Source organism: Clostridium disporicum (genome assembly GCF_001405015.1).
GTDB classification, from domain to species: domain Bacteria; phylum Bacillota; class Clostridia; order Clostridiales; family Clostridiaceae; genus Clostridium; species Clostridium disporicum_B.
In genome coordinates, this window is sequence record NZ_CYZX01000007.1 from 57,672 (window position 1) to 155,974 (window position 98,303).

Annotated in this window: 97 protein-coding genes, 1 tRNA gene and 3 riboswitches (1 of these 101 only partly in view); of the genes, 81 read left to right on the forward strand and 17 right to left on the reverse strand. The window is 28.3% G+C overall.

Translation table 11 applies throughout. From position 1 onward, the window contains the following. Nucleotides 1–499, reverse strand: the start of a protein-coding gene (locus ARA56_RS06100; RefSeq protein ID WP_055264805.1) for a Mur ligase family protein. 860 nt of this gene lie to the left of the window's left edge; only the first 499 of its 1,359 coding nucleotides appear in the window; the start codon lies at nucleotides 497–499; its stop codon lies beyond the left edge, outside the window. Between the two features lie 303 nt (nucleotides 500–802). On the opposite strand from ARA56_RS06100, the gene ARA56_RS06105 reads away from it, so the two are divergent. Together ARA56_RS06105 and ARA56_RS06110 are read left to right on the forward strand one after the other, a co-directional pair. Further along, entirely contained in the window at nucleotides 803–1,417 is a 615-nt protein-coding gene (locus ARA56_RS06105) for a TspO/MBR family protein (RefSeq protein ID WP_084758981.1), read from the forward strand. Nucleotides 1,418–1,493: 76 nt separating this feature from the next. Continuing rightward, a complete protein-coding gene (locus tag ARA56_RS06110) occupies nucleotides 1,494–3,455 on the forward strand; it encodes a DNA topoisomerase (protein WP_055264807.1) in 1,962 nt (653 codons plus the stop codon). 50 nt (nucleotides 3,456–3,505) lie between these two features. On the opposite strand, the gene ARA56_RS06115 is transcribed toward ARA56_RS06110, so the two are convergent. Together ARA56_RS06115 and ARA56_RS06120 are read right to left on the reverse strand one after the other, a co-directional pair. Beyond that, nucleotides 3,506–4,210, reverse strand: a complete 705-nt coding sequence (locus tag ARA56_RS06115; RefSeq protein ID WP_055264809.1) for an LrgB family protein — start codon at nucleotides 4,208–4,210, stop codon at nucleotides 3,506–3,508. Between the two features lie 5 nt (nucleotides 4,211–4,215). Next, a complete protein-coding gene (locus ARA56_RS06120; RefSeq protein WP_055264811.1) occupies nucleotides 4,216–4,608 on the reverse strand; it encodes a CidA/LrgA family protein in 393 nt (130 codons plus the stop codon). 214 nt (nucleotides 4,609–4,822) lie between these two features. On the opposite strand from ARA56_RS06120, the gene ARA56_RS06125 reads away from it, so the two are divergent. From ARA56_RS06125 to ARA56_RS06155, 8 genes are all read left to right on the forward strand, one after another. Beyond that, nucleotides 4,823–5,860: an ABC transporter substrate-binding protein gene (locus ARA56_RS06125; protein WP_055264813.1), complete on the forward strand. Its 1,038-nt coding sequence runs from the start codon at nucleotides 4,823–4,825 to the stop codon at nucleotides 5,858–5,860. Between the two features lie 104 nt (nucleotides 5,861–5,964). Beyond that, nucleotides 5,965–6,732 (forward strand): ABC transporter ATP-binding protein, encoded by a 768-nt coding sequence (locus ARA56_RS06130; protein WP_055264815.1) that lies wholly within the window; start codon nucleotides 5,965–5,967, stop codon nucleotides 6,730–6,732. Next, nucleotides 6,725–7,516, forward strand: a complete 792-nt coding sequence (locus tag ARA56_RS06135; RefSeq protein WP_055264817.1) for an ABC transporter permease — start codon at nucleotides 6,725–6,727, stop codon at nucleotides 7,514–7,516. Before ARA56_RS06130 ends, ARA56_RS06135 begins: the two co-directional genes overlap by 8 nt. A 127-nt stretch (nucleotides 7,517–7,643) precedes the next feature. Beyond that, nucleotides 7,644–9,356, forward strand: coding sequence for a tetratricopeptide repeat protein (locus tag ARA56_RS06140; RefSeq protein ID WP_055264819.1), 1,713 nt, complete (start codon nucleotides 7,644–7,646; stop codon nucleotides 9,354–9,356). Between the two features lie 156 nt (nucleotides 9,357–9,512). Beyond that, on the forward strand, nucleotides 9,513–9,653 hold the full coding sequence (locus ARA56_RS16625; RefSeq protein WP_156334257.1) for a hypothetical protein: 141 nt from the start codon (nucleotides 9,513–9,515) through the stop codon (nucleotides 9,651–9,653). Between the two features lie 251 nt (nucleotides 9,654–9,904). Then, complete coding sequence (locus ARA56_RS06145) at nucleotides 9,905–11,005, forward strand: 6-phosphofructokinase (RefSeq protein WP_055264821.1); 1,101 nt, start codon at nucleotides 9,905–9,907, stop codon at nucleotides 11,003–11,005. A gap of 147 nt (nucleotides 11,006–11,152) precedes the next feature. Then, nucleotides 11,153–11,932 carry a serine hydrolase gene (locus tag ARA56_RS06150; RefSeq protein ID WP_055264823.1) on the forward strand — a complete coding sequence of 260 codons (780 nt, stop codon included), beginning with the start codon at nucleotides 11,153–11,155 and terminating at the stop codon, nucleotides 11,930–11,932. A gap of 199 nt (nucleotides 11,933–12,131) precedes the next feature. After that, nucleotides 12,132–12,995, forward strand: a complete 864-nt coding sequence (locus ARA56_RS06155; RefSeq protein WP_055264825.1) for a hypothetical protein — start codon at nucleotides 12,132–12,134, stop codon at nucleotides 12,993–12,995. A 41-nt stretch (nucleotides 12,996–13,036) separates the two neighbouring features. Here ARA56_RS06155 and ARA56_RS06160 read toward each other — a convergent pair whose 3' ends face one another. Together ARA56_RS06160 and ARA56_RS06165 are read right to left on the reverse strand one after the other, a co-directional pair. After that, nucleotides 13,037–14,458, reverse strand: coding sequence for an alanine/glycine:cation symporter family protein (locus ARA56_RS06160; RefSeq protein WP_055264827.1), 1,422 nt, complete (start codon nucleotides 14,456–14,458; stop codon nucleotides 13,037–13,039). Between the two features lie 211 nt (nucleotides 14,459–14,669). Further along, nucleotides 14,670–17,459: a transglycosylase domain-containing protein gene (locus ARA56_RS06165; RefSeq protein WP_055264829.1), complete on the reverse strand. Its 2,790-nt coding sequence runs from the start codon at nucleotides 17,457–17,459 to the stop codon at nucleotides 14,670–14,672. A 105-nt stretch (nucleotides 17,460–17,564) separates the two neighbouring features. Here ARA56_RS06165 and yunB point away from each other — a divergent pair, with 105 nt between their 5' ends. Next, complete coding sequence (gene yunB, locus ARA56_RS06170; protein ID WP_055264831.1) at nucleotides 17,565–18,221, forward strand: sporulation protein YunB; 657 nt, start codon at nucleotides 17,565–17,567, stop codon at nucleotides 18,219–18,221. Between the two features lie 118 nt (nucleotides 18,222–18,339). Here yunB and hpt read toward each other — a convergent pair whose 3' ends face one another. Continuing rightward, the gene (gene hpt, locus ARA56_RS06175; protein WP_055264833.1) at nucleotides 18,340–18,861 is read right to left on the reverse strand and encodes a hypoxanthine phosphoribosyltransferase; all 522 of its coding nucleotides are present in this window, start codon (nucleotides 18,859–18,861) and stop codon (nucleotides 18,340–18,342) included. A 302-nt stretch (nucleotides 18,862–19,163) separates the two neighbouring features. Here hpt and ARA56_RS06180 point away from each other — a divergent pair, with 302 nt between their 5' ends. The 19 genes from ARA56_RS06180 to ARA56_RS06270 all read left to right on the forward strand — a co-directional run bounded on the left by ARA56_RS06180 (nucleotide 19,164) and on the right by ARA56_RS06270 (nucleotide 37,360). Beyond that, complete coding sequence (locus tag ARA56_RS06180) at nucleotides 19,164–20,114, forward strand: LysM peptidoglycan-binding domain-containing protein (protein ID WP_055264835.1); 951 nt, start codon at nucleotides 19,164–19,166, stop codon at nucleotides 20,112–20,114. Between the two features lie 272 nt (nucleotides 20,115–20,386). Beyond that, entirely contained in the window at nucleotides 20,387–22,180 is a 1,794-nt protein-coding gene (hflX, locus tag ARA56_RS06185) for a GTPase HflX (RefSeq protein WP_055264837.1), read from the forward strand. 152 nt (nucleotides 22,181–22,332) lie between these two features. Further along, nucleotides 22,333–23,745: an aminotransferase-like domain-containing protein gene (locus ARA56_RS06190; protein WP_055264839.1), complete on the forward strand. Its 1,413-nt coding sequence runs from the start codon at nucleotides 22,333–22,335 to the stop codon at nucleotides 23,743–23,745. Continuing rightward, a complete protein-coding gene (locus ARA56_RS06195) occupies nucleotides 23,733–24,380 on the forward strand; it encodes a YigZ family protein (RefSeq protein WP_055264841.1) in 648 nt (215 codons plus the stop codon). Before ARA56_RS06190 ends, ARA56_RS06195 begins: the two co-directional genes overlap by 13 nt. Before the next feature lie 178 nt (nucleotides 24,381–24,558). After that, the gene (locus tag ARA56_RS06200) at nucleotides 24,559–25,605 is read left to right on the forward strand and encodes a D-alanyl-D-alanine carboxypeptidase family protein (protein WP_055264843.1); all 1,047 of its coding nucleotides are present in this window, start codon (nucleotides 24,559–24,561) and stop codon (nucleotides 25,603–25,605) included. A 196-nt stretch (nucleotides 25,606–25,801) separates the two neighbouring features. Continuing rightward, nucleotides 25,802–26,539, forward strand: coding sequence for a YebC/PmpR family DNA-binding transcriptional regulator (locus ARA56_RS06205; RefSeq protein WP_055264845.1), 738 nt, complete (start codon nucleotides 25,802–25,804; stop codon nucleotides 26,537–26,539). A 112-nt stretch (nucleotides 26,540–26,651) separates the two neighbouring features. After that, a complete protein-coding gene (locus ARA56_RS06210; protein ID WP_055264847.1) occupies nucleotides 26,652–27,452 on the forward strand; it encodes a GNAT family N-acetyltransferase in 801 nt (266 codons plus the stop codon). Between the two features lie 316 nt (nucleotides 27,453–27,768). Beyond that, nucleotides 27,769–29,250: a LysM peptidoglycan-binding domain-containing protein gene (locus tag ARA56_RS06215; protein ID WP_070205665.1), complete on the forward strand. Its 1,482-nt coding sequence runs from the start codon at nucleotides 27,769–27,771 to the stop codon at nucleotides 29,248–29,250. Nucleotides 29,251–29,461: 211 nt separating this feature from the next. Next, the gene (locus ARA56_RS06220; RefSeq protein ID WP_055264849.1) at nucleotides 29,462–29,686 is read left to right on the forward strand and encodes a hypothetical protein; all 225 of its coding nucleotides are present in this window, start codon (nucleotides 29,462–29,464) and stop codon (nucleotides 29,684–29,686) included. Between the two features lie 72 nt (nucleotides 29,687–29,758). Continuing rightward, on the forward strand, nucleotides 29,759–30,373 hold the full coding sequence (locus ARA56_RS06225; protein WP_055264851.1) for a hypothetical protein: 615 nt from the start codon (nucleotides 29,759–29,761) through the stop codon (nucleotides 30,371–30,373). Nucleotides 30,374–30,503: 130 nt separating this feature from the next. Beyond that, nucleotides 30,504–30,917, forward strand: coding sequence for a hypothetical protein (locus ARA56_RS06230; RefSeq protein ID WP_055264853.1), 414 nt, complete (start codon nucleotides 30,504–30,506; stop codon nucleotides 30,915–30,917). A 129-nt stretch (nucleotides 30,918–31,046) separates the two neighbouring features. After that, entirely contained in the window at nucleotides 31,047–31,652 is a 606-nt protein-coding gene (ruvA, locus tag ARA56_RS06235; RefSeq protein WP_055264855.1) for a Holliday junction branch migration protein RuvA, read from the forward strand. A 10-nt stretch (nucleotides 31,653–31,662) separates the two neighbouring features. Next, the gene (gene ruvB, locus ARA56_RS06240; RefSeq protein ID WP_055264857.1) at nucleotides 31,663–32,700 is read left to right on the forward strand and encodes a Holliday junction branch migration DNA helicase RuvB; all 1,038 of its coding nucleotides are present in this window, start codon (nucleotides 31,663–31,665) and stop codon (nucleotides 32,698–32,700) included. A 3-nt stretch (nucleotides 32,701–32,703) separates the two neighbouring features. Beyond that, nucleotides 32,704–33,729, forward strand: coding sequence for a tRNA preQ1(34) S-adenosylmethionine ribosyltransferase-isomerase QueA (gene queA / locus ARA56_RS06245; RefSeq protein WP_055264859.1), 1,026 nt, complete (start codon nucleotides 32,704–32,706; stop codon nucleotides 33,727–33,729). A gap of 24 nt (nucleotides 33,730–33,753) precedes the next feature. Then, nucleotides 33,754–34,896: a tRNA guanosine(34) transglycosylase Tgt gene (tgt, locus tag ARA56_RS06250; protein WP_055264861.1), complete on the forward strand. Its 1,143-nt coding sequence runs from the start codon at nucleotides 33,754–33,756 to the stop codon at nucleotides 34,894–34,896. A 121-nt stretch (nucleotides 34,897–35,017) separates the two neighbouring features. Then, entirely contained in the window at nucleotides 35,018–35,302 is a 285-nt protein-coding gene (gene yajC, locus ARA56_RS06255; RefSeq protein ID WP_055264863.1) for a preprotein translocase subunit YajC, read from the forward strand. Between the two features lie 53 nt (nucleotides 35,303–35,355). Then, a complete protein-coding gene (locus ARA56_RS06260; protein WP_055264865.1) occupies nucleotides 35,356–35,733 on the forward strand; it encodes a TIGR04086 family membrane protein in 378 nt (125 codons plus the stop codon). Nucleotides 35,734–35,878: 145 nt separating this feature from the next. After that, nucleotides 35,879–36,559: a diacylglycerol/polyprenol kinase family protein gene (locus ARA56_RS06265; protein WP_055264867.1), complete on the forward strand. Its 681-nt coding sequence runs from the start codon at nucleotides 35,879–35,881 to the stop codon at nucleotides 36,557–36,559. A gap of 6 nt (nucleotides 36,560–36,565) precedes the next feature. Beyond that, the gene (locus tag ARA56_RS06270; protein WP_055264869.1) at nucleotides 36,566–37,360 is read left to right on the forward strand and encodes a DUF92 domain-containing protein; all 795 of its coding nucleotides are present in this window, start codon (nucleotides 36,566–36,568) and stop codon (nucleotides 37,358–37,360) included. A gap of 110 nt (nucleotides 37,361–37,470) precedes the next feature. On the opposite strand, the gene ARA56_RS16630 is transcribed toward ARA56_RS06270, so the two are convergent. After that, on the reverse strand, nucleotides 37,471–37,647 hold the full coding sequence (locus ARA56_RS16630; protein ID WP_156334258.1) for a hypothetical protein: 177 nt from the start codon (nucleotides 37,645–37,647) through the stop codon (nucleotides 37,471–37,473). Nucleotides 37,648–37,867: 220 nt separating this feature from the next. On the opposite strand from ARA56_RS16630, the gene ARA56_RS06275 reads away from it, so the two are divergent. Continuing rightward, entirely contained in the window at nucleotides 37,868–39,028 is a 1,161-nt protein-coding gene (locus ARA56_RS06275) for an MFS transporter (RefSeq protein ID WP_055264871.1), read from the forward strand. 208 nt (nucleotides 39,029–39,236) lie between these two features. Here the strand turns inward: ARA56_RS06275 and ARA56_RS06280 are convergent, their stop codons facing one another. Further along, nucleotides 39,237–40,226 (reverse strand): M28 family metallopeptidase, encoded by a 990-nt coding sequence (locus tag ARA56_RS06280; protein ID WP_055264873.1) that lies wholly within the window; start codon nucleotides 40,224–40,226, stop codon nucleotides 39,237–39,239. 178 nt (nucleotides 40,227–40,404) lie between these two features. On the opposite strand from ARA56_RS06280, the gene ARA56_RS06285 reads away from it, so the two are divergent. From ARA56_RS06285 to ARA56_RS06410, 26 genes are all read left to right on the forward strand, one after another. Continuing rightward, a complete protein-coding gene (locus tag ARA56_RS06285) occupies nucleotides 40,405–40,986 on the forward strand; it encodes a histidine phosphatase family protein (protein WP_055264875.1) in 582 nt (193 codons plus the stop codon). A gap of 11 nt (nucleotides 40,987–40,997) precedes the next feature. Next, nucleotides 40,998–41,546: a bifunctional adenosylcobinamide kinase/adenosylcobinamide-phosphate guanylyltransferase gene (gene cobU, locus ARA56_RS06290; protein WP_055264877.1), complete on the forward strand. Its 549-nt coding sequence runs from the start codon at nucleotides 40,998–41,000 to the stop codon at nucleotides 41,544–41,546. Nucleotide 41,547: 1 nt separating this feature from the next. Beyond that, nucleotides 41,548–42,297 carry an adenosylcobinamide-GDP ribazoletransferase gene (cobS, locus tag ARA56_RS06295; protein ID WP_055264879.1) on the forward strand — a complete coding sequence of 250 codons (750 nt, stop codon included), beginning with the start codon at nucleotides 41,548–41,550 and terminating at the stop codon, nucleotides 42,295–42,297. Nucleotides 42,298–42,348: 51 nt separating this feature from the next. Continuing rightward, nucleotides 42,349–42,532: riboswitch (cobalamin riboswitch) on the forward strand. Between the two features lie 254 nt (nucleotides 42,533–42,786). Continuing rightward, nucleotides 42,787–44,268: a cobyric acid synthase gene (locus ARA56_RS06300; protein ID WP_055264881.1), complete on the forward strand. Its 1,482-nt coding sequence runs from the start codon at nucleotides 42,787–42,789 to the stop codon at nucleotides 44,266–44,268. Further along, nucleotides 44,265–45,233, forward strand: coding sequence for an adenosylcobinamide-phosphate synthase CbiB (gene cbiB / locus ARA56_RS06305; protein ID WP_055264883.1), 969 nt, complete (start codon nucleotides 44,265–44,267; stop codon nucleotides 45,231–45,233). Before ARA56_RS06300 ends, cbiB begins: the two co-directional genes overlap by 4 nt. Beyond that, on the forward strand, nucleotides 45,230–46,312 hold the full coding sequence (locus tag ARA56_RS06310; protein WP_055264885.1) for a pyridoxal phosphate-dependent aminotransferase: 1,083 nt from the start codon (nucleotides 45,230–45,232) through the stop codon (nucleotides 46,310–46,312). The genes cbiB and ARA56_RS06310 overlap by 4 nt, the downstream gene beginning before the upstream one ends. After that, the gene (gene cobT / locus ARA56_RS06315) at nucleotides 46,313–47,419 is read left to right on the forward strand and encodes a nicotinate-nucleotide--dimethylbenzimidazole phosphoribosyltransferase (RefSeq protein WP_055264887.1); all 1,107 of its coding nucleotides are present in this window, start codon (nucleotides 46,313–46,315) and stop codon (nucleotides 47,417–47,419) included. Further along, entirely contained in the window at nucleotides 47,403–48,344 is a 942-nt protein-coding gene (locus tag ARA56_RS06320; RefSeq protein ID WP_055264889.1) for an ABC transporter substrate-binding protein, read from the forward strand. The genes cobT and ARA56_RS06320 overlap by 17 nt, the downstream gene beginning before the upstream one ends. Before the next feature lie 21 nt (nucleotides 48,345–48,365). Further along, nucleotides 48,366–49,406, forward strand: coding sequence for a FecCD family ABC transporter permease (locus ARA56_RS06325; protein ID WP_055264891.1), 1,041 nt, complete (start codon nucleotides 48,366–48,368; stop codon nucleotides 49,404–49,406). A gap of 6 nt (nucleotides 49,407–49,412) precedes the next feature. Continuing rightward, nucleotides 49,413–50,180: an ABC transporter ATP-binding protein gene (locus ARA56_RS06330; RefSeq protein WP_055264893.1), complete on the forward strand. Its 768-nt coding sequence runs from the start codon at nucleotides 49,413–49,415 to the stop codon at nucleotides 50,178–50,180. 126 nt (nucleotides 50,181–50,306) lie between these two features. After that, nucleotides 50,307–51,134, forward strand: a complete 828-nt coding sequence (locus ARA56_RS06335) for a GHMP family kinase ATP-binding protein (RefSeq protein WP_055264895.1) — start codon at nucleotides 50,307–50,309, stop codon at nucleotides 51,132–51,134. 184 nt (nucleotides 51,135–51,318) lie between these two features. After that, nucleotides 51,319–52,260 carry a ribonuclease Z gene (locus ARA56_RS06340; protein WP_055264897.1) on the forward strand — a complete coding sequence of 314 codons (942 nt, stop codon included), beginning with the start codon at nucleotides 51,319–51,321 and terminating at the stop codon, nucleotides 52,258–52,260. 89 nt (nucleotides 52,261–52,349) lie between these two features. Then, on the forward strand, nucleotides 52,350–53,621 hold the full coding sequence (locus ARA56_RS06345; RefSeq protein ID WP_055264899.1) for a 4Fe-4S dicluster domain-containing protein: 1,272 nt from the start codon (nucleotides 52,350–52,352) through the stop codon (nucleotides 53,619–53,621). A 208-nt stretch (nucleotides 53,622–53,829) separates the two neighbouring features. After that, nucleotides 53,830–55,506, forward strand: coding sequence for a GH3 auxin-responsive promoter family protein (locus tag ARA56_RS06350; protein ID WP_055264901.1), 1,677 nt, complete (start codon nucleotides 53,830–53,832; stop codon nucleotides 55,504–55,506). Between the two features lie 143 nt (nucleotides 55,507–55,649). Then, complete coding sequence (locus ARA56_RS06355; RefSeq protein WP_055264991.1) at nucleotides 55,650–57,719, forward strand: SPFH domain-containing protein; 2,070 nt, start codon at nucleotides 55,650–55,652, stop codon at nucleotides 57,717–57,719. 239 nt (nucleotides 57,720–57,958) lie between these two features. Next, entirely contained in the window at nucleotides 57,959–58,114 is a 156-nt protein-coding gene (locus ARA56_RS06360) for a zinc-ribbon domain-containing protein (protein WP_055264903.1), read from the forward strand. A 144-nt stretch (nucleotides 58,115–58,258) separates the two neighbouring features. Continuing rightward, nucleotides 58,259–59,359, forward strand: a complete 1,101-nt coding sequence (locus ARA56_RS06365; RefSeq protein WP_055264905.1) for a hypothetical protein — start codon at nucleotides 58,259–58,261, stop codon at nucleotides 59,357–59,359. A gap of 137 nt (nucleotides 59,360–59,496) precedes the next feature. Beyond that, nucleotides 59,497–59,693, forward strand: a riboswitch (Lysine riboswitch). A gap of 118 nt (nucleotides 59,694–59,811) precedes the next feature. Next, complete coding sequence (gene lysA / locus ARA56_RS06370) at nucleotides 59,812–61,113, forward strand: diaminopimelate decarboxylase (protein WP_055264907.1); 1,302 nt, start codon at nucleotides 59,812–59,814, stop codon at nucleotides 61,111–61,113. Between the two features lie 79 nt (nucleotides 61,114–61,192). Beyond that, nucleotides 61,193–62,398 carry an aspartate kinase gene (locus tag ARA56_RS06375; RefSeq protein WP_055264909.1) on the forward strand — a complete coding sequence of 402 codons (1,206 nt, stop codon included), beginning with the start codon at nucleotides 61,193–61,195 and terminating at the stop codon, nucleotides 62,396–62,398. Nucleotides 62,399–62,461: 63 nt separating this feature from the next. Further along, complete coding sequence (gene dapF, locus ARA56_RS06380; RefSeq protein WP_207642904.1) at nucleotides 62,462–63,295, forward strand: diaminopimelate epimerase; 834 nt, start codon at nucleotides 62,462–62,464, stop codon at nucleotides 63,293–63,295. Between the two features lie 26 nt (nucleotides 63,296–63,321). Then, nucleotides 63,322–64,470 (forward strand): M20 metallopeptidase family protein, encoded by a 1,149-nt coding sequence (locus ARA56_RS06385; protein ID WP_055264911.1) that lies wholly within the window; start codon nucleotides 63,322–63,324, stop codon nucleotides 64,468–64,470. A 30-nt stretch (nucleotides 64,471–64,500) separates the two neighbouring features. After that, nucleotides 64,501–65,493, forward strand: coding sequence for an aspartate-semialdehyde dehydrogenase (locus tag ARA56_RS06390; RefSeq protein WP_055264913.1), 993 nt, complete (start codon nucleotides 64,501–64,503; stop codon nucleotides 65,491–65,493). 21 nt (nucleotides 65,494–65,514) lie between these two features. Then, a complete protein-coding gene (dapA, locus tag ARA56_RS06395) occupies nucleotides 65,515–66,405 on the forward strand; it encodes a 4-hydroxy-tetrahydrodipicolinate synthase (RefSeq protein WP_055264915.1) in 891 nt (296 codons plus the stop codon). A gap of 1 nt (nucleotide 66,406) precedes the next feature. Continuing rightward, a complete protein-coding gene (gene dapB / locus ARA56_RS06400) occupies nucleotides 66,407–67,162 on the forward strand; it encodes a 4-hydroxy-tetrahydrodipicolinate reductase (protein ID WP_055264917.1) in 756 nt (251 codons plus the stop codon). Between the two features lie 26 nt (nucleotides 67,163–67,188). Continuing rightward, a complete protein-coding gene (gene dapD / locus ARA56_RS06405) occupies nucleotides 67,189–67,899 on the forward strand; it encodes a 2,3,4,5-tetrahydropyridine-2,6-dicarboxylate N-acetyltransferase (RefSeq protein ID WP_055264919.1) in 711 nt (236 codons plus the stop codon). A gap of 30 nt (nucleotides 67,900–67,929) precedes the next feature. Continuing rightward, on the forward strand, nucleotides 67,930–69,114 hold the full coding sequence (locus tag ARA56_RS06410) for an aspartate aminotransferase family protein (RefSeq protein ID WP_055264921.1): 1,185 nt from the start codon (nucleotides 67,930–67,932) through the stop codon (nucleotides 69,112–69,114). A 33-nt stretch (nucleotides 69,115–69,147) separates the two neighbouring features. On the opposite strand, the gene ARA56_RS06415 is transcribed toward ARA56_RS06410, so the two are convergent. Continuing rightward, complete coding sequence (locus ARA56_RS06415) at nucleotides 69,148–69,873, reverse strand: tRNA 2-thiocytidine biosynthesis TtcA family protein (RefSeq protein WP_055264923.1); 726 nt, start codon at nucleotides 69,871–69,873, stop codon at nucleotides 69,148–69,150. A 373-nt stretch (nucleotides 69,874–70,246) separates the two neighbouring features. On the opposite strand from ARA56_RS06415, the gene ARA56_RS06420 reads away from it, so the two are divergent. From ARA56_RS06420 to ARA56_RS06440, 5 genes are read left to right on the forward strand one after another with little or no spacing between them, the layout of a single operon-like run. Next, a complete protein-coding gene (locus ARA56_RS06420) occupies nucleotides 70,247–70,804 on the forward strand; it encodes a DUF5317 family protein (RefSeq protein WP_055264925.1) in 558 nt (185 codons plus the stop codon). Further along, nucleotides 70,798–71,265 carry a hypothetical protein gene (locus ARA56_RS06425; RefSeq protein WP_055264927.1) on the forward strand — a complete coding sequence of 156 codons (468 nt, stop codon included), beginning with the start codon at nucleotides 70,798–70,800 and terminating at the stop codon, nucleotides 71,263–71,265. Before ARA56_RS06420 ends, ARA56_RS06425 begins: the two co-directional genes overlap by 7 nt. Continuing rightward, nucleotides 71,258–71,920 carry an accessory gene regulator ArgB-like protein gene (locus ARA56_RS06430; protein ID WP_055264929.1) on the forward strand — a complete coding sequence of 221 codons (663 nt, stop codon included), beginning with the start codon at nucleotides 71,258–71,260 and terminating at the stop codon, nucleotides 71,918–71,920. Before ARA56_RS06425 ends, ARA56_RS06430 begins: the two co-directional genes overlap by 8 nt. Beyond that, entirely contained in the window at nucleotides 71,917–72,042 is a 126-nt protein-coding gene (locus ARA56_RS06435; RefSeq protein ID WP_055264931.1) for a cyclic lactone autoinducer peptide, read from the forward strand. The genes ARA56_RS06430 and ARA56_RS06435 overlap by 4 nt, the downstream gene beginning before the upstream one ends. A gap of 58 nt (nucleotides 72,043–72,100) precedes the next feature. After that, on the forward strand, nucleotides 72,101–73,777 hold the full coding sequence (locus ARA56_RS06440) for an HD-GYP domain-containing protein (protein WP_055264933.1): 1,677 nt from the start codon (nucleotides 72,101–72,103) through the stop codon (nucleotides 73,775–73,777). Nucleotides 73,778–73,854: 77 nt separating this feature from the next. Here ARA56_RS06440 and ARA56_RS06445 read toward each other — a convergent pair. Further along, nucleotides 73,855–73,929, reverse strand: a tRNA-Glu gene (locus ARA56_RS06445). A gap of 309 nt (nucleotides 73,930–74,238) precedes the next feature. On the opposite strand from ARA56_RS06445, the gene ARA56_RS06450 reads away from it, so the two are divergent. Both ARA56_RS06450 and ARA56_RS06455 read left to right on the forward strand, forming a co-directional pair. After that, a complete protein-coding gene (locus tag ARA56_RS06450; RefSeq protein ID WP_055264935.1) occupies nucleotides 74,239–74,757 on the forward strand; it encodes a QueT transporter family protein in 519 nt (172 codons plus the stop codon). 138 nt (nucleotides 74,758–74,895) lie between these two features. Next, a complete protein-coding gene (locus tag ARA56_RS06455) occupies nucleotides 74,896–75,276 on the forward strand; it encodes a hypothetical protein (protein ID WP_055264937.1) in 381 nt (126 codons plus the stop codon). 117 nt (nucleotides 75,277–75,393) lie between these two features. On the opposite strand, the gene ARA56_RS06460 is transcribed toward ARA56_RS06455, so the two are convergent. Beyond that, complete coding sequence (locus ARA56_RS06460; RefSeq protein WP_055264939.1) at nucleotides 75,394–75,573, reverse strand: hypothetical protein; 180 nt, start codon at nucleotides 75,571–75,573, stop codon at nucleotides 75,394–75,396. Nucleotides 75,574–75,705: 132 nt separating this feature from the next. On the opposite strand from ARA56_RS06460, the gene ARA56_RS06465 reads away from it, so the two are divergent. The 4 genes from ARA56_RS06465 (at nucleotide 75,706) to ARA56_RS06480 (ending at nucleotide 78,200) form a co-directional block, all read left to right on the forward strand. Further along, complete coding sequence (locus ARA56_RS06465; RefSeq protein ID WP_055264941.1) at nucleotides 75,706–77,058, forward strand: FAD-binding oxidoreductase; 1,353 nt, start codon at nucleotides 75,706–75,708, stop codon at nucleotides 77,056–77,058. A 12-nt stretch (nucleotides 77,059–77,070) separates the two neighbouring features. Further along, nucleotides 77,071–77,415, forward strand: coding sequence for a hypothetical protein (locus tag ARA56_RS06470; protein ID WP_055264943.1), 345 nt, complete (start codon nucleotides 77,071–77,073; stop codon nucleotides 77,413–77,415). A gap of 21 nt (nucleotides 77,416–77,436) precedes the next feature. Further along, nucleotides 77,437–77,847 (forward strand): hypothetical protein, encoded by a 411-nt coding sequence (locus ARA56_RS06475; RefSeq protein WP_055264945.1) that lies wholly within the window; start codon nucleotides 77,437–77,439, stop codon nucleotides 77,845–77,847. 107 nt (nucleotides 77,848–77,954) lie between these two features. Next, the gene (locus tag ARA56_RS06480) at nucleotides 77,955–78,200 is read left to right on the forward strand and encodes a hypothetical protein (protein WP_055264947.1); all 246 of its coding nucleotides are present in this window, start codon (nucleotides 77,955–77,957) and stop codon (nucleotides 78,198–78,200) included. Between the two features lie 106 nt (nucleotides 78,201–78,306). Here ARA56_RS06480 and ARA56_RS06485 read toward each other — a convergent pair whose 3' ends face one another. Further along, the gene (locus ARA56_RS06485; RefSeq protein WP_055264949.1) at nucleotides 78,307–78,615 is read right to left on the reverse strand and encodes a rhodanese-like domain-containing protein; all 309 of its coding nucleotides are present in this window, start codon (nucleotides 78,613–78,615) and stop codon (nucleotides 78,307–78,309) included. A gap of 202 nt (nucleotides 78,616–78,817) precedes the next feature. Here ARA56_RS06485 and ARA56_RS06490 point away from each other — a divergent pair, with 202 nt between their 5' ends. The 3 genes from ARA56_RS06490 to mgtE all read left to right on the forward strand — a co-directional run bounded on the left by ARA56_RS06490 (nucleotide 78,818) and on the right by mgtE (nucleotide 81,935). After that, nucleotides 78,818–79,654 carry a deoxyribonuclease IV gene (locus tag ARA56_RS06490; protein ID WP_055264951.1) on the forward strand — a complete coding sequence of 279 codons (837 nt, stop codon included), beginning with the start codon at nucleotides 78,818–78,820 and terminating at the stop codon, nucleotides 79,652–79,654. Between the two features lie 211 nt (nucleotides 79,655–79,865). Beyond that, the gene (locus ARA56_RS06495) at nucleotides 79,866–80,135 is read left to right on the forward strand and encodes a hypothetical protein (protein ID WP_055264953.1); all 270 of its coding nucleotides are present in this window, start codon (nucleotides 79,866–79,868) and stop codon (nucleotides 80,133–80,135) included. Nucleotides 80,136–80,237: 102 nt separating this feature from the next. Further along, nucleotides 80,238–80,399, forward strand: a riboswitch (M-box (ykoK) riboswitch). Nucleotides 80,400–80,591: 192 nt separating this feature from the next. Continuing rightward, the gene (mgtE, locus tag ARA56_RS06500; RefSeq protein WP_055264955.1) at nucleotides 80,592–81,935 is read left to right on the forward strand and encodes a magnesium transporter; all 1,344 of its coding nucleotides are present in this window, start codon (nucleotides 80,592–80,594) and stop codon (nucleotides 81,933–81,935) included. Between the two features lie 39 nt (nucleotides 81,936–81,974). Here the strand turns inward: mgtE and ARA56_RS06505 are convergent, their stop codons facing one another. Further along, nucleotides 81,975–82,655, reverse strand: a complete 681-nt coding sequence (locus ARA56_RS06505) for a cyclic nucleotide-binding domain-containing protein (protein ID WP_055264957.1) — start codon at nucleotides 82,653–82,655, stop codon at nucleotides 81,975–81,977. Between the two features lie 117 nt (nucleotides 82,656–82,772). Here ARA56_RS06505 and ARA56_RS06510 point away from each other — a divergent pair, with 117 nt between their 5' ends. The 5 genes from ARA56_RS06510 to ARA56_RS06530 all read left to right on the forward strand — a co-directional run bounded on the left by ARA56_RS06510 (nucleotide 82,773) and on the right by ARA56_RS06530 (nucleotide 87,190). Beyond that, a complete protein-coding gene (locus ARA56_RS06510) occupies nucleotides 82,773–83,195 on the forward strand; it encodes a DMT family transporter (protein ID WP_055264959.1) in 423 nt (140 codons plus the stop codon). 13 nt (nucleotides 83,196–83,208) lie between these two features. Beyond that, nucleotides 83,209–83,646 (forward strand): DMT family transporter, encoded by a 438-nt coding sequence (locus tag ARA56_RS06515; RefSeq protein ID WP_055264961.1) that lies wholly within the window; start codon nucleotides 83,209–83,211, stop codon nucleotides 83,644–83,646. A 260-nt stretch (nucleotides 83,647–83,906) separates the two neighbouring features. Further along, the gene (locus ARA56_RS06520; RefSeq protein WP_423230664.1) at nucleotides 83,907–85,373 is read left to right on the forward strand and encodes a leucyl aminopeptidase; all 1,467 of its coding nucleotides are present in this window, start codon (nucleotides 83,907–83,909) and stop codon (nucleotides 85,371–85,373) included. Nucleotides 85,374–85,495: 122 nt separating this feature from the next. Next, complete coding sequence (locus tag ARA56_RS06525; protein ID WP_055264965.1) at nucleotides 85,496–86,125, forward strand: cysteine hydrolase family protein; 630 nt, start codon at nucleotides 85,496–85,498, stop codon at nucleotides 86,123–86,125. A 24-nt stretch (nucleotides 86,126–86,149) separates the two neighbouring features. Then, nucleotides 86,150–87,190 (forward strand): M42 family metallopeptidase, encoded by a 1,041-nt coding sequence (locus ARA56_RS06530; RefSeq protein WP_055264967.1) that lies wholly within the window; start codon nucleotides 86,150–86,152, stop codon nucleotides 87,188–87,190. A gap of 84 nt (nucleotides 87,191–87,274) precedes the next feature. On the opposite strand, the gene ARA56_RS06535 is transcribed toward ARA56_RS06530, so the two are convergent. Continuing rightward, nucleotides 87,275–88,006, reverse strand: coding sequence for a phosphatase (locus tag ARA56_RS06535; protein WP_055264969.1), 732 nt, complete (start codon nucleotides 88,004–88,006; stop codon nucleotides 87,275–87,277). 243 nt (nucleotides 88,007–88,249) lie between these two features. Here ARA56_RS06535 and yaaA point away from each other — a divergent pair, with 243 nt between their 5' ends. Continuing rightward, complete coding sequence (gene yaaA / locus ARA56_RS06540; RefSeq protein WP_055264971.1) at nucleotides 88,250–89,020, forward strand: peroxide stress protein YaaA; 771 nt, start codon at nucleotides 88,250–88,252, stop codon at nucleotides 89,018–89,020. A 189-nt stretch (nucleotides 89,021–89,209) separates the two neighbouring features. Further along, nucleotides 89,210–90,568, forward strand: a complete 1,359-nt coding sequence (locus ARA56_RS06545; protein WP_055264973.1) for an MATE family efflux transporter — start codon at nucleotides 89,210–89,212, stop codon at nucleotides 90,566–90,568. A gap of 20 nt (nucleotides 90,569–90,588) precedes the next feature. Here the strand turns inward: ARA56_RS06545 and ARA56_RS06550 are convergent, their stop codons facing one another. After that, entirely contained in the window at nucleotides 90,589–91,551 is a 963-nt protein-coding gene (locus tag ARA56_RS06550) for a hypothetical protein (protein WP_055264975.1), read from the reverse strand. A 167-nt stretch (nucleotides 91,552–91,718) separates the two neighbouring features. On the opposite strand from ARA56_RS06550, the gene ARA56_RS06555 reads away from it, so the two are divergent. Continuing rightward, nucleotides 91,719–93,908: a DNA topoisomerase III gene (locus tag ARA56_RS06555; protein WP_055264977.1), complete on the forward strand. Its 2,190-nt coding sequence runs from the start codon at nucleotides 91,719–91,721 to the stop codon at nucleotides 93,906–93,908. Nucleotides 93,909–93,947: 39 nt separating this feature from the next. Here ARA56_RS06555 and ARA56_RS06560 read toward each other — a convergent pair whose 3' ends face one another. Together ARA56_RS06560 and ARA56_RS06565 are read right to left on the reverse strand one after the other, a co-directional pair. Next, nucleotides 93,948–94,748, reverse strand: coding sequence for a Cof-type HAD-IIB family hydrolase (locus ARA56_RS06560; protein WP_055264979.1), 801 nt, complete (start codon nucleotides 94,746–94,748; stop codon nucleotides 93,948–93,950). A 90-nt stretch (nucleotides 94,749–94,838) separates the two neighbouring features. Further along, nucleotides 94,839–95,603 carry a DeoR/GlpR family DNA-binding transcription regulator gene (locus ARA56_RS06565; protein WP_055264981.1) on the reverse strand — a complete coding sequence of 255 codons (765 nt, stop codon included), beginning with the start codon at nucleotides 95,601–95,603 and terminating at the stop codon, nucleotides 94,839–94,841. 423 nt (nucleotides 95,604–96,026) lie between these two features. Here ARA56_RS06565 and secD point away from each other — a divergent pair, with 423 nt between their 5' ends. Next, a complete protein-coding gene (gene secD, locus ARA56_RS06570; protein ID WP_055264983.1) occupies nucleotides 96,027–97,280 on the forward strand; it encodes a protein translocase subunit SecD in 1,254 nt (417 codons plus the stop codon). Between the two features lie 4 nt (nucleotides 97,281–97,284). Further along, entirely contained in the window at nucleotides 97,285–98,160 is an 876-nt protein-coding gene (secF, locus tag ARA56_RS06575; RefSeq protein WP_055264985.1) for a protein translocase subunit SecF, read from the forward strand. Nucleotides 98,161–98,303 lie beyond the last annotated feature (143 nt).

A 98,303-nucleotide genomic window follows, 5' to 3' on the forward strand; every position in this document is an offset into this window, starting at 1 on the left:
AAGTTGGAACGTTAGTTACACCTTCTAAAATTTTAGTTAGAGTAGTATATACTTCTCCATATCTATCAAGTTGATCTCTAAATAAATTTGTAACTGTAATTATATTTGGAGTAATCTTTTCAGTTATAAATTTTACATTAGCTTCATCTACTTCAATTACTGCAAATTTTTCATGATTTTTATCTGAAAATTTATAGTTATCTATAAAAGTAGTAACTATTCCAGAATAAAGGTTTGCACCTGTATTATTTGTAATAACTGAATAACCTTTTTCTTTCAGTATATTGTAAATCATGCTTGTAGTTGTTGTTTTTCCGTTTGTACCCGTTACAAGGATTACATTATATCCTGAAGCAACCTTAGTTAAAATATCCTTATCTAATTTTAATGCAACCTTACCAGGAAAAGTTGTACCACCTTTTAAAATAGTTTTAGTAAGAAATATTGTAAATTTAGTTGCTAAAATACTAATTATTGATTTAATACTAATTTTGCTCACCGCCTATATAATTTATTTAACATTATTACCCAAAAACAAAGAGGCTAAACAACTTTATTTTTATTTAATAATAACATCAATAGTATATCATAAACTTTGATTTATACAAATGAATCTTTAGATTAAATCTAGAAAAATTCTTAATAATTATAGTTCAATAAAATATAGAGTTTTCTGATATATATTTTTGAATATACTATTAAGTATTTTAGTATTAAGTGAAAGTTATAAGTTATTATAAAATGCGTATAAATTAACATTATAAAACATATAGTATATTGAAAAATATACAAGAGGTGTTTTATGAGTAAGAAGGAGAAAAAAGAGATTAAACATAAAAAGAGCATTAATAATAAAATAGAAAAGCAACAAAAAAAACTTGCTAAAAAACTAAAGAAAAAAGAGAAAGGAAGTATAATTGGAAGAATTTTTAAGGTTAATAATAAGTTCAATTTAGTAGCTTTAATTAAAAATATTTTATTACCATTAGGAGGAGGACTTTTAATAGGTTTCTTAACTAGGAATAGTATGGTGGTATACAATAGCTTGAAAAAACCAATATTTACTCCACCTTCATTTGTATTTCCTATTGTATGGACTATCTTATATATATTAATGGGAATAGCTGCATACAGAGTTTATATGAATAATAAAGCTGGAAAAGATGATAAAGGTGCTTATTTTTATTATTTAATTCAATTATCTATAAATTTTTTATGGTCAATAATATTTTTTAATCTTAGGTTATACGGAATTTCATTTATAATAATTATTATATTACTAGTATTGATAATTTTAACGATAATTAAATTCTTTAAAGTGGACAAGATAGCAGGCGTGCTTATGATTCCATATATTTTATGGGTATCCTTTGCGGCTGTGTTAACATTTTTTATTTGGATGCTTAATGAAATGTAGAAAAAAATATAGTATAATGTAATAGACTTTCTTCATGGAAGTCTATTTTATTTTAAAAATAGTAAGGAATGTGATTATGGGAAAAACATTATTTATAGCTGAAAAACCATCTGTAGCAATGGATTTTGTAAAGTTATTAAAAGTAAATGGTAGAAGAAATAATGGCTATATAGAAGGGGATAATAGCATATTTACTTGGTGTGTGGGACATATGGTTACAATGAGCTACCCAGAAGCATATAATGAAAAGTTGAAATATTGGAATTTAAGAGATTTACCTTTTTTGCCGGAGGAATATAAATATCAGGTAATCCCATCAGCTAGTGGTCAATTTAATGTTGTATCATCGCTTATGAATAGAGAAGATGTAGATACTATTTATGTTTGTACTGACTCAGGGAGAGAAGGAGAGTATATATATAGATTAGTTGATGATATGGCTGGAAAGCCTAATAAAATAAAAAAAAGAGTATGGATTGACTCTCAAACTGAAGATGAAATAAAGAGAGGAATTAAAGAAGCAAAAGATTTATCATGCTATGATTCTTTAGCTCACTCTGCATATTTAAGAGCAAAGGAAGATTATATATTTGGGATTAATTTTTCAAGATTATTAACATTAACATATGGGAAAGTATTAGCAAACTCATTAAAAAAAGATAAAAATGTTGTGATAGCAGTAGGTCGCGTAATGACATGCGTTTTAGGAATGGTTGTAGAGCGAGAAAGAGAAATAAGAGATTTTAAGAAAACTTCTTTCTTTAAAATAGTAGGCTCTTTTAGTAGAGAAAGTGAAGAGAGCATAATAAAGGGCGAGTGGAAGGCTCTAGAAGGTTCAAAATATTTAGATTCTCCTAAGCTTTATAATGAAAGTGGATTTAGAAAACATGAAGATGCGGAAAGTTTAATGCAAGAATTGAGAGATGTAGGACATGGAGTTATAAAAGAAGTTAAAAAGACAAAGGAAAAGAAAAATCCTCCATTATTATTTAACCTTGCAGAACTACAAAATGAATGTACTAAGAAATTTAAGATAAGTCCAGATGAAACATTAAAATATGTTCAAATGCTTTATGAAAAGAAGATGGTCACATATCCTAGAACTGATGCTAGAGTATTATCAACAGCTGTTGCAAAGGATATAAAGAAGAATTTAAGCAAGTTAACAACATTACCAATAGGTAAGGTATTGCAAGATGCTGCTCAAATGATAATAGTAGAAGATAAAGCAAAGTCAATATTAAAAAGTAAGTATGTTGATGATTCTAAAATTACTGATCACTATGCTATAATTCCAACTGGAGAGGGTAGAGAGGTTATAGGAAAGCTTAGTGAGTTAGAAAGAAAAATTTATAGCATAATTTTAAGAAGATTTTTAGCAATTTTTTATCCTTCAGCTCAATATAGTAAGATGAATGTTACTATAGGAGTTGATATAGAAAACTTTACTCTAAGTAAAAAAGTATGTGTAGATAGAGGATATCTTGATATTATTGAAGGTGAGAAGGAAGAGAGTGGAGATGATTTCCCAGAAAATATAAGAAAGGGAAATAAAGTTGTCATTGATGATTTAGAAATAAAAGAAGGTGAAACTACTCCTCCTAAAAGATATACAACAGGATCTATGATTATTGCTATGGAAAATGCAGGTAAACTCATTGAAGATGAGGAATTAAGAGAACATATAAAAGGTGCAGGTATAGGTACATCTGCTACTAGGGCAGAAATACTAAAGAAATTAATTAACATAGAATACATAGCATCAAACAAAAAGACTCAAATACTTACTCCAACTGAGTTAGGAGAAATGATATATGAATCCATAAGAATATCAATCCCATCATTATTAAATCCATCTCTTACAGCATCTTGGGAAAAAGGGTTAAAGCTTGTTAATGATGAGGAGATAAAACCTGAAGAGTTTATGATGAAATTAGAGACATATACCAAAAAGAATACACACAAAGTATTACAGAATGCTAATATGGGAATGTTGTTAAGAGAAGTTAATAAGGTTAAAGATGTATATGCAAAGTAAAAAAGTTTCAAGTTGTAGATTATGTTAATCTACGCTTGAAACTTTTAATTTTATTTTATAAAGTTAGCTAATAAATTATAGCATAGTGGAGCGAGAAAAACAGTTATAACTCCAGCAATACCAATCGACAATGAGCTCATAGCTCCCTCTGTCTCACCAATCTCAAATGCTTTTGAGGTACCAACTGCATGGGAAGCTGTACCTATACTAACACCAACAGCTACTGAATTAGTAATTTTAAACACTTTGCAGACTGTTGGAGCAACAACAGCACCAATTATACCAGAAATTATTATTGCAAGAACTGTAACTGGAGTTAAACCACCTAATTGATTAGTAATTTCTATACCAATCGGAGTTGTAACTGATTTTGATAGTAGTGATATAGTTATAAGAGAATCTAATTTAAAAAATACAGATATAGATATTACTGATAATATACCTACTAAGCTACCTATAGTTATTCCAATTATAATTGGTATAAAGTTCTTTTTTAATAATTCAAATTGTTTATATAGAGGGACAGCAAGCACTATAGTTGCAGGTCCTAAAAACATATTTATAAATTGACCGCTTTGATTATAAGTATCAAAGTCTATATTAAAAACTTTTAAAAATCCAATAACTATAATAATAGCAATTAAAAGGGGATTAAAAAGAGGAAATTTTGTTTTTCTATATATAATTAATCCTATTTCAAAGGCTATTAAAGATATAAAAAGTCCAAAAAACATATTGTTAGTGAAAATATCCATAGTGATTAAGCGTCCTTTCTTTTGTAATCTGATTTTTTATCTTCTTTTTTCTTTGCAAGCATATTTGAAGTAAATTGAACTATAATTCCAGTTACAGCCATAACTATTATTGTAGTTATTATACAGATAATAATTATTTGGATTGCCGAAGATTTAATGCTATCAAAGGAGTTAATAAGTCCTACTCCAGCAGGAATAAAGAAAAAAGCTAGATGATCTAAAAAGAAAGTAGAAATATCATCAACTTTTTCAACTTTAATTATTCCAGTACATAAAGATACAAAAAGTAAAATCATAGCAATAATATTCCCAGGGATAGGGATATTGAAGATTTTAGATATTAATTCACCTATAAAGTATAAAACTAATATAATAATAAATTCTCTAAAAATTTTCATTTTAAGCCTCCTATACAAATATCATATTTACTTTATCACTAAAGTTCTTTCTAGTAAATCATATATTTAAAATAGATACAATGTAAAAGTTTAAATTATTATTTGATAATTGACAATATTTTATGACAGTTTTTTACAGTGAAAATTAACATTTACTATCTAATAATCATACTATATAAACATAGAAGTAATTAAATATCGGTAAGGAGTAGATATGAAAAAGGGATTAAAAAAGGCTATTGCTTTTATAGCTTCATCAGTTTTAGTTATAAGTGCATTAGTTGGTTGTTCTAGCAATACTACTAAAGATAATGGAGGAGAAACAACTAATGAATTGAAGACTGTAAGGTTAAATGAAGTTGTGAGATCTGTGTTTTACGCTCCGATGTATATTGCAATAAATGAAGGATTTTTTGAAGAAGAAGGTCTATCTATTGATTTGTCAACAGGGCAAGGTGCAGATAAAACAATGCAACAACTTTTAAGTGGAAGTGTTGATATTGGATTCTCTGGACCAGAGCAAGTTGTATATATTTATAATCAAGGTAGAGAAGACTATCCGGTAGTATTTGCACAACTTACTCAAAAGGATGGATCATTCTTAGTAGGAAGAGAAGAAGAGGAAAATTTTGATTGGACATCACTAAAAGGTAAAGAACTTATAGGAGGAAGGCCAGGTGGGATTCCAGAAATGGCACTTGAATACGTATTGAAAGAAAATGGTTTAGATCCAACAAAAGATGTTTCTATGGTTACTAATATTGATTTTACAGCTACCTCAGGAGCTTTTAAGTCAGGAACTGGTGAATATGTAGCATTGTTTGAACCAACAGCTTCTATGTTAGAAAAAGAAGGAAGTGGACATATTGTAGCTTCAGTTGGAGAATCAGCAGGAAATATTGCATATACTTGTTTCTATACAACTAAGTCATATATGGATGAAAATCCAGAAATAATTCAAAGCTTTACTAATGCAATATACAAAGGACAACAATGGTTTGCTACTCATAGCGATGAAGAAGTTGCAGATGCTATTATTTCATTTTTCCCAGGAACAGATAAAGATATAATTATTAATGTTGTATCTAATTATAGAGAGATAGATGCATTAGCTTCTACACCAGAAGTAAGTGAAGAAGGTTTAAACAAACTAATAGATATAATACAAGGGTATGATAGTAGTTTAATTACAGAAAGACCTGATTTTAACACTATAGTAAACAATACTTTTGCAAAGGAAGCAATAAAATAGATATTTATAGAGTTGATAAAGAGGTAATATAAATGAAATCCGGCATTGCTGGATTTCTAATTATCTCTTAACTTAAACAATTGCTATTTTAAGGTGGTGATAAAGTGAGTTTGTTAGAAATTAATGATATAAATATGAATTATCATACAAGCAAAGGTGTTACAGAAGCTATAAAGCATTTAAGCTTCAATATAGAAGAAGGAGAATTTGTAAGCATAATAGGACCATCAGGATGTGGTAAGTCGACTTTACTAAATATAATAAGTGGATTATTGGAACCATCATCAGGTAAGGTTATATATAATGATCCTGAAGTGAAAAACAATTTAGATAAAATGGGATATATGTTTCAAAAAGATTATTTATTTCCATGGCTAACTGTAAGAGAAAATGTATTACTTGGGTTAAAAATAAAAAATATTTTAACTGATGATAATATAAAAAATGCAGATAAGCTTTTGAAAAGCTATGACTTAGAAAAATTTAAGAATCATAAGCCAACTCAATTATCAGGAGGAATGAGACAGAGGGTAGCCCTTATAAGAACTCTAGCACTAAATCCTAGTATATTATTATTAGATGAACCTTTTTCAGCTTTAGATTATCAAACAAGACAAAAGGTTACAGATGATGTTTATGAAATAATTAAAAGAGAAGGTAAAACAGCAATAATGGTAACTCATGATTTAGGAGAAGCTATTATAATGTCTAAAAGAGTGATAGTTTTAACTAAGAGGCCTGCAACCATAAAAGATGATGTTAAAATAATATTTTCTAATAAGGATGCAACTCCTTTTAAAAAGAGACAAGAACCAGAATTTAATAGATATTTTGGTGAGTTGTGGAAGGAGATTGATGGTGTAAATGGATAGAGAACATGAATTGTATTTAAAAAAGATTAAGAGAGATAAAATAAAGATTACAATATATAGAATAACAATTTTGATAGTGTTTATAGCTTTATGGGAAGTGTTAGCTAACTTTAAAATTATTGATCCATTTTTAACATCAAGTCCTAGTAGAATAGTAAAGTCATTTGTTAGTTTTCTAGAACAAGGTACTATATGGAATCATATATTAATAACTTGTTATGAAACTATAATAGGATTTGTATTAGGAACAGTGCTTGGAACAATTATAGCTGTTATATTATGGTGCTTCCCAACTGTATCTAAAATATTAGACCCATATCTTGTTGTATTAAATGCATTACCTAAAATAGCTTTAGCTCCAATAGTAATATTTTGGGCTGGAAATGGTATGTCTGCTATAATAGTGATAACTCTATTAATATCAATAGTAACCACTATTATAAGTGTATTAACAGGATTTAATGAAGTAGATAAAGGCAAGATGTTATTGATGAATACTTTTCAAGCTAGTAAGTGGCAAAAACTTAGGTATTTGATTTTCCCAGCTTCTATTCCAATTTTTATTTCGGCTTTAAAGATAAATGTTGGACTTTCATGGGTTGGAGTAATAATGGGAGAATTTTTAGTTGCAAGAAGTGGATTAGGATTCTTAATAATTTATGGTGGACAAATAGCTCAATTAGATATGGTTATGATGAGCATAGTAATTCTTTCTATAATAGCATTTGTAATGTATAAAATTGTTGCAATGTTTGAAGTTAGAGTTGTTAAAAAGAATGAATAATTATATAGGATATAAATTAACTCTAGTCTTTGTGAGGCTAGAGTTAATTTATAACAATTGAATTATTTTAATAAATTTGATAGAATAAGAAATATGTAAAATGCTGTTGAAAAGGCAGGAGGAATTTATGAAAAAATTAAGTGAAATTTATAAAAGGCTTAATAAAAATGAATGGTTTGAACCTGTATTTGTTATAGGAATGTCTTTAACTGTAACTCTTGGAATTGTGATAGGTGTGCATAGTATTTTTGGACAAGCAGATGTTACTATAGCAGATAATACGGCGGAAGAGTATTTTTATGAAGGAAAATATGATGAAGCTATAGATGAATTTGGAAATCTTCAGAAAGATGAAGAGTGGCCAATATGGAAGGTTAAGCAAGCAGAAGTTTATTCAATTAAGGGTGATTACGATAAATCTAATTCATTGTTAAAGGAAGCAGTAATTATAAGGAATAAGCTTATTCAAAAAGATAGTAGTAAATATTTAGATAAAGATAATGAGTTTATAAATGAGGTAGTATTTACTTTCTTTATGAATAAAGAGTATGATCAAGCTGTATCTTTAGGTGAAGATTACATAATAAATAATGAAGAGTATAAACCGCTTATGAGAACAATGTTAGCTGTATATATGTCTTTAGGTGAAGAGGAGAATGCTAAAGACATAGTTAAGGAATATAACATGGATAAGGACTCAGCTTATGATATGTCTGTTTATGCCAATATGCAAATGGTGACAGGAGATATTAAAGGAGCAATTAAAACTTTAAAAGATGCATTTGAAGTGGATAATGATGAGATTAATATTCTTGATGTACTTAACCAACTTGCAAACTATGATAGGGATGAGGTTCTAAATTCTATAAATGAGCTTGTAGATAATGATGAAGTATATAATCTATTTTTAGCTAAAATATATTCAATGGATGAAACGGAATATGATGAAGCTATAGATATATTAGATTCTTTAGACGAATCATTAAAAGACAATTTAGTTTATGCAGTTTTAAAGGCTCAGTTATTATCTAATAAAGGTAATGAGAAAGAAGCTACTGACATTATAAACAGTATAATTAATAATAAAGAGAATGGATATGCTAAATATTATATTGAAGCTATGGAATACCTAAAGCAAGGTGAATATGATAAGGCTATCGAATCTTGTAAGAAAAGTATTTTGGAAAATAATGATTATGCTGATAATTATGGTATATTATTACCAGAAATATTAATAGCTAAAAATGATATAGACAGTATAGAAAGCTATTTTAGGAAAGCAATACTAAAGGAACCTTTCAATATAAGTATGATTATTAATATAGGTAATTATTATTATAACAACTTAAAGCAGTATGATAAAGCATCACAATATTATGAATTGGCATCAAAGCTTAAACCTAATGATAGTAATATATATTATTTATTAGGAAATGTAGAAGTGAATAAAGAGAAATATGAAGTTGCTATTGAATATTTTGAAAAAGCTATATCTTTAGAGAGTGAAAATGGCAAATATTTCAGAGCATTAGGAACTGCGTATTATAATTTAGGTGATTATGAAGAGGCGTTAAATAATATAAGGGAAGCATACTCATTAGATGAGAATGATGTGTTAGCTCTTAATAATGCTGGTTGTTATTATATGATGGTAGAAAAAGATGTATGGAGAGGTTTTTCAAATATTGAAGCAGCATACGAAGAAATGCCTGAAAGTATAGATGAAAATATTAAGAAGAAAATAATTGATAATTATAATAAAGCAAAAACTATATTCGATAAATATATAGAGGACGAAGATATGGATATAAATATGCCTATTTTTGAATTGTTTTATTAAGAATAAAGAGTTGCATATGCAGCTCTTTTATTTTATCTATAAAAACAATAAAAAATTATTAAATAAAATATTTATGTATACATTTACAATCATTTACACATTTAACCTTAAATGGTAAAATTATACTGGAGTTAATAAATGGGGGATTAAATAATAATGTGTAAGAATTGTATTTTTTCAGAAATCAAAAATAGTGAATATGTATTTTGTAAGAATTTAGAGAGATGTATTTTAAGCACTGAGGCATGTAAAAGATTTATTGAAGATAATTTATCTTTAGTAAAAGCTAAAAAATAAATCTAGATGAATAATTATATTAGGAAGTTATTTTAAACAATTATTTAATATTATTCTAAATTGTTAGATAATTGTAAAAATTCACAAATAACAAAAAATTTACTTTTCAGATAGTAATCTTTATGATATCATAAAATAAGGAAATATTTACAAATAACTTTGTTTATTATGATAGTTTAAGGCATATATTGTAATATTAAGTGAAAAGTTGAAAGAGTTTTTGAGGTATTTGGGTGAGGAGGATTTGTGAAATGGCACAAGAAATTAAAAAAATAGCTTTATTAACAGGCGGCGGTGATTGTCCAGGATTAAATGCAGTAATAAGAGCAGTAACAAAAGCTGCAATTTTAAACTATGGGATGGAGGTAATAGGCTATAAATTCGGGTATAGAGGCCTATATAAAAATGATTTTGTCCCATTAACATTAGATAGTGTATCAGGAATCCTTAATAGAGGTGGTACAATACTGTATAGTTCAAATAAAGACAACCTATTTGATTATCAAGTTGAAGAAAATGGTGTACAAGTAAAAAAAGATGTATCTGATGTAGCAATCGAAAATTTAAAAAAAGAAGGCGTAGATGTATTAATTGTAATTGGAGGAGATGGTACATTAACTTCAGCAAGAGATTTTTCAAGAAAAGGTGTTAAAGTTATAGGAGTACCAAAAACTATTGATAATGATTTAGCATCAACAGATGTAACTTTTGGATTTAATACTGCAATAGATGTTGTAACTGAGGCTTTAGATAGGTTACATACAACAGCTGAATCTCATCATAGAATAATGTTATGTGAAGTTATGGGTAGAAATGCTGGATGGATAGCATTAGAAGCAGGTATTGCTGGGTCAGCGGATGTTATATTAATTCCAGAAATAGCTTATGATATAAATAAGATAGCTGAAAAAGTAAGAGAAAGAGAAGCTCAAGGTAAAAACTTTACTATAATAGTTGTTGCTGAAGGAGCAAAACCTAAAAATGGAGAAGTTGTAGTTTCTAAAATTGTAAAAGATAGTCCAGATCCAATTAGATTAGGTGGAATAGGAAATAAATTAGCAGAAGATTTAGAAAGATTAATTGTAGATCATGAAGTTAGATGTACTGTATTAGGTCATATTCAAAGAGGTGGGAATACTTCTACTTATGATAGAATACTTTCTACAAGATACGGGGTAGCGGCAGTAGAGTTAATAAGAGAAGGAAAATTTGGACATATGGTTTGTTTAAAAGGAGATACTATATCAAGTGATACATTAGAAAATGTTATTGGAAAACAAACTAAATTGGTAAATCCAGAAGGTGAATTAGTTCAAGTTGCGAAGAAAATAGGCGTTACGTTTGCAGAATAATAATTTATGAAATAGTACCTATTTTTTTAGTAGGTACTATTTTTTATAAAATTATTATCAGAAAAATTGTCAGAATACTTCAAAAACTTTTGACAGTATGATATAATTTAATAAAGCAGATTTTATTATAGAAAGCTGGAGGGTATTATGAAAGAGATTAAGAGATATTTAGAATCAAGAATTGGGACATATGGTTTTTTCTTTGAAGATTTAAAAAGCGGGTATGTATATGGATATAATGAAAACGTTTCTATGACTGCAGCAGGATGTATGAAGCTACCAATAGCTGTTTCTTTAATAAAGGCTGTAGAAGATGGAAAAGTAGATTTTTTAGATAAGATCAAAATTCAAAGTGAAGATAAGGTATATGGTACTGGAATAATTCATGAGTTTAATGAAAGAGAATATACAGTTTTTGAGTTATTGGTAATTATGCTGATACAAAGTGATAATACTGCTGCAAATAAAATAATTGATATACTTGGAATGGAAAAAATTAATCAAGATATTTTAGAGATGGGATTAAAAAATACAAAATTAAATAGGAAGACAACAGATGAAAGAGATAATCATACAGATATAGAAAATTTAACTAGTGCATATGATTTAAATTTAATATGGAAACATCTTTATAATGGTACATTTTTAAATAAAGATAATGGTCAGATGTTAATAGATATTTTAAGAAGACAGCAAATAAAAAATAAATTGGCATTATATTTATGTGATGATTTAAAATATGAAATTTCAAGTAAGACAGGTGATAAATACGGTGTAGAAAATGACACAGAATTTATCCAATTACCAAAAGGAGATTTTGCTTTTACAGTTTTATCAAGTGGATTACCAAATAGTGTTTATGGTACTGTAACTTTAGCTAAATGCGGAAAAATGATGTGGGATGAAATTGCTAATAATTGGCATTAATATTCTTTCATTTATAGAGGTAATAATAAAAAAATAAATAAATAGCTTTCCTTAATTGGGAAGCTATTTTTAATAATAGTAGTTATTTAATATATTGAATTAAGGTTATTATTATATTGATCCTTTGAATAAAAACTTTAATTATGTTACGAAATGGTGTAAAATGTATATAACCTAAAATTGGAAAAGAGGATGTAATATGAATAATGAAAAAAATAAAAAATTATATATGGCTATATCAGTTATAATAATTTTTATTTTATTGATATTTATAATAATAACTTTAAAAAATATATATGGTAATTCATCAAAGCAGATAAAAGAGAGTTATGATTTTTTATATGAGTTAGAAAAAGTTGATGCTATAAGTGAAATGGATAGAATGAGTATAAATGAATTTCAAGAGATTAAGAAGGTTAGTGATTTTGCTAATGTTAAATATACTATAGTGAATAATAATTATGTAATTGAACTTAATGATGAATATAAAGTAATTGGTTTTTTTGAACAAAATGTAAGAAAAATATATAACGTTGATAAATTGACAGTAAAAGATTGTAAAGAGTATGCAAAAAAGTATTTAAATAAAATATATAAGGGTGAAGTAACTTTTAAGGAAGTAAAGGATAAAAATCTTGATGAGAACCCATTCTACACAATGGTTTATTATAAAATGAATAATGGTTATATTTGTTATAGTAATGAGATAGTAATTAAAATAAATAAATATGATGGGACTTTAGTTGGTTATTCAAATTATTCTGGAAATGATGAAAAGTTTTTATCTAATATTTATATAACTGAAGAGGACAGTAAAAATATATTCAATAATTATATGAAAGAATTAGGATTAGAAGGTGAAATAGTTAGTAACCCTAAAATTGGATATTTTAATATTGATGGAGAAGCAAATCAAATATGTTACATAATTATTTATAAGATGATTGAAAAAGATAATAACGTTAAGTTTAATGATATAGTTATTAATGCTGAAACTGGTGAGATAGTTAAGCATATTATTAATATAATAGAATTAATATATGGCGAAGATATAGATAAGTAAAAAACGGACGAGCTATTATAATAGCTCATCCGTTTTTTTTCTTATAGAACATTTTCGTTAGTTGATGAAATATCATTTGTCCATTCTTCAACTTCGTTACCTAATTCGGGAATTGAAGAAGCATAGAATACTGGATCTTTACCAGCTTGTTTTTGAGTGGCATAATCTTTATATGCTTTAATAGCAATATTACTTAATAGTACTATAGCAATTAAGTTAATTACAGCCATAAGTCCCATGAATACATCGGCAATATCCCATACAAATTGCATTGATGCAATTGAACCAAAGAATACCATTCCTATAACTATGATTCTATAAATATATAGATAAATCTTTTTATTTGAAATAAATTGAATATTTGTTTCTCCGTAATAGTAGTTACCAATGATAGAGCTAAATGCAAAAAGTAGAATACAGATTGCTATAAATGTACCACCCCATGATCCTACTTGAGAAATTAAAGCAGATTGAGTTAATTCAATTCCTGTAAGGTTTCCGCTAGCGTAATTTCCAGATAATAATATTATAAATGCTGTAGAAGTACAAATTATTAATGTATCAGTAAAAACGCCTAATGTTTGAATTAAACCTTGCTTAACTGGGTGAGAAACTGAAGCTGTAGCAGCAGCGTTTGGTGCAGAACCCATACCGGCTTCATTAGAGAATAAACCTCTTTTAATACCTTGCATTAAAGCAGCACCTATTCCACCACCAACTATTTGTTCTATTCCAAAAGCATTTTTAAAGATAAGTGCAAATAATGAAGGAATAGCAGTTATATTTTTAGCTATAACAAACATAGCGATTAAGATATAAGCAGATGCCATTATAGGAACAATTACTGATGAGATTTTAGCAACTCTATGAACACCACCAAAAATAATTATAGCAGTTAAAATTGTAATTATAGTACCAATAACAGTTTTATTAATTCCAAAAGAAGATTGGAAAGCAGCTGCTATTGTATTAGATTGTACAGAGTTAAATGCAAAACCAAAACAAATTATAATTAAGATAGAGAATAATACTCCCATCCACTTTTTATTTAATCCTTTTTCCATATAGTAGGCTGGACCACCTCTATAAGAATCTCCATCTTTAACTTTATAGATTTGAGCTAAAGTAGATTCTATAAACGCAGATGCAGAACCTAATAAAGCAATAAGCCACATCCAAAAGACAGCACCAGGACCGCCAACTGCTATAGCTGAAGCAACACCAGCTAGATTACCAGTACCTACTCTTGAAGCTGTACCGATACAAAAAGCTTGGAAAGATGAAACTGATCCCTTTTCAGATGAACCTTCTCCAAGAAGTTTAAACATATCCTTTAATCGTCTAAATTGTATAAAGTTTGTCTTTACGGAAAAATAAATTCCGATAGTAATAAGTGAAATAATTAGAACATAAGTCCATAAAAAATCATTAATATGTAGGATTATACTATGTATTTTATCCATTGTTTACCCCCTATTTTATCTAAAGTTATTTTTTTACTAATTTAATAATAGCTTAAAAAAAAGAAAAATGCAAGAAGTGAAAATTAAAAATTCATAAATTTATATTTCGTATATTAATATTATTGAAAAACGAAAAATATATGAATAACAGTTTAATTAATTATGCATAAAATAAGAGTTGCCTTTAAGGCAACTCTTATTAATTCATATATTATGGCGTTGTACTTTCAGTATTATTTGCAGTGTTATTGTCTAAATTATTAGTATCTGTACCGTTATTATCTTGATTATCTCCATTATCAGGATTTTCTGTGCTAGGATTTTCATTTCCTATGCCAGGGTTTTCTTCTGATGGAATGTCATTTTTCTTTATTGTTAACTCTACAGTACCATCTTTAACTATTTCAGAAGTGAATTTTGTTAAAGTGTAAGTTTTAGGACTTAAAGTGCCTGAAACAGATTCACCACCTACAAAGGTGTATTTGATACCTTTATCATTTAAAATAACGATAGCATCATATAAATCCATATTTTCTTTTAAACCGATTTGTGATAATTTGATTTTTTCTTCAGGTTTAGTATCATCTTTTTCTGTAGGTACTACATAAGGGTAATCTGCAGCATCTTGACTTGCATTTTCTTTCTTAATAAATACCCTTTCTTCAACTAAATCCTTAGGTGTATCATCAGTAGCAAGTTTATTATTATTTTTATTAACTTTTACTTTTACATGAACATCACAAACAGAGTTTGGTTGAGTACCTTCTATAAACATTTCATTTCTAACTCTATTACCTCTTTGATCTAGATTGCAAAGATCAGTAGCAAGTTTACCGGAATCGATACAAATTGTTGCATTAACGATTCCTGAAGGCTTTTCAATTTCTTTATATTCTAAGCCTTGATGAACTTGAGCCATTACTTTTCCCCAAAGTTCAGCAGCAGCACTACTGTATCCTGACATTGATTGAGGCATATCATAGCCAATCCAAACAGAAGCAGAGTAATAAGGAGTTAAACCAGCGAACCAAAAGTGATCTACATTGTTAGTAGTACCTGTCTTACCAGCAACAGGGATATCACCAAACTTAGCAGCACCAGCATCAAATCTTGTGATAGGTCCTTTTAATATATCATACATAATATATGCAGTTTGTGGTGAGAATAATTGAGTTGCTTTTGGCTCCTTATCAAGAAGTACTTTACCAGTAGCATCTTCAACTCTTGTATATAGTATAGGTTCGTTTCTAACACCATTATTACCAAATGCTCCAAAAGCAGAAGCTAATATAGTAGTGTTTCCGCCATCTCTATCTTCAGGGCGATTATCATGTTGGCCTAAAGCTATAGCAGACATAGAAGTTTTAGAAACATCGTTATATACTATTCCGGCTTTTTCACCATATTCTAATGCAGTATCTATTCCAATTTTATCTACAAGTTTAACTGAAGTTATGTTTTTAGAGAAGGCTATACCATCTCTAGCAGTTATAAATCCATCAAACTTAAAGTTGTAGTTATTAAGACCAGCTGTAAAGCCATATTTATTTAAAATTGAAGATGATACAGGTGCATCATCTAATGGAGTAGCAGCTGTTATTATTTTAGTATCAATACCAGGACCATAAACAGTTAATGGTTTAGTAGTTGATGCAATAGGTTTTAAGTCGTCATAGGCTCTGTTTATTGAGTGAGGAGGTTGTTCGCCTCTACCACCTACTAAAGCAAGAACTTTACCAGTTCTATAATCCATTACTGTTGCAGCGGCTTGAAGTAATGGATATGAAATTTCACCTTCATCTTGAACTCCATTACCATTGATATCATCGTATGTTGTAGTATCTTCAGGATTAGTATCCCAATCAACATTTAGATTATTTCTATCATCTAATACTGCTTGAACTGCATCTTGCATAGTAGTATCTAAAGTTGTATAAATTTTTAAGCCACCGTTAACAAATAATTTGTTAACTTCTTCATCTGTATATTTATATTTCTCCTTTAAGTCATCTCTTACTTGTTCTAGTGCTGGGTATATAAACCATTCATATTTAACTTTATAATCAGTTGAAATAGGTTCAAAAGTAAATTGGTTTTCAGCTGTAAAAGTATAAGCAGAATCATATTCTTCTTTAGTTATAAATCCTAATTCTAACATTTTCATAAGAACAGTTTCAGTTCTTTCTATATAAGTATTAGGATAATCTTTAGCTTCTGTATTATATGCACTATAGTATGATGGCGCCTGAGTTATTCCAGCTATATATGCACATTCAGGCAAAGTTAAATCTATAGCGTTTTTACCAAAGAAATATCTAGAAGCAGCTTCAACACCGTATACATAACCACCAAGTGGAATTGTATTTAGATAAGCAGTGATAATTTCTTCTTTACTAAGAGTTTTTTCAAGTTGTAAAGCAAGATATATTTCTTTTATCTTTCTATTAACTGAAGATAAAGGACCACTTCCTGCTTTATTTTCATTTGAAGCTTCTTCAAATAATAATGTATTTTTTATTAATTGTTGTGTTAAAGTAGAAGCACCATGGACACCACCTTCTCCAGTTAGTATAACTTTTACATCTCTAACAGCGGCACCTATAATTCTTTTCACGTCAATTCCAGGGTGAGTTAAGAAACGCTCGTCTTCTATCGCTATATATGCATTTATTAAATTTTGAGGTATTTGGTCATAAGTTATCATATATCTTTCTTCTTCGGTTGGTATATTATCAATTACTTCACCTTTATTGTCGTAGTACATAGATGTTTGATTTAAATCGTGTATAGATTCAATATCTAACGCAGGTGCAGTTTTAATAACAGCAACAACATAACCTACCCCTACAACTGATAATAGTAAACCAGCTATTAAAATAGTAAGAAAGAAATATTTAAAAAATCTCTTTGTCTTAGAAGGTGGCATCTTTTTTTTCTTGTTTTTACTGGAACCACTTTCTGAATTAGCTTTATTATTTTTAGGTTTATCATTATTAGCCATTTGTTCCTCCCTTTATTAATTTATCTAATTTAAATAATATAATATTATCTTTTATTATAGCATATTAATTATAATAATAAAATAATAAGTAATTTAAGGTGAAATATGAGATATTATACTGAAAGACCAAGAAGAGGTAAAAATAGAACTAAAGTTCCGTATATGCTATTTGTTATTATAGCCATAGTAATAGTATTTAATTCTTTTTTATATTTATTCCAAAAAAGGATTTTACCAACAGTATTAGATATAGCAGAAATAGTTATGAGGTCTGAAGCTGTAAAAGTTATAAATGAAGAAACTATGAGAATTTATGAAGAGAATTTTAATTATGATGATATTATGAAGATTGAAAAGGATTCAGATGGAAACATAACTATGATAAGGTCAGATACAATTAAGCAAAATAAGCTAACCGCTGAAGTCGTGTTAGGATGTAACGAAAAACTTAAAAATTTAGGAGAACTTGGAACAAAAATTCCTCTAGGGTATATGACCAATAATGCTTTTTTTTATAGGATGGGACCTAAGATAACTGTAAATATGGAACAGATAGGTAATATTAATACAAGTTATGACTCTACATTTGAAAGTGCAGGAATTAATCAAGTTAGACATAAAATTTATCTAAATGTAGATGTGAAGATGAGGTTAGTAGTACCACTTGCAAGCAAAGATGTTGAATTAACCTGTGAAATACCAGTAGCGGAAACTATAATAGTTGGTAAAATACCAGATACAGCTGTGAATATAGGTAGATAATAAAGTGAGAAATTAAAAGTGACAAGTTAAAGGTAAAACTACAAGTAGTTTTGCGTCTTGACTTGTCACTTTAAAATGCTATTAGTATATCAAATAGTATTTTTCTATTATTAAAATTTTATTCCCAATTAAATACATAAGGAACGTTTCTGTAGAATCCATGGTAGTCTAGTCCGTAACCAACAACAAATAAATCTTCAATTTCGAAGCAACAGTAGTCAGGTTTTAGATCAACTTTTCTTCTAGATGGCTTATCAAGTAATACACATGTTTTAACAGATTTTGCTCCTAATTTTTTTACATGATCAATTGCAAATTCCATAGTGTAACCTGTATCAACGATATCATCAACAATAAGAACATTTAATCCTTCGATATTATCAGGAATATCATTAACTACTTTAACCTTTCCAGTACTAACTTCATCATTACCATAACTAGAAGTTGTCATAAATCCAACTTTAGCTTTTACATCAAGAGATTTAAAGATATCAGCACCAAATACAAAACTTCCTCTTAATAAAGGAAGCACATAAAGTTCTTCACCTTCGTAATCTTTAGAAATTTGTTCTCCTAATTCTCTAACTCTAGTTTTAATTTGCTCTTCAGAAAAAAGAATATTACGCTTCTTATCTTCCATTGTAAACCCTCCAGTACTATAATTCCTTAAAATTACTTATGTAATAATATACAAACTATAATGTAATAAAATTACATTAATATATATTTAGAATATGTTTTAAGTTATGATTTGCTTACTTTGTATTGTACATATAGTTTAAATATTAGCAAGAAATTATAGTTTTTGCAACTCTAAAATACTAGTATCAATAAAGTAATATTGTTAATATAATACATTATAGAAATATGGAATATTAAAAATATATTTTAATAATGTATAGGGAAAATTGCTTATGATAATTATAAAAGGAGGAAAAACAAATGATAAAAGGTATAGATATATCTAATTACCAAGCTGCTTTAAATTTTACTACAGCAAAAAATATGGGATTTGAAGTTTGCATAATAAAAGCTACAGAATCTATAAACTATACTAATCCTTTATTGGATAGTCAGGTTAATTCAGCATTAAGTAATAATATGAAGATAGGATTTTATCATTTTTTTAGGAATAATGGAATAACGGAGGCTCAATACTTTGTAAGTAAGATTAAGCCTTATTTATCTAAAATGACAGTTAAACCAGCTATAGATATAGAGACAACTTATTCATATTCACAAGTTTTAGATTTTATAAGCTATGTAGAAAACGTTTTGGGAATTGAATGTATGGTATATTGTAATTACTCGTATGCAAAGCAATTGAGTTTAAACAATGAAATAGCAAAGAAGACTTTATGGTTAGCTTATTATGGAATAAATAATGGAGAGTATTATGAAGCTCCTACTAATCATGGATTTGCAAAATTTGCAGGACAGCAATATTCAAGTGCCAATTATATTGGAGCAATAAATACAGATACTAATTTGTTTAATGAAAATGTATATATTAAAGGAAAGGTTAATGTTACCGCATCAACAGGTAGTTCAAGTAGTAGTGGAGGAACAAGTACAAATACGACTTATACTGTAGTTTATGGTGATACTTTAAGTGAAATAGCTAAAAAATATGCTGTATCTGTATCAGAATTAGTAAGTTTAAATAAAATAGTAGATCAGAATTTGATATATGTAGGACAAATCTTAAGAATACCAACGTCTTCAAGTGATAGAGTTAAGACATCACAAAAAATATATTATACAGTAGTAAGTGGAGATACATTAAGTGGTATCGCAGCGAAATTTGGAACAACTGTTGCAGCTATAGCCAGTCTAAATAAAATATCAAATGTAAATTTAATATATGTTGGTCAAGTACTAAGAATTAAATAAAGACTATATGTTAAAAAACAAAATATTTTGAATAAAGTATAATCCACTCATAAAATACTAATGATTAGTTTATGAGTGAATTAATATTTTTATAAGGTATTACTGGATTTATTTACTTTTTAACAGGAATAGTATACAATTAATGAAAGATTTGGGGAAGTTAATATCAGTAAAGTAATAATAAATTAATCTCAAATTAGTTAATTAATATAAATATAATAAAGTGAGTATATTAATTTTAAAAACCTAAATATTAGTTATGAGGTGAGTATATGATATATGGAAATATAGATGGAATTAAGAAGTCGGCTATAGAAGAGTTAGAGAGACTTTATAAATCAAAATGTCCTAAAGATGAAGTTTGTTCATTAGAAATTATACAAACTATTTCAAAGGTTTCATCATTTATTGAAAGAGAAGTAAGTGTAGCTATAGATAGAAGAGGAAACATTAGATCTATAGCAGTAGGTGATTCAACTTCTGTTGAAATAGAAACTTTAGATATAAGAGAAAAAAGACTGGCAGGGGTAAGAATAATTCATACACATCCAAATGGCATGAGTAATTTGTCAGCGCTTGACATTAGTGCATTACTAAAATTAAAACTAGATGCTATAGTAGCAGTTGGAATTTATGAAGATAAAATTTTAGATTGTTCTTTAGGATTATTGACAGTTTTTGATGATAAACTTGATTATGAAGAGATACAGCATATATCTTTAGAAGATTTATCTAAGATACATATATTAAATAAAATATCTTATATAGACTCTCTTATAAAAGAAAAGGATGTTGTTGAGGATGAAGGCGAAAAAGCTATTTTAGTTGGATCTGATACAAGGGAAAGTCTAGAAGAGTTAAGAGAGTTAACAAAGGCTTGTGATATACCGGTATTAGAAAGCGTATATCAAAGTAGAAGTAAAATAGATGCAGCATTTTATATAGGAAGAGGTAAAGTTTTAGAAATAGCTCAACTTAGACAAAAATTAAGAGCTAATGTAGTTATTTTTGATGACGAGTTATCAGGGTCACAGGTAAGAAATTTAGAGGCAGCTATTGGAGCTAAGGTTATTGACAGAACTACTTTGATTCTTGAAATCTTTGCAAGAAGAGCTAAGAGTAGAGAAGCTAAGATTCAAGTAGAGTTAGCACAGCTTAAATATAGAATGAGTAGACTTCAAGGACTTGGGACTATAATGTCAAGAACAGGTGGAGGAATAGGAACTAGAGGTCCAGGGGAGAAAAAGCTTGAAACAGATAGAAGACATATAAAAGAAGAAATATATGATTTAAATAATGAACTTAAGAAAATTAAGAAGATAAGAGAGACTCAAAGAGAAAAGAGAAATAAAGAAAGTATACCTAAGGTATCATTAGTTGGTTACACAAATGCTGGTAAATCTACTCTTAGAAATCATCTTTGTGATGTAGCAGCTCAAAAAAATGTTCAAGGTAAAGAAAAAGTTTTTGAAGCAGATATGCTGTTTGCAACTTTAGATATAACTACAAGAGCTATAGTATTGAAAAATAAGGGAGTTATTACTTTAACTGATACTGTAGGTTTTGTAAGGAAATTACCTCATGATTTAGTTGAAGCCTTTAAATCGACTTTAGAAGAGGTTATATATTCTGATCTTTTATGTCATGTAGTAGATGTATCATCTGATTATGCTTTAGAGCAAATTGAAGCTGTTGAAGAAGTATTAGCTGAGTTAGGTGCTTTAGATAAAAAAACATTATTAGTATTAAATAAGATTGATAAAGCTACAGAAGAACAAATTATAGCTGTAGAGGAAGCAACATCAAAATATGAAAAAATAAAAATTTCTGCAAGGACTGGAGAGAATTTAGAGGAATTATTAAGTTTAATAGAAGAGAACTTACCTTACACTATGAAAAAATGTGAATATATTATTCCTTATGATAGAAGTGATATAAATTCATTTTTACATAGAAACGGTAGAGTTTTAGAGGAAGATTATAGAGAAGATGGTACTTTCATATTAGCTGAAGTTGATGATGAAACGTACAATAAAACTAATGAATTTATTATAAAAGAAATTTAATATTTGTAGTTATAGCTTTTAGATTGTTAAAAATCTAAAAGCTATATTTTTTAATAAGTAAAATATATTCTTTAAATAGTTATTAAGTATAGTGTATAATTTATATTAAATTGTATTGATACAATTATGTTCTTTAAGAAAAGGGAGTATATATGGAAGAATATATTTTGGAATTAAATGAAGAAGAGCCTAAATACATTCAAATAGCAAATCATATAAAAAAATTAATAAACTCTAAGATAATAAATGACGGAGAAAAACTACCTCCTATTAGAAAGTTAGCAGAGTTTTTAAAAGTCAATAATGTTACTATTATTAACTGTTATAAAAAGCTTCAAAGTGAAGGTTATGCATATCAAAAGATGGGATCAGGAACATTTGCAAAAAGAAGAGAGTTAGTGCAAAGCTTTAAAAATGAGTACAGTAAAGAGATTAAGAATATAATAAATAAAAATTACGAAGATATAATTGATTTTACAGGAGAAAGTTTAATAGATGTATATTTTCCTATAAATGAATTTAAAGATGTACTAAATAAAGTTCTTGATAGAGATGGAGCTGAAGCACTATTAATACAAGAAACACTAGGATATAGTGAGTTAAGAGAGACAATAAATAAAGTATTTTGGAATAAAGAATTTGATGAAGAAGAAATTTTAATTTTATCTGGAGCACAACAGGGGATAGATATAGCAGCTAAAGCTATAGTTAATATTAATGATAATGTGATGGTTGAAAAGCCTACTTATGGGGGAGCGTTATCAGTATTTAAGTGGCGAAGGGCGAATATATTTGAAGTACCAATTAATGATGATGGAATTGATATAAAGTTATTCGAAGAAATCTTGAAGAAAAACAAAATAAAATGTTTCTATGCCATGAGTTACCTTCACAATCCTACAGGAATAAGTTATAGCAAGGAATGTAAACTGAAAATTTTAGAACTTGCAGAAAAATATGATTTTTATATAATTGAAGATGATTATCTTTCAGAATTGATATATGATGAAGAGTTAACTCATGAGCCTTTTAAAATTCTAGATAGAGGTAATAGAGTCTTTTATATTAAAAGTTTTTCAAAGATATTTTTGCCGGGAATTAGATTAGGATATATGATTTATCCAAATGGGTTTAAAGAAGTTATGCAGAGTTCTAAAGTAAATACAGATACAGCTACGTCAACTCTTATGCAGAGAGCTTTAGAGTTATACATAAAAGAAGGATATTTTACTGGGCATATTGAGTCATTGAAAAAAGAATATAAAAAAAGATATAATATAATGAAAAAACTAATTAAAGATGAACTTTCAAATTACGTTGAAATGAAGGAACCTAGAGGTGGTTTATATTTTTATCTTAAATTGAAGGATAAAAATATAAGTTCAAAAGAATTGTTTTATATATTAAAGGATAAGAAAATTTTTATTACCCCAGGGGTGATTTTTTATAAAGAGATAGATGGAGGGATAGATTCTTTTAGATTATGTTTTTCTCAAACAAATGAAGAAAAAATAAGAGAAGGAATCTATACTATTAAGGAGGTAATTGATAAATGGCATATATAACGATAAGACAATATGGTGAAGATGAATTTATAGAAAAAAAATCTCAATTTATAGGATATGCTAAAAGATGTGAAAGTGAAGAAGAAGCTAAAGCATTTGTTGCTGAAATAAAAAGTATGCACAAACAGGCTACTCATAATTGCTGGGCATATGTTGTAGGAAAAAATATGGGGATTCAGAGATACAGTGATGATGGTGAGCCACAAGGAACAGCAGGAATACCTATATTAGAAGTTATGAAAAAAAGCAATGTTACTGATTGTGCTATTGTTGTAACTAGGTACTTTGGTGGAATAATGCTTGGAGCTGGCGGTTTAACAAGAGCGTATACAAAAGGAGCATCAATTGCACTAAAAGCTGGCGGAGTGGTTGAAAAGGTTGAAGGTGTTAATGTATCATTAGAGATGGATTATGATATGATTGGGAAAGTTCAATATATGTGTGGACAAAATAATTGGCATATTGAAGATACAGAATATACAGATAAAGTTATTGTTCATATATTGGCAGAAATATCTGTAGCTGATGAAATAGAGAAGGCAGCAATTGAAGCTAGCAATGGTAAAATATTAATTAGTAAAAGTGATGCAGAGATATATTTTAAAGAAGATAATAGACTTTATAAAATGATTTAAGTATATAGCGTTAGCCTTTAGGTTAGCGCTTGATGATTATACAGCGTGTTTGTAATAGCTATATAATAATAATTTATGATTTATTAGTAGTAATAAATATTAATGGACAAGTAGATACTAAATATTGAAGACAATTTTATTTTGTAATAACGTACTAAGGGAGAGAAAATAAGAAAGTATGAATAGTAGAAGTAAAGATAGAAAGAAAGTTAAAAAGAGAAAAAAATATATAATTGCTGTAAGTTTAATATTTTTAATTATGACATTAGTATTTTGGAATTTATCAATAAAAAAAGTAACAGTTTTAGTAGATGGAAAAGAGATAGTGCATAAAACTAATAAAGAAACTGTAGGTGACGTAATAGATGAATTAGGTATAACTTATAGTGAAAATGATAAACTATCAAAAGGTATATCAGAAAGTATAAGTAATAATGACAACATAGTAATTACAAGAGTAAGTTTTAAAGAAGAGACAGTGGAAGAAGATATTGCTTTTGAAGAAAAAGAAGTAAAAGATTATAAAATGCCTTTAGGAGAAAGTAGAGTAATAGATGAAGGTCAAGTAGGGAAGAAAACTTTAGTATACAAAATTACTTATGAAAATGGAGTTGAAGTAAAAAGAGAATTAATTAATGAAGAAATAATAAGTGATGCTTCAGATAGGATTATAGCAAAGGGAATATTTGATCCTACAAGCATGACTGTTTGTGTAAATAAAACAAGGACAGTGGATAGCGATTATGAACCGCAAGACTTAGTAGTTCCTAATGTAAGATCATTGGTTAGTACAAGCAGAATAATGATGAAATCAGAGGCTGCAGCAGCGCTAGAAAATCTTTTCAAAGGAGCGGATGCTGATGGGGTGTATCTTTATGCTGTATCTGGATATAGATCTTATGATTATCAGGCAAGTATCTATAATCCATACTCAGGATATTCTGCACCACCAGGAGCAAGTGAGCATCAATTAGGATTAGCTATGGATGTTAATTCATCTTATTATGGATCGTCATTAACTACTGAGTTTGGATATAGTGTAGAAGGACAATGGGTTAGAGAAAATGCTCATAAATACGGATTTATAGTGAGATATTTACCAGGAAAGGAAGATGTCACAGGATATTACTATGAACCATGGCATATAAGATATGTAGGAGTGGATTTAGCTACAGAATTATATAATAGTGGACTAACTTTAGAAGAATATTATGGAGAATATTAATATTGAATAACTAAATCTAAGAGTTAGATTGTCAAGTGAAACTCCTATTTACATATGTTCATAGGAGTAAGTTCGAATAACTAAATCTTAGATTTAGATTCTCACTTAAGTAAATTGAAAAATAAATTTCGCTATGATATACTGTTTATGGATATTTAAGTAAAGAACAAATTATATTAATTTAGGAGGAAGAAAGATGTCAGGACATTCAAAATGGCATAATATACAAAACAAAAAAGGTAAAGCTGATGCGCAAAGAGGAAAAATATTTACTAAGCTAGGTAAAGAATTAGTGCTTGCAGTAAAAAATGGAGGTCCAGTTCCTGAGAACAACCCTAAATTAAGAGATGCAATAGCAAAAGCAAAGGCTGCAAATATGCCTAATGATACAATAAATAGATCAATAAAGAAAGCTTCAGGAGAGTTAGCTTCAGTTGATTATGAAAGAATAGTATATGAAGGATACGGACCATTAGGAGTTGCTGTTATAGTTGAAACATTAACAGACAATAGAAATAGATCAGCTGGGGATGTTAGAGCTGCATTCTCAAAAGGTGGCGGAACTTTAGGAACAACTGGGTGTGTAAATTTTATGTTCCAAGAAAAGGGTGAAATAGTAATAGAAAGAGCTGACTTAGATGAAGAAGAGGTAATGATGATGGCTCTTGATGCTGGGGCAGAAGACTTTGAAGCTGAAGATGAAGTATTTGTAGTAACAACATCACCAGATGATTTTGGAACAGTAAGAGAAGCATTAGAAGCAGAAGGATTAGAGTTCTTAGAAGCAGCAGTAAAAATGATTCCAGATACTTATACTGAAATTGATGAAGAAGCAGCTAAGAAGATGCAAAAGATATTAAACATGCTTGAAGATAGTGATGATGTTCAAGAGGTATATCATAATGCTGAATTCCCTGAAGGATGGGATGAGTAAAAATTTATATAATTAATAAAAGATAGTTTTAACCTCATTGTCTTAAGTAATATTAAGTATAATGAGGTTTTTATTATATTTAATAGATTTAATAAGTTGGAGAGAAGAGAAAATGTTAAGATTAGCTAGTGAAAAAGATAGAAAAGAAGTACTAGATTACTGTTTAGGAGAACCAAATATAAATTTATTTATTATAGGTGATATTGAGAATTTTGGATTTGATAAGGAGTTTCAAAATGTTTGGATTCAATACGATGAAGAAATTATAAGAGGAATTGTATTAAGATATCATACTAATTTTATTGTTTATAGCAGAAATTTAGATATGAATTTTAAAGAAATTGCAGAATTGCTTGTAGAAAAAGATGCAAAAGTAGTTAGTGGAAAATTATCAGTTATAAATAAAATATATGAATTAATTGAAAATAGTTATAACAAACGAGAAATGTTTTTTTGCGAACTTAGAGATGAAAGTAAGTTAGAAGAAGTGAAAGAAGAAAATATAGTAATAGCTACTTCAAGTGACTCTATGGAAATTGCAAAAGCATATGAAAAAATAGAAGAATTTAAAGGTATGTACTCTGATGATTTAAATGAACGTTATAATCAAATTAACAATAGAATATTAAGTAAAGAGGGTATACATATATTTATTAAAGAGGATAACGAAATTATCGCTCATGGAAATACGACTGCTACTACAAGTGTTAATGCAATGATAGGAGGAGTTTTTACAGTTCAAAATCATAGAAATAAAGGATTAGCAAGTAAAATAGTATCATATTTAGCAAAGAGACTAATAAATGAAGATAAGTCTGCGTGTTTATTCTTCGATAATGAAGAAGCAGGAAGAATATATCATAGATTAGGGTTTGAAAATATAGATAAATGGTGCATGTTGATGAAAAAGTAAATTTTAATAAATATAATACTTTATCATTAAGAATTAGATAGTGTTATAAATAAGTATATAAAAGTGAAATAAAGACAAAATGAACCTATTGAATTTTAAATATAAACTTCAATAGGTTCATTTTTTATATAATTTTAAATAATTCATAAAATATAACAATTTTAGTTGTAGAATTTAAATTTATTTATGAGGGTATATGTAAATAATATCTTTTACATAAATTAATTTATGAATAGGCACTATTTATAGGAAATATGAATAATATGAAGTAGATGTCTAAATATCATTAAAAGATACAAAGGAGGAATTTTGAAAAGTGACAAATTATAGAGGGATAGATATAAGCAATTGGCAAGGAAGTATAACATTTTCAGAAGTGAAAAATAGCGGAATAGAAATAGTATATATACAAGCAACTGAAGGAAATTATTATACAGATCCTTATCTTCAAGAATTTTATGATGGAGCTAAAGATAATGGGTTATTAGTAGGATTTTATCATTTTTTCAGTCCATCAATATCAGCAATAGTACAAGCACGGTATTTTGCTGATGCAATAAGTGGTTTAACTTCTGAGTGTAGATTAGTTTTAGATTTAGAAGAAGCTGGTGGTTATGAAGTAGGAACGTTATCTAGTATAGCAGTAGAATTTTTAGAGGAAGTTAAAAAGATTACTGGCTTAGATGTGGCTATATATACCTATGCAAGCTTTGCAAACAACAATATTACTACAGGATTTGGATTAGAGAATTATCCGTTATGGATAGCTGAATATGGTAGTAGTGAGCCAGAAGAAAATTCTATATGGGGTAATGCATATGTAGGATGGCAATATTCTGATACAGGAAATATATCTGGAATAAATACTAATGTTGATTTAGATATATTTAAGGAAGGAATTTTATTAAGTGATGATACAACAGTTCCTGGAAATAAAAAACAAGAATCTACTCAAAGTGGAGTTAAGTATTATGTAGTTCAAGCTGGAGATACCTTAAGCAGTATTGCAGCTAGATTTGGTACAACAGTAGCTAGTTTAGTTTCAATAAATAGTATAGCTAATCCTAATTTGATTTATGTAGGAGAAACATTAAAAATATATACAGATAAAACGGTATCAACTAGAACTAACTCATTTAGTAAGACTTATATAGTAGTTTCAGGTGATACTTTAAGTTCAATTGCATTAAGATTTGGAACAACAGTAAATGAATTAGTTCAGCTAAATAATATTACAAATCCAAATTTAATTTATCCAGGAGAAGTATTAAAAATACCAACAAATGTTTCTGTTAAAAGTGGAGCAACATCCAACCAACATTCATCAACTTATGTTGTACAATCAGGAGATACTTTAAGTGGAATAGCGAGTAAATTCGGAATAACTGTTCAGTATTTAGCAAGAATAAATGGTATAAGTAATCCAAATCTAATTTACCCAGGAGAAGTTTTAAAGATAGAATCTTCAGGTGTATCTAAGCAGGAACAAAGTGAAAGTTTAATATATACAGTTAAAGCTGGAGATACACTAAGTGGGATTGCGAAAAAGTATGGAACAACAGTTAGTAATTTGGTTAGTTTAAATAATATAAGTAATCCAAATATGATTTATGTAGGAGAAAAGTTAATAATAAGTAAAGATAAATCTAAAAATTTCACAGGATTAGTAGTTGTAAAAACAGGAGATACAATAAGTGGAATAGCAGCTAGATATAATACTACTGTAGATAATATAGTGAATTTAAATGATTTACAAAATTCAAATTTAATTTATCCGGGAGAAACATTAAAAGTTTAGATTTTATTATGACAGATAATAAATTAATAAACTTAATTTAGATAAAATTAAATTTAATAAAAAAATAGAATGGGAATGGTGAATAAAGTATATTTACCATTCTTTAGATTTAATAAATAAAATAGTAATTAAACTTCAAATTATTATAATATTTTAGTATTTACAATACTATAGATATTACGTAGAGAAATATATTTTGGAGGATAAGTATATGGAAGAGTTTAATTTGTTAGAAAAATTTGAATGTCATAAAAAGAAGATAATAGAAAATATTGATGCGGCAAAAGATATGGAACTAAATAAGATAACAGCAATTCTTGTTATTGATGATGATAGTGAAGAAGTACAAAGAAAGCTAATAAACTGGTTAATTATTGAAGGATATAAAGTTTCACTAAGAAGAGAAGAATATAATATTTTATCAATAGAATGGTAAGAGAAAATTAATTTTATACTGAATAATTTTTGTAAAAAGTGGAAATTATTATTCATAAGGAGTGATGGAAATATGAATAATAATTTTCAAAATGATAAATTTAAAAAAGATAAGTTGAAAAAAATATATTTTGGAGTTGGAGTAATAGTTTTATTAGGAATGTGCTTCAGCTTAAGCTATTTAATTACAGATTGGATAACAAAACCTAAATATGAGAATGCTCTTGAAGAAAAGACAGTTTATAATTCTACAGAGGTATTAGAAGATAATACAACTATAGCTTTAATGATTGGAGATAGTATTGATAAAGAGCAAAGTTTAAAAGATTTTAAAGAAGAAAATAATATTCAGGTTGATGTAAATCAACAATTCTTAATAGATTTTCTTGATGATTCAGGATATAAGCTTGAAGCATTAAGTGATGATAGAATTGTATTTAGTAAAGAAAATAGTGATAATACTCTTATAGGCGGTAAATATTACTTAGGTGAAAAAGATGGATATTTTGCTATTTATAAAACAGATGAGAATGGAAAAGCTTTTATAGAATCAGAAAGTGATGTTTTTAGAGATTATAAAAAGGTAAATACTATACCAATAGCTGCGGAAGAAGAAATAAAGTCATTTAAGCACTATTATGATTCAAAGGAAGAAGCATTAGAAAGATTAGCTGGTTATATGAATTAGAATTTATATATTTGAATTAAATTTGTAAAGTATATAAAATTAGTGGGAAAATAGCCATAAACATAGGTAGAATAAGAAAAATTAAAAAAGGGGACAATAGTATTAGAAACGATGGAGAGGAGGTCACAATATGAGCATCATTCCAGAATTTCAATATTTATTGGTTATGCCTGATGGTCATGTAAAGGGATTTAATGATTTAGATACTACTAAAGCATATATAAATATGTATTATATGCAGAAAGTTAGAAATTCAACTATAATAACTGAAGTAAATGACTTAACAGATAGTAGTGAGCAGTTTATTAACACCGTATGTCAGAATTTAGGCGTTATAGAAGGAGAATGTAGAGTATATAATACAAATGATATTATAGAAAAGCTTCAAGAAGATATAGTATTTGATGAAGAAAAGGAAGAAGTAATATCTAAATTATTAAGTAAAGATATTAATTTAAACATTTATGATTTTGCAATCGATAATATATTCAATGATGTTGAAGCTATTGATATAATGGAACCTTATGGTGAGTTTTGGAGTTAAAGTAAAATGATTTTTAAAAGGCTATCACAAATGTGATAGCCTTACTTTATTATTGAAAAAAACATTGTAAAATGTTAAAGTAGAAATGTTATGTTTATTACTTCAAGATGAAGATAAGGGGGGAATTGTATGTATGAATATATTAAAGGGAAGTATATTGGTATAAATAAAGATTATGTAATTGTTGAAAATAATGGTATTGGATATAAAATATTTACTTCTGGAGCTACTATGGCTGAATTGCCAAAAGTATCGGAAGAAGTTATGTTATACTTAGAGCAGATAGTAAGGGAAGATTTTATTGGTATATATGGATTCTCCACAAGAGAAGAATTAGAGATGTTTAAGTTATTACTATCAATAAATGGTGTTGGAGCAAAAGCGGCTTTATCTTTATTATCAATAAGTAGAATAAATAATTTAAGATATGCTATATTAATGGGTGATGAAAAACATTTATGTAGGGCACCAGGAATTGGCAAAAAGACAGCAGGAAGAATAATTTTAGAACTTAAAGATAAAATCAAAACTGATGATGTGGTTGAAGGTGTTGATATTCAAGAAGGATTTAAAGATATTGCTCCAAGTAATGCAAATGTTGTGGGTGAAGCTTTAGGGGCATTATTAGCTTTAGGATATTCAGAAAAAGAAGCTGAGACAGCTCTTAAGAAAGTTGATAAAACACAGTCTGTTGAAAATATAATCAAGGAATCATTAAGAGTATTAATGGGATAGAGGTGAAATAATGGAGAGAATTATTACACCAGCAGAAATGCTAGAGGACGGAAATGGAGAGTTAAGTTTAAGACCTCAAAAGATAAATGAGTATATTGGTCAAGATAAAGTTAAGGAAAGATTAAATATATTTGTAAAAGCAGCTAAAACTAGAGGAGAAGCTTTAGATCATGTTCTTTTATATGGACCTCCAGGACTAGGTAAAACGACCTTAGCAAATATTATAGCTAAAGAGATGGGTGGAGATTTAAAGATAACTTCAGGACCTGCTATAGAGAGAGCTGGAGATTTGGCGGCTATTTTAACAACATTAAAAGACAATGATGTTTTATTTATAGATGAGATACATAGATTAAATAGAAATGTAGAAGAAATTCTTTATCCTGCAATGGAGGATTACGCTCTAGATATTGTTATAGGAAAAGGTGCTGCAGCTAAGTCGATAAGATTAGACTTGCCACAGTTTACATTAATAGGAGCAACTACAAGAATAGGAATGCTTAGTTCACCATTGAGAGACAGATTTGGTGTGTTATGTGATATGCAGTATTATACTGATGAGCAATTAAAAGAGATAATAGTTAGATCTGCTTTTGTATTGGGCTGTGATATTACAGAAGAAGGGGCATTTGAGATTGCCAGAAGGTCTAGAGGAACACCTAGAATAGCAAATAGATTATTAAAAAGAGTAAGGGATTATGCTCAGGTATATTCGGATTCTTTAATTAGTTATAAAGAAGCAAAAGAAGCATTAGAACTTTTAGAAGTAGACTCTAAAGGGTTTGATAGGGTAGATAATAAAATATTGGAAGCTATCATTGATAATTTTAATGGTGGACCTGTAGGAATAGAGACATTATCTTACTTTATAGGAGAAGAACTTGGAACCGTTGAAGATGTTTATGAGCCATATCTTCTTCAAAAAGGTTTTATAGTAAGAACAGCTAGAGGTAGAGTTGCAACAGATGCAGCTTATGCTCATTTAGGAAGGACAAAAAAGAAGAAAAAGCACACAAATCAAAAGAGCTTTTTTGATAGTGAGGAGTAAAAAATGAAAACAAGTGATTTTAATTTTGATTTACCAGAGGAACTTATTGCTCAGCATCCATTAGAGAAGAGAGATTATTCAAGATTAATGGTGCTAGATAAAAAAACTGGAGAGATAGAGCATAGACATTTTTATGATATATTAGAATATCTAAAAGAAGGAGATACTTTAGTTTTAAATAATACTAGAGTTATGCCAGCAAGACTTTTTGGTCAAAAAGAAGAAACAGGAGCTAAAATTGAATTCTTATTACTTAAGAGAATTGAAGGAGATAAGTGGGAATGTTTAGCTAAGCCTGGAAAAAAAGCTAAGATTGGAGCTACTTTTACTTTTGGTGAAGGTAAGTTAAAATGTAAAGTAGTAGATATAGTAGAAGAAGGAAATAGAATTATTGAGTTTTCTTACGATGGTATTTTTGAACAAGTTTTAGATGAACTAGGAGAAATGCCACTTCCACCATATATAACTGAAAGGTTAGATGACAGAGAGAGATATCAAACAGTATACTCTAAGGAGAAAGGATCTGCAGCAGCTCCTACTGCTGGATTACACTTTACTGAAGAGTTATTAGAAAAAGTTCGTGAAAAAGGAGTTAACATAGCATATTTAACTTTACACGTTGGACTTGGAACTTTTAGACCAGTTAAAGTTGATGATGTAAATGAGCATGTAATGCATTCAGAGTACTATTGTCTTTCAGAAGAAGATGCTGATATCATAAATAATACTAAGAAAAATGGTGGGAGAGTAATATCTGTTGGTACTACATCAACAAGAACTCTTGAAACTATTGGAGATGAAAATGGATATGTGTCTGCAAAAAGTGGATGGACTAATATATTTATATATCCAGGATATAAGTTTAAAGTTGTAGATAACTTAATAACAAATTTCCACCTTCCAGAGTCAACGCTAATAATGTTAGTTTCAGCTCTTGCAGGTAAGGAACATGTTATGAATGCTTATAATGAAGCTGTTAAAGAAAAATATAGATTCTTCTCATTTGGAGATTCAATGTTTATAAAGTAATACAAAAACTAAGGAAGTGAAATTTTGAGTAAAAAAAGATATACGTTACTAAAAAAAGACGGAAATGCTAGAAGAGGAAGATTTGAAACTCCTCATGGAACAATTGAGACACCAGTATTTATGAATGTTGGAACTTTAGCTGCAATAAAAGGTGCAGTATCATCTATGGACTTAAAAGAAATAGGATGCCAAGTTGAACTTTCTAATACATATCATCTTCATTTAAGACCAACAGATAAGGTTGTTGCTAAAATGGGGGGACTACATGAATTTATGAATTGGGACAGACCAATACTTACAGATTCAGGTGGATTCCAAGTATTCTCACTTGCTGGAATGAGAAAAATTAAAGAAGAAGGAGTTTACTTTAATTCTCATATAGATGGTAAGAAAATATTTATGGGACCAGAAGAATCAATGCAGATTCAAAGTAACCTTGCATCAACTATAGCAATGGCTTTTGATGAATGTATACCAAATCCATCAACAAGAGAATATGTTGAAAAATCAGTAGCTAGAACTAACAGATGGCTTGATAGATGTATAGCAGAGATGAATAGACTAAATTCTCTTCCAGAAACAATAAATAAAGAACAGATGTTATTTGGAATAAACCAAGGTGGATGCTATGAGGATATTAGAATCGAACATGCGAAACATCTTGCATCTCTAGATATGGATGGTTATGCTATTGGTGGTTTAGCAGTTGGAGAAACTCATGAAGAGATGTATAGAGTAATTGAAGCTGTTGTACCTCACTTACCAGAAGATAAGCCAATATATTTAATGGGAGTTGGTACACCTGAAAATATAATTGAAGCTGTAGATAGAGGTGTTGATTTCTTTGACTGTGTATTACCAGCTAGAAATGGTAGACATGGGCATGTATTTACTGGAGAGGGAAAGATAAATCTATTTAATGCTAAGTTTGAGCTTGATAATAGACCAATTGATGAAGGGTGCCAATGCCCAGCTTGTAAGCACTATACAAGAGCTTATATAAGACATTTATTTAAAGCTAAAGAAATGTTAGCTATGAGACTTTGTGTACTTCATAATCTTTATTTCTACAATAAATTAATGGAAGATATAAGAGCGGCTATTGATGCAGGAAATTATAAAGAGTTTAAAGAACAAAAACTTAGAGAGTGGAATATAAAGAAATAAAATGTAAATAAAGTATTAACTTTACCTAATATTTCTTTAATAATTGACAGATTATTATGTAAATAGTATAGTTTTCATTGAGACTATCTTTAAAATTAATATAGAGAAGGGAATGAATATAATGGGCAATGTAGGTGGAATGTTAGCTACTTTCTTACCATTAGTAATAATGTTCGGTCTTATGTACTTATTACTAATATTACCAGAGAAGAAAAGAACTAAAAAATATAATGCTATGTTATCAGAATTAAAAGTTAATGATGAAATAATAACTAGAGGTGGACTTGTTGGAAAGATTATAACTCTTGAAGATGAGTATATGGTAATACAATCAGGTCCAGATAGAACTAGATTTAAAATGCTTAAAACTTCAGTTTCTCAAAAAATAAATAAGAGCGAAGAATAGTAGAATAATACCTCCTTATGTATCATAAAAATGATACTAAGGAGGTGTTTTTTATGGAAATAAAAAGTTATTTTAACAATGTACTAAAAGGTGTAGTTGGTGCTTTTGCAGTAACTGTATTACTTACAGCTATTTTTTCTTTGCTTATATCTTTTGTAGAATTTAGTCCAGCTGTTTTTAGTGGAGTATTTGTAGTTATTACTTCATTAGGATTAATATTTGGAACAATAGTTGCAGCTAAGTTGCAAGGAGAGAAAGGTTGGCTAGTTGGATTAGCGGTAGGGGTATTATTTTACATAGCTTTATACGCAACAGGAGTTTTATTTGGCGCCGAACCAACACTAGGAGTATATGATTTTATTAAATTTGGTTTAAGTGTTCTTGTTGGGACTTTATCAGGAATGCTTGGAATTAACTTAGGAAAAGAATAGTTAATAATATAAGGAAAGATTTCACCTAAATATGGTGAAATCTTTTTATTTAATTAGGAAAAGCACTAATAAATAATATTTTTATACAATTAGATATACTTATAATGTATAATGAAGAATAGAAAATTAATTTAAGGAGAAAATTATGGATACTAATATATTAGGAATTATAATATCTTTTATATTTGTCTTAAGTATTATAGGGATATCTACTATATTAACTAAAAAGAGAATAATATCTGGTGAGGCAAGTAGAAAGTTTATACATATAGGTGTATGTAATTGGTGGATAATAGCTATGATTTATTTTGATAATAGGTATTATGCAGCTATTGTTCCAGCTTTATTTGTAGTTATAAATTACATATCTTATAAATATAAAGTTATTGAAGCAATGGAAAGAGATGGAGGAAAAAAAGATTTAGGAACTGTTTATTATGCTATCTCTTTATTAATACTAGCTTTACTTACTCTTGGTGACAGTGGTAAAGGATATATTGGTGCATTAGGTATACTAACTATGGGATATGGAGATGGATTCGCAGCGGTTGTAGGTACTTTTAAAGGAACTAAATATATTCCTATAGGTAGAAATTTAAAATCTAAAGAAGGAACACTTACTATGTTGGTAGCTACTTTTGCGGTAATAACTTTAATATTAGGTGTTTGTACAGATATATCAATCACAGGAGTTATTTTATATGCAGTGGTATTATCTGTAGTAGCTACATTGCTTGAGCTATTCACACCACATGGGTTAGATAACTTATCCGTACCTCTAGGGATTTCACTTATTTACTACATAATTTCTATTTTTATGGGGTGATATAAGTTGGAAATAATTATTGGATTAATAAGTTCTACTATAATTGCTTTAGTAGCATATAAGAAGAAATCTTTAAATAAAAGTGGAATGATAGCAGCTATAATATTGGGAACCGCTATATTTAGTTTAGGTGGAAGTATTCCATTTACTCTTATGTTAGTATTTTTCATTTCATCATCTATTATTTCAAAGATAGGTAAGAATAAGAAAAAAGGTTTAGACAAGATACATGAAAAAAGTGATGCAAGAGATTTTGTACAAGTTATTGCAAATGGAGGAGTAGCTGTAATATGCTTATTTCTATTTCAGAAAACTAAAGATATTAGATTCTTTATAGCTTCAGCAGTATCTTTTGCTGCAGCAAACTCAGATACATGGGCTAGTGAAATTGGAGTGTTATCAAAAGGTAAAACTATATCGATAATTACAGGTAAAAAAATAGAAAAAGGAGTATCAGGTGGTATAAGCTTATTAGGTACAGTATCTGCTTTTCTAGGAGCGACAGTAATAGGAATAGCATATACAACTATTTATATATTACTTGTAGGATATGATAAAAAGAGTTTAATAATATTATTTATAATAATAATATTAGGATTTTTAGGTTCTATAGTGGACTCTATATTAGGAATAACAATTCAAGGACAGTATATTGATGATATTGAAGGAAATATTACTGAAAAGAAATTTAATGGTAGGAAAGAGAATCGTTTAATATCAGGATTTAGATTTATCAACAATGATGTAGTTAATATTTTAAGCAACTTTATAGTTACAACCTTATCTATATTAATTTTATAATTAATAGCATTTATATAAAAAAGCATAAATAAAACATGGACTACTTAATAATGTACTCCATGTTTTATTTATTTTAAATAGAGTTTTATTATGTTGTATTAAAAAGCAAATTATACTTTTTCCTTTTTTAATATATCGATAATTTCGAAAAGTCTTATCTCTAGTTTATTTATATCAGTTTCTAACCAGCCTTGATCTATAGCAGGAGCTTTACTTTTTTTATCAATAGTTCTTTGTAAATCATCTAGAATTCTAACATACTCTAAAGTTAAATCATAACAATTCATAATTAATTACTCCTTTATTTAATCTATATTTATATATAGTATTAAAGAGTGAAAAAAATGCTACAAATTTTAAAGAATATAGAAGAAATATGAAAACAAAAGATGTAAACGGTTATAATTTGTAGTTTAGAAGATTATCACTAAAAGTAAAGATAAGCATTGCAAAAATACTTGTCTACATTTATATTAGTAAATATAAAAACTTTACAAGGAGAAAAAAATGAAGAAGAAATCAGTTACTAGTTTATTAATATTAGCATTATTAATTCAGCTAGTTTTAAACATGGCACATCCTGTAACTCCAGTACTTATAAGAAGTTTAGGACTTCCTAGCATTATGTTTGGTATATTTTTTGCATCTATGTCTTTAGGAAATTTTTTCTTTTCTCCAATTTGGGGAGGGCTTTCTGATACTAAAGGAAGAGTAAAATTTCTTGTTTTAGGTTTGTTTGGATATGGAGTTAGTCAATTGGGATTTGGATTTGCAACTAATCCAATTCTTATAGTTATATTTAGAATACTTGGAGGAGCATTTGTTACTAGTTATTTGACGGTATCACTAGCTTATTTAACTGATATAACTACAAAAGATAACAGATTAAAAATTATGTCTTACTATGCAGCTGTAACAACTATAGGAGGATCATTAGGATCTCTTTTAGGAGGAATACTAGGCAATACAAATTATAAAGTAACTTTTGTGTGGCAATTTATTTTAGCAGTAATATTAAGTTTAGCATTATATCTTGTATTAGAAGAAACTATTCAGAAAAAGAAAATTAAAGCAAATATTAAACTAAATACTTTTTCATTTAGTAAGTATAAAGACCTATTAAATAAAAACTTATTAGTTGTTATGATTCTTATTATGATGTTCTTTTTCTCATCAACAAGCTATAACTCATCAATAAACTATTATATTGAATCAATATTAAATTTACCACCTACTTTTAATGGTGTTTTCTTATCAATTGCTGGAATGGTTGGATTCTTAGCTAATATTATAATTACACCTATTATAGGTAAAAAGTTTACTAAAGAAGTTAGCTTTAAATACATAACATTGATTTTAGCATTAAGTATGATGCTAGTTGGTTTATCCAAAAACTTAGTAATATTCTTTGGTGCAATAATATTATTTGTAGCAGTTGCAAGTGTTTATGTACCAGTACAACAAAATATAGTTTCAACATTAGCAAAAGAAAATTACGGAACACTAATGGGATTACAAAATTCAGCTAAGGCTGTAGGCATGGTAATTGGGTCATTATTTGCAGGTGCAATTTTTGATTTTGGAGAAAAGCTTCCGTTTATAGCATCAGCAATAATGTTATTTATTGGATTTGTAATTCTTATGAAAGTAAAGATAGAAGTTGAATAAAAGTGCGAAGCACTTTGGTGAAAAGTTTGAATTCGTCAAAAGTGAAAAATCAGGTGAAGCTGGGGAGAAAAGATAACTGCCGTGACGGTGAAAGGATTGCCTATGGCAATTGGAGAAAGTGTGTATATGCTACTAATTTCCTTACTACGTTAGTAGCATTTTCACCTCCATGCAGTCTACTTTTCACCTGAGAGCCTTAGCCTGAACTTTATTTATTAAAGGTATTTCCATTATTAGCCATTAAAAATTTAGATAAAGCATCACTAAGCTTTTCTAAATCACTATAGTCAATATTTTCTAAGTTATCTTTATTAGTATGAACTACATCCATTATTGTAGAATCTCCTAAAACTAAAGAAGGTGCTCCATATTGACGTATAACTATATGATCGCTAGTTCCATAACGCACACCATTTTTTGTAGCGTATAAAGAATCATCATAGATAACATTTTCTTTATCAAAGATTTCTTTCATAGCTTTATATAACTCTTCAGAGTTTGGATCATCGTTGCCCATTGATAATGTGTTACAATTCTTTTGAGCTACACAGTCAATATTAATATTATAGCTTTCTGAGTAAGTCTTATAGTATTTATTAAAGAAGTTTTGGCTACCTAAAAGTCCAAGCTCTTCAGCATTAAATGCAACAAAAACTACGTCCATATCTAATGGGGTTTTATCAGTTAATTCTTTAACTTTATGAGCAGTTTCAAGAAGGACAGCGATTCCTGAAGCATTGTCTATAGCACCATTTAGTGGATTATTATTAGCATCGTTAACATGATCAAGGTGAGCAGTAATATATACTGCTTTAGAACTATCAGTACCCTTAATAACTGCTGCAACGTTATTAGTATTCTCACTTAAGGAAATTACTCCATCTTTGTTAGAAATGTAATAGTTATTATCGAAAGGAGAAATATTTAAATTTTTAAAGTAATCTTTTATATATTCTTGAGCTCTTTCATTTTCTTTAGTTCCTACAACTCTTCCTAAATAAGCTTCAGAACATAAATCATTCATTATTTTTTCAACGTGGCCGTCAGTATCTATTTTGTATTGGAAGTTACTCCAATCACTAGTTTGTTCTAATAATGTATCAGAAGTTGCATCAGGTCTTGTGCTTGCTGCTTTATCACCACAAGAAACTAGTGAAAAAATCAATAATATTGATAGTAGTCTATTTAGAGTTTTCATAATACACCTCTCATTTATAAAAATTGGTAATTAATTAATTTTAACATATTAAAAAGTTCTAATAAAAGTATTATTGGTAATTAGAAGAAATTAATACATAAATATCTTAATTGATTTAATAGATATGTTAATATAAAATTAAATTGAAATTTCTAGTATAGGTATTAAAAGGTGAAAAATGAATATTTATTTAGTTAGGCATGGTACTACGAAGAGTAATGAAGAAAAAAGGTATTATGGAGCTTATGATAGTGAATTATCAATAAGAGGAATGGAAGAAGCTAAGATTTTAAGAGAAAAACTTAAGGAAATTAAATTTGATAGAATTTATGTTAGTTCAAAAAAGAGAAGTAGTGAAACTGCAAAGATTATATTTGGAGCAGATGTTAAATATGAAGTAGATGCAAGATTAGATGAAAGAAACTTTGGAATATTTGAGAATAAGACATATGATGAAATCTGTAAAGAGTATAGTGAGGAAGTTAGAGCATGGGAAGAAGATTGGAAAAATTATAAAATTCCTATGGGAGAAAGTGCGATGGAAAGCTACTTAAGAGCCGAGGATGTTTTAAAAGATATTGAAAGTAAAAAGTTTGAAAATATTCTTTTAATAACTCATGGGGGATTTATAAGAAATTCTTATTGTTACATACTTAATGGGTTAGATAATTTTTGGAAATTTTCATCAAAAAATGGGGATATATCAATTGTTAAATATGAATACGGACATTGGTACATAGATTCTATAACTCATATATGAAGGGAGAAAAAATGAGCAAAATAATTTTAGTAACAGGGGGAAGTAGGAGTGGCAAAAGTTCCTATGGAGAAAGCCTTTTAAAAGAAAAAGATGATGTTGCTTATATAGCAACATCAATAATTTATGATGAAGAGATGAAGGAACGAGTTAAAAGACATAAAGAAAGTAGAAATAGGCTATGGAGCACAATTGAAGACTACAGAGAACTGTATAATAGGGTAGCTGATATAAAAGAAAAATATATAATGTTAGAATGTATTGGAACTATGATAACAAATTTAATTTTTGATAAATATACGAATGTAGATAATTTAAGCAAAGATGAGATTAATGTTTTAGAGAAAGAAATTGTTAATGAGGTATTGAAGCTTTTAGAGCAAATAAGAAGAAAAGATAAAGATGCAGTAATAATTACTAATGAAGTTGGGTTTTCATTAGTATCTGAATATAAGTTAGGTAGAATTTTTACAGATATTTTAGGAAGGGTTAATCAGATCTTAGCTAAAGAAAGCGATGAAGTATATTTAGTAGCATGTGGTTTGCCAATGAGGTTAAAGTAATATGAAAAGATATTTTGAGAATTTTTTACTTATGCTTCAAGTACTAACTAGAATTCCTATAAATAAGTCTTTGCCTTGTGAAAACACAGACTTTAAAAGAGGTGCAAACTTTTTTGCTATAGTTGGATTAGTTATAGGATTAATTCAATTTATAGTATATTCATTTTTAATAAAGTTTTTCAATTTAGATATAGCAGTAATATTTGTAATAATTATAGATATTCTTATCACTGGTGGGTTTCATATAGATGGATTCGGTGATACCTGTGATGGATTCTTTGCAACTAAAGGAAAAGATAAGATTATAGATATAATGAAAGATAGCAGAATTGGTACTTTTGCTTGTATTGGAATAATAATAAATATATTAATTAAATTTATAGGATATACAACTATATTAAATAATATAACAAGTTATATAATAATATTATTACCTATGATAAGTAGAGTAAGTATAGTATTAATAAGTTATATAGGAAAAGCTGCTAAAGAAATTGGAAGTGGAAATTTATTTATAAATACTGTGACTTTTAAAGAAGTTATAATTAATTATTTATTATTTATATTAATAGCTATTTTTATGTTGGATATAAAAAGATTATTAATTATAGTCATTATATCAAGTATTACAACGATACTATTTAATAAGTATTGTAATAGTAAAATAAATGGAATAACAGGAGATTCTTTAGGTGCAAATAATGAATTGGTAATGTTAATTTTATTAATTGTTTTAAGTGGTAATTTTTAATTTTAAAAAAGTATTGCTAATTTATAATATCTACAATATAATGAGTGAGGAAAATTATATAGAAATTTAGGTGCCTTCGTAAAAGAAGGGTAAAAGGGAATGTAGTAAAAGCTACAACAGCCCCCGCTACTGTGATTGAGGACAAACTTTCAAACATACCACTCTAAGGTTTAGGGGAAGGTGAAAGTGAGGATGATTCATAAGTCAGGAAACCTGCCTAGATGGATTCTAAGAGCTTTCGGAGGGAGAGACTACTAGGGAGAAAATTCGTTTATATTATGCTAATAAAAATATTGGCATTTTTATGTGATGAATAGAGGGTATATAGGAATAAATATACACTTAACTATAGTAGTACACTAACCGTGTACTACTTTTTTTTTCTAGAGAATTTCTAAATTAGAGGAAATTTCTACTTATATACGCTCGTAGTAGATATTTCACTTGCTAAAATAATGATTTAGAGCGTTATTTAAAGGAGGGATAAAATTGGCAAAGATAATGATACAAGGTACTGGATCATCGGTTGGTAAAAGTATATTAGTTGCGGCTTTATGTAGGATATTTACCCAAGATGGGTATAAAGTATGTCCTTATAAGTCTCAAAATATGTCTTTAAATTCCTATATTACTTTAGATGGTAAAGAGATGGGAAGAGCTCAAGTATTACAGGCCTATGCATCAGGAATAGAACCCGAAGCTTATATGAATCCAATTCTTTTAAAACCAACTAGTGATAGAAAATGTCAAGTAATAGTAAATGGTAAAGTATTTCTAAATACTGATGCAAAAGGCTATCATAATTTAAAAGATGAATTTAAAGTTATGCTTAAGAATGACTTTGAAAAAATTGAAGAAAACTTTGATATTGTTGTTATGGAAGGTGCTGGTAGCCCTGCTGAAATTAACTTAAGAGAAAATGATATAGTTAATATGGGAATGGCAGAACTAGTTGATGCACCAGTAATAATTGTTGGAGATATCGATAAAGGTGGAGTGTTTGCATCTTTAGCTGGAACTTTACTTTTACTTAGTGACTCAGAAAAAGAAAGAGTTAAAGGTGTAATAATAAATAAATTTAGAGGAGATATTGATCTTCTAACACCTGGAATTGATATGCTAACTGATATTATTCATAAGCCAACACTAGGAGTTGTACCACATTTTACTTTGAACTTAGAAGATGAAGATGGATTTATGGCTTCATCTATTGAAAGGGAAGGTAGAGGAGATATAGATATAGCTGTTATTCATTTACCTCATATATCGAATTTTACGGATATTGATGCTTTAAAGGTTGAAGAGGATGTAAGTGTTAGATTTATTTCTAAGGCTAATGACTTTGGAAATCCTGATTTAGTAATCTTACCAGGTAGTAAAAATACAATAGATGATTTAATTTATTTAAGAAATTCTGGATTAGAAGAAAAATTGTTAGAATACAGTAAATCAGGCAGAATACTAGGTATTTGTGGTGGATATCAGATGTTAGGAGAAGAGATATTAGATCCACATAAAGTTGAAAGTGAAAATTTAAGTGTAAAAGGAATTGGTATAATTCCGTGTATTACAAAGTTAACTACAGAAAAAACGATGACTAGATCAGAAGGTATAACTTCTTTAGGTGACAAAGTATATGGATATGAAATTCATATGGGTGAAACAATAGCCAAAGGTGAATATAATTATTTCGTAAACTTAACTAGTTCTAATGGAGAAGAAACTAGCATTAATGATGGATATATAAGTGAAGATAGAAAGATAATGGCAACATATCTTCATGGAGTATTAGATAGTAGCTCTTTTAGGGAAACTATTTTAAACGCTATTAGAAGAGAAAAAGGATTAATTGAAAAGAAGTCATCAAAATATGAAGCAATACGAGATAAAGAAATAGATAAACTAGCTTCTATTGTTAGGGAAAGTATAGATATAGATAGTATCTATGATATTATGGGGATAAAAAGATGATAGACTTTTTACTATTAAACTTAATATCTATTGGGATTGCAATTGTAGTTGATTTTATAATTGGAGATCCATATGGATTTCCACATCCAGTAATATATATGGGAAAATTCATCTCAACTTTAGAAAAGTATTTTAGAAAAAAAGCTAAGGATGATAAAGAACTAAAAAAATATGGTGTATTTATTTTTCTTATAGTTAGTTTTACTACTTATCTAATTACATTTTTAATAGTAAATTTATTTAGTTTCAATAAAATGCTTTATATATTATTAAATAGCTTTTTACTTTATACAACAGTAGCAGCTAAGTGTTTAAAGATAGAAAGTGAGAAGGTTTATAAAGCATTAGATGACGTAGATATAAAAAAAGCTAGGCTTATGCTTTCATATATCGTTGGAAGAGATACGACTTATTTAGAAGAAGATGAAATAGTAAGAGCTGCGGTAGAGACTGTAGCTGAAAATACATCAGATGGTGTTATAGCTCCACTTTTCTATGGAATTATAGGAGGAGCACCTTTAGCAATGATGTATAAAGCTATAAATACTATGGATTCTATGCTTGGATATTTAACAGAAAAGTATAAATATATTGGGTATTTTCCAGCAAAGCTAGACGATATAGCTAACTTTATTCCAGCAAGGATTACAGGGATGGCTATGTGTATTTCATCACCAATAGTTGGAGGAAATATTATAAGGGCATTTAGAATTATGATAAGAGATAGAAAAAATCATAAAAGCCCAAATTGTGCTTATCCTGAAGGAGCGGCAGCTGGAGCTATGGATATAAGATTAGGTGGAACTAATATCTATTTTGGAGAAGTAATAGAAAAGCCTACAATAGGCGATAATATAAAACCGATAAATAGAAAACATATAAAAGAATGTAATAAGCTTATGATAGTAAGTGAAATATTATTTTTTATCTTTAGCATTTGTATAGTAGGAGTAATTAACTTATGAACAAAACATTGACTAGTCATGGTGGAGATATATATACAGAAGGGTTATTAAAAGGTAAGGAGCTTATAGATTATAGCTCTAATATAAATCTTTTAGGTGTACCTAGTAGTTTTTATGAAGGTATAAAAGAAGCAACAAACTTAATAAATTATTATCCAGATATACAATATAGATCTACTAAGGAAGCTATTATTAAATATCATAAAATTTCTATAGATAATGATAATATAATTTTAGGAAATGGTGCTGCAGAGGTATTAGACTTAGCAATATCAACATTAAAAAGTATATGTATTATTGCACCATCATTTTCTGAATATGAAATTAGTGCTAAAAAATATGGATTAGAGATTAAATATAGCTATTTAAATGGTGATATGACTTATAATTATGAAGATATTTTAGATAAATTAAAGGTATGTGATGGAATAATAATAGCTAATCCTAATAATCCAAATGGAAGTAACATAGATAAAGAAAAATTTAAGTTCATTTTAAATTATTGCGAAAAGAATGGTAAAAGAATAATTATTGATGAGGCTTTTGTTGAGTTTTCAGGAGATAAAGCTAAAAGTTTTATAGACGAAGTAAATAATTACAAATCTTTAATTATTGTTAGAGCAATTACAAAATATTTTGCCTTACCAGGAATAAGGTTAGGCTGGGCAATAAGCTCTGATAAAAAAATACTTAGTAAACTTAGAGGAAAACAATTGCCTTGGAATATAAATACATTTGCTGCTTTATCCTTGAGGTATTTATTAGAAGATAGCGAGTATATAGAGAAATCTTTAAAAGTAAATATTAATGAAAAAGAATTTTTAATTCAAGAATTAAGAAAACTTAATGTAATTAATAGAGTATTTGATAGTAATAGTAATTTTGTTTTATGTAAATTAGAAAATTCAACAGATAATGAACTTTTTGAATTTGCTTTAAGCAAAGGAATACTTATTAGAAAATGTGGTAATTACAGAGGGTTAGATAGTTCTTTTATAAGATTAGCAGTAAAAAGTAGAGAAAATAATGAGATTTTATTAGATATGTTAAAATGTTTTGAGAATATTAGGAGAGACTAGATGAATTTATTAGATGATGCATTAAGTAAAATTAAACCTTTAGATCAAGAAATAATGGATAAGACATGGGAGTATTTAGATAATTTAAGTAAGCCACTTAGAAGTCTTGGAGTACTTGAAGAAATAGCTGTTAAAATATCGGGAATGACTGGTGAAGTTTTTAATAAGGTTAATAAGAAAAATATACTAATCTTTTGTGCTGATAATGGAGTTTGTGATGAAGGGGTAAGTGGATGTTCTCAAGAAGTTACAAATATAGTAACTAATAATTTACCTAATTATACAACTGGAGTTGGAATATTAGCAAAGTTTTATGGAAGTGAAATAAAAGTAATTGATGTTGGTGTAAAAGGTCAAATATCAAATTTAAATGTAGTTAATAAGAAGGTTAGAGAAGGTTCTAGAAATATGGCATTAGGAAATGCTCTTACAAGAGAAGAGGTAATTAAAGCTATAAATATAGGAATAGAATCTGTAGATATTCTTGTTAGTGAAGGATATAACCTACTAGGTACTGGAGAGATGGGAATAGGAAATACATCAACTAGTACAGCAGTTATAGCAGCTTTATTAGATTTAGATGTAGAGGATTTAGTAGGACTTGGAGCAGGTCTTACTGAAGGTGGATTAGAAAATAAAAAAAAGGTCTTAAGAAAGGCCTTAGAGTTAAATAATCCAAATAAAGATGATGTTATTGACGTATTAAGTAAAGTTGGAGGTCTTGATATTGCAAGCCTTTGCGGAAGTTTTATAGGTGCAGCAAAAAATAGAGTTCCAATAGTTATAGATGGATTAATAAGTTCAGCAGCAGCATTATGTGCATATAAGATTAATGAAACTGTTAAAGACTTTATGTTTTCATCACATAAATCTACAGAAAAAGCTATGAATGAAGTTTATAAAGAAATGAATTTAGAGCCTATGTTTGACTTAAAGATGAGATTAGGGGAAGGTAGTGGATGTCCAATTGCCTTTTCTATAATAGAGTCAGCATTAACAATTATAAAAGAAATGGATACTTTTGATAAAGCTGGCTTAGATAATGACGAAAGTAAAAATTATAAAAAGTTATATGAGGAGAGAAAAAAATATGAAAAAGACGTTTAAAAGTATTATAATGATGTTAGCTATACTAATGCTAGCTTTAGGTTTGGTAAGCTGTGGAGAAAAGAATACTATAGAAGATAATACAAGTAATGCACAAGAATCAGTTACAACATACCCGTTAACTATAACTGATACAAATGGTAATGAAGTAATTATTGAAAAAGAACCAGAAACAGTTATATCTTTAGGACCAAACGTTACTGAAATGGTTTATTCTTTAGATAAAGGTGATAAATTAGTTGGAAGAACTAAGTATTGTGATTATCCAGAGCAAGCTTTAGAAGTGCAAGAAGTAGGGACACTAACTAAGCCAAATTTAGAACTTATAGCAGAAATAAAACCAGATTTAGTTGTGGCATCTACTCACTTTACAGATGAAGCTAAAGCTAAACTTGATGAATTAGGAATTCCAACAATAGTTTTATATTCAGAAGATAGCTTTGAAGGTGTTTATAATTCAATAGAAACATTAGGGAAGATATTAAATGCCTCTCCAAAAGCAGAGGAAGTTGTCGCTGGAATGAAAGAAAAGGTAGCAGAAGTTACTAAAAAGGTAGAAGGATTAGAAGCACCAAGCATGTATTATGTAGTTGGATTTGGAGAGAAAGATTCAACAGCAGGTGGTAATACTTTTATCGGTGAAATGATTAGAATGGCTAATGGCGAAAATATTGCTGATGATTCAGAAGGATGGGGATATAGTAAAGAAAAACTTGCTGAAAAAAATCCATCAATAATAGTTTTAGCTGGTGATAATGATACAAAAGCAACTTTTGAATCAACTGATTTTTATAAAGATTTAGAGGCTGTTAAAAATGGAAAGGTTTATGAAATAGATCAAAATCTTTTAAATAGACAAGGACCAAGACTTGCTGATGGTTTAGAAGCTTTAGCTAAGATTCTTCATCCTGAAGCATTTAATTAATAAATAAAGAGGAAAAGTTTTATGAAGGATATTATTAGAAAAAATAAAGGGAAATGTTTTGTGATATTAATTATAGCTTTTGTATTTTTAACAATGATAGCAGTATCTGTAGGTTCTGCATCAATAAGTGTTAAAGATGTATTTTCTACTATTTTTACAAGGATACCCTTCATAGGTAACAAATTAGAGGGTGGGTCATTTAATACCCACGCTCTAATTATATTTAAGTTAAGAATGCCTAGAATAGTTATGGCTACTATAGTTGGGATGGGATTAGCTGTAGTTGGAGGAAGTTATCAGGCGGTCTTTAAAAATCCAATGGCAGATCCATTTATTTTAGGAATATCATCAGGAGCAGCTCTTGGAGCTACTATTTCAATACTGTTCGATTTAAAAAGTAGTTTTTTTAGTTTTAGCTTAACTACTTTATTTGCATTTATAGGTGCTATGGTCACTACATTTTTAGTTTATACTTTAGGGAGAGTTGGGAGAAGAGTTTCAACTACTAACATACTGCTTTCAGGGGTAGCAATAAGTTTCCTTATGAATGCAATGCAATCTACACTTATGATTATGAATGAGGATAAACTAGAAAGTGTAGTCTTTTGGACTATGGGAGGATTAAGCACATCAAGTTGGAAAACAATATCTATTGTGGCTCCCTGCATTATATTAGGTGTAATATATCTTACAATGCACTCAAGAGATTTAGATATTATTCTAACTGGAGATGATACAGCTAAAAGTTTAGGTGTTGATACTAATAAGCTAGTTAGAAGAGTAATAATAGTATCATCATTTATTATTGCTGCAAGCACAGCATTTAATGGGATTATTGGATTTGTAGGATTAATTATTCCGCATATTATACGAATGATTATAGGACCGGAACACAAGTATTTTTTTCCTTTTGCAGCAGTAGGAGGAGCAATGTTTTTAGTTTTAGCTGACACAGTTGCTAGAACAGTAGCTTCACCAGCAGAATTACCAATAGGAGCAGTTACAGCTATGATTGGTGCACCATACTTTATATTCTTATTGAATAAACATAAGAAAGGATAGAATAGAATGAAATCGTTAGTACATATTGATAATATAAAATTTTCTTATGATGAAAAAGAAGTATTAAAAGGAATAACCTTAAAGTTTAATAAAGGTAAGTTCTATTCTATAATTGGTCCTAATGGATGTGGTAAGACTACATTAATTAAAAATATAAGTAGTTTGTTAGCTCCTAATAAAAGCACTATATTCATAGATAATAAAGATTTAATTTCTATGACTCCGAAGGAAATAGCGAAGATATTAGCATCAGTTCCTCAAAATATCCATATTAACTATGAATTTAAAGTATACGATGTAGTAATGATGGGAAGAGTGCCTCATAAAGGTAGATTTGAAGGATATAATAAAAAGGATAGAGAAATAGTAAAAAAGGCTATGGACAAAGCTGATATATGGAAATTCAAAGATAAATTAGTTACTGAGTTAAGTGGTGGAGAATTACAAAGAGTAGTTGCAGCAAGGGCTTTAGCACAAGATACAGATATTATTTTGTTAGATGAGCCTACATCTCATTTAGACTTACAGTATCAAATCGAGTTTTTAAAAATATTTAAAGATATATGCAATGATAAAGTTATTATCGCAGTACTTCATGACTTAAATTTAGTATCGTTGTTTAGTGATGAAATAATTATGCTAAAGGATGGAGAAGTCATTGATATTGGTGAAGCTGATAAGGTTATGACAAGAGAAAACATAAAAAAGGTATATAATATAGATGTAGAAATTTATAATGATAACAATAGGAGATATATACTTCCAATAATATAGTATTTCTGTTATTTAGATTATTATAATTTGAGATGACAAAAATATGGCTAAGGTTATATAATATGACTTTAGCTATATTTTTTATTAAAATATATGATTTACTTATAGAAGTTAAAGAGGGAAAGTATGAAGATAATTGAAAGATACCCTGGAAGTGTTGGGGAAGTAATTCAAGGGAAGTGTAATGAAATAGATATTTTGTTATCATGTCCTATAAATTTATATACGAAGATAGTATTATCAGATGAAGTTGAAAGAGAAAATGAAAGCTTTTATTTAAAGTCTTATAAATTTATAGATAATATTTTAGAAGAATGGGGATATAAAGGTAAGAAAGTAGGAGTAGCTATAAATTCAACAATTCCTAAAGGAAAAGGTTTTGCTAGTAGTACAGCAGATTTATGTGCAATTTATAATGGATTACTAAAGTTAACAGATAGAAGTTTTAATGAAGAAGAACTTATAAGACACTGTTTAAAAATAGAACCTACAGATAGCATTATATTTGATAAAGCTACAATTTTTGATTATAAAGAAGGTGCAGTTAAAGAAAAGGTTGGTAGCTATTTTAAATTTTATGTATTATGCTTTATTGGAAAAAATATTGTGGATACTGTAGAGTATAATGGTAAGAAATTAGAGCCATTAAAAGATATAAATGATTTACTTATTGACCTAAGAGAAGCATTTGAAAATAGAGATACTAAAAAATTAGCTAAGGTATCTACTGAAAGTATAATTAGAAACCAACATAGGTTAAAGTATGATATTTTAGAAGAGATACTAGAAATAAAGAAGTTAACTGGTGGACTAGGTATAATTGGAGCTCATAGTGGAGATATGTTAGGAATAATTTTTGATAGCATAGATGATGAAAAAATGAAAGAGATTGAAAAGAGTGAGATTATAGGGTATGAAAAAATCATTGTTGAAACATTAGATGCTATTAACTAAAATAGATAATGAATGATAAAATTAAATTATATGACTGTAATTTAAGAAAATAGGTATAATAATTTTACCTATATGAATAATATTAAATGTAATCATACTAGATAAACAGTTATCTAAATGTGATTATGAGGCGTTGCAAAAAGATGCAACGTCTTTTCTTATATAGGACTTAGGAGGAAATTTCATGGTAGATATTGCGATGTTAGGAACAGGTGGAGGAATGCCTATGGTTGAAAGGTATTTATCTGCAGCTCTTATAAACTTCAAGGGAAGAAAGATACTTATTGATTCAGGTGAGGGAACTCAAGTTTCTATGAGAATTCTTGGATGGGGATTTAAGAACATTGATGTAATATGTATAACTCATAGTCATGGCGATCATATTGTAGGATTACCAGGACTTTTAGCTACTATAGGAAACTCTGGAAGAGAGGAGCCAATCATAATTTTAGGGCCGAAAGGAATAAAGGATGTTATTCAAGGACTTAGAGTAATATGTCCATATTTACCATATGAACTTATAATAATTGAAAATCCATATAATATAAAATTATCAGTTAAAAAGGACAAAATTAGTTTTGAGGATAGATTTGAAGGAGATATTGTTATAAATAGTTTAGAACTAGAGCATTCATCACCATGCATTGGATATAATTTTTATATTAATAGAAAACCTAAATTTGATGTTGATAAAGCAGTGAGAAATAAAGTTCCTAAAAATCTGTGGAGTTTATTACAGAAGGAAGAGATAGCGAAAGAAAATAATATAGTATATACAAAAGATATGGTTTTAGGAGATATAAGAAAAGGAATTAAAATTAGTTATATTACAGATAGTAGACCAATAGAAAGTATAATAAGGTTTATTTCAGATAGTGATCTTTTTATATGCGAAGGAACATATGGAAGTGATGAAGATAGAGATAAAGCTATAAAAAATAAGCATATGACATTTGCTGAAGCAGCCACTTTAGCAAAAGAAGGAATGGTAAAGGAACTATTGTTAACTCATTTTAGTCCATCACTACTTCAACCATCAATGTATTTAAATAATGCTACTAATATATTTAACAATACTGTAATAGCTCATGATAGGATTATAAAAACAATAAAATTCTCTGAATGATTAGTAAGCTAGATAATATCGTAAATGTTTATATTTATGAAAATATGGCAAAATATTAATGTAATATGGTTATAAAAGGAGAAAAAAGCATGTCACATGTAGTAGGAAAATCAGCATACAAAAGTTTAGAGGAAAGACTAAATAGGTTTCCACAAGGAGCGCCAGCATCTGAAACGCTTTATAAAATACTTGAAATGCTTTTTGACAAAAGAGAAGCTGAACTTGTAGCACAACTCCCTATTAAAGCCTTTACTGCAGAAAAAGCAGCAAATATATGGGGGATGAAGGTAGTAGAAGCTACAAAAATATTAGATAAACTAGCGAGTAGAGCTATACTTTTAGATATAGAGCATGAGGGTAAAAGAACTTTTTTATTGCCACCTCCAATGGCTGGTTTTTTAGAGTTTAGTATGATGAGAACTAGAGGGGATATAGATCAAAAGCTTTTAGGAGAATTGTATTATCAATATATGAATGTTGAAGAGGACTTTATTAAAGAATTATTTTATAGTGCTGATACTAAACTTGGAAGAGTCTATGTTCAGGAAAGTGTTTTAAGCTCAGAAAATTCAGTAGAAGTTTTAGATTATGAAAGAGCATCACATATAATAAAAACAGCCACAGACATAGGAATAAGCACTTGTTATTGTAGGCATAAGATGCAACATGTTGGAAAGGCATGTGATGCACCAATGGATATATGTATGACATTTAATAATACTGCATCTTCATTAATTAAACATGAATTTGCAAGAAAAGTTGATGTATCAGAATGTTTAGAGCTTTTAGAAGTTGCATATGAAAATAACTTAGTTCAATGTGGTGAAAATGTTAGAAAAGGTGTAAACTTTATTTGCAATTGTTGTGGATGTTGTTGCGAAGCTATGGTAGCTGCAAAAAAGTTTGGAGTAATGCATCCAGTTGAAACGACCAATTATATTGCTAATATAGATAAAAATTCTTGTGTGAATTGTGGTAAATGTATTAAAGCATGTCCTGTAGGTGCAATAAAGAGGGTAACGATAAATGAAGGTACTCCTATGGAAAAAGTTGTAGCAAAAGTAGATGAAGATTTGTGCTTAGGATGTGGAGTATGTGTTAGAAATTGTTTTAAAAATAGTATATGTCTAAAATCAAGAGGAAAGAGAATAATAACTCCAGCAACTTCAGTTCATAGAGTTGTACTTATGGCAATTGAAAAAGGACAATTGGCAAATTTAATTTTTGATAATAGAGCTTTAGTAAGCCATAGGGCCATGGCGGCTATATTATCATCTATACTTAAGCTTTCACCTGTAAAAAAAGCAATGGCAAGCGAACAAATGAAATCAATATATTTAGATAAATTATTAAGTATTTAATATAGTAATTATATCAATGAGAGATGTTTTACGGTATTAGTTAGTAAAATTCTTGAAAGATAAAACAGTTAAAAAATTTATAAATTTTTATAAGAAGCCAGGGAAAAACCTGGCTTTATTTGTATATAGATTAATATAGCGAAGTAGCATATATTCGACAAAAAACATATATTATTTACGGAAATGTAATAATAGGAAGAATTTATCTATGAGTATACTAAGTAAATTATTGTATTGTAGTATAATTACTACAGGTGGAATTGTTGAGAATAAGTTTAATAGAGAAACAAAAAATGCTGAGAATGTAAACAAGGAAATATTATTAAAAATATTGAAGAGAAATGCTAAAAGTGAAATAGGTATAAAATATGATTTTCAAAATGTAAAATCAATAGAAGATTATATAAGACAAGTTCCTTTAAGTAATTATCTTGATTATGAAAACTATATAGATAGAATGGCAAATGGAGAGAAAAATATCTTGGTTTCTGAGGAGGTAGAGTATTTTGGACATACATCAGGAACTACAGGAAAACAAAAACTAATTCCAGTTACTAAAAGTGGAAGAATGGCAGCATCAAAATATATGGCGATTCTTTCACAAAGGTTTGTATATAATAACTTTAGGGAAAGCTTTAAATATGGGAAAGGGCTTATGTTTGCAGATACAGTTACTACAACATACACTAAGTCAGGAATACCAATATGCTCAGCAACTTCAGGTGGAATGAAGAAAATTAAGGGCTTAATACCATATATGTATACATCACCTTATGAAGTTATGGAGGTTAAAGATAAAGAGGCACAGATGTATTTACATTTGTTATTTGCATTAAAAGAAAGAAAGTTATCTTATATAACTAGCGTATTTATATCAAATGTTTTGGACTTATTAAGGTTTTTAGAAGAGAAAATAGATTTATTGGTTATGGATATTAGAAAAGGGAGAATAAATAAGAGCTTAAATATAGATGATATCACAAGAGAAAAACTAAAAAAATATATTAAACCAGATGCTGCCAGAGCTGATAAAATAGATATTGAAAGAAAAAGAGGTTTTAAAGGGATATGTAAAAGAATATGGCCTGAAATAACTTATATTGCTTGTGTAGCTGGAGCTAACTTTTCTATATATGATGAAAGAGTTAATTATTATACAGGTAATTTGCCAATATATTCTACAGCTTATGCAGCAACGGAAGCTACAATGGGAATTAATCCGTATATTGATAAGATAAGGTACGTAATTATTCCTGATACAGTATTTTATGAATTTATTTCTGTTAAAGATGAAAATAAAGAAATTGATAAGACGTATAGATTGAATGAGCTTAAATTAGGAGAAAAATATGAGATTGTTATAACTAATCAAGCAGGTTTGTATAGGTACAAGCTTGGAGATGTAATTAAGGTTGTTGGAAATTATAATAATTGTCCAGAGATAGAGTTTTTATATAGAAAAAATCAAGTTCTAAATATGGTTTCAGAGAAGACCACAGAAGAACATTTAACTATATCTATACAAAATACTGTAAAAAAGTTGAATTTATCTTTGGTAGATTATACTACGATTGAAGATACAACTATAAGTCCAGGTAGATATATATTTTATTTTGAGTTTAAAGATGATATATCAAGAAGAAATATGATAGAGTTTGAAAATGTTTTAGATAAAGAGTTACAAAGAGCTAACTTAGCTTATGGTAGATTTAGAAACAATAATAGATTAGCTAAAGTAAAAGTAAAGGTAGTAAATGGTGGAACATTTAATATAATTAAAGAATCTTTGATAAAGAAAGGTATATCAAAAAATCAAATTAAAATGCCACGAGTAATAAATGATAAGAAAGAAATATTGAAAATTTTGATGTCTAAAACTATTTAAAGGGTACGTAAGTGCCCTTTTTGTATAAAAATATTAATATTCTCCTATGAAATAGAATATATAAGGTAATTAACAATATATTTAATAATGAAATAAGTATAGTAATTTTAAAAAATAATTAGGAGGTAGATTTATTGGGGAATATTAGTGATTATATCAAGATTGCAGGAATAATTATTGGGGTAATATTATGTTTATGGTTCTTACTTTGGATTTTTGGATTAAGAATTATAGACAATGATAAAGTGGGAATTGTAGAAAAATGGTGGAGTAGAAAAGGATCATTAAAGGAGCAAATAATAGCTTTAAATGGAGAAGCTGGGTATCAACCAGAATTATTAAGAGGAGGTATTCATTTTAGAACTCCTTTAATTTACAAGATTCATGTTGTACCTTTAGTTACTATTCCACAAGGAAAAGTAGCTTATGTATTTGCTAGAGATGGTAAAGCACTTGAACCTACACAGACTTTAGGAATGGTTGTAGAAGAGAGCAATAACTTTCAAGATGTAAGAGGATTTTTGATGAATGGTGGTCAAAAAGGACCTCAAAGAGGAATTATAAGAGAAGGTACTTACGCATTTAATTTAGCACAGTTTGTTATTATAACTGAAACTGTTACTTATTGTCTAAAAACAGGAACTAAAGCAGAACAAGAAACATTAAAGGCGATGGCTAAGTTAATTCATGAAAGAAAAGGGTTTGAGCCAGTTATTATTCAAGGTAATGCTGATTTAGTTGGAATAGTTACTGTTCATGATGGTCCTTCACTAGGAGGAGAAAATATAATATGTCCTACTGTTGGAGATGATGCAGCTGATCCTAATTATCATAATAACTTTCAAGATATAGATGCATTTTTAAGAGCCGGAGGTTTTAGAGGGAGACAATATCAAGTTTTAGCTGACGGTACTTACTTTATAAATAGGTTATTTGCTACTATTGAATTTATTCCTAAGGTAGTAATTCCAGTAGGGTTTGTAGGTGTAGTAGTATCTTACACAGGATCAAAGGGAGAAGATTTTTCAGGAGTAGATTATAAACATGGTGAATTGGTGAAAAAAGGATATAGAGGCGTTTGGAATGAACCTCTAATGCCAGGAAAATATGCCTTTAATACTTACGCAGGTAATATAATTAAAGTCCCTACTACAAATGTAATTTTAAAATGGATATCTAATCAAATAGGAAATCACAAATATGATGAAAATCTTAAAGAAGTTAGTTTAATCACTAAGGATGCATTTGAACCTAACTTACCTTTATCAGTTGTATTTCATATAGATTATAGAAAAGCACCGTTAGTTATCCAAAGATTTGGAGATATAAAGATGCTGGTAGATCAGACTTTAGATCCAATGATTTCAGCATATTTTAAGAACATTGGTCAAACAAAAACATTAATTGAATTAATTCAAGAACGTAATGAGATTCAAGCTCAAAGTTCAAAAGAGATGCAAGAAAAGTTCGGACATTATAACTTAGAGTTAGAAGAAGTATTAATAGGAACACCAGCAAGTCCAAAGGTAGGAAATGAGATAGAAACTATATTAACACAATTAAGAAGTAGACAGATAGCAAGAGAGCAACTTCAGACTTATGAAACTCAACAAAAAGCAGCTGAGAAAGAAAAGGAATTAAGAGAAGCAGAGGCAGTTGCAAAGCAACAAACTACATTAACAGAGTCTGATATAAATATTATGATTCAAGAAAATCAAGGGAAAGCAGAACTTATGAAAGCAAGACAAGATGCGGAAAAGATACAAAAGTTATCTGAGGCCGATGCATATAAAGTTAAAAAGGAAGCAGAGGCAGAAGCGTTTAAGATTAAGATTACAGCTGAAGCAGAAGCTGATAAGGAGGCTAGAGTAGGTATATCAAAGGCTATAGCTGCTAAGGAACAGGTTAGTGCTTATGGAGGTCCACAATATAAAGTTGTTAGTGATGTAATGGCTTCATTTGCAAATGCTATTAAAGAAGGAAAAATAGATATAGTTCCTAAGACATTAGTAAGTACAGGAAGTAATACAGAAAATGGAGGAGCAAATGCTTTTGAATCTTTAATAATGCTTTTGTTAAGTGAGAAGTTTACTGAAGGAGAGTTTATTAAAGAGATTGATGAAGTAGAACAAATAAAAAAGATTAAAGATGAAATTATGAATCAAATATCGAATATGGAGAGTTCATCAAAAGATGAAAATATAAGAGATTAATTAAGTAGCATATTGTTTAATAATTGAATGATTTATCGACAATAGATGTCAAATATGATTATATTTAAAGAAGTAAATATACAAGTTGATAATTAAGTTTATAGGATATAAAAAATAATAGATTATATAAAATAAATTGAGTAAGTAATGAATATATTCCGTTTTCTTGGGGATAAATAATATTGAAAAAAGTACTTTACTCACTTTTAGTACTTTTAAGTTCCAAGGAGGAAAGAAAAATGACAGATAAAACATTAGTATGTAGAGATTGTGGTCAAGAATTTGTATTTACAGTAGGAGAACAAGAATTCTATAAAGAAAAAGGATTCACTAATGAACCTACAAGATGTGCTGCTTGCAGAAGAGCTAAAAAAGAACAAAACAATAGAAGATAATTAGTCTTTTGTTCTAACATCGTATTGAAAGATATAGTTTATTTTTCAATACGATTTTTTTTGCTTTATATTATGTTTGCTAAAAATCACATTATGACAAAAAAACTCATATGTATATCTTATACGAGATGAGGAGAAAGTGATATGAACAAAAGAGTATTTTTAGCTAAAGAAGATCAATATTATAATAAATTAGGGATTGGTAAGAAAGTAGATATATGGGAAGATGGCCTTAGAACGTCAGGAGATAGGGGTTCATATGAATGGTGGTATTTTGATGCTGAATATAATAATGGGTGTAGATTTGTAGTAATATTTTATACAAAAGATAGATTTGATGTTAAAGGACCAGGGAAGCCAACAGCTACTTTAGATGTCACCTTACCAAATGGTCAAACAATTTGTAGAACAATAACAGAAGAAAATAAAAATATAATAGATGCATCAAGAGAACGATGTGATGTAAAAATAGGAGATAGCTTTATAAAATATCAAGATGGAAATTATTACATTCATTTTGAAGACACATTAGTACAGTATGATTGTGTTATGAAAAGTACTCTTCCTATGTATAGACCTAAAACAGGTTATACATTTTTTGGAGAAAACGAAAATCTCTATTTTGGATGGTTTGTACCGCAACCAAGTGCAGAAGCTTCAGGACAAGTAAAAGTTAATGGATTAAGCATGAAGCTAGAGGGTAATGGATATCACGATCATAATTGGGGAAATGTTCAAATGGATAGAATAATAAATCATTGGTATTGGTGTAGAGCTAAGATAGGTCCTTATACAATTGTTGCTAATGATATTATTTCAGAGAAAAAATATGATTATTTAAGATCTGCTACTTTATTTATTGCCAAAAATGAAGAGGTTCTAGTGGAAGATGAGAATAAAATTAAGATTGAAAGGAATAATACAAAAGAGCATAATTTAACAGAAAAATTTATAGATAATAATATAACTTTTATTTATGTAGATGAGAATGAAACAAAGTATACGATAGAATTCATAAGAGAGAAGGATATTTTTGCATCATCTCTTTTAAATGTTATGGGATTATCTTATAGTGAAATTTTATTTTCAGTATCAAGAGGAATAAATCCAACTTATCTTAGATGTATTGGAAAAGCTAGATTAACAATAGAATCATCTAAAGGAAAAGAGGTTTTAGAAAGTGATGCTTTGTGGGAGCAAATGTTTTTTGGAAATAATAAAATAGCATATATAGCTAAAGAGTAAGAAAAAATAGTTATATAAGAAAATATAAGAGGAATACTTTTTTAGCTAGATAATAAAATTAGAATAAATATTTGACACAAATGTAAGAAAATGTTAAACTTTATTTAAGTTAATGTGAATTTAATATGTTTTAAACAACTTGTTGTAGAGGCCGCGATTGTCATCAGTACTATAACAGAAAGTTCAAATCTGAGATTTGATAACTTCAATGTATAGGAAAGGGGCCATCGCCGAAATAAATAGATAAGAGTCTATTTATTGGGTCTATGTTTAAGAAGCATAGAACTGTCTTATGAGAATTGCCCAATTTTCATAAAGAAGAGCTACATCTTGTTGGGGCAGAAGGTTTTGTTTTATATTGTTTTAAAACAGTCATGAGTACCTTTTGCTCATGACTGTTTTTTATTTACTAACTTATATAAGTTGAATTTTAGTAAATAGGAGGATATAACATGAATTTATTTGGAACTATGAAAAAAAATCAAAATGGTAATTTAGAAATAGGTAATTGTGATGTTGTTTATCTAGCAAAAGAATATGGAACTCCGTTATATGTAGTTGATGAAGAGTTAGTAAGAAGAAACTGTAGAGTTTTTAATGATAATTTTAAAGGAAAAGGAATTAAAACAGAAGTAATATATGCCTCAAAGGCATTTTTAAACTTAGCGATTTGCAAGGTAATAGAAGAAGAAGGGTTATCTCTTGATGTAGTTTCAGGAGGGGAACTTTACACGGCTATTAGAAGTAAATTTCCATTAAGTAGGGTTTACATGCATGGAAATAATAAAACAGAAGAAGAGTTAAGATTGGCTATAGAATCAGGTATAGGAAGAATAGTAGTTGATAATAGAGATGAATTAGATTTAATTGAATATTTATGTAATGAATTAGATAAAAAAATTGAAGTTCTTTTAAGAGTAAATCCAGGAGTAGATGCTCACACCCATGAATATATACAAACATCTAAAAATGATTCAAAATTTGGAGAATCTATATTTAGTGAAGATATATATGAAGTAGTAAGAAAATTTATGAATAGTGAAAGGGTTACTTTAAGAGGATTTCATTGTCATATAGGATCACAAATATTTCAGGAAACATCTTTTTATATGAGTGTTTCAGTTATGGTTGATTTTATTAGCAAAATAAAAGAAAAATGTGATTTTATTACTAGAGAATTAAATATGGGTGGAGGCTTTGGAGTTTACTATTCTGATGGAGATGTACCTATAGAATTAAGTAATTTCTTAAATAACATGGTGATATCAATTAAAGAAGAATGTGAAAAGCATAATTTATTAATACCTAAAATAATGATAGAACCAGGAAGATCAATTATTGCAAATGCAGGTACAACGTTATATAAGGTTGGTGGAACAAAAAAGACTTACGGTGATAAAAATTATATTTTTGTTGATGGAGGAATGACAGATAATATCAGAACTGCATTGTATGATGCAAAGTATGAAGCTGTAGTAGCTAATAAGTTCGATAATAAGGAAAAAATTGAATATACGATAGCTGGAAAATGCTGTGAATCAGGAGATATTATAGTTAAGGATATAATGCTTCCTAAAGTTGAAAGAAATGATATTTTAGCTGTTCTAAGTACTGGGGCTTATAATTATTCAATGGCTAGTAATTATAATAGGATACCTAGACCAGCAGTTGTATTTGTAAGGGATGGTATAGCGAGAATAGCAGTTAAAAGAGAGAGTTATGAAGATATTTTAAAAAATGATGTAATGTTTTAATAAGAATTTATGTTTTTTATTTAAAGTTACATTTTGATAAAGAGAGAAGATATTTCATATTATTAAAGGGGGCAATGAAATGAATATTGTAGTACAAAAATATGGGGGCACTTCAGTAGGAAGTATTGAAAAAATTAAGTTTGTGGCTAGAAGAGTTATTAACGAAAAGGAAAAAGGAAATGAAGTGGTTGTTGTAGTTTCTGCAATGGGGAAGACAACAGATAATCTTATAAATATGTCTAAAGAGATTTGTAATAATCCTAATAAAAGAGAATTAGATATGTTGCTATCTACAGGTGAACAGATGTCTATATCATTATTATCTATGGCTTTAGAGGCCGAAGGTTATAAATCTATATCACTAACAGGGTTTCAAGCGGGCATTAAAACACAAGGTATTCATACAAAAAATAAAATAGCAGATATTGACGTTAGGAAGGTAAAAAAATATTTACAAGAAGGAAAAATTGTAGTAGTAGCAGGTTTTCAAGGAATTAATGAAGATGGAGATATAACTACTTTAGGTAGAGGTGGATCAGACACTACAGCTGTTGCAATAGCTGCAAAACTAAAGTGTCCTTGCAAGATTTATACAGATGTAGATGGAATATATTCTATAGATCCTAGAGTATATAAAGAAGCAAAGAAAATTGATTATATAAGCTATGAAGAAATGATGGAAATGGCATCATTAGGTGCAGGGGTTATGGATGCGAGAGCTGTTGAAATAGGGTGTAAATATAATGTACCAATTTATGTATCATTAAATACTGGTGATGTAAAAGGAACATGGATAAAGGAGTATGATGAGAGAATGGAAGAAAGAGTTATTACTGGACTTACAATTAGTGAAAATAATTTAATGATTACTATAAATAATGTGTTATTTAAATCAAATAATATAGCAACGATTTTTGAAAGATTAGCACAAAATTTTATAAACATAGATATGATAAGTCAGACAGCACCTGCGAATGGATATGTTAATGTTTCATTTACTGCAAGCAAAGATGATTTAGAAACTATAAAAGATGTTATAACAAAAATTAAAGATGAAATTTTAGGTATTAATATATCTGTTGAATTAAATATAACTAAAGTATCTGTTATAGGAATAGGGATGATGAATCAAAGTGGAGTAACTGCAAAGGTATTTAAGATTTTTGCTGAAAATAATATAGAATTTAAACAAGTTACAACTTCAGAGATAAGTATATCATTTGCTATTGATTCTAAGGACAAGCAAAAAGCAGCAAATATTCTAGCAAAAGAATTAAATTTATAAGTTAAAATTTAAATAATCTATTGGAATACTTAAAGATATTTGAATAGAATAGTGGGGGCAAAGATGATTAAGTTTCAAAAATTTCATGGAACAGGAAATGATTTTATAATTTTAAAAGAAAGAGATTTGAATTTTGAAGATTATAGTGAGTTGGCTAAGAAAGTTTGCAATAGACATTATGGAATTGGGGCAGATGGAATGATTATTGTATCAGAATCAACTAAGGCTGATATAAGAATGAAGTTTTATAATGCAGATGGATCTATAGCTAGTATGTGTGGAAATGGTATACGATGTTTTTCAAAATTTGTTTATGAAAATGGAATTGTAAAAGGAAAAAACTTTAATGTGGAGACTTTAGCGGGAATTATGAAGCCGGAAGTGATAGTGGAAGATGGTAAAGTAAATTTCGTAAAAGTAAATTTAGGCAAACCTATTTTTGTATCAAGTGAAATACCAGTAAGTAATGGTAATAAATATTTTATTAATGAAGAAATTAGTGTAGATGGAAGCTGCTTTAAGATAAGTTCTTTAGTAGTTGGAACGATTCATACAGTATTATTTGTTGATGATTTTAATGATTTAGATATAAAAGCAGTTGGACGAGCAATAGAATATAATGATATATTTCCAATAAAAACAAATGTTAATTTTTGCAAGGTAATTGATCATAAAAATATAGAAGTAATCACATGGGAAAAAGGTGTTGGGATTACTCTTGCTTGTGGAACAGGAGCTGCATCATCAGCAGTTATAAGCTCAATTTTAAAAGGTTGTGATAAAAAGATAAATGTAAAAGTACTAGGTGGTAATCTTATAATTGAGCAAAAAGATGATGAAATATTTATGACAGGGCCTGCAGAGTTTATTTGTAGTGGAGAATATAATTTTAGATAGAGAAAATAGTTAAAGGGTGTGTTTAAATGTTTTTTGAGAAAGAAAAGTTTATTGATGAAGTAAGATTATATAGAAGAGAGCTGCATAGAATTCCTGAAATAGGGTTTTGTGAAGTAAATACTTCTAAATATATAAGAGAAAAATTAGAAAGCTTTGGTTACGAGGTAAAATCTGTAGCAAAAACTGGTCTTATAGCATTTAGACAAGGAGAAATTTCAGAGGAGTCTATAGCATTTAGAGCTGATATAGATGGGTTAAAAATTTTAGAAGAAACTAATGTATTTTTCCAGTCGGAAAATGTTGATTACATGCATGCTTGTGGACATGATGGACATATGTCTATTTTATTAGGATTTGCTCATTATATATCTACTATTAAGTCAGTAAATAAAGGGATATTATTTATATTTCAACCAGCTGAAGAGGGGCCTGGTGGAGCAGAAGTTATTATTAATGAAGGGGTTTTAGATCATTACAATGTTAAACATGTTTTTGGACTTCATTTATTTCCTGGATTGAATGAAGGTGAAATAGGTATAAAAGCTGGCCCAATGATGGCACAAACTGCGGAGTTTGATATAGATATAAAAGCAGAAAGTGGACATGGAGCAGCACCACATAAAGCCAATGATGGAATAATAGTAGCGGCTCAATTGATTAACTCTTTCCAAAGTATAATAAGTAGAAATATTAATCCAATAGAAGGAGCTGTTTTAACCATAGGTACAATAAATGGAGGAGAAAGACGTAATATAATAGCTGAAAATATTAGGCTAGAGGGGACATTAAGAGCTTTTGATAAAGAGGTATATTCTAAAATTAAAAGTAGAATGAGTGATATATGTAAGGGGCTGGAAACTATGTTTAACGTAAATATAAACATTGAATTTAGAGATATGTATCCAGCAGTAAGAAATGATAGAAAATTATTAAGAAGTTTAATTAAATTTTTACCGGAAGAAAGATTAGTAGATATCGATCCAATGATGCTAGCAGAAGATTTTGCTTATTATCAAGAAGCGGTGCCTAGCTTGTTTTTTATGCTTGGAGTTAAAAATGAGGAGTTAGGATATACACATCAACTTCATAATTCAAAGTTTAATTTCAATGAAGAAGTTTTGGTAGAAGGAATGGAACTTTATCATAAAATCTGTGAAGGATTAAATGTTTATTAAATATTAAGATTAATTGGGGTGGAATATAAAATGAAAAAAGCAAATCTAGCAATAGTTGGTGCAACTGGAATGGTTGGAAGAACATTTTTAAAAGTATTAGAGGAGAAAAAATTTCCTATAAATAATATATATTTATTTGCATCAAAAAAATCAGCAGGTAAGAGTGTTAAGTTTTTAGGTAGAGATATTATAGTTGAAGAATTAAATCATGATTCTTTTAAAAGAGATATAGATATTGCTTTATTTTCAGCAGGTGGTGAAATAAGCAAAGAATATGCTCCAATAGCAAGAGAAAATGGAGTTGTAGTTGTTGATAACAGTAGTGCTTGGAGAATGGATAAAGATATTCCACTAGTAGTTCCAGAGGTTAATCCAGAGGATATAAAGTGGAATAACGGAATTATAGCTAATCCAAATTGTTCTACAATTCAAGCAGTAGTACCTCTTAAAGTTTTACATGATGCTTATAAGATAAAAAGGATTGTTTATTCAACTTATCAAGCAGTATCTGGATCAGGTGTTGGAGGTATAGATGATTTAGATAACACAATTAAAGGATTAGAAAATAAAAAGTATCCATATAAGATTGCATATAACTGTCTTCCTCATATAGATAGTTTTATGGATAATGGTTACACAAAAGAAGAAATAAAAATGATAGAAGAAACTAAAAAGATTTTAAATGATGATACTTTAAGAATTACAGCTACAACTGTTAGAGTACCAGTAAAATATGGTCATAGTATTTCTATAAACGTAGAATTTGAAAAAGACTTTGATGTTGAAGATGTGTTTAAGCTTTTAGAAAATTCAGAAGGAATCATTCTACAAGATGATGTTAAAAATAATATTTACCCAATGGCCATAAATTGCGAAGGTAAAGACGAAGTTTTTGTAGGTAGAGTAAGAAGAGATTTTAGTGTAGAAAGTGGATTGAATTTATGGGTAGTAGCTGACAATATAAGAAAAGGTGCCGCTACAAATGCAGTGCAAATTGCAGAAATATTAGTGAAAGATATGTAAAGCTTGAAGGGGAGAGAAAATATGAGTTTATTTGAAGGGTCTGGAGTTGCTTTAATAACTCCATTTAAAAATAATAAAGTTGATTATGAAAAGTTATCTGAACTAATAGAATTTCATATAGAAAATAAAACAGATTCTATAATAATATGTGGAACTACTGGTGAGTCATCAACTATGAGTGATTATGAGAAAAAAGAAATTATAAAGTTTACAGTAGATAAAGTTAATAAGAGAATACCGGTAATAGCTGGTACTGGTGGAAATAATACTAGTTATGCAATTCAGTTAAGTAAATATGCGGAAGAAGTAGGTGTTGATGGACTTTTATTAGTAACTCCATATTACAATAAAGCTACACAAAAAGGGTTAATAGAGCATTATAATGCAATAGCTACTGAAGTTAATATTCCTATAATTTTATATAATGTTCCAGGAAGAACTGGAGTAAATATTTTGCCTAAAACTGTATATGAACTTTCTAAAATAAAAAATATAAAAGCTATAAAAGAAGCTAGCGGTAATATATCACAAGTAGCTGAAATAGCAAGATTATGTGGAGATGAATTTTATATTTATAGTGGAAATGATGATATGATAGTGCCTGTATTATCATTAGGGGGAAAAGGGGTTATATCGGTAGTTGCAAATATATTACCAAAAGAAACTCATGATATTGTAATGAAGTATTTAGAAGGTAAAGTTTTGGAGGCTAGAAATGCTCAACTTAGAATGTTAGATCTTATAAATACTTTATTTATTGAAGTTAATCCGATTCCAGTTAAAACAGCTATGAATATTTTAGGAATGGAAGTGGGAAATCTTAGGTTGCCTCTAACTGACATGGAAGATAAAAATAAAAAAATATTAATACAAGCTATGGAAGAGTATGGTGTAAGGAATTGGAGGAAATAATATGTTAAAGGTAATATTAAATGGATGTAATGGTGCTATGGGAAGAGCTGTAACAAAAGTAGTTTCAGAAAGCTTAGATGTAGAGATAGTAGCAGGAATAGATAAAAATATAGAAATGCATCAAAATAGTTATGAAGTTTTTAATAATATATTTGATTACAAAGGTAAAGCTGATGTAATAATAGATTTTTCACATCCTAGTTGTTTAGATGATATTTTAAGTTATGGGAAAAAAAATAATACTCCAATGGTAATAGCAACTACAGGATTAAGTAGTGAAGATTATAAAAAAATAGAAAGTGTAGCAAAAAACGTTCCAATTTTTAAAGCAGCTAATATGTCTCTTGGAGTAAATTTATTAATAGATTTAGTTAAGAAAGCAGCGCTAGCATTACAAGAAAATTTCGACATTGAAATTATAGAAAAACATCATAATAAAAAAGTAGATGCACCTAGTGGAACTGCTTTAATGATAGCAGATGCTATTAATGAAGAGCTAGATAATTCGATGGAATACAAATACGGTAGAGAAGGTAAGAAGGCGAAAAGAGAAGAAAAAGAAATTGGTATTCATGCTGTTAGAGGAGGGACTATTCCAGGAGAGCATACTGTTATTTTTGCAGGATTAGATGAGATATTAGAAGTTAAACATACTGCTTTATCTAAAAATGTATTTGCTAGTGGAGCAGTAAAAGCGGCAAAATTTATTGTAAATAAAGAGAATGGTTTATATAAAATGGAAGATTTAATGAATTAATTTGGTTATAGAAAGGAAGAAAAAATATGAATAATAATAATTTTACAGATCCATATGAAATTGCTAGATTTATAAAGGATGCAAAGAAAGTTACTCCGGTAAAATTATACATAAAAGGAGACATGGATAATATAAACTTTTCAAATTGTAAAGTTTTTGGATGTGGAGATTCAAGAATAGTCTTTGGTGAATATGAAGTAATAGAGGAAATATTAGAAAATAATGAAGATAAAATAGAATATTATGAATTAGAAAATGATAGAAGAAATTCAGCTATACCACTATTAGATATGAAGAATATTCAAGCTAGAATTGAACCAGGAGCACTAATTAGAGATAGAGTAAGTATTGGGAAAAATGCTGTAATAATGATGGGAGCAGTTATTAATATTGGTGCTGAAATAGGGGAAAATACAATGATTGATATGAATGCAGTAGTAGGAGCTAGAGGAACTATCGGTAAAAATGTTCACGTTGGTGCAGGTGCTGTAATAGCAGGTGTATTAGAACCACCAAGTAAAACTCCAGTAATAGTAGAAGATTATGCTATGATAGGTGCAAATGCAGTTATATTAGAAGGTGTTAGAATAGGTAAGGGAGCAGTAGTAGCTGCAGGATCAGTCGTTATCAATGATGTTGAACCTAATACTGTTGTAGCAGGAACTCCTGCAAAGGTAATTAAGGAAAAAGATGATAAGACTGCAGATAAGACTAGAATTTTAGAAGATTTAAGATAAATATCTTTTACACCATAAGGGGGCAGAAAAATGGGGACTTTGCATGATAATGACAAAAAGTATATATTAAATCTTTATAATAGATTAAATTTAGAAGTGGAAAGAGCAGATGGAGTATATCTATATGATAAGAATAATAATAAATATTTAGATATGTATAGTGGCATATCTGTTAACAATTTAGGGTATGACAAAGAAATTGCTAATGTAATAAAAAATCAAGTAGATAAGTATATTCATTTATCTAATTACTTTGTTTCAGAGCCAACAGTAAATTTAGCTAAACTATTAGTAGATAATTCTTTTGCATCAAAAGTATATTTTTCAAATTCAGGGACAGAGGCTAATGAAGCAGCAATAAAATTATGTAGAAAATATGGAAGAAAGATTAATGATAATAAAATTGAGATATTATCTGCGTTAAATTCATTTCATGGAAGAACTTATGGAGGATTAACACTAACAGGTCAAGAAAAGTATCAAAACGATTTTAAGCCTTTACTTTCTGGAGTAAATTATTTTGAATTTAATAATATAGAGTCTTTAAGAGAGAAAGTAAGTGAAAATACTTGTGCAGTTTTCTTAGAGGTAATTCAAGGTGAAGGTGGAATAGTAGAAGTATCTCAAGAGTTTATGAATGAATTAGTAAAGTTGTCAAAGACGCATAACTTTCTAATTGTCATAGATGAAATTCAAACTGGTATAGGAAGAAGTGGAGATTTATTTGCTTTTGAAAAATACAATATTACTCCTGATATAGTTACATTAGCAAAATCTATAGGTGGAGGATTACCTTTAGGTGCAATGTTAGTTAATGAAAAATTAGAGGAAGTGTTAAAGGTTGGAGACCATGGAAGTACCTTTGGAGGGAATCCAGTAGCTTGTGCAGCTGGGGCGTACGTTTTAGATAAAATAGTAAATACAGATTTATTAAAAGAGGTAAAGGAAAAAAGTAATTATCTTTTAAATGAGCTAGAAAATATTAAAGAAGAATTCCCAACATTAATTAAAGAAATTAGAGGTAGGGGAATGATGATAGGTATAGATGTAGGAGAAAATGCTATAGCAATAAGAGATTGTGCTCTAGATAATAGATTACTATTAAACGTGACTAACAAAACTATTATTAGATTATTACCATCCCTTTGTATAAGTAATAGTGAGATTAATGAGTTTTTAGAAAAATTTAGAGAAGTATTAAAAAGCTTCATATAAAAATACCTGGCGGAAGTTTACCGCCAGGTATTTTTATATTTTTTTAATTTCGTCCTTATTCCATATATATAATTGATCTGAATTATTTAAAGCAGAAAAGAGTTTATTTTTAAGATTAGGAAAAGTGCTGTTTAGATTTTTTATTAAATCCTTAACCTCTTGTCTTTTAGTATGTCCATCAGCAGGACAAGGATTCTTTATAATTGGGTAATTATAATCTTTAACAGCCTTTTTTATCATATATTCATCTATATAAACCATGGGTCTAATTATTGTAAGATTAAATTTTTCCATATATGATTTTGGAGCAAAACAGTTTACTCTACCTTCATAAAACATAGTCATAACAAAGGTTTCTACTGCATCATCTTTATGATGTCCTAATGCAACCTTAGTACAGCCAAGTTTCATGGCTGCATCATTTAATGCACCACGTCTCAATTTTGCACATAAAGAGCAAGGATTTTTTTCATTTTTAATATCAAAAACGATTTTAGCTATGTCAGTTTGAATTTCGTAAAAAGGAACATTTATTTTTTTGCATAATGTATGTAGAGGACCATTGTCCACATCTCCAGGATTTAAAGTTATAGCTATCAAATCAAATTTTTGAGGAGAAAACTTTTGATAATTTTTTAGGATATGAAGAAGAGTAACGGAATCTTTTCCACCTGAAAGACCAACAGCAATCTTATCACCATCGCTTATCATATTAAAATCATTTATAGCTTGTCTTGTTTTGCTTAATAACTTTTGCATATAGAACTACTCCTCTCAGTATTGTTTAATCTGTACATATTTTATCAGAGAATAGACTATTGTACAAATAGAATTAATTTTAACAAATATTGAAGATAGTGATAATAGTATCTTTATACTTAATAATTAAGATGAAGAGTTTGTTATTAAAAAAGAATAATAAATATACAAAAAGCACCATTAAATTATATAGTTGGTGATTTTTTTGTTATTTCTATGAAATACAAACAAAAATAGCGAAATAATACGAAAAATATGGAAAAAATATTTAATTAGTACTATAATATAATTAAAGTATTTAAATATATAAAAAACTTTACAGAAATTAGATAATTAAAAAAGTTATATGTAAAATTCGGTTTTAGGGGGAAATATGATTGAAACAATTTTGATAGCATTTATTGTTTCGAAAATCAAGGGCTTTGATATAAAACCTTTATTTAAAACGTGGACAATATATCCAACTATTTTGTTAGAGCTTCTGTATTTAATCGGACAAGCTATGATATTTTTAGAAAATTATGAAGCGATTAGATATATGGGAGTGATGAAATCTGCATATTTATGTTCATACTTGTTTTTAGTTTTTAAATATGAAATATATTGGAGTGCTATAATAGGAGCAGTTTTTACGCTATTAGGAGGTTTGCTTAATGATATTGTTATTAAAGCTAATGGAGGATTTATGCCAGTCTATCCTACAATATCATGTCTTACAGGATATGTTAATAAAGATACTTTGAATTTAGTAGATAATCTGCATATATTAGGCAGCGAGGCGACTAAATTTAAGATACTAACCGATTACATAGATTTAGGGTACAGTATACTTAGTATTGGAGATGTATTGATAAGAATATTTGTATTTTTAATAATATTTAACTCTATAAGAAAAATTAATGTACAAACTAAGGAGGAATTAAAATGTTAAAAGTTCCAATATTTGAATTTATTGCAAGATTAATACCAGAAGCTTTTATATTTATGTTTGCAGCATATACTTTCTCAAAGGTAAAAATAGAAAAGAAGAAATACTTAATGGCAAGTTTTTTATTAGGGATAAGTGTGTTTATAATAAGAATGTTACCTATAAATTATGGAGTACATACAATTTTAAATATTATTATATTAACTGTAATTGCTACTAGTATTAATAAAATAAATATGGTTAATGCAATAAAATCAACAATAATTACTACAGTATTTTTGTTTGTTTTAGAAGGAATAAGTGTTCTTATACTTAGTAGTATTTATGGAGAAGAGTTACAAAATATGTTTCAGGATTCAAAATTAAAAATAATATTAGGATTACCTTCATTGATAATTTTTGGGGTAATTGTTATTGGTTACTACACATATTTAAGTAAAAGGAATAAATTAAGCTATGTTTAGTGTTGATAGTATAGCTGAAGCAATCACTGAAATAATAACAAAAGAAGTTAATTTGGAGTGTGAAAAAAAAGATGTAGTTAAGTATGGGATTTTTGCTTTTATTCAAATAACATTATCACTTTTATGTGTAGTTGTTTTTGGAGCAATTTTCAACGTTACTATAGAGGCTTTAATCGTATCTTTTGTTACATCAATTTTAAGAAAAAATTCAGGGGGGATTCATGCTAGTGAACCTGGAATATGCTTAATAATAGGGACATTTGCGACTATTATTATAGCGTTAATAAGTAAAAGTATAAATATAAATGTAGATTTAATTATTTTCCTTGGAGTCATAATATTTACATATTCTTATTATTTGATATATAAGCTAGCACCAGTCGATAGTGTCTCAAAGCCTATTCGTAAAAAAGAAAAAAGAACAAGATTGAAGAAAAATTCAATTATAATTTTAACTATCTATTTATTTATATCTATACTAAATATAATAGCGTTGAAATTAGGCGGAAATAGTGAATTTGCTGTATACACTATGTGTATTTATTTAAGTATAATATGGCAGATATTTTCATTAACCCAAATAGGACATAAAATTTTAGGAGAAATTGATAAGAGATTAATGAGAGTTTTATATGAAGGGAGGTGTAGGGAATGAAAAAGAAGATATTAACGGGAATAGCGACTATAGCAACTTTAGTAGCATCAGTAGTAGCAACATCTGCTTGTATTTGGGGATGGTACCAACCAGAAGAACCAGCTTGTCTAAGAGATGAATAAAATTTAAAGGCTTGAGGCTGTAGTTCAGCCTCACTTTAATTATTACGAGGGATAATTTATGCAAAATGATAAGAGGAAACAAGTAAATGAAATAGTATCAATTGTTAAATTAGCATCACTTTTATTAAGTGGTATAATTCTATGTAAATACTTTTTTACAGATGATAGCTTAATGTTTAGTTTTCCAGGGGGAATCTATTCTAATTTGAGTTTATTTTTACCTTTATTGTTATTATTACTAATATACTTTATTTGGACATTCTCAACAATAAATAGGATAAAAAATAAGCATAGTATATTGATTGGTGAAATAGAAAAAATTATATTTATTTTAATATTTTCAATTATAATTTTTATTTCAGGAAGTTATGAGAGTCAATATAAATTTCTTTACTTATTTATAATAATTACTACGACTATACAATCAGGAATGAAAAAGGGGCTAATTGTTGCTGTAATTTCGTCGATAATTATATTGATGATGGATTTATTAATGTTTCAAGGTAGTGGAGTAAATTGGTATTTTGAAAATGATTTAATATTAGTCGGAATTTTTATGTTGACAGCTTGGCCTTTAGGGTTTTATGTTAAAATTGAAGGTGAGCATATAAAAAAACTTGAGAATATGGTTAATTATGATGGTCTTACTAATGTATATAATCATAGATATTTTCAAGATAAATTAAAAGAGAAAGTTGAGATTGGGAGAAAGGAAAGTAAACCTGTATCCATGATCTTTATAGATATAGATTATTTTAAACATTACAATGATTTATACGGTCATCAGAAAGGTGATAATATTCTTAAAGAATTAGCTGCTATTGTTTCTAATTCGGTGAGAGAAGAAGATATTGTTGCAAGATATGGTGGAGAAGAATTTGCTGTTATTTTAGATGATACTACTGAAAAAGAAGCTTTAGAAATAGCAGAAAGAATAAGAGCAAATGTAGAAGAAACATATTTTGAAGGGGAAGAAAATCAGCCGAAAGGTAAAATAACAACTTCAATAGGAGTTTCTGTTTTCCCGGATAAAGCTAAGGATGAAGTTGAGCTTATTAAAAGTGCTGATGATGCTTTATATAGAGCAAAATTCTTTAATAAAAATAGAGTAGAAACGTATATATCAATATTGGATGATTTAAAGAAAAATATTGATGATAAAGATATTGAACTTGTAACATCTATTAAAACATTAATTAGTATAATTAATGCAAAGGATAGATATACATATAGTCATGTTGAAAGAGTAGTTATATATAGCAGACTTTTGGCAGACAAGCTTAATCTTTCTGATGTTGATAAAAGTAATTTAATATATGGTGCATATATGCATGATATTGGTAAGATAAATATAGCTAAGGAAATATTGGTTAAGAGAATGAAGCTAGAAAAGGAAGAATGGGAAGAGTTAAAGCAGCATCCAGAGAATGGAGTAGAGATTATAAAATCTGTTGAATCTCTTAAGGATGTAATTCCGCTTATAAAACATCATCATGAAAGATATGATGGAAAAGGATATCCAGATGGATTAAGTGGAGAGAATATTCCTTATTTAGCAAGAGTGCTAACTGTTGTAGATAGTTTCGATGCTATGACTTCTAATAGACCTTATAATAGAAGAAAAAGTTACGAGGAAGGTATTGAGGAATTAAGAAAATGTAGTGGTGAACAATTTGACCCGGAAATTGCAAAAGCTTTTATTGAGGTAATAGAAAGTAATGTTGCATTTTTATAAAACCCACCTCCATCTAAGCAAAATGTTTTAGATGAAGATGGGTTCTTTTTTATGTAGTAAGTTTTAATTATATAAAGTGGTGACTTGTAGGGGAATCGAACCCCTGATTTCACCGTGAGAGGGTGATGTCTTTACCTCTTGACCAACAAGCCACATTTCTTTCTTTATATAATATTACCGCTTTATGGCAAAATATTCATAAAGTATGAAAAATAATTGTGATATATATCTTGATTTTAATGCGTTATTAAATTATAATAAACGAGATAAATTTAATAGAAGACAGTTCGAAAGCCTCCTGTCTATAAATAAAACTAGGTTAAATAAGATGTATAAGAATATTTATACATTGTTTATTTACTTATGCTTGTTTGTAACTGAGGCTATAGATTTTTATAAATCTATAGCCTTTATTATTTTCAAGTTAAGAGGCTCTATTTAAGAAATAGGGGGAAATAAAAATGAATCAGAATTTAACTAAAAGAATTGTAGTAACAGGAGTTATTGCTGCTCTGTACGCTGTATTAACTTTAATATTAGCACCAATAAGTTTTGGCCCAGTTCAATTCAGATTATCAGAAATTATGGTATTATTAGCCTTTGTTGATCCTTTATATATTTTAGGACTAACTTTAGGATGTCTATTATCTAATATATTAGGTGGATATGGAATAATGGATGTAGTTTTTGGTTCTTTAGCAACATTTATGAGTTGTGTTGTTATATACTGGACTAAAAATACTATAAAGAATATTAAGGTATCATTGTTAGTTTCATCAATTTGGCCAACAATATTTAATGGATTAATAATTGGTTGGATGCTTCATATAACTATAAATGTACCAATGCTTATAACAATGCTTCAAGTAGCATTTGGAGAATTTATTGTTGTTACAGTGATAGGGGTTCCTTTGGGTTCATTACTTGCAAAGAAGTACGGAAGATATTTTTTAAAATTAGGATTAGCTAAGAATATATAAATATAATTGAAACCAAGAGATGTGAAAGTTTTCATATCTCTTTTTTATATACAATATAGAAAATTAAAGGAATATTACATAGTAAATTGAGAGAAAATAACTTTATAAAATATTAATTTTTACAAAGGAGAAATAAAAATGAAACTTAAAAGAGTTTTAGTAATTACATTAGTACTTATATTATCTTTATCGTTTTCTACTTTTGCAAGTAATAAAGAGAAATCACCTATTTTTATGGGAAAGGTTTCAGAAGTCATAAAAGATGAAAAAGAAAATAGTGTTAGAGTTAAAGCAAAAGGATATATTAAAGGATGCTCAGTATACGAAGAAGAATTAATTTTAATAGTTACTGAAGAAACTGAAATACTAGGAAATGAATGTGGAAATCAAGAGAAAGTGGAAAAGGAAGTTTGCGTTGGGGACTTAATATTTGCTAAATTAGATAAAGCAATGACTAAATCAATTCCTCCACAAGTAGTAGCTAAAAAGATACAGATATCAAAAGTCAATAAATCTTAATAAATATAAAATTAAAGTTATTTAATTGAATTAAAATAATGCTGAAGAGAAAATATATAAACACTAAAAAGTGTAATATTTCTTCAGCATTTTTTGTTAAGTTACAAATAAGGTTATTTATAAATCATCAACATCCTGTTCTTCTCCGTAGCGTACTGTACCTTCGCAGGAAAAACTGTCATTAGGATTTTTTTCTATAAAATAACCATCATTAGGTTCTTTAGAAGGCTTAGCATGACTTGTACAAGATTTGAGTTGTACATCAGTAAGATCGTTTATCTTTTTCATTTTAGACATATAAAATACTCCTTTAATTTAGTTCTTGTAATTATTATTAATAAATTATAATTATTTTATACTATAAAAAAATTAATAAATATATTATTATATATGTAAAAGAATATTTTATAGAAAAATTGAGGTGAATAAATGTATAACTATGATTATTCTATGCTAACTGGAGATGTTATTACAAAAGATGATTTTGAGTATGAGGAAAGTAGAAAATGCTGGAATAGGGCTATAGAGAAATATCCTTATATAATCAATTATTGTAATAATAAAGAAGATGTATCTAATGCAATTAAATGGGCTAGAAAGAATGAGATATCTTTTAGAATAAGATCTGGATGTCATAATTATGAAGGTTTTTCAACAGGAAATGATTTGTTAGTGATTGATGTTAGTAAAATTAATAGTATTTGCATAGATGAAGATAGAGGATATGTTAAATTAGGTGGAGGAGTAAGAAATAGAGAGATTTATGAGGCTTTAGGTAATAAAGGTTATCCTTTTCCAGGTGGAGGTTGTCCAACAGTTGGCGTTTCAGGGTTAATTCTTGGAGGCGGCTGGGGATATTCTACAAGATTATTTGGTTTATCGTGTGATACACTTATAGAGTTAGAGTTAGTTAACTATAATGGTGAAATATTAACCGTAAATGAGAAAGAAAATGAAGATTTATTTTGGGCTTGTAGAGGAGCTGGTGGAGGGAATTTTGGTGTTGTTATATCAATGAAATTTGCTTTACCTAAAAAAATAGAAATGGCCACGTTAATTAATGGAGATTTTAATAATTGTGATATTGATGAAGCTGTTGAATTGATAAGTACTTGGCAGGAAATGTATAAAAATTTAGATAAAAGATTTAATGGAAAGCTAAGTATTTATAATTCTAAGGAAAACGGTAAAGGTGTGAAATTTACTGCTTTATTATATGGTGATAAAAAAGAAGCTAATGAAATACTGGAACCATTAAAAAAAGCTTCGACGAATTTATTACTTAAAATGGAGTATGGAACTGTTTTGGAGGCTAACAGAAAAATACAAGATAGTCATCCGGATTATGAGAGTTATAAATCATCAGGAAGATTTGTATATAAAGAGTACTCAAAAAATGAAATCAAAGAATTAATAAATTTAATAGAAGATAGAGCAGAAGGAGCTATATATACAGCTATTACATTTTATGGACTAGGTGGAGCTGTTCTAGATTTTAAAAATGATAAGACAGCTTTTAATTATAGAGATGCAAAATTTATTATGGGATTCCAATCTGTATGGGAAGAAGCAAAATATGCCCCATTAAATAAGAGATGGTTTTTAGATAAGTTTAGTTATATAAAAAATATTACTAAAGGTTCTTTTATAAACTTTCCATTGTTAGAATTAGAGAATTATAAGGAAGAGTATTTTGGAGAAAATTTATCTAAGCTTAAGAAGATAAAAAGTAAATATGATCCTTTGAATATTTTTAAGTTTCCACAAGGGATAGATAGTTAGTGAGGTACATGTATGATGTTAAATACATATGAACAATTTTCAATATTAAATAATGAATTAATTACATATTTAAATGAATTAATTTCTAATGATATTAAGGGTACAAACAAGGAAGAAGTAATTAGTAAGTTTGATAGAATGTTGAATGATATTGAAGTATTAAAGTTTAAAAGTGATGAAATTGTTGAAACTGGAGCAGGAATAGATCAAGTAAATAATCTTAGATATTCAATAATGAATTCATTATTTTTAATATCTGATTTATTACATTTTTATAAATTGGATGAGGTAGAAAGATTTAAGATGAGAGCTGTTAACTATATTAATCATACTGCGAAGCCGCAAGTTTTTAGATAAAGTAAATAGGAGAGATTTGGAATGGAATATATGTTATCAACGCATGAATTAGGAAAGTTACTTTCAGATTTATGCAATAAATATGAAATTAGTATGTTATGGAGAGAGAAAATAAGTGGAGGGTTTATAACTTTAACTGGAATAATTGATGTTGAGTATTATCCAACAGATAAAGTAATGCTTAAAGGCAATAATATTATAAGTTTAAAGGTTAAAAGTGGGAATAACAGTAATGTTGTTAAAATTACAGGTATGAAAGGTGAGTATTTTAACATAAGTTTAGCACCGACAAAATTTAAAGAGATAAAATCAAATTCATTATATTTAAATCAAATTCAAGAAAGTAAAACAGAATGTAAACTTAGAATAGATGAAAATATAATTTTTACTATACCTGAATCTTATAATGAGATTACAAAGCTTATAAAATAAAAATGATATAAATAAGTTATATTAATAGTTTTAAAAGTGTAGACAACTTCATATAAATTAATATGTGATTTATATAGATATATTATTTTATGTGAAGGAGAGAGTTGATGAAATCTTTAAATTATTGTTTAGAATGTAGAAGAGTATTTCAATCAAATGAAAGATGTGAATTTTGTAATTCTGATAAAATTAAACCTTTAAAAAAAGGTACATCAGTAAATGTAATTGGAAGTAAAACAAAAGGAAGCATTTTTAATTGTAAAGGTGATATTGCTAGTTTGATAATAGTTACAGAAGGTAAAGAAAAAGTTATCAAAGAATATAGAATAGATAATTTGAAAAAAATATTATAATAAATAGTATAGATAAAATTAAATTATATTTAGCATAATATTAATGAGATGAAAAAAACACAAAAAAAATTAGAGGCAGTTCAAATAAATGAACGGCCTCTAATTTTTATTCTATAGTTCCAGTATAATCTAGTATTCCACCTCTTAAATTGTATAGATGTGAAAAACCTTCTTCTTCAAGGAGAGAACAAGCTACACTACTACGTATCCCACTTTTGCAATATACTAAGATAGGTTTATCTTTATACTCTTCAATTTCTTCTAATTCATATTCTAGTTCATCAACTGGAATATTTATAGATTTAGGAATTTTACCACTTTTAAATTCACTAAATCTTCTTACATCTAGTATAAGTAAATCTTTCGTTTCATCTATTAATTTTAAAGCAGATATATTATTAATTGATTTAATCATTTTTAGTCCTCGCTGATAATCTAATTATTTAAGTAAATTATAAGAAAAATAAATTATAAATGCAATAGAATACTTTATTAATTAATAATTATTATTTACAAATATTAAAATAAATACTATTATAATATAAGAGATAGAATAATAATTATATAATTAAAATTAGATTTAATTTAGATGATTTATTGATACGGAGGAAAAATACATGCTTAAAATAGGATGTCATTTATCAACGACAAAAGGTTTTGAAAATATGGGGAAAGAAGCATTGAAAATAGGAGCGAATACATTTCAATTTTTCACTCGTAATCCTAGAGGTGGGAAAGCTAAAGACATTGATCAAAAGGATATTGATGCATTTTTGAAATTAGCTAATGATAATAACTTTGGAGTATTGTTAGCTCATGCGCCTTACACACTAAATGCATGTTCAGCTGATGAAAATACGAGAAAATTTGCTAAAGAAATGATGGCTGACGATTTAATTAGAATGGAATATATACCAAATAATTTATATAATTTTCATCCAGGAAGCCATGTTAAGCAAGGAGCCGAAGTTGGCATTAATTATATTGTAGACTTATTAAATGAAGTTATTAAACCAGAACAAACAACTACTATTTTGTTAGAGACAATGGCTGGTAAGGGAACTGAAGTTGGAAGAAGTTTTGAAGAGATAGCAGAAATAATTAGCAGAGTAAATCTTAAGGACCATATGGGTGTATGTTTAGATACTTGTCATGTATATGATGCTGGATATGACATAGTTAATGATTTAGATAGAGTATTAGATGAATTTGATAGAATAATAGGACTTGATAAGTTAAAAGCAATACATCTTAATGATTCAAAAAATCCATTTAAAAGCCATAAAGATAGACATGAAAAAATAGGTGAAGGTTTTATAGGTTTTGAAGGAATAAAAAGAATTATTAATCACCCTAAGTTAAGACATTTACCATTCTTTTTAGAAACACCTAATGAATTAGATGGATATGCTAAAGAGATAGAATTATTAAAGAGTGTTTACGAAGAAGTTTAGGGAGAATAAATAATCTAGTTATTAGACATTAATATCTGATAACTAGATTATTTTTTGTTAGATTTAATTACTTACAATTAAACATATAAATAATAATCAGTAATCTTTTTTAGCTTTGATAATAATTTCATTAGTATTACTAAAATTATAAAAAATTTTGAATTATTGCAATAAGCATTGGAATACTAAAAGTATAAAGGAGGGTAAAAATATGACAAAACATATATTTGATAAAATTGCATTAAAAAATACAGAAAATTTATCTTCTCATAATTTTACGAATGATTATACTTTAGGAATAAGCAATAATATTGATGGCTTAAAAATAAATGATGATGCTTCAAATGAAGAAGTTTTAAGTGATTTAAATATTGAAGGGGTTAAAGGTGATAGGGAAGAGGAAAGAAAATTAGAACACAACAAAGAAGGAAAAAATACTAATATTGCTGATTTGCCTATTTTTCCTAATTTAAGTGAATGAATAAGTAAAACAATTATAGAATTTGTAAAAAAAAAATAATATAAAATCAACTTTTATATTGACATGAGTAAGTATATTTTGTACCATAAATAATAGAATTAGATATAATATTGTTAGGTGAGGCTCCTATAAAGAAATATGCTGCTGCCCAGAAAAATCTAGAGATTCCAATGGGTTAACAAGAATCATCGTAAAGGTGATTTTTAATGTAGCTGACTGAAAAAGTCTACGCTTTATAGTGCTAAAGCTCTACGATTATTTAAAAGTTGTTTTTAGGACTTTTTGTCGTGGGGCAAAAAGTCTTTTTTATTTGAAAATTAATAGGAGGTGGTATTAATGGATTCTTATCCGGCCCATAGGTGGATAAATACAATTGAATATTTGAAAGATAGGATTAAGATTCATTATACCACTGATGAAAGTGGTCTTTTTCCTGTCTAAAGGGAGGAATTAACCATGAAATTAAATATGAATAAAGAAGAGTTAAGAAAGTTTTTGCTTCATGCACCACAAGATAGAATAATGAAATATATTGAAGGGATTCACCCTGTAGATATACTTGATATATTAAGAGAAGATGAAGAAGATAGAAAAGATATATTAAATAGATTATCTGAAAAATGTATAGCATCTATTATTGATGAAGCAGAAGATGAAGAAAAATATGAAATTTTAACTGAGTTTTCTGAAAATAAGCAAAAAAATATTATTGAAGAAATGTCTTCAGATGAATTAACAGACCTTTTAGGTATTTTAAGTCAAGAACAGGCAAATAAGATTCTTTCAAAGATGACAGCAGAAGATGCAAGAAGAACACGTCAATTATTGAGTTATGAACCTGATACTGCTGCTGGTATAATGGCTACAGAATTTGTTTCAGTAAAAGGAGAAATGACTGTAGAAGATACTTTAAAATATCTTCAAGGTACAACAGAAGATGTTGAAAATATATATGATTTATATGTTATAGACGAACTAGATCGTTTAAAAGGTGTAGTATCATTAAAAGAAGTTGTAACTAGCAGTTTTGAGACTAAGATTTCTGATATTATCCATGTTAAGGTTGAAGGGATACCTTATGATTTAGATCAGGAAGAAGTTGGACATAGATTTGAAAAGTATGGTTATTTAACTATGCCAGTAGTAGATAATTATAATAGATTACTAGGTATAGTTACAGTAGATGATGTTATGCAAATTTTAAGAGATGAAAGTACCGAAGATATCCATCGTCTAGGAGGAGTTGACGAAGGCGAAAGAATTAGTGGGACTTTATCTGAATCTATTAAGAGTAGACTTCCTTGGCTTATAGTAAATTTATTTACTGCTATTTTAGCATCTGCTGTTGTTGGTATGTTTGAAGGGACTATTTCAAGAATTGTAGCACTAGCAACATTTATGCCTATAGTAACTGGAATGGGTGGAAATGCAGGTACACAGACATTAACAATAATCGTAAGAGGACTTGCATTAGGCGAATTAGATTTTGATAATATGAAACGAGTATTCTTTAAGGAAATAGGAATAGGACTTGTTACTGGAGTAGTAATAGGTGCTATCATAGCTGTACTAGGATATCTGTGGGAAGGAAAGTTATTCTTTGGACTAATAATAGGTGTAGCTATGATATTAAATATGATAGTAGCTACTATATCAGGATTTGTAGTACCAGTTGTACTTAAGAAGCTAAAAGTTGATCCAGCGCTTGCATCATCAATATTTGTAACAACATTTACAGATGTACTTGGATTCTTATTCTTCTTAGGTTTAGCAACAATTTTTGTAGAAAAGTTATTGTAAAACATACGGCTTTTGCACTTTGCAAAAGCCGTATGTTTTTTATCTATATATATCTTTTGCTAGAGATTCAAGCTTTTTTAGATTCAAAACTTGGATTTCATTTTTATTCTTTTTAATGACATGTGAATCTACTAAAGTTTTTATAACCCTATTTAGATGTCTATAGCTAGAGCCTAGTAGTTCAGATATGTGATTTACACCTTCTATGGTAAGTGAAGTAGAGTTAGAAGGAAGAACTGATAACAAATAGCTAGCAAATCTATTCTCTAGAGGATATAAAATATTTATGGAGCTATAAATAGAATTATTTCTAAGCTTATTTTCAAGTGATGATATGATGAATCTTAAAAAAAGAGGATCATTATATCCATGATTATGTATAGACCATATTGGAATAGCTAAGCAAATACAGTTTTCAAGAGTAATTACATTACAATCAGCATAAGGATTATCTAATAGTTCTAAGTCGCCTATTATCGATAATGGATTATTAAAACATAGTAAAAGAGATTGACCAGAAGAAAGTAGTGTTGTAACTTTCGCTTTTCCTTTCACTAAGAAATACATATACTCTAATTTTTCGTTCAATGTACATATAAATTCATTTTTTTCAAAAGTATAAATTTTACAAGAATTTATTAAATTTTTATTCAAATACTTTGCTAGTGAGTATTCATTTATGTAGTGTTTAAGAATTTCAGCATTTATTATCTCTTTCATTTAAGTTACCTCCTAAAAAATTATACTATTTATAAGAAAAAAGGACAAATGTCCTATAATAAATTTGATAGACTTAGTAACTTATATATAGAATAAATAAGTTTAGGAGGAAAATAAATGTATAATATTTTAGCACTAGTTATTGGTGCACTTATATCGATTATGCTTTCATTTAATGGGAGTTTAGAAGGAAATGTGGGATTAACATATTCTTTGATTATAATACATACAGTAGGACTTTTTACAATAGCTATTATAATGTTAATTAAAAGAGCAAAAATTACAGTTAGAGAAAAACTTCCTATATATATGTTTTTTGGCGGTGCAATAGGAGTGGCATTAACTTTGGTTAATATGATTACAATAAGTAAAATAGGAGTTGCATTAACAACTTCTCTAGCAGTATTTGCACAGTTAATATTCTCATCATTTATAGATCATTTTGGATTATTTGGAATGAATAAATATAGATTTAATAAGAAAAAACTTATAGGCTTTGCTATTGTGTTAGTAGGGTTAGTCATTATGACTGTATTTTAAGGAGGAGTAGTAAATGATTATTTTAGCTATGTTAGGTGGAATATTAACTACATTATCGATGATAGTAAATTCATCCTTAGGTAAGAAAATTGGAGTTCTGCAAAGTACTTGCATAAATTATATTGTAGGATTAATTTGTTCAACTTTAGTATTAGTCGTATTAGGAAATAGTATAAATGTTACTACAGAAACATTTGCAAAGATGCCATTCTATGTTTTTTTAGGTGGAGCAATAGGTGTAAGTGTAGTTTATTTATCAAATATAATAATACCTAAGATACCTGTAGTGTATAGTACTTTATTATTATTTGTTGGACAAGTTATTACAGGAATAATTATAGATTTTTTTGTGATGTCTGAGATATCTTTTAGTAAGTTAATTGGAGCAATAATAATTATTTTAGGGATTTTATATAACTCTAGAATTGATGAAAAGAAAATAGAAGAATAGAAGAATAGAAGTTATGAGTAGCCAAATTACTATTAAATAGTAATTAAGGTTGCTCTTTTTTGTTACTATATATTCAGTGAGAATTTAATAAGCATAGTAGAAAGTAATGGAGGTCATAATAAATATATAGATAAGCATTATTTGATAAAAAAAGATAGTTTTTTTTATAAAAACTTCAAAAATGACTACTTTTTACTAGAAAATGGTTAAAAATGATGGTAATATATTAAGAAACATAGCAAATTAATAAAGGAGGAATAATTATGAATATAAGTATCAAAGATGTATCATTTGAATTTGTTGATGGTTTAATAATACCTACTTTTGAAGATGGAGAAAATAATTCTGCTGAATTAGATAATATATTAAAGATATCTTCGTTTAAAGGTAAAGAGGGAGAAATATTCTACATTACAGAGTTGAAGGAAAAAGTAAAATATAAGATATTTGTTGGCTTAGGAAAAAAAGAACTTCTAAATGGAGAAGTATTAAGAAATGCAATGGCAAAAGCTGCAAAAAAAGCAAAAGAATTAAAAATAGAAAGAATAGGTATAGAGTTTTTCAGAACTGATAAGATATGTGTGGGTGGAAGAATAAAAGGGATAACTGAAGGAGTTAGACTAGCTCTTTATAGTTTTGATAAATATAAAGAACAAAAAAGTCAGTATAATCCAGAGGTTTATATTTCAGGAGTTCCAACTGAAAAGTTATCAAAGGCTACTGAAAGATTAGAAGAAGTTAATAATATAGTTGATGGTGTAATTAAGGCTAGGGACCTTATAAATGAACCAGCAAATGCTATGTACCCAGAAAGCTTAGCTGATGAAGCTATCAAAATTGGAGCAGAATCTGGTTTTGAAGTTCAAGTATTTGATGAAAAAGAATGTAAAGACTTAGAAATGAAAGCATTCTTATCTGTAGGTATGGGATCTTCTAGAAAACCAAGACTTATAGTTATGAGATATATGGGAGACAATGAAAATAGCGAGGTATTAGGACTAGTAGGTAAAGGTCTTACATATGATTCAGGTGGATACTCATTAAAACCATCTAACTCTATGGTTGGAATGAATGGAGATATGGGTGGTGCAGCAGTAGTAATTGGGGCTATGTCTGCTATAGCAAAAAATAAATTAAAGAAAAATGTAGTTGCGGTAGTTGCAGCTTGTGAAAACCTTGTTTCTGGAGAAGCTTATAAACCTGGAGATATTATTGGATCAATGGCTGGAAAGACTATAGAGGTGTTAAATACTGATGCAGAAGGAAGATTAACACTTATAGATGCTATAACTTATATTATTGAAAAAGAAGGAGCAACAAAGGTTATTGATTTAGCTACTTTAACAGGAGCAGCGATAGTAGCTTTAGGAAATTATACAACTGCATTAATGACTAATGACGAAGACTTTTATGATGATTTTATGAGAGCAGCAGATGTTACTGATGAAATTTTCTGGAGAATGCCAACATTTAAACATTATAGAAAGCAAATATTAGGAGAAAAAGCAGATCTTAAAAATGTAGATCCAAATGGAGCAGGTACAATTGTTGCAGGAATGTTCTTAAAAGAATTTGTACAAGATAAGCCATGGATTCATCTTGATATAGCAGGAACTTCAGATACAAAAGCACCTATTAGTGAGTATATAGTAAAAGGTGGTACAGGTACTCCTGTAAGAACTTTATATTACTTAGCTAAAGGATCATGTGGATGTCATAAAAAATAAGATAGGTATTTTAGGAACTGTGTTATACAGTTCCTATTTTTATTTAGATGCTTTTACTTAGAATAATAATTTGGTACTATATATAATATAAGGAAAAATTATAAGAGTAGGAGGGAAAAGTTTTGAAAGAAATAATAGAAGAGTTAAACCTGTTACCTATAGAATTAAAATCATTACCTTTAGAAAACACAGCTTTAATAGTGGTAGATATGGTTGTAGGATTTGTAGAAGAAGGAATTTTATCTTCTCCTAGAGTTAAAAATATGTCTACTAATCTATTAGAATTAAATAATAGAACTAAAGGATATAGTAAAGTTTATTTTGTTGATTCACATAATGAAGATGCAGAGGAATTAAAAGCTTATCCATCACATTGCATTGTAAATACTAAAGAAGAAGAGTTGATAGATGGATTAAAAGAATCTGTAAGTGAAGATGAAACTATTAGAATTATAAAGAAAAATAGTACTAATGGATTCCATGCACCAGAATTTAAAAGTTGGTTAGATGGAATAATTGACAAAGTAGATAACTTTATTGTTGTTGGTTGTGTTACAGATATATGTGTGCTTCAATTTACGTTAACATTAAAGACATATTTTAATCAAATGAATCTAGGCAAGAGGGTATTAGTTCCAGCTAATTGTGTTGAAACTTTTGATATACCAGGGCATCCAGGTGATGAGATGAACTTATTTGCTTTATCTAATATGAAATCAAATGGTATTGAAGTAGTATCAGAGATTATTTAATAAATTACTAGGGAGGAAATGTAAATGAGTACAAATTATAGTGTTAATAAAGATTACTTATTATCTACAGCAAAGAAGATACTAGAGTTTAATTCACCGACAGGTTTTTGTTTTGAGATAATGGATAAGATAGAAGAACTTGTAGGAGAGTTTGGTTATAAATTCGAAAGAAACAACAAAGGTGGAGGAATTATAACTATTGAAGGAAGTAGTGATGAAAGAGTAATCGGGTTATCTGCACATGTAGATACTTTAGGTGCTATGGTGAGATCAATAACTAAGTCGGGTACTTTAAGATTCACTTTAATCGGAGGGCCTATTGTACCAACTTTAGATGGTGAGTATTGTAAGATTAGAACTAGAGATGGTAAAGTTTATGATGGTACTTTTTTAAGCACAAGTCCTGCAGCTCATGTATATGAAGATGCTACAACTAAAAAGCGTGATGCTAATAATATGGAAATAAGAATAGATGAAGTTGTTAAAGATAAGAGTGATGTTGAAGCATTAGGAATAGCTCCAGGAGACTTTGTATTTATTGATCCTAAAACTACTATAACTGAAAGTGGATTTATTAAATCGAGATTTATAGATGATAAGGGCAGTGTGTCGGCATTAATGGCATTATTAGAAATGTTCCATAGAGAAAATATTACGCCTAAATATAAAACAAAGATATTAATATCAAACTATGAAGAGGTTGGACATGGAACATCATATATTCCAAGTGATATTACAGAGATGATTGCAGTGGATATGGGCTGTATAGGAGAAGATTTAAGTTGTACAGAATATGATGTTTCAATATGTGCAAAAGATTCTGGTGGACCATATGATTATAATATGGTGACAGATTTGGTTAATTTAGCTAAGAAAAATAATATTAGCTATGCGGTAGATATATATCCAATGTATGGTTCAGACGTTGGCGCTGCATTAAAAGCAGGAAATAATATAAGAGGAGCTTTAATAGGACCAGGAGTTCATGCATCACATGGAATGGAAAGAACCCATTACACAGCGTTGGAGAATACAATAAAGCTTCTGACATTATATCTTATATAAGTATAATAAAAAATGGAGTTGCGTAAGTAACTCCATTTTTATTAAAGATAATTTTTAATATTTATAATAGTTGGTGAAATATGATTATAAATCAGATAATCTACCTTTAGATTTTAGATGAGCTATTAGTTTATCAGGATCATTCATAATAAGCTCTTCTGGCATCTCTATTTTTTTAAATAATTCTATGCCTTTTTCAAAGTTACCTATAGCTGTGTTTATATGAGCATCTGAAGTTAAGATGACTTTAGTACCATGTTTTTTACAAAGTCTAGCTATAGTTTCACAGTTTACATCGCTTCCTTTTCTTGAGGAACCCATAAGAGAACTGTTATTTATTTCAATCATAATATTTTTTTCTTTTGCTTTTTTTACTACTGTTTCATAGTCTAGTACATAATTAGGATTCCCTAGGTGCCCTAAAATTTCCACTTTTTCATTTTTATCTAAAGTATTTAAAATAGCAGATGTTTTTTCTTCTTTCGATAAAGTCATTGGGAAAAGAGGTTCATGAAAAGAAGCTATCATATAATCTAGACATGTAGTTAAGTCTTTTGGCATGTCTAAGTTACCATCGACATCTAATATATTAGCTTCGCATCCTTTTAAGATAGTAACATTATTTATAACTCTTGGAACTGCTTTAAGATTTCCAAAGTACCAATAGTGTGGTGCACCAGGCATTTTTGGACCATGTTCAGATGTTCCAAGGATTTTTATTCCGTTTTTAGAGCAATGGTCTATATTTTCTAGCAATGTTGAGTAAGCATGACCACTTACAATAGTATGTGTATGCAAATCAGATGAATAGTTCATATATTTCTCCTTAGTATATAAAGTATTATTATATAAGTAGTATATAAACAATCAAAAATAATTTCAACTTATAATAAGTTATAAGAACTTTAAAAGTTATCAAAGTAAACATATACATCTGTTGAATAATATATAATGAGTATATTATAAGTTTTATTTTAAACATATTTAAAATAAAAAAATAATTGATAATAGTTATTGTTTAATATAATATATAATTAAAAAAATTAGGGGAGAGATGTTATGTTAATGATAATTTCTCCTGCAAAAACTTTAGATTTTACTAAAGAAAATAAAGCAGGATATAGTTCAAATACGATTTTTAATAATGAAATAAATGAGTTGGTGGAAGTATTAAATAAATATAATATTGATGAGTTAGCTTCACTTATGAAGATGTCAGAAAAGTTAGCAGAAGAAAACTATAATAGATATCAAAAATTTTTTACTGATGAGATAGCTTGCAAAGAAGCATTGTTAGCATTTGATGGGGCAGTATATAGAGGAATAGCTTCTGAGAGTTTTGATAAAAAAGATTTAGAATTTGCTCAAAGTAATTTAAGAATTTTATCAGGGTTATATGGAATTATTAGACCGTTAGATATGATAAAGGAATATAGATTAGAAATGGGAACTAAAATTAAATTTAAGACTTACCGTAATTTATATAATTATTGGGAAGATAAATTAACTAAATTTATTTTAGAGGAAATAGAAAAATCTTATGGAGACAAGGTTCTTATAAATATAGCTTCTAATGAGTATAGCAAAGTACTTGATTTAAAGGAAATAAATAAAGTATACAAAGTGATAAATGTTGAATTTAAAGAAAAGAAAGGAGAAGAATATAAAGTAGTAGGAACATATGCTAAGAAGGCTAGAGGATTATTAGTTAACTACATTATAAAAAATAAGATTACTAATGTTGAAGATATTAAACTATTTGATAAAGATAATTATATATTAAATAACGAACTTAGTAGTGATACAGAACTTATATTTACAAGAGGATAGGTTAAGAAGATCCTATTAAAAAAACGAAAGATACAGTTAAAGCTCTTTTACAAATTAAAAGGGCTTTATTTTATTACAAAAGTATATTTGAAATTTCAAAATATGAAAATAAACTTTAAGAAAATCTTAGCAAAATACTAAGATATGTATTATAATAACTAAAGAAAATTATTTAAAGGGGAAAATGAAATGTTGATTAGCAAAGAAAAGAACTTCTACAAACTTATTATGAGTATAGCTTTGCCGATTGCTGTACAAAATTTAATAAACTTTGCAGTTGGTATGATAGATACAATGATGCTTGGATCGTTAGGAGAAATTCAATTATCAGCAGCTGCTATAGGAAATAATTTATTTTTTATTCTTATGGTTTTAATGTTTGGACTAGCTGGGGGATCTAATATTTTAATATCACAATATTGGGGAAAAGGTGATGTTAAAAGCATACATAAAATATTGGCATTAATGTATAGAGTATGTATTGTAATTACATCAATTTTTATAGGAATAGCAATGTTTATTCCGAGTATGTTTATAAAGCTTTATACTTCTGATATTAATGTTATTGAAGCAGGAAGTGCTTATTTAAGGATAGTGGCTATAGGATACATATTTTATGCAATAACTAACTGTACGATTATGATACTACGCTCGGTTAAAACAGTTAGAATATCACTAGTAGTGTACACTGCATCGCTAGTAGTTAATGCTTTCTTTAATTGGGTATTCATTTTTGGAAAGCTTGGAGCGCCGGCATTAGGAGTAAAAGGTGCAGCTATTGCCACAGTTATTGCAAGGATAACTGAATTTACTATTGTAATGTGCTTCATGGTATTCTTTGAAAATAAGATAAATTTAAAAGTAAAACATTTATTAAAAGTAGATAAGGTAATATTAAAAGATTATATTGCTAATTGTACGCCAGTTTTATTTAATGAATTACTTTGGTCTAGTGGATCTACTATGATATCTATAATAATTGGTAGACTTGGAACTGAAACAGTTGCAGCAAATAGTATAAGTAATGTTGTATTTAATTTTGTAACTGTATTTATTTTTGGACTATCAAATGCTACTGCAGTAATTATAGGTAATACTATTGGTGAAGGTAAAAATGATAAAGCCAGAGAGTACGCAAGAACAATAGGTGTATTAAGTGTGCTAATGGGAATTATGGCAGCTATAGTGATTCAAATAATTAAGCCATTTGTAGTTGATTTTTACAATGTATCAGAGTTAACAAAAAGTATAGCAATCGACTTAATGTCTGTAACATCTATAATTGTTATATTCCAGTCATTAGGAATAAACCTTATGATGGGAGTACTTAGAGGTGGAGGAGATGCTAAATTTGTATTAATAAACGATATTATATTTATGTGGGTTGTAGCTATACCTTTAGGCTTTATAGCAGCATTTATTTTAAATTGGCCAGTAGCTGTGGTGTTTTTTATAGTTAAAAGTGATGAGATAATTAAGTCAATTATAAGTGTTATTAGAGTTTTTAGTGGTAAGTGGGTTAGAAATCTTACGCGAGATTTTGCATAAAAAATAGGCCGAGATATGGCCTATTTTTTATTTTCAGTACATTTGGTTAGGTTTTTAGATAAGTCACTTATAAACTGATGGTAATTTGGGAGTTGCTTTACAAGTAGTTTTATTTCTAAAACTTGAATTTCTATTTCTTCAAGTTTTTCTTTAAAAGTGTAAGAATCGCTTTGTTGTAATTTTAATAATTGAGACCGTATATTAGAAATAGAACTTTGTAGAGATGTAACTAAGTTATATACTTCCTGCCAATCTTTTTCAAGTTGAGAGTTAATTTTTTCAGTAATATTTATATAAGTTAGGACATTAGAATATTTATCTACTATTTTTTCGCCTTCATTTATAGTATCTATTATATTGTTAAAAGTAATCTCGCCATTCTTATATTTCTTTATGAAATAATAAATAGGTCCAGAAATGACGAGTGTAAAAAAGCTACTTAAAACTTTTACTATGTTGTTTTGAGATGATATAGAATTGCTTATATTTGAAGACGTTTTAGATGTTGAATCAGTTTTAGCAGCAATAATAGTACTTAGTTTACCAAGTATATTATTTTGGATTTCATCACTTTTCAAAACTTTATCCTCTAATTCTTGAGATAAAGGTAGAGTAGGTGGGTTTTCAAAAAAGTCATTATTTATATTTTCGTAGTCGTTTAAATAATTAACGATTTCTACTTTGTCGGAGTTTGTTATAGTACTATTAGACAAAAGTTCGTCGAGAGTGTTATATGCAGATTCTAAAGAAGTTGAATACTGATTTTTAAAGTTTTCGCTACCGGTTAATAGAAAAGATTTTTGAATATGAGCTAAATTAATTATATTTGTACTGTAACTATTCAGAGAATCTATTTCAGATTTTCGTGATTGTAAATTATCTACACTTGAAGAAATAGAATCATTACTTGATACTATATAAATATTTAATCCAAGTAAGAAAATAATAATAATTGATAATGTAATAATTATAAATTTTTTCATTATATTCACCTATATTATTTTTATATAATTTATGCTGTTCTTTAAATTCAAGTGAGAAATTTTTATTTTATAACCTCCAAGTAAATTTTCTTTATATATAATATAAATATGATTTACTGCAAAGTATGATATAATATAATAAAATTCCTAAGAGAAAAGGAGATAATATGAGCAAAATACTAGTTTTAGCAGAAAAACCATCTGTAGGAAGAGATATAGCAAAAGTATTAAAATTGAATCAAAATAAAGGTTCATATATAGAAGGAAATAAATATATAGTAACTTGGGCTATGGGACATTTAGTTGGCCTTATGGATCCAGAAGGATACGATGAGAAATATAAGAAATGGGCTATGGAAACATTGCCTATGTTGCCTAAGCATATGAAGCTTACTGTGCTTAAAAAGACTGGAAAGCAATATAATGAAGTAAAAAAATTAATGAATAGAGAAGATGTTTCAGAAATAGTTATTGCAACTGATGCTGGAAGAGAAGGAGAATTAGTTGCAAGATGGATAATAGAGAAAGCTGGAGTAAGAAAGCCAATTAAGAGATTGTGGATCTCATCACAAACTACTAAGGCTATATTAGAAGGGTTTAATAACTTGAAGCCAGGTAAAGAATATGAGAATCTTTATAAGGCTGCAGTTTGCAGAGCTGAAGCTGATTGGCTTGTAGGATTAAATGTAACTAGAGCTTTAACTTGTAAGTATAATGCACAGCTTTCAGCAGGAAGAGTTCAATCACCAACACTTGCAATGATAGTTAATAGAGAAGAAGAAATTAAGAATTTTAAACCAAAGGATTATTTTACAATTGAAGGTAATTCTGATGGGATAACTTTGAATTGGGTTAATAATGATAATAATGGAAGAATTTTTGATGAGGAATATGCTAATAAGGTATTTTTAAATATAAATAATCGCATTGGTGAGATAACTAATATAATAGAGAAGGATAAAAAACAATTTTCACCGGCATTATATGATTTAACAGAACTTCAAAGAGATTGTAATAAATTATGGGGCTTCTCAGCTAAACAAACACTTTCAATAATGCAGAGGTTATATGAAAATCATAAGATTTTAACTTATCCGAGAACAGACTCAAGATATATTTCTACAGATATAGTTCCTACTTTAAAGGATAGGTTAAATTCTGTTGCTATCGGTGAGTATAGAATAGTAACACAAGAGTTAATGAAGAGCAAAATAAATGCACATAAAGGATTTGTAGACAATTCTAAAGTAAGTGATCACCATGCTATAATACCAACTGAGGAAAAACCTAATCTTTCAAATTTAAGTTCAGAAGAAAGAAAGGTATATGATTTAGTAGTTAAAAGATTTTTAAGTGTAATGTTACCGCCATTTGAATATACTCAAACAACAATTGAAGCAAAAGTAAACGGAGAAAGACTAATAGCTAAAGGTAAAATTATAAAAGCTAAAGGATGGAAAAGGGTATATGATAAGGAATTAATTGATGAAGAACATGGGGAGGATATAAAAGAACAAGTTTTACCTAAAATTAATATAAAAGATAAAATAACTATTACCAAAGCTAATATTAAAAAAGGACAAACAAAACCACCGTCAAGATTTACAGAAGCTACATTATTGTCTGCTATGGAAAATCCACAAAGATTTGTAAATGTAAGTGGTGAAGAGGCGAAAACTCTTAATGAGACAGGGGGACTTGGTACCGTAGCAACTCGAGCTGATATTATTGAAAAGCTATTTAATTCTTTTGTAATAGAAAAGAGAGGAAAGGAAATTTATCCAACATCTAAGGGAAAACAATTAATAGAATTAGTGCCAAATGAATTGAAATCGCCAATTTTAACTGCAAAGTGGGAGAAGAAGCTAGATGAGATAAGCAAGGGTAAATCTGATGCACATGAGTTTATAAGAGAAATGAAAAATTATGCTACAGCTTTGGTAGAAGATGTAAAAAGTGATAATAGTAAATTCGTTCATGATAATAAAACAGGTAAGAAATGTCCTAATTGTGGAAAATATCTTTTAGAGGTTAAAGGAAAAAATGGAACTATGAATGTTTGTCAAGATAGAGCGTGTGGTTATAGAGAGAATGTAAGTAGAACTACAAATGCTAGATGTCCTGAGTGTAAGAAAAAATTAGAGTTAAGAGGACAAGGAGAAGGTCAAATTTACGTTTGTCCAAATACAAATTGCAGTTTTAGAGAAAAAGCTTCAGTATTTAATAAAAGATTTGGTTCGAAATCTGATAAAGTTAATAAAAGAGAAGTTAATAATATAATGAAAAAAATGAAAAAAGAAGCTGAAGAGGATATAAATAATCCATTTGCAGATCTTTTAAAGGGGTTTAAAAGCTAGAATATAGAAAATGGACCGGATATTCCGGTCCATTTATAATTAAGAATTTAAAATTATGTCAATGCATTCGTGAACAAAATCTACAGTATGATTAGCATGTGCTTTTACACCATCTTCTACATGATTAAAAGTGAAACTATTATCTGTTATATTAAACATAGATATATCGTTATAGGAATCACCTATGGTATACAAATTATTTGCATCCCAATTTTCTATTTCGATTATCTTCTTTAAGCCAGAACCTTTACTGCAATCTTTCCCAACCATATCAACAAATGCTTGATTTCTAAATATTCCATAAGACTCGCCGAAAGTATCTAATAACTGTTCTTTTAATTTTTCGGCATTATCATTGTTGCTTGATTTAGAAAATATACTTATTAAATTATATTCTCTTTCTTTTGAAAATACTTCATCTTCGTTGTTGATATTTTCAAAAGTTCCTAGGAAATCTTTAAATTCCTTATTGCAACCGGTGTAAAATATAGAACTGGTATTTTCATAAGTTACATACATTGCAGCATCTTTATGGCTATTATTTTTATAAATATCATCATAAACAGATTTTACAACATTATGAGGCAAAGTATTTTTATATATTTGATTAAAATTATTATCTAATATAAGAGCGCCATTACAAAGTACTAAGTAATCAAATTCTATTTCTTTGTTGTCTTTAAAAATTGATTTAATACCTTTTATATCTCTTCCTGTAGAAACAATAAATTTATGGCCTTCTTTTCTAAGTTTTTTTATAGCTTCTATATTATCTTTCCTTATAAAATTTTTCTCGGTTTCAACTAAAGTTCCATCTAAATCGCAAGCTAAAAGTTTCATAGTATTCCTCCAAAAGTTTAATAATATACCATAAAATATTATAGCATTGAAAAGTAGATGCCAATTTCATTTTTTGAAAAGAATGTTATTTTACAAAATTATAATATTATTTTCATGTAATATATCTACAATATCTATAGAAGGCAATGAATCAGTTATAATACCGTTTATAGATTCAATATTTGAGAACTTAAAGTTGCCATCAGTATTAAATTTAGTTTGTTGCATAACTAAAAAAGCTTTTTTGCTAGACTTTATAATAGCGGTTTTAGTTAATCCGTCTTCTATTTCAAAAGTAGTAATACTTTTATCAAAAACATCGATACCACAACTACCTATAAAAGAAATATCAAATTTATATTTTTCTATGAAACTTATAGCCGTAGCACCAGCAAATCCATTTAGGCTTTTGTTTAAAAGACCACCTGTAGCTATTACTGTAACATTGTTTTCAGTTGAAGATAATATATTTATAATATCTAACATATTTGTTACTACAGTAACTCTTTTATTACTTTGAGACAACAATTTTGCAATAAGCATATTTATAGTGGATAAATCTAAAAAAATAGTTTCTCTATCTTTAATTAAATTAAAAGCTTTCTCGGCTATTTTGCTTTTAATAGAAACATCTGTTTTGCTACGCTCGATTGTGTCGTATTGAGTTGTTGATTGACGAACTTTTATAGCACCACCATAAGTTCTTTTTAAATGGCCTAGATTTTCAAGGTGTTTCAAATCTTTTCTTATACAATCTTCAGTAACATTAAAATGCTGGCTAAGATTTTTTACTTTAATCTTTCCTTCTGAATTCAATATATTTAATATTTGATCTAATCTCTCTTCTGCAAACAATTTAACTCCTCCTATCTAAATAGTATTTTAAATGAAATAACGATTAAAAACAAGTTTAAACAATTTAAAATGATAATAAGAAATATAAAGTAATAATAAATAATATTTAGTATGTATAGTAAAATTAGTTCTAGATACAGGAGGTATAAAGTGTATAAAAGAAGTTTATAATATGTTGGCAGTTTATAGAGCAATTATAAGTACTAGTATTTATTTAAAAAATGGCACTATTCGGTAGTGGTTATAGTATAAAAATAGCAATAAATAAGATAAAAAGTGAATTTTATCTATAAAATTAGAAAATATGATGTTATTCAAGGATTTAATTGGTATACTTGGTATTAAAGATTACAACAAACTTGATATTAAGTCATATACATAATATAATTAATGTGATATGAAAACGTAAAGAGGGGGAAGAAAATGAAAAAAGGTAGAAGTGCAACACTATTTATATTAGCCGTTATTATTATAATATCATTAAGTTTTGCTGGTTTTAAAGGTGTTGAAATTGGAGGATGGGAATTTAAATCTTTCGATAAAGCAATTACTAAAGGTTTGGATCTTCAAGGTGGAGTTTCTGTATTAATGGAGATAACAGATGAAAACTTATCTAAAGAAGATTTAGATAATAACCTAGAAAAGACAAAACAACTGTTAGATTTAAGAGTTAATAAACTTGGAGTTGCAGAAACAACAGTTACTGTTGAAGGTGATAGAAGAATAAGAGTAGATATTCCAGGACAAGTAGACTCTAAAGAAATAGTTGAATCACTACAAAAAACAGGTAACCTAACCTTTAAAGATTCAGAAGGCAATGAAGTTCTTAATGGTAAGGATGTAGAAGAAGCAAGCGTTATGACAGATAGTACTACAGGTAAGCCAGTTGTATCATTAAAATTAAATGAAGAAGGTAAACAAAAGTTTGCTGAAGCTACAGAAAAGAATTTAAATAAAACAATTTCAATTTATATGGATGAAGATTTAATATCTAGTCCAGTAGTTGAATCAGTAATATCAGGTGGAGAAGCTGTGATATCTGGTAGTAAGACTATAGATGAAGCTAAAAATTTAGCAGGACTTATAAATTCAGGAGCGCTTCCAGTAACTTTAAAAGTTGCTTCAATTGAAAATGTAGGAGCTCAATTAGGAGCAGAAGCTATGCCTAATGCTATGAAAGCAGGAGCAGTTGGTATTTTATTAATATTTATATTTATGATATTAAACTATAGAATGTTAGGAGTAATAGCTTCAATAGCATTAACACTATATACAACTTTAGTGTTAATAGTATTTGTAGAGGCGAATGTAACACTTACATTACCTGGTATTGCTGGATTCTTATTAACTATAGGTTTAGCAGTTGATGCCAATGTATTAATATTTGAAAGAATAAAAGAAGAAATGGCTAAAGGTATTTCAGCTAAGAGTGCTGTAAAATCAGGATTCCACAATGCATTAACATCTATTATTGACTCTAACGTTACAACTGTTATTGCAGCATTAGTTCTTTACTTCATGGGAACAGGGCCTGTAAAAGGATTCGCTGTTACATTGATGATAGGTATAGTGTTAAGTATGTTTACAGCAATTTTTGTAACTAGGAAGTTAACAGAATGGGCAATAAATATGGGGATGTTAAGCAAACCATGGCATTTTAAGGTTAAGAGGGGGTAAAAAGATGACAAAGATAGTAGAAAAATCTAAAATTTGGTTTTCAATATCCCTTATAGTAATAGTAGTTGGTTTAGGATTTATGTTAACTAAAGGGTTAAATTTCGGTATAGATTTTAAAGGTGGCACAAAGTTAGTTATTGACTTTGGAAAAGAATATAATAAACCAGAAGTAGATGAAGTAGTTAAAGCAATTGTACCAGATGCTGTAACTAAAACTGTAGAAGATACTCAATATGAAATAAAAGATAGAGATTTAGATGAAACAAAAACAACAGAACTTTTTGATAAGTTAAAAGAAACTTATTCATTAGAAGATACAGCACTATTATCACAAACTCAAGTAGGAGCTAGTGTTGGAAGAGAGTTAACAAGAAATTCGATAATAGCATTATTTGTTGCTTGTATAGCAATGCTTATTTATTTAGCTATAAGATTTAAAATGGATTATGGTATTGCAGCAGTAATTGCATTATTACATGACGTGTTAATTACTATATCTGTGTATGCTATATTTAATATACCTGTTAATACTCCGTTTATTGCAGCGATATTAACTGTGGTAGGATATTCTATGAATGATACAATAGTAATATTTGATAGAATCAGAGAAAATACTAAAACAATGAGAAGAGCTACATCAGCTGAAATTGCAGATAAGAGTATATCTCAAACATTAGGAAGATCAATTAAGACTACTATAACTACATTATTCGCTATAGGAGCTGTAAATTTATTCGTACCAACAGTAAGAGAGTTTTCATTCCCTCTTTTAATCGGTATAACAGCTGGAGCATACTCTTCAATTTTTATAGCATCACCAATATGGGTTAAACTAAGAGATGGAAATAAACATAAAAATAAAAGAGGAAAAGTTGCATAATTAGGGAAAATAAGAAGGGGCTGTCTCTGAAATGATTTTTAAAATCATTTCAGTAGACGGTCTTTTTATTTTTTATTCATATATTTATATGAAATTATTTCTAAATGAACAAGTTTTTTGACACGACAAATAGGAGGTTATAA

Coding starts and splice junctions, on each gene's coding strand:
- ARA56_RS06105 (WP_084758981.1), top strand. CDS start 803: ATGAGTAAGAAGGAGAAAAAAGAGATTAAACATAAAAAGAGCATTAAT.
- ARA56_RS06110 (WP_055264807.1), top strand. CDS start 1,494: ATGGGAAAAACATTATTTATAGCTGAAAAACCATCTGTAGCAATGGAT.
- ARA56_RS06115 (WP_055264809.1), bottom strand. CDS start 4,210: ATGGATATTTTCACTAACAATATGTTTTTTGGACTTTTTATATCTTTA.
- ARA56_RS06120 (WP_055264811.1), bottom strand. CDS start 4,608: ATGAAAATTTTTAGAGAATTTATTATTATATTAGTTTTATACTTTATA.
- ARA56_RS06125 (WP_055264813.1), top strand. CDS start 4,823: ATGAAAAAGGGATTAAAAAAGGCTATTGCTTTTATAGCTTCATCAGTT.
- ARA56_RS06135 (WP_055264817.1), top strand. CDS start 6,725: ATGGATAGAGAACATGAATTGTATTTAAAAAAGATTAAGAGAGATAAA.
- ARA56_RS06140 (WP_055264819.1), top strand. CDS start 7,644: ATGAAAAAATTAAGTGAAATTTATAAAAGGCTTAATAAAAATGAATGG.
- ARA56_RS16625 (WP_156334257.1), top strand. CDS start 9,513: ATGTGTAAGAATTGTATTTTTTCAGAAATCAAAAATAGTGAATATGTA.
- ARA56_RS06145 (WP_055264821.1), top strand. CDS start 9,905: ATGGCACAAGAAATTAAAAAAATAGCTTTATTAACAGGCGGCGGTGAT.
- ARA56_RS06150 (WP_055264823.1), top strand. CDS start 11,153: ATGAAAGAGATTAAGAGATATTTAGAATCAAGAATTGGGACATATGGT.
- ARA56_RS06155 (WP_055264825.1), top strand. CDS start 12,132: ATGAATAATGAAAAAAATAAAAAATTATATATGGCTATATCAGTTATA.
- ARA56_RS06160 (WP_055264827.1), bottom strand. CDS start 14,458: ATGGATAAAATACATAGTATAATCCTACATATTAATGATTTTTTATGG.
- ARA56_RS06165 (WP_055264829.1), bottom strand. CDS start 17,459: ATGGCTAATAATGATAAACCTAAAAATAATAAAGCTAATTCAGAAAGT.
- yunB (WP_055264831.1), top strand. CDS start 17,565: ATGAGATATTATACTGAAAGACCAAGAAGAGGTAAAAATAGAACTAAA.
- hpt (WP_055264833.1), bottom strand. CDS start 18,861: ATGGAAGATAAGAAGCGTAATATTCTTTTTTCTGAAGAGCAAATTAAA.
- ARA56_RS06180 (WP_055264835.1), top strand. CDS start 19,164: ATGATAAAAGGTATAGATATATCTAATTACCAAGCTGCTTTAAATTTT.
- hflX (WP_055264837.1), top strand. CDS start 20,387: ATGATATATGGAAATATAGATGGAATTAAGAAGTCGGCTATAGAAGAG.
- ARA56_RS06190 (WP_055264839.1), top strand. CDS start 22,333: ATGGAAGAATATATTTTGGAATTAAATGAAGAAGAGCCTAAATACATT.
- ARA56_RS06195 (WP_055264841.1), top strand. CDS start 23,733: ATGGCATATATAACGATAAGACAATATGGTGAAGATGAATTTATAGAA.
- ARA56_RS06200 (WP_055264843.1), top strand. CDS start 24,559: ATGAATAGTAGAAGTAAAGATAGAAAGAAAGTTAAAAAGAGAAAAAAA.
- ARA56_RS06205 (WP_055264845.1), top strand. CDS start 25,802: ATGTCAGGACATTCAAAATGGCATAATATACAAAACAAAAAAGGTAAA.
- ARA56_RS06210 (WP_055264847.1), top strand. CDS start 26,652: ATGTTAAGATTAGCTAGTGAAAAAGATAGAAAAGAAGTACTAGATTAC.
- ARA56_RS06220 (WP_055264849.1), top strand. CDS start 29,462: ATGGAAGAGTTTAATTTGTTAGAAAAATTTGAATGTCATAAAAAGAAG.
- ARA56_RS06225 (WP_055264851.1), top strand. CDS start 29,759: ATGAATAATAATTTTCAAAATGATAAATTTAAAAAAGATAAGTTGAAA.
- ARA56_RS06230 (WP_055264853.1), top strand. CDS start 30,504: ATGAGCATCATTCCAGAATTTCAATATTTATTGGTTATGCCTGATGGT.
- ruvA (WP_055264855.1), top strand. CDS start 31,047: ATGTATGAATATATTAAAGGGAAGTATATTGGTATAAATAAAGATTAT.
- ruvB (WP_055264857.1), top strand. CDS start 31,663: ATGGAGAGAATTATTACACCAGCAGAAATGCTAGAGGACGGAAATGGA.
- queA (WP_055264859.1), top strand. CDS start 32,704: ATGAAAACAAGTGATTTTAATTTTGATTTACCAGAGGAACTTATTGCT.
- yajC (WP_055264863.1), top strand. CDS start 35,018: ATGGGCAATGTAGGTGGAATGTTAGCTACTTTCTTACCATTAGTAATA.
- ARA56_RS06260 (WP_055264865.1), top strand. CDS start 35,356: ATGGAAATAAAAAGTTATTTTAACAATGTACTAAAAGGTGTAGTTGGT.
- ARA56_RS06265 (WP_055264867.1), top strand. CDS start 35,879: ATGGATACTAATATATTAGGAATTATAATATCTTTTATATTTGTCTTA.
- ARA56_RS16630 (WP_156334258.1), bottom strand. CDS start 37,647: ATGAATTGTTATGATTTAACTTTAGAGTATGTTAGAATTCTAGATGAT.
- ARA56_RS06275 (WP_055264871.1), top strand. CDS start 37,868: ATGAAGAAGAAATCAGTTACTAGTTTATTAATATTAGCATTATTAATT.
- ARA56_RS06280 (WP_055264873.1), bottom strand. CDS start 40,226: ATGAAAACTCTAAATAGACTACTATCAATATTATTGATTTTTTCACTA.
- ARA56_RS06285 (WP_055264875.1), top strand. CDS start 40,405: ATGAATATTTATTTAGTTAGGCATGGTACTACGAAGAGTAATGAAGAA.
- cobU (WP_055264877.1), top strand. CDS start 40,998: ATGAGCAAAATAATTTTAGTAACAGGGGGAAGTAGGAGTGGCAAAAGT.
- cobS (WP_055264879.1), top strand. CDS start 41,548: ATGAAAAGATATTTTGAGAATTTTTTACTTATGCTTCAAGTACTAACT.
- cbiB (WP_055264883.1), top strand. CDS start 44,265: ATGATAGACTTTTTACTATTAAACTTAATATCTATTGGGATTGCAATT.
- ARA56_RS06310 (WP_055264885.1), top strand. CDS start 45,230: ATGAACAAAACATTGACTAGTCATGGTGGAGATATATATACAGAAGGG.
- cobT (WP_055264887.1), top strand. CDS start 46,313: ATGAATTTATTAGATGATGCATTAAGTAAAATTAAACCTTTAGATCAA.
- ARA56_RS06320 (WP_055264889.1), top strand. CDS start 47,403: ATGAAAAAGACGTTTAAAAGTATTATAATGATGTTAGCTATACTAATG.
- ARA56_RS06325 (WP_055264891.1), top strand. CDS start 48,366: ATGAAGGATATTATTAGAAAAAATAAAGGGAAATGTTTTGTGATATTA.
- ARA56_RS06330 (WP_055264893.1), top strand. CDS start 49,413: ATGAAATCGTTAGTACATATTGATAATATAAAATTTTCTTATGATGAA.
- ARA56_RS06335 (WP_055264895.1), top strand. CDS start 50,307: ATGAAGATAATTGAAAGATACCCTGGAAGTGTTGGGGAAGTAATTCAA.
- ARA56_RS06340 (WP_055264897.1), top strand. CDS start 51,319: ATGGTAGATATTGCGATGTTAGGAACAGGTGGAGGAATGCCTATGGTT.
- ARA56_RS06345 (WP_055264899.1), top strand. CDS start 52,350: ATGTCACATGTAGTAGGAAAATCAGCATACAAAAGTTTAGAGGAAAGA.
- ARA56_RS06350 (WP_055264901.1), top strand. CDS start 53,830: ATGAGTATACTAAGTAAATTATTGTATTGTAGTATAATTACTACAGGT.
- ARA56_RS06360 (WP_055264903.1), top strand. CDS start 57,959: ATGACAGATAAAACATTAGTATGTAGAGATTGTGGTCAAGAATTTGTA.
- ARA56_RS06365 (WP_055264905.1), top strand. CDS start 58,259: ATGAACAAAAGAGTATTTTTAGCTAAAGAAGATCAATATTATAATAAA.
- lysA (WP_055264907.1), top strand. CDS start 59,812: ATGAATTTATTTGGAACTATGAAAAAAAATCAAAATGGTAATTTAGAA.
- ARA56_RS06375 (WP_055264909.1), top strand. CDS start 61,193: ATGAATATTGTAGTACAAAAATATGGGGGCACTTCAGTAGGAAGTATT.
- dapF (WP_207642904.1), top strand. CDS start 62,462: ATGATTAAGTTTCAAAAATTTCATGGAACAGGAAATGATTTTATAATT.
- ARA56_RS06385 (WP_055264911.1), top strand. CDS start 63,322: ATGTTTTTTGAGAAAGAAAAGTTTATTGATGAAGTAAGATTATATAGA.
- ARA56_RS06390 (WP_055264913.1), top strand. CDS start 64,501: ATGAAAAAAGCAAATCTAGCAATAGTTGGTGCAACTGGAATGGTTGGA.
- dapA (WP_055264915.1), top strand. CDS start 65,515: ATGAGTTTATTTGAAGGGTCTGGAGTTGCTTTAATAACTCCATTTAAA.
- dapB (WP_055264917.1), top strand. CDS start 66,407: ATGTTAAAGGTAATATTAAATGGATGTAATGGTGCTATGGGAAGAGCT.
- dapD (WP_055264919.1), top strand. CDS start 67,189: ATGAATAATAATAATTTTACAGATCCATATGAAATTGCTAGATTTATA.
- ARA56_RS06410 (WP_055264921.1), top strand. CDS start 67,930: ATGGGGACTTTGCATGATAATGACAAAAAGTATATATTAAATCTTTAT.
- ARA56_RS06415 (WP_055264923.1), bottom strand. CDS start 69,873: ATGCAAAAGTTATTAAGCAAAACAAGACAAGCTATAAATGATTTTAAT.
- ARA56_RS06420 (WP_055264925.1), top strand. CDS start 70,247: ATGATTGAAACAATTTTGATAGCATTTATTGTTTCGAAAATCAAGGGC.
- ARA56_RS06425 (WP_055264927.1), top strand. CDS start 70,798: ATGTTAAAAGTTCCAATATTTGAATTTATTGCAAGATTAATACCAGAA.
- ARA56_RS06430 (WP_055264929.1), top strand. CDS start 71,258: ATGTTTAGTGTTGATAGTATAGCTGAAGCAATCACTGAAATAATAACA.
- ARA56_RS06435 (WP_055264931.1), top strand. CDS start 71,917: ATGAAAAAGAAGATATTAACGGGAATAGCGACTATAGCAACTTTAGTA.
- ARA56_RS06440 (WP_055264933.1), top strand. CDS start 72,101: ATGCAAAATGATAAGAGGAAACAAGTAAATGAAATAGTATCAATTGTT.
- ARA56_RS06450 (WP_055264935.1), top strand. CDS start 74,239: ATGAATCAGAATTTAACTAAAAGAATTGTAGTAACAGGAGTTATTGCT.
- ARA56_RS06455 (WP_055264937.1), top strand. CDS start 74,896: ATGAAACTTAAAAGAGTTTTAGTAATTACATTAGTACTTATATTATCT.
- ARA56_RS06460 (WP_055264939.1), bottom strand. CDS start 75,573: ATGTCTAAAATGAAAAAGATAAACGATCTTACTGATGTACAACTCAAA.
- ARA56_RS06465 (WP_055264941.1), top strand. CDS start 75,706: ATGTATAACTATGATTATTCTATGCTAACTGGAGATGTTATTACAAAA.
- ARA56_RS06470 (WP_055264943.1), top strand. CDS start 77,071: ATGATGTTAAATACATATGAACAATTTTCAATATTAAATAATGAATTA.
- ARA56_RS06475 (WP_055264945.1), top strand. CDS start 77,437: ATGGAATATATGTTATCAACGCATGAATTAGGAAAGTTACTTTCAGAT.
- ARA56_RS06480 (WP_055264947.1), top strand. CDS start 77,955: ATGAAATCTTTAAATTATTGTTTAGAATGTAGAAGAGTATTTCAATCA.
- ARA56_RS06485 (WP_055264949.1), bottom strand. CDS start 78,615: ATGATTAAATCAATTAATAATATATCTGCTTTAAAATTAATAGATGAA.
- ARA56_RS06490 (WP_055264951.1), top strand. CDS start 78,818: ATGCTTAAAATAGGATGTCATTTATCAACGACAAAAGGTTTTGAAAAT.
- ARA56_RS06495 (WP_055264953.1), top strand. CDS start 79,866: ATGACAAAACATATATTTGATAAAATTGCATTAAAAAATACAGAAAAT.
- mgtE (WP_055264955.1), top strand. CDS start 80,592: ATGAAATTAAATATGAATAAAGAAGAGTTAAGAAAGTTTTTGCTTCAT.
- ARA56_RS06505 (WP_055264957.1), bottom strand. CDS start 82,655: ATGAAAGAGATAATAAATGCTGAAATTCTTAAACACTACATAAATGAA.
- ARA56_RS06510 (WP_055264959.1), top strand. CDS start 82,773: ATGTATAATATTTTAGCACTAGTTATTGGTGCACTTATATCGATTATG.
- ARA56_RS06515 (WP_055264961.1), top strand. CDS start 83,209: ATGATTATTTTAGCTATGTTAGGTGGAATATTAACTACATTATCGATG.
- ARA56_RS06530 (WP_055264967.1), top strand. CDS start 86,150: ATGAGTACAAATTATAGTGTTAATAAAGATTACTTATTATCTACAGCA.
- ARA56_RS06535 (WP_055264969.1), bottom strand. CDS start 88,006: ATGAACTATTCATCTGATTTGCATACACATACTATTGTAAGTGGTCAT.
- yaaA (WP_055264971.1), top strand. CDS start 88,250: ATGTTAATGATAATTTCTCCTGCAAAAACTTTAGATTTTACTAAAGAA.
- ARA56_RS06545 (WP_055264973.1), top strand. CDS start 89,210: ATGTTGATTAGCAAAGAAAAGAACTTCTACAAACTTATTATGAGTATA.
- ARA56_RS06550 (WP_055264975.1), bottom strand. CDS start 91,551: ATGAAAAAATTTATAATTATTACATTATCAATTATTATTATTTTCTTA.
- ARA56_RS06555 (WP_055264977.1), top strand. CDS start 91,719: ATGAGCAAAATACTAGTTTTAGCAGAAAAACCATCTGTAGGAAGAGAT.
- ARA56_RS06560 (WP_055264979.1), bottom strand. CDS start 94,748: ATGAAACTTTTAGCTTGCGATTTAGATGGAACTTTAGTTGAAACCGAG.
- secD (WP_055264983.1), top strand. CDS start 96,027: ATGAAAAAAGGTAGAAGTGCAACACTATTTATATTAGCCGTTATTATT.
- secF (WP_055264985.1), top strand. CDS start 97,285: ATGACAAAGATAGTAGAAAAATCTAAAATTTGGTTTTCAATATCCCTT.